89 protein-coding genes, 1 rRNA gene and 2 pseudogenes (1 of these 92 running past the window's edge) are annotated in these 115,343 nt (G+C 73.0%); 64 read left to right on the plus strand and 28 right to left on the minus strand.

The features are described 5' to 3' along the window. From rrf to NHH00_RS00075, 15 genes are all read left to right on the plus strand, one after another. Positions 1 to 99 (plus strand): 5S ribosomal RNA (gene rrf / locus NHH00_RS00005); the annotation flags it as partial. Between the two features lie 800 nt (positions 100 to 899). After that, entirely contained in the window at positions 900 to 1,625 is a 726-nt protein-coding gene (locus NHH00_RS00010; protein WP_253048960.1) for a hypothetical protein, read from the plus strand. Then, positions 1,622 to 2,644 (plus strand): HAD-IIA family hydrolase, encoded by a 1,023-nt coding sequence (locus NHH00_RS00015; RefSeq protein ID WP_253048963.1) that lies wholly within the window; start codon positions 1,622 to 1,624, stop codon positions 2,642 to 2,644. The genes NHH00_RS00010 and NHH00_RS00015 overlap by 4 nt, the downstream gene beginning before the upstream one ends. A 143-nt stretch (positions 2,645 to 2,787) precedes the next feature. After that, the gene (locus NHH00_RS00020; protein ID WP_253048966.1) at positions 2,788 to 3,015 is read left to right on the plus strand and encodes a hypothetical protein; all 228 of its coding nucleotides are present in this window, start codon (positions 2,788 to 2,790) and stop codon (positions 3,013 to 3,015) included. A 2-nt stretch (positions 3,016 to 3,017) separates the two neighbouring features. Then, positions 3,018 to 3,995, plus strand: a complete 978-nt coding sequence (locus NHH00_RS00025; protein WP_253048969.1) for a TlyA family RNA methyltransferase — start codon at positions 3,018 to 3,020, stop codon at positions 3,993 to 3,995. Next, entirely contained in the window at positions 3,992 to 4,975 is a 984-nt protein-coding gene (locus NHH00_RS00030) for an NAD kinase (RefSeq protein ID WP_253048973.1), read from the plus strand. The genes NHH00_RS00025 and NHH00_RS00030 overlap by 4 nt, the downstream gene beginning before the upstream one ends. 2 nt (positions 4,976 to 4,977) lie before the next feature. Beyond that, positions 4,978 to 6,726: a DNA repair protein RecN gene (gene recN, locus NHH00_RS00035; protein ID WP_253048976.1), complete on the plus strand. Its 1,749-nt coding sequence runs from the start codon at positions 4,978 to 4,980 to the stop codon at positions 6,724 to 6,726. Between the two features lie 6 nt (positions 6,727 to 6,732). Next, the gene (steA, locus tag NHH00_RS00040; protein WP_253048979.1) at positions 6,733 to 7,920 is read left to right on the plus strand and encodes a putative cytokinetic ring protein SteA; all 1,188 of its coding nucleotides are present in this window, start codon (positions 6,733 to 6,735) and stop codon (positions 7,918 to 7,920) included. Between the two features lie 120 nt (positions 7,921 to 8,040). Next, positions 8,041 to 9,150 carry a copper transporter gene (locus tag NHH00_RS00045; protein WP_253048982.1) on the plus strand — a complete coding sequence of 370 codons (1,110 nt, stop codon included), beginning with the start codon at positions 8,041 to 8,043 and terminating at the stop codon, positions 9,148 to 9,150. Position 9,151: 1 nt separating this feature from the next. Further along, positions 9,152 to 9,991, plus strand: a complete 840-nt coding sequence (locus NHH00_RS00050; protein ID WP_253048985.1) for a hypothetical protein — start codon at positions 9,152 to 9,154, stop codon at positions 9,989 to 9,991. Then, positions 9,988 to 11,637 carry a murein biosynthesis integral membrane protein MurJ gene (gene murJ / locus NHH00_RS00055; protein ID WP_253048988.1) on the plus strand — a complete coding sequence of 550 codons (1,650 nt, stop codon included), beginning with the start codon at positions 9,988 to 9,990 and terminating at the stop codon, positions 11,635 to 11,637. Before NHH00_RS00050 ends, murJ begins: the two co-directional genes overlap by 4 nt. 70 nt (positions 11,638 to 11,707) lie before the next feature. Continuing rightward, a complete protein-coding gene (locus tag NHH00_RS00060; RefSeq protein ID WP_374613676.1) occupies positions 11,708 to 13,393 on the plus strand; it encodes a CTP synthase in 1,686 nt (561 codons plus the stop codon). Further along, entirely contained in the window at positions 13,394 to 14,062 is a 669-nt protein-coding gene (locus NHH00_RS00065; protein ID WP_374613678.1) for an NUDIX domain-containing protein, read from the plus strand. A gap of 57 nt (positions 14,063 to 14,119) precedes the next feature. Next, on the plus strand, positions 14,120 to 14,998 hold the full coding sequence (locus NHH00_RS00070; RefSeq protein WP_253048991.1) for a formylglycine-generating enzyme family protein: 879 nt from the start codon (positions 14,120 to 14,122) through the stop codon (positions 14,996 to 14,998). An 11-nt stretch (positions 14,999 to 15,009) separates the two neighbouring features. Then, complete coding sequence (locus tag NHH00_RS00075) at positions 15,010 to 18,408, plus strand: AfsR/SARP family transcriptional regulator (RefSeq protein ID WP_253048993.1); 3,399 nt, start codon at positions 15,010 to 15,012, stop codon at positions 18,406 to 18,408. A gap of 103 nt (positions 18,409 to 18,511) precedes the next feature. On the opposite strand, the gene NHH00_RS00080 is transcribed toward NHH00_RS00075, so the two are convergent. Together NHH00_RS00080 and NHH00_RS00085 are read right to left on the minus strand one after the other, a co-directional pair. Continuing rightward, positions 18,512 to 19,372, minus strand: a complete 861-nt coding sequence (locus NHH00_RS00080) for an ABC transporter permease (RefSeq protein WP_253048996.1) — start codon at positions 19,370 to 19,372, stop codon at positions 18,512 to 18,514. Further along, positions 19,369 to 20,412, minus strand: a complete 1,044-nt coding sequence (locus tag NHH00_RS00085) for an ATP-binding cassette domain-containing protein (RefSeq protein WP_253048999.1) — start codon at positions 20,410 to 20,412, stop codon at positions 19,369 to 19,371. The genes NHH00_RS00080 and NHH00_RS00085 overlap by 4 nt, the downstream gene beginning before the upstream one ends. Before the next feature lie 689 nt (positions 20,413 to 21,101). Here NHH00_RS00085 and NHH00_RS00090 point away from each other — a divergent pair. Beyond that, positions 21,102 to 22,076 carry a patatin-like phospholipase family protein gene (locus tag NHH00_RS00090; protein ID WP_253049002.1) on the plus strand — a complete coding sequence of 325 codons (975 nt, stop codon included), beginning with the start codon at positions 21,102 to 21,104 and terminating at the stop codon, positions 22,074 to 22,076. A gap of 64 nt (positions 22,077 to 22,140) precedes the next feature. On the opposite strand, the gene NHH00_RS00095 is transcribed toward NHH00_RS00090, so the two are convergent. The 3 genes from NHH00_RS00095 to NHH00_RS00105 all read right to left on the minus strand — a co-directional run bounded on the left by NHH00_RS00095 (position 22,141) and on the right by NHH00_RS00105 (position 24,940). Then, entirely contained in the window at positions 22,141 to 23,106 is a 966-nt protein-coding gene (locus tag NHH00_RS00095) for a COX15/CtaA family protein (protein WP_308202236.1), read from the minus strand. Between the two features lie 65 nt (positions 23,107 to 23,171). Next, positions 23,172 to 23,978: an ABC transporter permease gene (locus tag NHH00_RS00100; RefSeq protein WP_253049005.1), complete on the minus strand. Its 807-nt coding sequence runs from the start codon at positions 23,976 to 23,978 to the stop codon at positions 23,172 to 23,174. Continuing rightward, positions 23,975 to 24,940 carry an ABC transporter ATP-binding protein gene (locus NHH00_RS00105; RefSeq protein ID WP_253049007.1) on the minus strand — a complete coding sequence of 322 codons (966 nt, stop codon included), beginning with the start codon at positions 24,938 to 24,940 and terminating at the stop codon, positions 23,975 to 23,977. Before NHH00_RS00105 ends, NHH00_RS00100 begins: the two co-directional genes overlap by 4 nt. A gap of 232 nt (positions 24,941 to 25,172) precedes the next feature. Between NHH00_RS00105 and NHH00_RS00110 the strand changes: the two genes are divergently transcribed. From NHH00_RS00110 to NHH00_RS00155, 10 genes are all read left to right on the plus strand, one after another. Continuing rightward, positions 25,173 to 25,919 carry a helix-turn-helix transcriptional regulator gene (locus NHH00_RS00110; RefSeq protein WP_253049010.1) on the plus strand — a complete coding sequence of 249 codons (747 nt, stop codon included), beginning with the start codon at positions 25,173 to 25,175 and terminating at the stop codon, positions 25,917 to 25,919. 103 nt (positions 25,920 to 26,022) lie between these two features. Continuing rightward, positions 26,023 to 27,483, plus strand: coding sequence for a Fe-S cluster assembly protein SufB (gene sufB, locus NHH00_RS00115; protein WP_047234318.1), 1,461 nt, complete (start codon positions 26,023 to 26,025; stop codon positions 27,481 to 27,483). Between the two features lies 1 nt (position 27,484). Next, complete coding sequence (sufD, locus tag NHH00_RS00120; RefSeq protein ID WP_253049013.1) at positions 27,485 to 28,738, plus strand: Fe-S cluster assembly protein SufD; 1,254 nt, start codon at positions 27,485 to 27,487, stop codon at positions 28,736 to 28,738. Then, a complete protein-coding gene (locus NHH00_RS00125; RefSeq protein WP_047234320.1) occupies positions 28,735 to 29,079 on the plus strand; it encodes a non-heme iron oxygenase ferredoxin subunit in 345 nt (114 codons plus the stop codon). The genes sufD and NHH00_RS00125 overlap by 4 nt, the downstream gene beginning before the upstream one ends. Positions 29,080 to 29,146: 67 nt before the next feature. Next, entirely contained in the window at positions 29,147 to 29,929 is a 783-nt protein-coding gene (gene sufC / locus NHH00_RS00130) for a Fe-S cluster assembly ATPase SufC (RefSeq protein ID WP_253049016.1), read from the plus strand. Between the two features lie 29 nt (positions 29,930 to 29,958). Beyond that, the gene (locus NHH00_RS00135) at positions 29,959 to 31,287 is read left to right on the plus strand and encodes a cysteine desulfurase (protein WP_253049019.1); all 1,329 of its coding nucleotides are present in this window, start codon (positions 29,959 to 29,961) and stop codon (positions 31,285 to 31,287) included. 11 nt (positions 31,288 to 31,298) lie between these two features. Further along, a complete protein-coding gene (sufU, locus tag NHH00_RS00140; RefSeq protein ID WP_253049021.1) occupies positions 31,299 to 31,835 on the plus strand; it encodes a Fe-S cluster assembly sulfur transfer protein SufU in 537 nt (178 codons plus the stop codon). Next, entirely contained in the window at positions 31,832 to 32,185 is a 354-nt protein-coding gene (locus tag NHH00_RS00145) for a metal-sulfur cluster assembly factor (protein ID WP_253049023.1), read from the plus strand. The genes sufU and NHH00_RS00145 overlap by 4 nt, the downstream gene beginning before the upstream one ends. Before the next feature lie 106 nt (positions 32,186 to 32,291). Beyond that, complete coding sequence (drmD, locus tag NHH00_RS00150) at positions 32,292 to 35,459, plus strand: DISARM system SNF2-like helicase DrmD (RefSeq protein WP_253049026.1); 3,168 nt, start codon at positions 32,292 to 32,294, stop codon at positions 35,457 to 35,459. Then, entirely contained in the window at positions 35,456 to 39,520 is a 4,065-nt protein-coding gene (locus NHH00_RS00155; RefSeq protein WP_253049032.1) for an Eco57I restriction-modification methylase domain-containing protein, read from the plus strand. The genes drmD and NHH00_RS00155 overlap by 4 nt, the downstream gene beginning before the upstream one ends. Before the next feature lie 51 nt (positions 39,521 to 39,571). Here NHH00_RS00155 and NHH00_RS00160 read toward each other — a convergent pair whose 3' ends face one another. Next, complete coding sequence (locus NHH00_RS00160; RefSeq protein ID WP_253049033.1) at positions 39,572 to 40,705, minus strand: type IIL restriction-modification enzyme MmeI; 1,134 nt, start codon at positions 40,703 to 40,705, stop codon at positions 39,572 to 39,574. Between the two features lie 112 nt (positions 40,706 to 40,817). Here NHH00_RS00160 and NHH00_RS00165 point away from each other — a divergent pair, with 112 nt between their 5' ends. The 11 genes from NHH00_RS00165 to NHH00_RS00215 all read left to right on the plus strand — a co-directional run bounded on the left by NHH00_RS00165 (position 40,818) and on the right by NHH00_RS00215 (position 60,073). Further along, complete coding sequence (locus NHH00_RS00165) at positions 40,818 to 42,101, plus strand: recombinase family protein (protein ID WP_253049036.1); 1,284 nt, start codon at positions 40,818 to 40,820, stop codon at positions 42,099 to 42,101. A gap of 130 nt (positions 42,102 to 42,231) precedes the next feature. Beyond that, entirely contained in the window at positions 42,232 to 45,996 is a 3,765-nt protein-coding gene (gene drmA / locus NHH00_RS00170; protein ID WP_253049041.1) for a DISARM system helicase DrmA, read from the plus strand. Beyond that, positions 45,989 to 48,007, plus strand: coding sequence for a DUF1998 domain-containing protein (gene drmB, locus NHH00_RS00175; RefSeq protein WP_253049044.1), 2,019 nt, complete (start codon positions 45,989 to 45,991; stop codon positions 48,005 to 48,007). The genes drmA and drmB overlap by 8 nt, the downstream gene beginning before the upstream one ends. Positions 48,008 to 48,047: 40 nt before the next feature. Beyond that, entirely contained in the window at positions 48,048 to 48,740 is a 693-nt protein-coding gene (drmC, locus tag NHH00_RS00180; RefSeq protein ID WP_253049047.1) for a DISARM system phospholipase D-like protein DrmC, read from the plus strand. A 929-nt stretch (positions 48,741 to 49,669) separates the two neighbouring features. Then, positions 49,670 to 51,031, plus strand: a complete 1,362-nt coding sequence (locus NHH00_RS00185; protein WP_253049050.1) for a hypothetical protein — start codon at positions 49,670 to 49,672, stop codon at positions 51,029 to 51,031. A gap of 1,453 nt (positions 51,032 to 52,484) precedes the next feature. Beyond that, positions 52,485 to 53,927, plus strand: a complete 1,443-nt coding sequence (locus NHH00_RS20885) for a helix-turn-helix domain-containing protein (RefSeq protein ID WP_253049053.1) — start codon at positions 52,485 to 52,487, stop codon at positions 53,925 to 53,927. A gap of 266 nt (positions 53,928 to 54,193) precedes the next feature. After that, positions 54,194 to 56,842, plus strand: a complete 2,649-nt coding sequence (gene nirB, locus NHH00_RS00195; RefSeq protein WP_374613692.1) for a nitrite reductase large subunit NirB — start codon at positions 54,194 to 54,196, stop codon at positions 56,840 to 56,842. Beyond that, positions 56,839 to 57,225 (plus strand): nitrite reductase (NAD(P)H) small subunit, encoded by a 387-nt coding sequence (locus tag NHH00_RS00200; RefSeq protein ID WP_253049056.1) that lies wholly within the window; start codon positions 56,839 to 56,841, stop codon positions 57,223 to 57,225. Before nirB ends, NHH00_RS00200 begins: the two co-directional genes overlap by 4 nt. Positions 57,226 to 57,382: 157 nt before the next feature. After that, a complete protein-coding gene (locus tag NHH00_RS00205; RefSeq protein WP_253049059.1) occupies positions 57,383 to 58,615 on the plus strand; it encodes a glycosyltransferase in 1,233 nt (410 codons plus the stop codon). Then, on the plus strand, positions 58,605 to 59,279 hold the full coding sequence (locus NHH00_RS00210; protein WP_253049064.1) for a lysophospholipid acyltransferase family protein: 675 nt from the start codon (positions 58,605 to 58,607) through the stop codon (positions 59,277 to 59,279). The genes NHH00_RS00205 and NHH00_RS00210 overlap by 11 nt, the downstream gene beginning before the upstream one ends. A gap of 71 nt (positions 59,280 to 59,350) precedes the next feature. After that, a complete protein-coding gene (locus NHH00_RS00215) occupies positions 59,351 to 60,073 on the plus strand; it encodes a lysoplasmalogenase (protein ID WP_253049067.1) in 723 nt (240 codons plus the stop codon). Between the two features lie 42 nt (positions 60,074 to 60,115). Here NHH00_RS00215 and NHH00_RS00220 read toward each other — a convergent pair whose 3' ends face one another. The 7 genes and pseudogenes from NHH00_RS00220 to NHH00_RS00245 form a co-directional block, all read right to left on the minus strand. Continuing rightward, positions 60,116 to 60,685, minus strand: a complete 570-nt coding sequence (locus NHH00_RS00220) for a sugar O-acetyltransferase (RefSeq protein ID WP_253049070.1) — start codon at positions 60,683 to 60,685, stop codon at positions 60,116 to 60,118. 9 nt (positions 60,686 to 60,694) lie between these two features. Then, on the minus strand, positions 60,695 to 61,573 hold the full coding sequence (locus NHH00_RS00225) for a helix-turn-helix transcriptional regulator (RefSeq protein WP_253049073.1): 879 nt from the start codon (positions 61,571 to 61,573) through the stop codon (positions 60,695 to 60,697). Positions 61,574 to 61,659: 86 nt separating this feature from the next. Then, positions 61,660 to 62,067, minus strand: coding sequence for a (R)-mandelonitrile lyase (locus NHH00_RS00230; RefSeq protein ID WP_253049075.1), 408 nt, complete (start codon positions 62,065 to 62,067; stop codon positions 61,660 to 61,662). A gap of 25 nt (positions 62,068 to 62,092) precedes the next feature. Next, positions 62,093 to 62,683: pseudogene (locus NHH00_RS21210) on the minus strand (zinc-binding dehydrogenase); the annotation flags it as partial. Between the two features lie 57 nt (positions 62,684 to 62,740). Further along, positions 62,741 to 63,280 (minus strand): annotated as a pseudogene (locus NHH00_RS21215) (alcohol dehydrogenase catalytic domain-containing protein); the annotation flags it as partial. Next, entirely contained in the window at positions 63,273 to 64,595 is a 1,323-nt protein-coding gene (locus tag NHH00_RS20890) for a PP2C family protein-serine/threonine phosphatase (RefSeq protein ID WP_253049081.1), read from the minus strand. The pseudogene NHH00_RS21215 and the gene NHH00_RS20890, both read right to left, overlap by 8 nt. Before the next feature lie 100 nt (positions 64,596 to 64,695). After that, positions 64,696 to 67,146, minus strand: a complete 2,451-nt coding sequence (locus NHH00_RS00245; RefSeq protein ID WP_253049084.1) for a DNA gyrase/topoisomerase IV subunit A — start codon at positions 67,144 to 67,146, stop codon at positions 64,696 to 64,698. A gap of 215 nt (positions 67,147 to 67,361) precedes the next feature. Between NHH00_RS00245 and NHH00_RS00250 the strand changes: the two genes are divergently transcribed. The 4 genes from NHH00_RS00250 (at position 67,362) to NHH00_RS00265 (ending at position 72,768) form a co-directional block, all read left to right on the plus strand. Next, a complete protein-coding gene (locus NHH00_RS00250; RefSeq protein WP_253049087.1) occupies positions 67,362 to 70,172 on the plus strand; it encodes a bifunctional acetate--CoA ligase family protein/GNAT family N-acetyltransferase in 2,811 nt (936 codons plus the stop codon). Between the two features lie 71 nt (positions 70,173 to 70,243). Further along, a complete protein-coding gene (locus NHH00_RS00255) occupies positions 70,244 to 70,837 on the plus strand; it encodes a DUF5998 family protein (protein ID WP_253049090.1) in 594 nt (197 codons plus the stop codon). Further along, the gene (locus tag NHH00_RS00260) at positions 70,834 to 72,030 is read left to right on the plus strand and encodes an alkaline phosphatase family protein (RefSeq protein WP_253049093.1); all 1,197 of its coding nucleotides are present in this window, start codon (positions 70,834 to 70,836) and stop codon (positions 72,028 to 72,030) included. The genes NHH00_RS00255 and NHH00_RS00260 overlap by 4 nt, the downstream gene beginning before the upstream one ends. A gap of 96 nt (positions 72,031 to 72,126) precedes the next feature. Continuing rightward, entirely contained in the window at positions 72,127 to 72,768 is a 642-nt protein-coding gene (locus NHH00_RS00265) for a thymidine kinase (protein ID WP_253049096.1), read from the plus strand. Between the two features lie 41 nt (positions 72,769 to 72,809). Here NHH00_RS00265 and sepH read toward each other — a convergent pair whose 3' ends face one another. Beyond that, positions 72,810 to 73,940: a septation protein SepH gene (sepH, locus tag NHH00_RS00270; protein WP_253049101.1), complete on the minus strand. Its 1,131-nt coding sequence runs from the start codon at positions 73,938 to 73,940 to the stop codon at positions 72,810 to 72,812. Positions 73,941 to 74,196: 256 nt separating this feature from the next. On the opposite strand from sepH, the gene NHH00_RS00275 reads away from it, so the two are divergent. The 3 genes from NHH00_RS00275 (at position 74,197) to NHH00_RS00285 (ending at position 76,327) form a co-directional block, all read left to right on the plus strand. Then, positions 74,197 to 74,850 (plus strand): trimeric intracellular cation channel family protein, encoded by a 654-nt coding sequence (locus NHH00_RS00275; protein WP_253049103.1) that lies wholly within the window; start codon positions 74,197 to 74,199, stop codon positions 74,848 to 74,850. 3 nt (positions 74,851 to 74,853) lie between these two features. Further along, entirely contained in the window at positions 74,854 to 75,705 is an 852-nt protein-coding gene (locus NHH00_RS00280; protein ID WP_253049106.1) for an inositol monophosphatase family protein, read from the plus strand. A gap of 322 nt (positions 75,706 to 76,027) precedes the next feature. Next, positions 76,028 to 76,327: a DUF4193 domain-containing protein gene (locus NHH00_RS00285; protein WP_047234722.1), complete on the plus strand. Its 300-nt coding sequence runs from the start codon at positions 76,028 to 76,030 to the stop codon at positions 76,325 to 76,327. Positions 76,328 to 76,410: 83 nt separating this feature from the next. Here the strand turns inward: NHH00_RS00285 and NHH00_RS00290 are convergent, their stop codons facing one another. Then, on the minus strand, positions 76,411 to 76,926 hold the full coding sequence (locus NHH00_RS00290; RefSeq protein WP_253049110.1) for a DUF3093 domain-containing protein: 516 nt from the start codon (positions 76,924 to 76,926) through the stop codon (positions 76,411 to 76,413). Between the two features lie 76 nt (positions 76,927 to 77,002). Between NHH00_RS00290 and dut the strand changes: the two genes are divergently transcribed. The 4 genes from dut to NHH00_RS00310 all read left to right on the plus strand — a co-directional run bounded on the left by dut (position 77,003) and on the right by NHH00_RS00310 (position 79,811). Further along, complete coding sequence (gene dut, locus NHH00_RS00295) at positions 77,003 to 77,479, plus strand: dUTP diphosphatase (protein ID WP_253049112.1); 477 nt, start codon at positions 77,003 to 77,005, stop codon at positions 77,477 to 77,479. Positions 77,480 to 77,639: 160 nt separating this feature from the next. Further along, positions 77,640 to 78,389, plus strand: a complete 750-nt coding sequence (locus NHH00_RS00300) for a DUF3710 domain-containing protein (RefSeq protein ID WP_253049115.1) — start codon at positions 77,640 to 77,642, stop codon at positions 78,387 to 78,389. 1 nt (position 78,390) lies between these two features. Further along, positions 78,391 to 78,765, plus strand: coding sequence for an OB-fold nucleic acid binding domain-containing protein (locus tag NHH00_RS00305; RefSeq protein ID WP_087471902.1), 375 nt, complete (start codon positions 78,391 to 78,393; stop codon positions 78,763 to 78,765). A 113-nt stretch (positions 78,766 to 78,878) separates the two neighbouring features. Further along, positions 78,879 to 79,811, plus strand: a complete 933-nt coding sequence (locus NHH00_RS00310) for a DUF3159 domain-containing protein (protein WP_253049118.1) — start codon at positions 78,879 to 78,881, stop codon at positions 79,809 to 79,811. Between the two features lie 27 nt (positions 79,812 to 79,838). On the opposite strand, the gene NHH00_RS00315 is transcribed toward NHH00_RS00310, so the two are convergent. Both NHH00_RS00315 and NHH00_RS00320 read right to left on the minus strand, forming a co-directional pair. Then, positions 79,839 to 80,567, minus strand: coding sequence for a potassium channel family protein (locus NHH00_RS00315; protein ID WP_253049121.1), 729 nt, complete (start codon positions 80,565 to 80,567; stop codon positions 79,839 to 79,841). Then, positions 80,567 to 81,220 (minus strand): potassium channel family protein, encoded by a 654-nt coding sequence (locus NHH00_RS00320; RefSeq protein WP_087472929.1) that lies wholly within the window; start codon positions 81,218 to 81,220, stop codon positions 80,567 to 80,569. The genes NHH00_RS00315 and NHH00_RS00320 overlap by 1 nt, the downstream gene beginning before the upstream one ends. 94 nt (positions 81,221 to 81,314) lie before the next feature. Here NHH00_RS00320 and NHH00_RS00325 point away from each other — a divergent pair, with 94 nt between their 5' ends. The 5 genes from NHH00_RS00325 to NHH00_RS00345 all read left to right on the plus strand — a co-directional run bounded on the left by NHH00_RS00325 (position 81,315) and on the right by NHH00_RS00345 (position 88,841). Next, complete coding sequence (locus tag NHH00_RS00325) at positions 81,315 to 83,318, plus strand: APC family permease (protein WP_253049123.1); 2,004 nt, start codon at positions 81,315 to 81,317, stop codon at positions 83,316 to 83,318. A 116-nt stretch (positions 83,319 to 83,434) separates the two neighbouring features. After that, positions 83,435 to 84,823, plus strand: a complete 1,389-nt coding sequence (locus tag NHH00_RS00330; protein ID WP_253049126.1) for a class I SAM-dependent RNA methyltransferase — start codon at positions 83,435 to 83,437, stop codon at positions 84,821 to 84,823. Between the two features lie 99 nt (positions 84,824 to 84,922). Then, a complete protein-coding gene (locus NHH00_RS00335; RefSeq protein ID WP_253049129.1) occupies positions 84,923 to 85,156 on the plus strand; it encodes a hypothetical protein in 234 nt (77 codons plus the stop codon). A gap of 232 nt (positions 85,157 to 85,388) precedes the next feature. After that, positions 85,389 to 88,142: an aconitate hydratase AcnA gene (gene acnA, locus NHH00_RS00340; RefSeq protein ID WP_253049132.1), complete on the plus strand. Its 2,754-nt coding sequence runs from the start codon at positions 85,389 to 85,391 to the stop codon at positions 88,140 to 88,142. 219 nt (positions 88,143 to 88,361) lie between these two features. Then, positions 88,362 to 88,841, plus strand: coding sequence for a DUF1801 domain-containing protein (locus NHH00_RS00345; RefSeq protein ID WP_253049134.1), 480 nt, complete (start codon positions 88,362 to 88,364; stop codon positions 88,839 to 88,841). An 18-nt stretch (positions 88,842 to 88,859) separates the two neighbouring features. Here the strand turns inward: NHH00_RS00345 and NHH00_RS00350 are convergent, their stop codons facing one another. Both NHH00_RS00350 and NHH00_RS00355 read right to left on the minus strand, forming a co-directional pair. After that, entirely contained in the window at positions 88,860 to 89,567 is a 708-nt protein-coding gene (locus NHH00_RS00350; RefSeq protein ID WP_253049137.1) for an NUDIX hydrolase, read from the minus strand. Continuing rightward, positions 89,564 to 91,015: a GuaB1 family IMP dehydrogenase-related protein gene (locus NHH00_RS00355; RefSeq protein ID WP_253049140.1), complete on the minus strand. Its 1,452-nt coding sequence runs from the start codon at positions 91,013 to 91,015 to the stop codon at positions 89,564 to 89,566. Before NHH00_RS00355 ends, NHH00_RS00350 begins: the two co-directional genes overlap by 4 nt. A 203-nt stretch (positions 91,016 to 91,218) precedes the next feature. Between NHH00_RS00355 and dxs the strand changes: the two genes are divergently transcribed. Together dxs and NHH00_RS00365 are read left to right on the plus strand one after the other, a co-directional pair. Next, on the plus strand, positions 91,219 to 93,132 hold the full coding sequence (gene dxs, locus NHH00_RS00360; protein WP_253049143.1) for a 1-deoxy-D-xylulose-5-phosphate synthase: 1,914 nt from the start codon (positions 91,219 to 91,221) through the stop codon (positions 93,130 to 93,132). A gap of 70 nt (positions 93,133 to 93,202) precedes the next feature. Continuing rightward, entirely contained in the window at positions 93,203 to 93,865 is a 663-nt protein-coding gene (locus NHH00_RS00365) for an HAD family hydrolase (protein WP_253049146.1), read from the plus strand. 41 nt (positions 93,866 to 93,906) lie between these two features. Here NHH00_RS00365 and NHH00_RS00370 read toward each other — a convergent pair whose 3' ends face one another. Further along, on the minus strand, positions 93,907 to 95,004 hold the full coding sequence (locus NHH00_RS00370) for a carboxylate-amine ligase (protein WP_253049152.1): 1,098 nt from the start codon (positions 95,002 to 95,004) through the stop codon (positions 93,907 to 93,909). A 380-nt stretch (positions 95,005 to 95,384) separates the two neighbouring features. Here NHH00_RS00370 and pflB point away from each other — a divergent pair, with 380 nt between their 5' ends. From pflB to NHH00_RS00400, 6 genes are all read left to right on the plus strand, one after another. Then, positions 95,385 to 97,697 (plus strand): formate C-acetyltransferase, encoded by a 2,313-nt coding sequence (gene pflB, locus NHH00_RS00375; RefSeq protein WP_253049155.1) that lies wholly within the window; start codon positions 95,385 to 95,387, stop codon positions 97,695 to 97,697. A gap of 20 nt (positions 97,698 to 97,717) precedes the next feature. After that, complete coding sequence (gene pflA, locus NHH00_RS00380) at positions 97,718 to 98,710, plus strand: pyruvate formate-lyase-activating protein (protein WP_253049157.1); 993 nt, start codon at positions 97,718 to 97,720, stop codon at positions 98,708 to 98,710. Positions 98,711 to 98,880: 170 nt separating this feature from the next. Continuing rightward, complete coding sequence (locus tag NHH00_RS00385; protein ID WP_087471916.1) at positions 98,881 to 99,084, plus strand: ribbon-helix-helix protein, CopG family; 204 nt, start codon at positions 98,881 to 98,883, stop codon at positions 99,082 to 99,084. Between the two features lies 1 nt (position 99,085). Next, positions 99,086 to 99,475 (plus strand): type II toxin-antitoxin system death-on-curing family toxin, encoded by a 390-nt coding sequence (locus tag NHH00_RS00390; protein WP_253049160.1) that lies wholly within the window; start codon positions 99,086 to 99,088, stop codon positions 99,473 to 99,475. Continuing rightward, entirely contained in the window at positions 99,472 to 101,694 is a 2,223-nt protein-coding gene (locus tag NHH00_RS20895; protein WP_253049163.1) for a DEAD/DEAH box helicase, read from the plus strand. Before NHH00_RS00390 ends, NHH00_RS20895 begins: the two co-directional genes overlap by 4 nt. A gap of 48 nt (positions 101,695 to 101,742) precedes the next feature. After that, the gene (locus tag NHH00_RS00400; protein ID WP_253049166.1) at positions 101,743 to 102,513 is read left to right on the plus strand and encodes a PIG-L deacetylase family protein; all 771 of its coding nucleotides are present in this window, start codon (positions 101,743 to 101,745) and stop codon (positions 102,511 to 102,513) included. Position 102,514: 1 nt separating this feature from the next. Here the strand turns inward: NHH00_RS00400 and NHH00_RS00405 are convergent, their stop codons facing one another. The 6 genes from NHH00_RS00405 to NHH00_RS00430 form a co-directional block, all read right to left on the minus strand. Next, positions 102,515 to 103,087, minus strand: a complete 573-nt coding sequence (locus NHH00_RS00405; RefSeq protein WP_253049169.1) for a hypothetical protein — start codon at positions 103,085 to 103,087, stop codon at positions 102,515 to 102,517. A 116-nt stretch (positions 103,088 to 103,203) separates the two neighbouring features. Beyond that, positions 103,204 to 105,369, minus strand: coding sequence for a 3-hydroxyacyl-CoA dehydrogenase NAD-binding domain-containing protein (locus tag NHH00_RS00410; RefSeq protein WP_253049172.1), 2,166 nt, complete (start codon positions 105,367 to 105,369; stop codon positions 103,204 to 103,206). Positions 105,370 to 105,371: 2 nt separating this feature from the next. Next, positions 105,372 to 106,667: a thiolase family protein gene (locus tag NHH00_RS00415; RefSeq protein WP_253049175.1), complete on the minus strand. Its 1,296-nt coding sequence runs from the start codon at positions 106,665 to 106,667 to the stop codon at positions 105,372 to 105,374. Positions 106,668 to 106,858: 191 nt separating this feature from the next. Beyond that, positions 106,859 to 107,902 (minus strand): lipid II:glycine glycyltransferase FemX, encoded by a 1,044-nt coding sequence (locus NHH00_RS00420; protein ID WP_253049178.1) that lies wholly within the window; start codon positions 107,900 to 107,902, stop codon positions 106,859 to 106,861. Positions 107,903 to 107,923: 21 nt separating this feature from the next. Next, complete coding sequence (locus tag NHH00_RS00425) at positions 107,924 to 109,210, minus strand: HRDC domain-containing protein (RefSeq protein WP_253049181.1); 1,287 nt, start codon at positions 109,208 to 109,210, stop codon at positions 107,924 to 107,926. Beyond that, positions 109,207 to 109,830: a DUF3000 domain-containing protein gene (locus tag NHH00_RS00430; RefSeq protein ID WP_308202237.1), complete on the minus strand. Its 624-nt coding sequence runs from the start codon at positions 109,828 to 109,830 to the stop codon at positions 109,207 to 109,209. Before NHH00_RS00430 ends, NHH00_RS00425 begins: the two co-directional genes overlap by 4 nt. A 264-nt stretch (positions 109,831 to 110,094) precedes the next feature. Between NHH00_RS00430 and gndA the strand changes: the two genes are divergently transcribed. Further along, positions 110,095 to 111,531 carry an NADP-dependent phosphogluconate dehydrogenase gene (gndA, locus tag NHH00_RS00435; RefSeq protein ID WP_253049184.1) on the plus strand — a complete coding sequence of 479 codons (1,437 nt, stop codon included), beginning with the start codon at positions 110,095 to 110,097 and terminating at the stop codon, positions 111,529 to 111,531. Positions 111,532 to 111,733: 202 nt separating this feature from the next. Beyond that, complete coding sequence (locus NHH00_RS00440; RefSeq protein ID WP_253049186.1) at positions 111,734 to 112,903, plus strand: DegT/DnrJ/EryC1/StrS family aminotransferase; 1,170 nt, start codon at positions 111,734 to 111,736, stop codon at positions 112,901 to 112,903. 94 nt (positions 112,904 to 112,997) lie between these two features. Here NHH00_RS00440 and NHH00_RS00445 read toward each other — a convergent pair whose 3' ends face one another. Further along, positions 112,998 to 114,230 (minus strand): carboxylate--amine ligase, encoded by a 1,233-nt coding sequence (locus NHH00_RS00445; RefSeq protein ID WP_253049188.1) that lies wholly within the window; start codon positions 114,228 to 114,230, stop codon positions 112,998 to 113,000. Between the two features lie 48 nt (positions 114,231 to 114,278). After that, positions 114,279 to 114,965, minus strand: coding sequence for an HAD family hydrolase (locus NHH00_RS00450; RefSeq protein ID WP_253049190.1), 687 nt, complete (start codon positions 114,963 to 114,965; stop codon positions 114,279 to 114,281). Positions 114,966 to 115,048: 83 nt separating this feature from the next. Here NHH00_RS00450 and NHH00_RS00455 point away from each other — a divergent pair, with 83 nt between their 5' ends. After that, positions 115,049 to 115,343 carry the 5' portion of an aspartate/glutamate racemase family protein gene (locus NHH00_RS00455; RefSeq protein ID WP_253049191.1) on the plus strand. Its footprint extends 446 nt past the window's final position, so 295 of the gene's 741 nt are visible here — the first part of the coding sequence; its start codon is at positions 115,049 to 115,051; the stop codon falls past the right edge of the window.

The following is a 115,343-nucleotide window of genomic DNA, read 5'->3' on the forward strand; positions in this document are numbered from 1 at the left end:
GGGGAAACGCCCGGTCCCATACCGAACCCGGAAGCTAAGCCCTTCAGCGCCGATGGTACTGCCCTGGAGACGGGGTGGGAGAGTAGGACGCCGCCGGACAACCCTTCACCGAAGGCCCACCCCACACTGGGGTGGGCCTTCGGCATTTCCAGACCGTCACGCCGGACCGCCCTCGTCGGGGCCGGCCCGTGCGGACGTCGCGCCGCAGTGGTCCCCGCGCCCTCCGTCACGTGTCACGGTGGGGCCGACGTGGGAAGATGGCCTGCGCAAACTCCAGAACGAGAGGTCACCCCGTGAACGACACCTCCCACGATCCCGAGTCGGACCGCCCGTCGTCGGGCGACGACCGTGGTGGTCGCCGCGACCGTGACGGGCGACAGGGTCACTCGCGCGACGCGCGCGGGGCGGGGCCCGGACGGTCCGGTGGCGAGAGCTCCGGCGACCGCGACCGTCGCCGCGGTGGTGGCGACGACGCCCGGCGCGGCGCAGGCGACTCGCGCGGACGTCAGGACGGCGGCTACCGGGGGAAGCCCGACGGCGCGCGCGGCCGTGGGGAGGGGGGCCGCCCCGAGCGCGGGTACGGGGGCGCGGACCGGGACCGTCGCGCCGGCGACCGTCCGGGTCGCCGTGACGACCGGGCACCCGCTCGTGACGGGCGTGCCACGTCCGGGGCGCGCGGCGACGGGTACCAGGGTCCCGCGCGGGCCGGTGAGGGGAACCGCGGGCGGTACGACCGGGACGCGACCGACCATCGTCGGGGCGGCACGGGCCCGCGTGACGACCGCCGGGGCGGCGACCGCCGCGGGCACGCACCCCGCGCAGGGGCGGGCCGGGACCGCGAGGGCTTCAACCGTCGTCCCGAGCCGCGTCATCCCGCGGGGCCGGCGATCCCCGACGAGGTGCAGATCTCTCAGCTCGACCGCGCGGCGCGCGGGCGCCTGCGGACCCTGAGCAAGGAGACGGCCGAGGTGGTCGGACGTCACCTGGTCATGGCCGGACGTCTCATCGACTCCGACCCGGAGCTCGCCTACGAGCACGCGCAGGCCGCCGTGCGTCGAGCCGGCCGTGTCGACGTCGCGCGCGAGGCGGCGGGCCTGACGGCCTACGCGACCGGCCGGTACGCCGAGGCGCTCCGCGAGCTGCGCACGGTGCGACGCCTCAACGGGTCGTCGGAGCACCTGCCGATCATGGCCGACTGCGAGCGCGGGCTCGGGCGGCCGGAGCGCGCGCTCGCCCTGGCGGCATCGGAGGAGGCCGCGACCCTGGACGACGTGGGGCGCACGGAGCTCGCGATCGTCGTGAGCGGCGCGCGCGTCGACCTCGGCGAGCTCGACGCGGCACTCGCGGCGCTCGAGCAGGTGCCCGCCGTCGGGACCCGCGGCGAGCTGGGCGCACGCGTCCTGCAGGCGCGCGCATCGGTGCTCGAGGTCGCGGGGCGGACCGAGGAGGCCGCGGAGATCCTCGCGGGCATCGACGCGAGCCTGCTCGCTGCGGCGCTGGGCGAGGAGGACGACGACGTCGTCGTCTACGACCTGACGGACGAGCTCGAGGAGTCCGAGCAGCTCGCGGACGAGGGTCCGGGGGCGACGGAGGATGCCGCGCCGTCCGACGGGGCGGACCGGTGAGCGCCGGGCTGCTCGGGAGCGACGTCGCGCTGGCCGACCGGTACGACCTCGCGCTCGTCGACCTCGACGGCGTCGCGTACCGCGGGCACGAGCCGATCGAGCACGCGTCCCAGGGCCTGACGACGGCGCGCGCCCGCGGGATGCGTCTCGTGTTCGTCACGAACAACGCGTCGCGCGAGCCCGGCTCGGTGGCCGAGCAGCTGACGGGCCTCGACATCCCCACCTCGGCGGACGAGGTCATGACCGCCGCGCAGGCGGCCGCCGCGCTGCTGCGGACCCGTCTCGAGCCGGGCGCGCGCGTCCTCGTGGTCGGTGGGGCGGGTCTCGTGACGGCGGTCCACGACGCCGGGTTCGTGCTCGTGGAGAGCGCGGACGACGAGCCCGACGCCGTGGCGCAGGGCTTCGCGCCGGAGCTCGGCTGGGCACAGCTCGCCGAGGCGGCGTACGCCGTCCAGCGGGGCGCGTGGCACGTCGCGAGCAACCTCGACCTCTCGTTGCCGACCGCGCGCGGGTTCGCGCCGGGCAACGGGTCGCTCGTCGGTGCGGTCCGCGCCGCGACGGGCGTCGAGCCCGACAGCGCGGGCAAGCCGTCGCCGACCATGTACCGGCTCGCGATCGAGCGTGCGGGCTCCGAGGCGCCGCTCGTCGTCGGGGACCGGCTCGACACGGACCTCGCGGGCGCCCGCGCGGGCGGCTATCCCGGTCTGCACGTCCTGACCGGGGTGAGCACGGCGCGGGACGCGATCCTGGCGGAGCCGCACCTGCGCCCGCACTACGTGGGCGCCGACCTGCGCAGCCTCCTCGAGCCGCACCCGGTGCCCGTGCGCACCGAGGCCGGCTGGTGGTCGTGCGGAGACAGCGCGGCGCGCGTCGACGACGGCGCGCTGCGCCTGGACGTGCGCGGCACCGCGACGGTCGACACCGTCCGGGCGGCCGCCGCCGCGGCGTGGGCCTCCGCCGACGCGGGGCTCCCCGTGGACCCGTCGACGGTCCCCGAGCTGCCCGTCGGGACGCACTGAGCCCGACGGTCGGGCGGCGCGACGCGCCGCCTGGCGCAGGCCGCCGGTCGTGCCCGTCCGTGGGACGCAACCGGTAGCGTGGTCCGGGATGCCCGGCCACGGCCGGGCGACGTTCGCGCAGCCCAGGAGACAGGAGGCAGGACATGACGGACGGTCCGCTGCGTCCGGTTCCCGGACCGCCTCCCGGCGGCCGACCGGTGAGCCCGGCAGCCGGGCGGGACGGCGAGGCGCCGTCGCCGGTCGTCAGCCCGCTCGACGCCGCGCTCGGACGGCTCGACGAGCTGGACGGGCTCGCCACCGCGGACCACGTGGGGGTGCTGGAGGCCGTGCACGACGCGCTGGTCGCCGAGCTCGCCCGCACGGAGGACTGAGCGTGGCCGAGCGCACCGGTGCGCGCCTCGACGGCGAGCTCGTCCGGCGCGGGCTCGCGCGGTCGCGCCGGCAGGCCGCCGAGCTCGTGGCCGCGGGCCGGGTGACGCGCAGCGGGACGGTCGTGACCAAGCCGTCGGCCGCCGTCGGGCCGGACGACCTGCTCGCCGTGACTCCCGACCCGGAGGATCCGGGCTACGCCTCGCGCGCCGCGTTCAAGCTCGCCGGGGTGCTCGACGCGCTGGACGCGCTGGACCCTGCGGGCGCGCCGCTGCGACCGCCCGCCGTCGACGGCGCGCGGTGCCTCGACCTCGGGGCGTCGACCGGGGGCTTCACCGACGTCCTGCTGCGCCGGGGCGCGCGCGAGGTCGTGGCCGTGGACGTCGGGCACGACCAGCTCGTGCCGGCCCTGCGCGCGGACCCGCGGGTGCAGGTGCACGAGGGCCTCAACGTCCGCGACCTGGTTCCCGAGCACGTCGGGGCCGTACCCGACCTCGTCGTCGGCGACCTGTCGTTCATCTCGCTCGCGATGGTGCTGCCCGCCGTCGCGGGGGTGGTGGGCCCGGGCTCCGACCTGCTGCTGCTCGTCAAGCCGCAGTTCGAGGTCGGCCGGGAACGCCTGGGGAGCGGCGGCGTCGTGCGCGACCCCGCGCTCCACGTCGAGGTCGTCGCCGCGGTCGCGCGGCACGCGGCGGTCGTCGGGCTGCGCCCGCTCGCCGTCGTGCCGAGCCCGCTGCCCGGACCGAGCGGCAACCGCGAGTACTTCTGGTGGCTGCGGGCGGGCGATCCCGGCCGTGCCGACGGCACCGGGCTCGAGGACTCCGCGCTGGAGGACGCCGCCGCCGCGGCGGTCGCGTGGCGACCCGCGCCCGACGGAGGCCTGCCGCCCGTCGTCCTCGTCGCCCGGGCGGCCGCGGACGGACCGGCTCCGACGCGCGACGCCACGACGCCCGACCGACCCCTGACAGGAGGAGCACCGTGACGCGACGCGTGCTGATCGTGACCCACGGCGGCCGCCCCGAGGCGGTCGTCGCGCTGCACGAGGCGGTGACCGAGCTCGAGCGCGCCGGGTTCACCGTGACGCTGCACGACGACGACCTCGCGGAGAAGTTCGGCGACCACATGGCGCGCACGCGGGCGCGCGAGGGCGTCGCGGAGTCCGAGGTCGTCATGGTCCTCGGGGGCGACGGCACGATCCTGCGCGCCGCCGAGCTCACGCACGGGACCGGGGTGCCGCTGCTCGGCGTCAACCTCGGGCACGTGGGGTTCCTCGCCGAGAGCGAGCGCGAGGACCTGCGCGCCGCCGTCGGGCGGCTCGCGGCGTACGACTACACGGTCGAGGAGCGCACGATCGTCGAGGTGCGCGCCTTCCTCCCGGGCGAGCCGGAGCCGCTCGTGGGGTGGGCGCTCAACGAGGCGACGGTCGAGAAGGCGCAGCGCGAGCGCATGATCGAGGTCGTCCTCGGCGTCGACGGTCGGCCGCTGTCGTCGTTCGGCTGCGACGGCGTCGTGACGGCGACCGCGACCGGCTCGACGGCGCACGCGTTCTCCGCGGGCGGTCCGGTGATGTGGCCGGACGTCGACGCGGTGCTCGTCGTGCCGCTCGCGGCCCACGCGCTCTTCGCGCGGCCGCTCGTGGTCGGTCCGCGCTCGACGATCACGGTGGACGTGCTGCCGGACTCGGCGTCGTCGGGCGTGCTCACGTGCGACGGCCGTCGGCGCATCGACCTGCCCAACGGCTCGCGGGTCGAGGTGCGGCGCTCGGACACGCCCCTGCGCCTCGCGCGCCTCAGCACGGCCCCCTTCACGGACCGGCTGGTGTCCAAGTTCTCGCTCCCCGTGGTCGGGTGGCGCGAGCGCGCGGCGAGCGTCGCCGCGACGGCAGGGACGACGGCGGAGCGCGCGGCCGCGACCGCGGGCAGGGAACCGGGGGAGCCGGACGTCACGGACGAGGAGGAGTGAGCGTGCTCGAGGAGATCGCGATCGAGAACCTCGGCGTCATCCGGTCGGCCCGCGTCCCGGTCGGGGCGGGCCTGACCGTGATCACGGGCGAGACGGGCGCGGGCAAGACCATGGTGCTCACCGGGCTCGGCCTGCTCATGGGCGGCAAGGCGGACCCGGCGACGGTGCGCCCGGGCGCGGCGAGCGCCGTGGTCGAGGGGCGCGTGCGCCTCACCGACCGTCCGGCGGTCGCGCAGCGGGTCGACGACGCGGGCGGCCAGGTGGACGACGACGGCACGGTCGTCATCCTGCGCACGGTCGCGGCGGAGGGCCGGTCGCGCGCGCACCTCGGCGGGCGCAGCGTCCCGCAGGGCGTGCTCGCGGAGATCGCCGACGACCTCGTGACGGTCCACGGACAGTCCGACCAGCTCCGGCTGCGGACCGCGAGCCGGCAGCGCAGCGCGCTGGACGCGTTCGCCGGTCCACCGCACGCCGAGCTGCTGACCGCGTACCGCGACGCGTGGACCGAGCGGTCCGCGCTGCAGGCGGAGATCGACGACATCGAGGCGCGCGCGGGCGAGCGTGCCCGAGAGGCCGAGCTGCTGCGCCTCGGCCTCGCCGAGGTCGAGCGGGTGGCGCCGCAGCCGGGCGAGGACGTCGAGCTCACGGCGCTGGTCGCGCGGCTCGGCAACGTCGAGGAGCTGCGGGTCGCGGCCCAGCTCGCGCACGACGCCGTGGCCGGCGACGAGGCCGTGGAGCCGCAGGAGAACGCGGTCGTGTCGGTCGACCGAGCGCGGCGCGCGCTCGAGGCGGTGGCGGGCACGGACCCCGTGCTCGCCCGGCTCGCGGAGCGGCTCGCGGAGGTGGGCTACGTGCTCGCCGACGTCGCGACGGAGATCTCCGGCTACGTCGAGGACCTCGCCGCCGATCCCGCGGGTCTCGAGACCGCGCACGCGCGCCTCGCCGAGCTCGGCACGCTGACCCGCAGCTACGGCGAGACGGTCGACGACGTGCTCGCCTGGGCGAGCGACGCCGGGCTGCGGCTCCTGGACCTGGACGACGGCGGCGAGCGGCTCCATGTCGCGACCGCGCGCCGCGACGAGCTCGACGCGGAGCTGGAGCGCCTCGGGACCGCGATCACGGCCTCGCGCGAGCGCGCCGCGGCCGAGCTCGCGACGGCGGTGACCGACGAGCTGCGCGGGCTGGCGATGGGTGGCGCAAGCCTCGTCGTCGACGTCGAGCGCGCCGAGGAGCCCGGACCGTGGGGCGTCGACGTGGTGACGTTCTCGCTCGTCGCGCACGCCGGCGCGCCGGCCCGGCCGCTGGGCAAGGGCGCGTCGGGCGGCGAGCTCTCCCGCGTGATGCTCGCGATCGAGGTGGCGCTCGCGACGGCGGCGGTCGACGGCACCGGACAGGTGCTGCCGACGTTCGTCTTCGACGAGGTCGACGCCGGCGTCGGGGGCAAGGCGGCCGTCGAGGTCGGGCGCCGGCTCGCGTCCCTCGCGACCCGCGCGCAGGTCGTCGTCGTGACGCACCTCGCGCAGGTCGCGGCGTTCGCGGACGTCCAGCTCGTGGTGACGAAGTCCTCGGACTCGTCGTCGGGCACGGACGACGGAGACCCGGCCGCGGCCGTCACGGTCACCGGTGTGCGCGAGGTCACGGGGGACGAGCGCGTCCGCGAGCTCGCGCGGATGCTCTCCGGGCAGGAGGACTCGGACGCGGCCCGCCGCCACGCGGTGGAGCTTCTGGAGTCCTCGGTCGTGGGACGATAGGGCACGATGAGACTCACTCTGCGCAAAGCCTCCCTGCCGGAGGCCGGGTCCGGCACGCTCGGCCCGGCCAAGGTCGACGCGCGCACCAAGGCGCTCACGAAGCGGCTCCAGCCGGGCGACGTCGCGGTGATCGACCACGTGGACATCGACCGCGTCGCCGCCGACGCCCTCGTCGCGGCCAAGCCGTCCGCCGTCCTCAACGCCGCCAAGTCGGTCTCGGGGCGCTACCCGAACCTGGGGCCCGACGTCCTCGTCGAGGCGGGGATCGTGCTCGTCGACGACCTGGGCCCGGCGATCATGGCCGTCCCGGAGGGCCGTGAGCTGCGGCTCGACGGCGGCAAGGTCTACCTTGGCGACGACCTGGTGGCCGAGGGCGTCCTGCAGAGCGAGGAGACGGTCGCGCGCAGCCTCGAGGAGGCGCGCGCCAACCTCTCGGTCGAGATCGAGTCGTTCGCCGAGAACACGATGAACTACCTGCGGCGCGAGCGGGACCTGCTGCTCGACGGCGTCGGCGTCCCGGACATCCGCACCCCGATCGACGGGCGGCAGGTGCTCATCGTGGTGCGTGGCTACCACTACCGCGAGGACCTCGCGACGCTGCGCCCCTACATCACGGAGTACCGGCCCGTCCTCATCGGCGTGGACGGCGGCGCGGACGCGATCCTCGACGCCGGCTGGAAGCCGGACATGATCGTCGGCGACATGGACTCGGTCTCCGACCGCGCGCTGAGCAGCGGCGCCGAGGTCGTGGTCCACGCGTACCGCGACGGCAAGGCACCGGGGCTGGAGCGCGTCCAGGAGCTCGGCGTCGAGCCGGTCGTTTTCCCGGCGACGGGCACGAGCGAGGACATCGCGATGCTCCTCGCCGACGACAAGGGCGCCGAGGTCATCGTCGCCGTCGGGACGCACGCGACGCTGGTCGAGTTCCTCGACAAGGGCCGCGCGGGCATGGCGAGCACGTTCCTCACCCGGCTGCGCGTCGGTGGCAAGCTCGTCGACGCCAAGGGCGTCTCGCGCCTGTACCGGCACCGGATCTCCAACCTCCAGCTCTGGCTCCTGTCGATCGCGGGGCTCCTCGCCGTCGTCGCGGCGCTGTGGTCGACGGCAGCGGGCCAGACGTTCTTCGGGATCGTGGGCGCCCGGTTCGACGACCTCTGGTCGTGGGTCGGGTCGCTCTTCACGGGCGGCGGCTGACCCGACCGGGCCGCCGTCGTCGGCCCGCGCGCGTCGTTCCCGACCGCGCCCGACCCGCGCTCCCGCGCACCCTGACCTTGCCAGCACGCAGCAGCCCGAACCGAAGGACACCACCGCACAGTGATCGACTTCAGGTACCACATCGTCTCGTTGATCTCGGTCTTCCTGGCCCTGGCCGTCGGGATCATCCTCGGCGCCGGCCCGCTCCAGGGAGCCATCGGCGACCAGCTCACCGGGCAGGTGGAGCAGCTGCGCACCGAGCGCAACGAGCTGCGCGACCAGCTCGACGAGGCGAACGTGACGCTCGGCAACGACTCGCGGTACATCGAGGCGGCGGGGCCGCAGCTCGTCGCGGGGTCGCTCCAGGACCGTCGCGTCGCGGTCGTCGACCTGGACGGGGCGGACAAGGAGCGCGACGACGCGATCGCGGAGCAGCTCGAGCTGGCGGGCGCCTCCGTGGTCGGCCACGTCCGGCTGACGGACTCGTGGACGGACCAGGACGAGGAGAGCGCGCGCCAGACCGTGGCCGAGGGCCTCGGGGAGAAGCTGGGGGAGGTCCCGCAGGACGCCACCCCCGAGCAGCGGCTCGCCCGTGCCCTCGCGCTCGCGCTCACCGGGTCGACGCCCGCGAGCTCCGAGGAGCGCAGCCCGGAGGCCACCGAGCTCGAGGCGCTCCTCGAGCGCTTCGCGCTCGTGGACGTGGTGTCCGAGCAGACGCTCCCCGCGGACGTCGTCCTGCTGCTGAGCGGCCCGGCGCCCGAGCAGGCCGCCCCGACGGGGGAGGGCGAGGAGGCCCCCGCGCCGGACACGTACGTCGTCGACATCGAGGTCCAGGTGGCCGTCGCCGCCCAGGAGGTCGCCGAGGCGGCCCTCGTCGCCGGTCCGACGGCGGTGAGCGGCGACGTCGTCTCCAGCATCCGCGCGAACGACGACCTCGCCGCGACGCTGTCCACGGTGAGCGGCATCGAGGCCGAGCCCGGCCGGATCAACGTCCCGCTCGCCCTCGCCGCGCGCGTCGCCGACCAGGTCGGGCAGTTCGGGTTCGAGGAGAGCGCGACGGCGGTCCTCCCGCCCGCCGTCGAGCTCCCGCCGGTGACGCGCACGACGTCGTCCGACGCGGGCGCTCAGGACGCGGCGGCGGGCGACACCTCGGGCGGCACCTCCGGCGGCACGGAGGACGGCGGTTCCGCGGACGTCGAGCAGACCACCGCCGGCGCGGGGGAGGGCTGACGTGGCGCGCGCGCTGCGCACCCTCGCCGCGGCCGGGGTCGCCGCCGTCGTGACCGCGACGGCGCGCCGCGCGGCCGGTTCGCGCCCGCCGGGCGGCACGGAGCGCTGGACGCGGACCAACCACCGCGGCGAGCCGATCAGCCTGCTCGAGGGCCCGGCGGTCGCCGCCGGCCTCGTCGCCGGGACGCTCGCGACGGGCGGCGCCGCCCGCACGCGCGGCGCGGTCGCCCTCGCGACGGCGAGCGCGGGCGCGTTCGGCCTGGTCGACGATCTCGCGGAGGACACGTCCACCCGGACGAAGGGCCTGCGCGGCCACCTCGGCGCGCTCGCCGAGGGCCGCGTGACCACGGGCGCGCTGAAGGTCCTCGGGATCAGCGGCGTCTCGCTCGTCGCAGCGGCGGTCGGGACGCGGCGCACGGGCGGGGCGTTCGGCCACCTCGTGGACGTCGGCGTGAACGGCGCGCTCATCGCCGGGACGGCCAACCTGCTCAACCTCCTGGACCTCCGCCCGGGCCGTGCGCTCAAGGCGGCGGGGGTGGCGTCGGTGCCGTACCTCGGCACCGCGGCGGCTCCGACGACGGGCGCCGTCCTCGGGGCGGCCGTCGCCGCGGCGCCGGGTGACCTGGGCGAGCGCGACATGCTCGGAGACTGCGGCGCGAACGCGCTCGGCGCGGCGCTCGGTTCGCAGGTCGCGTTCGCGGGGCCCCGCTCGGTGCGCTGGCTCGCGCTCGCCGGCGTGGTGGGCCTGACCCTGGCGAGCGAGAAGGTGAGCTTCTCGAAGGTCATCGAGGGCAACGACGTGCTGCGGCGCGTGGACGCGTGGGGCCGGCGCCCGGCGTGAGCGCGCGGGCGGGGCGGCTGCGCGCCGCCACGGGCACCCTGGCGGGCGCCGCCGCGATGATCACGCTCGTGACGATCGCGAGCCGCCTCGTCGGCTTCGCCCGGTCGCTCGTGCAGTCCGCGGCGGTCGGCACCGAGGGCGTCGGGTCGGCGTACACGGCGGCGAACCTCCTGCCGAACGTCCTCTTCGAGGTCGCGGCAGGTGGCGCGCTCGCAGGCGCGGTCGTGCCGCTCCTCGCCGGGCCCATCGCGCGCCGGGCGGGCACCGACGTCTCGCGCATCGCCTCGGCCCTGCTCGGGTGGACGCTCGTCGTGCTCGTCCCGCTCGGGGCGCTCCTCGCGCTCCTCGCGCAGCCGATCGCGTCCCTCCTCATGCTGGCGAAGCACCCCGAGCTCGTCGACGTGACGGCGACCTTCGTGCGCGTGTTCGCGCTCCAGGTCCCGCTGTACGGCCTGGCGGTCGTGCTCGGGAGCATCCTCCAGGCGCACAAGCGCTTCTTCTGGCAGGCGTTCTCGCCGCTGCTGTCGAGCCTCGCCGTCATCGTGGTCTTCCTCGTGTTCGCGCGGCTGGCGGACGGGGACCAGGCGGACGTCGCGGCGCTGTCGGGTGACGCCATCGCCTGGCTGGGCTGGGGAACGACGGCGGGCGTGGCGGTCCTCGCGCTGCCGCTCGTGCTGCCGGTGCACCGGCTGGGCGTCCGGCTGCGGCCCACCCTGCGGTTCCCGGGCGGCGAGGCCGTCCGGGCGCGCAACCTGGCGTTCGCGGGGATCGGGGCGCTCGTCGCGCAGCAGCTCTCCGTGCTGGCCATCATGGGTGCCGCCTACCGGTACGGGCCGGAGCAGACCTTCCCGACGTACTGGTTCGCCCAGCAGGTGTACCTGCTGCCCTACGCGGTGCTGGCGTTCCCGCTCGCGACGAGCGCGTTCCCACGGCTCGCCGAGCACGTCGCCCACGCGCGCCACGACGCCTACCGACGCCTCCTCGCGACGACGACGCGGACGCTGATCGTCGTCGCGGGCCTCGGCGCGGCGGCCCTGATCGCCGCCTCGGCGGCCGTCGAGGCGGTGTTCGCGCACATCGCGACGGGATCGGTCGCCGGACTCGGGGGGGCGGTCGCGGGCATGGCCGTCGGCATCGTCGGCTTCTCGCTCATCCTGCACCTCTCGCGTGCGCTGTACGCCATCGACCGTCAGCGCGTGGCGGTCGTCGTGACCGCCGCGGGGTGGCTCGTGGTCGCGGCGACCGCCTACGTCCTGCCCGCCGTGACCGGCGTCCGCGACCAGGCGGGGGTGCTGCTCCAGCTCGGGCTCGCGACCGCGGTCGGGATGTCGGTCGCGGGCGCCGGGCTGCTCCTCGCGACGCGCCGCCACGCGGGGCCCGAGGCGACGCACGGGGTCCCGCGGACCCTCCTGGTCGTCGCCGCGGGCGTGGCCCTCGGCGCGCTCGGCGGCTCGGCCGTCTCGGGCGCGCTGCTGCCCGACGACGCGGGCTGGCTGCCCGCCGTCGGCGTCGGCGCCCTCGCCGCGCTCGTGGCGGGCGCGGTCGTGGTCGGGGTGTCGCTCGTCGGCGACCGTCCCGCGCTGCTGGGCGTCCTGCGCCGAGGACCGGGCGAGGGCACGCCGACGACGGAGGCGTCCTCGGGGTGACCACGGACGTGGCGCGTCGCACTCGCCGGCCAGCGTGCCGTCGTCGGGGGCGCTGTTAGGATGGAGTTCCGTGGCAGATCACCTGAACCGGCCCTCCTCCCGCCTCAACGCCTCGGGCGCTCGCACCGAGCACCGCACCGCGCACGTCTTCGTCACCGGCGGCGTCGCCTCCTCGCTCGGCAAGGGCCTCACGGCATCCAGCCTCGGTCGTCTGCTCCGCTCGCGCGGCCTGCGCGTCACCATGCAGAAGCTCGATCCGTACCTCAACGTCGATCCCGGGACGATGAACCCGTTCCAGCACGGCGAGGTGTTCGTCACCGAGGACGGCGCCGAGACGGACCTCGACATCGGCCACTACGAGCGCTTCCTCGACGTCGACCTCGAGGCCTCCGCGAACGTCACGACCGGCCAGGTGTACTCCCAGGTCATCGCCCGCGAGCGGCGCGGCGAGTACCTCGGCGACACGGTCCAGGTCATCCCGCACATCACCGACGAGATCAAGGCGCGCATGCGCGCCCAGGCCGGTGAGGACGTCGACGTCATCATCACCGAGATCGGCGGCACCGTCGGCGACATCGAGTCGCAGCCGTTCCTCGAGGCCGCGCGCCAGGTGCGCCACGAGCTCGGCCGGGACGACGTCTTCTTCCTCCACGTGTCGCTCGTGCCGTACATCGGCCCGTCGGGCGAGCTCAAGACGAAGCCGACGCAGCACTCGGTCGCCGCGCTGCGCTCGATCGGCATCCAGCCCGACGCGATCGTGCTGCGCGCGGACCGCGTGGTGCCCGAGTCCGTGAAGCGCAAGATCGCCCTCATGTGCGACGTGGACAACGAGGCGGTCGTCAACGCGATCGACGCGCCGAGCATCTACGACATCCCGCGCGTGCTGCACGCGGAGGGCCTCGACGCCTACGTCGTGCGCCGCCTCGGCCTGCCGTTCCACGACGTCGACTGGGACGGCTGGAGCCAGCTCCTCGAGCGCGTGCACCAGCCCGCCCACCGCGTCGAGGTCGCGCTCGTCGGCAAGTACATCGACCTCCCGGACGCGTACCTCTCGGTCACCGAGGCGCTGCGCGCGGGCGGATTCGCGAACGACGCGAAGGTCACGATCCGCTGGGTCGCGTCCGACGAGTGCCAGACCCCGGCCGGCGCGGACGACGCGCTGCACGGCGTCGACGCCGTCCTCGTGCCGGGCGGCTTCGGCGTGCGGGGCATCGAGGGCAAGCTCGGCGCGCTGCGCTGGGCGCGCGAGAACAAGGTCCCGACGCTCGGCATCTGCCTCGGCCTGCAGTCGATGGTCATCGAGTACGCGCGCAACGTGCTCGGCATCGACGACGCGTCGTCGACCGAGTTCGACTCGGGCACGTCCCACCCCGTCATCGCGACGATGGAGGAGCAGCTCGCGATCGTCGGCGGCGACGGCGACCTGGGCGGCACGATGCGCCTCGGGTCGTACGAGGCCGCGCTCGCGCCGGGATCGGTGGTCGCCAAGACCTACGGGTCGGAGCGCGTCACGGAGCGCCACCGCCACCGCTACGAGGTGAACAACACCTACCGCAAGCAGCTCGAGGAGGCGGGCCTCGTCATCAGCGGGACGTCGCCCGACTCGTCGCTCGTCGAGTTCGTCGAGCTGCCCGCGGACGTGCACCCCTACTACGTGAGCACGCAGGCCCACCCGGAGTTCAAGTCGCGCCCGACGCGCTCCCACCCGCTGTTCGCCGGCCTCGTCGGCGCCGCGCTCGAGAACCAGGCCGACTGAGTGGCCGCCGAGCCGGGCCCGGTGCCGGCCGAGGCGACGGGCGGCGCGCCCGTCGTCGACGCCCTCGCCCCGCGCCCCGTCGTCGAGACGACGGTCGTGCACGCGGGTCGCGTGTTCGACCTGCGGTCCGACGTGGTCGACCTGGGGGACGGGGGCCGCGTCACGCGCGAGTACCTCGACCACCCCGGGGCGGTCGCGATCGTCGCCCTCGACGAGCAGGAGCGCGTCCTGCTGCTGCGGCAGTACCGCCACCCCGTGCGGCGCGAGCTGTGGGAGGTGCCCGCGGGCCTGCTCGACGTCGTGGGGGAGGACGGGCGGCTCGCGGCGGCCCGCGAGCTCGCGGAGGAGTCCGACCTGCAGGCCGCGCGCTGGGACGTCCTCGTCGACTACTTCACGACGCCGGGCGGCTCGAACGAGGCGCTGCGCGTCTTCCTCGCGCGGGACCTGTCGCCCGTCCCCGACGACGAGCGGTTCGAGCGCGAGGCCGAGGAGCTCGACATGGAGCTGCGGTGGGTGCCGCTCGACGAGGCGCTGCGCGGCGTCCTCGCGGGCGAGCTGCACAACCCGTCCGCCGTCGTCGGGATCCTCGCCGCCGCCGCGTCGCGCGCGGGCGGCTGGGCGTCGCTGCGCCCGGCCGACGCGCCGTGGCCGGAGCGCCGCGGGGGCTGACGCGCCCGGCGGCGCCGGCCGCCGGCCCCCGCACCGGTTCCGGTAGCGTCCTGGGGCGTGGGCTCTCCTCTTCCCGACCTCGTCCCGGTCCCGGGCGGCCGGATCGACGTCGTCGACGCGCGCACCCGGGAGTCACGACCCGTCGTCCTGGAACCGTTCCACGTCGCTCGCACCCCCGTGACCGTCGGCCAGCACCGGGCCGTGCTCGCCGCCGACCCGCTCCGGCCTCGACGCGGGCCGTCGGCCGACGGGCGCCCACGCTCCACGGCGGAGGAGCAGGACCGCACGTCCGGGGAGCCGGACGACGTCCCCGTGCACGGGGTGACGTGGTTCGAGGCGGTGCTCTGGTGCAACGCGGCCTCCCGGGTGGCGGGCCTGGACGCCGCGTACCGGGTCGAGGGTCGGGACGTGCGCTGGGACGTGCGGTCGGCGGGCTACCGGCTCCCGACCGAGGCCGAGTGGGAGCACGCGTGCCGCGGCGGGACGTCCGGTCCGCGCTACGGTCCGATCGGTGACGTCGCCTGGACCGCGGACGACGACGCCGACGGTCCTCGGCCCGTCGCCACGCGGCTCCCGAACGCGTTCGGTCTGCACGACGTGCTCGGCAACGTCTGGGAGTGGTGCTGGGACTACGCCGACACGGCGCGCTACGGCGAGTACCGGAGCCTGCGCGGCGGTGGCTGGGCGGACCGGCCGTGGAGCGTGCGCGCGGGGGTGCGCCGCGGCAGCGCGCCCGACGCGCGGATCGAGGACGTCGGGCTGCGGGTCGCACGGGGCGCCGTGGGCGAGCCGGGCGTCCCCGTCGCCCAGGGCTGGTCGGACGCGGCGGACCGCGCCCGGGCGCACGTCCCCGGCCTCCTGCCGCTCGGATGGACGCCGTTGACGTTCCCGCCCGCCGCCGGGGACGCCGCCGCCGTCGTCGGTGCCGAGGACTAGGCTCTGACGACGTGCCCGCACCCGACACCCCGACCCCACCGGGGGACGCGCGCGTCCGCGTCCTCGGACCGGTACGGGTCACGGGAGCGGACGGCGCGCCCGTCGTCCCGCGCGGGTCGCGGGCGGCCGCGCTCGTCGCCGCGCTCGCGCTCGCGGGTGGTCGGGCGCTGGGCGTGACGACGCTCGTCGAGGACCTGTGGGGGCCCGACGCGCCGCAGGACCCGCGGGCCGCGCTCCAGAGCCTCGTCTCCCGGCTCCGGCGGGACGCCGCACCCGGGACCGTCCTCTCGCGCGCGGGCGGCTACGCCCTCGGGGTGCCGAGCGACCTGGACCACGCTCGTCGCGCGCTCGCGGACGCCCGGACCGGGACGCGTCCCGGCACCGCGCGCCGGGCCGCGGGGGACGCGGGGGACGCGGGGGACGCGGGGGACGCGGCGACCGTCGCCGACCTGCGGGCCGCGCTCGCGCTGTGGCACGACGAGGAGCCGGGCGCCGACGTGCCCGGACCCGTCGGGCACGCGCTGCGCGTGGAGGCGGCGCGGCTGCACGACGGGCTGACGGCCGCGCTGCGGTCGGCCGCGGCCGCCGCCGGGGACCAGGAGACCGTCGTCGCGCTCGCGACGGCGGCGCTCGACCGCGACGAGACCGACGAGGACGCCGCGCGCGACCTCATGACGGTCCTCGCGGCGTCGGGCCGGAAGCGCGAGGCGCTCGCCGCGTACGCGCGCGTCCGCCACGCGCTCGTCCGCGAGCTCGGCACGGACCCGGCCCCGGACCTCCAGCGGCTCGCCGCCGCCCTGCTCGACCCTCCGTCCGGTGCGGGCGCCCCGGCGCCGTCGTCTGCCGCGGCACCGTCCGGCGGCCCTGACGCCGCGGCCCCGGTGCCCGGCAGGGCCCCGGGCGCCCGCGTCACGCAGGTGCGTGGCGTGCGCGTGGCGCCCGACGCGCTCGTCGGCCGGGACGAGGACGTCGACCGCGTGCGGGACACGCTCGCCCGGTCGCGGCTCGTCACGGTGCTCGGTCCGGGCGGGCTCGGCAAGACGCGCCTCGCGCAGGAGGTCGCGCGTCGCGCCGCCGCGACCGGGTCCGCCGACCTCGTGGTCGTCGTCGAGCTCGCGGGCGTGCGGTCCGACGAGGACGTCGTCGTGGCTCTCGCGGACGGGCTGGGGATCTCGCCACCCGCGCGCACGGGGCGGCTCGCCGACCGCCTGGCGGCGCCGGAGCTGCGCGAGCAGGTGCTCGAGCGCGTGCGGGGGCGCGACGTCCTGCTCGTCCTGGACAACTGCGAGCACGTGCTCGACGGCGCGGCGCGCTGGACCGCCGACCTGCTCGGCGCCGCACCGCACCTGGCCGTCCTCACGACGAGCCGGTCGCCCCTGCGGCTCCCGGCCGAGCACGTGTACCCCCTCGACGCCCTGGGAGCGGACGGTGGGGCCGGGCCTGCCGTGCGTCTCTTCGTCGAGCGTGCGCGCGCCGTCCGGCCCGGCGCGAGCCTGCCCCCTGACGTCGTCGCCCGGTTGTGCGACCGGCTCGACGGTCTCCCGCTCGCGATCGAGCTCGCCGCGGCCCGCGTGCGCACCATGAGCGTCGAGGACGTCGAGCGGCACCTCGACGAGCGTTTCGCGCTGCTGCGTTCCGGCGACCGGCTCGCCCCCGACCGGCACCGCACGCTCGAGGCCGTGATCGAGTGGAGCTGGAACCTGCTCGCGGAGACCGAGCAGGACCTGCTGTGCCGTGCGGCCGTGTTCCCCGACGGGTTCTCGGCCGAGGCGGCGCAGGCCGTGGCCGGTGGCCCGTCCTCGGGAGCGGTGCTCGGCGCGCCGGCGTGGGGGATCCTGGACGCGCTCGACGGGCTCGTCGCCCAGTCCCTCCTGCGGGTCACCGAGGACGACGGGGTAGTGCGCTACCGGATGCTCGAGACCGTGCGGGAGTTCGGCGCCCTGCGGCTCCAGGACGCGGGCACCACGGCCACGGCGCGCGAGGCCGTGCAGCGCTGGGCCGCCGCGCTCGCGGACCGCTGCGCGGACGCGCTCGTCGGGGGCGACCAGGCCGCCGCCGCGACCGACCTGCGGCGCGAGCAGGAGAACCTCCTCTTCGCGCTCCGCGAGGCCGTCCAGGACGGGCGACCCGACGTCGTCGTGCGGGTGTTCGCGGCGCTCATGGGGTCCTGGCTCCTCCTCGGCATCGAGGACCAGGCCGCCGGGCTCGTGGAGGTCGTGCTCGACTCCGTCGTGGGCTGGGCCGTCCCGCCCGAGGACGTCCAGCCCGCGGCGCTCGCGCTCGCCGCGGTCGCCGGCGCCGGGGCGTTCGCGCGCCCCGAGCTCACCGCCCGGGCGCTGGGGAGGCTGCGCCGCCTCCTGCGCTGGCCCGACGTCGGGCGACGCACCCGGGCGTTCGCGCGGCTCCTGACGGTGCGCAGCACCGAGGAGATGGAGGCGACGCTCGCGAGCCTGCGGGCGGACGACGACGCGTTCGTCGCGATGCTGGCCGAGTTCACGACGGCCCAGATGGCGGAGAACGAGGGGCGCCTCGCCGAGGCGCGCTCGTGGGGCGCGCTCGCGCACGAGCGCGCGGTCGCCCGGGGCGACGTCGCGGCGCGCGCGACGACGGCGATGTTCCTCGCCTCGTGCGCGAGCGAGGCGGGCGACGCGGAGGACGTCGGACGCTGGGCCGAGGCGGCGCGCGACCACCTGCGCGCGCTGGGCGCGACGGCGACGTTGCAGCAGCTCGACTGGGTGGAGATGTCGGCCGCGGTGACGCTCGGCGAGACGGAGCGCGCCGAGCGGATGCTCGCGGCGCTCGACGGCACGGTGGGCGGCACGGACGTCCCGCCCGACACGCGGTCCGTCGTCGCCATGGGCCGGGCGGAGGTCGCGGCGATGCACGGTGACGACGACGCGGCCCTCGCGCTCTACGGCGAGGCCGCCGCCTCGTTCGACGACGAGGCGCGCTGGTCGCCCTGGTACGTCCTGCTCGTCTCGTCGTGGCTCGTGCGCCTCGCGGCGGCCAGGTCCGCGCTGGTCCCGACCGTCGCCCACGAGCTCCGGTCGCTCGTGCTCGGGATGCACCGGGCGCGGCCGCACTTCGTGGACTACCCGGTCGTCGGGACGTCGTTCCTCGCGCTCGGCGTCGCCTCCGTACCCGATGCGGAGGGCACGCCGGACGCGGGCGCGGCACGCGGGGCCCTCCTCGTCGCGCTCGCCGAACGGATGGGCTCGCGCCAGGACCAACCGTCGCTGCGGCACGAGAACGCCTGGGCGCGGGTGACCGACGTCGCCGGTGCCGCGGTCGCGGAGCGCGCACGGGCCGAGGTCCGCGACCTGGAGCGGGGTGACCTCTCACGCCGGGGGTTCGCGCTCCTCGACGAGGCCGAGGGCGACGCCGGCCAGGACGGCTCGCACGACGCCTGACGGACGGCGACGGGGCCGGCACCGATTGGTGCCGACCCCGTGCTGAGGACGCGGCCTCCGCCGTGCGACCCTGAGGCGCCGAGAGCCACGGCGGGTCGTCCGGTCAGGCCTTGCGCATGTACGCACGCACGGTGAACGGCGCGAAGACCGCGACGATGACCGCCGCACCGACGAGCGAGATCGCAGCGTCGGAGCCGAGCGTCCCGGTGTTCGCCAGCTCCCGGACCGCGGTGACGAGGTGCGACACCGGGTTGACGTTGACGAAGCCCTGGAGCCAGCCCGGCATCGTCTCCGGCTGGACGAACGCGTTCGAGAGGAACGTCAGCGGGAAGAGCACGATCATCGAGATGCCCTGCACGCTCGACGCCGTCCGCGCGACGACGCCGAAGAACGCGAAGATCCAGCTCACGGCCCACGAGCACACGATGACCAGCAGCCCCGCGAGCACGACCGCACCGAGCCCGCCGCCCGGCCGGTAGCCCATGAGGTAGCCCATCGCGAACGTGAGGGTGGTCGCGATGAGGTAGCGGACCGTGTCCGCGAGGAGCGCACCCGACAGGGGCGCGATGCGCGCGATGGGCAGCGACCGGAAGCGGTCGAACACGCCCTTGTCCATGTCCTCGCGCAGCTGCGTGCCCGTGACGACCGACGTGGTGATGACCGTCTGCACGAGGATGCCCGGGATGATGATCGGCAGGTAGCTCGTGACGTCGCCCGCGATCGCCCCGCCGAAGATGTACGTGAACATCAGCGTGAAGAGGATCGGCTGCAGCGTCACGTCGAAGAGCTGCTCGGGCGTGCGCTTGATCTTCAGCAGACCGCGGTACGCCATGGTCAGCGTGTGGTCGGCGGTGGCGCGCAGCGACGTGCGGTCGGACAGCGCGCGGTCGGCACCGGCCTGGATGCGGGGCCGGGGCGCGACCGCCGCGCCGGTCGGGCCGGGGGTCGTGGTCGTGGTGGTCATCGCAGCGCCGCCTCTCGCGTCGCGGCCGCGCGGTCCTCGCGCGCGCCCGGGGTGTCGTCCGTGGATCCGGGCGCGCCGTCGCCGGCGGCCGCATCGGGTTGCTCGGCGCCGTGCCCCGTGAGGGTGAGGAACACCTCGTCGAGGCTCGGCTTGTCCATGCTCAGCGAGCCGACCTCGATGCGGGCCTCGCGCAGGCGCACGAGGAGGTCCGTCACGACGTCCGGCCCGGAGACGGGCACGGTGAGCCGCCGCGCCTCGGGGGAGACCGTCGCGGCGAGGCCCAGCGCGCGCTCGACGATCTCGAGCGCGGGCGCCACGTCGGCGGCGTGGACCAGGGCGAGCTGCAGCGACTGGTCGCCGACGGCGTCCTTGAGGTCGTCCGCGGTGCCCTCCGCCACCACGCGACCGCGGTCGATCACCGCGATCCGGTCCGCGAGCTGGTCCGCCTCGTCCAGGTACTGCGTCGTGAGCAGCACGGTCGACCCGCTCGCGACGAGATCGCGGATCGTCGACCACATCTGGGCCCGCGTGCGCGGGTCCAGACCCGTCGTCGGCTCGTCGAGGAAGATGAGCGGCGGCTGCGCGATGAGGCTCGCCGCGAGGTCCAGACGGCGGCGCATGCCGCCCGAGAAGCTCTTCAGCGGGCGGGACGCCGCCTCCGTGAGGCCGAACGCCTCCAGCAGCTCGACCGCCTTGCGCCGGGCCTGCGTGCGCGACAGCCCGAGGAGCCGCGCGAAGATCACGAGGTTCTCCGTCGCGCTGAGCGTCTCGTCGACCGAGGCGTACTGGCCCGTCACGCCGATGAGCTGGCGCACCTTGTGCGGGTGCGCGACGACGTCGTGCCCGAACACCCGGGCGGTGCCCGCGTCAGGGCGCAGGAGCGTCGCGAGCATGCTGATGGTCGTGGTCTTCCCGGCACCGTTGGGCCCGAGGACCCCGTAGACGGTGCCGGTGCGCACGGTGAGGTCCACGCCGTCGACGGCGCGGTTCTCGCCGAAGACCTTCACGAGGCCGTGGGCCTCGATCGCGGGGGTGGTCATGTGTCCTCCTGGTCGGTGGGTTCACCACCCACGCTCGACGAGCGCGCTCGCACCGCGCTGTCAGCGGAGCACCACCCGCTGTCACACCCCTGTCACGCGAGGTAGACCCGTGATCCGCCGAGGTAGAGCCGTGGTCTGCCGAGGTAGAGCCGTGGTCGTGCCCGACGGCGGTGTGGTCGCCTTGGGTGGGCGGGGTGGGTGGTGGTGCCGCGTCTACCATCCGCCGCTCGTTCCTCGCGGCTCCCGCCAGGCCCGACCACGACGCGGCACCACCACCCACCCCGCCCGGCATCACCTCACCCTGGTCGGTCCTCGCCCGGGTGACTGCCCGCGGCATCAGCCCGCCAGTGCCGTGCTGGCCCGCGGGTGGGCCTGACCTTCGGGGCGACCGACCCGTCGTCGGGCACGGTCTGGGCTCTTCCTCGGCGGACCACGGCTCTACTTCGGCGGGTGCGGTTCGTGCCACGCGGGGCTGAGAGCCGACTCGCCAGCGTCGTCCCGACGGCCGTGAAGGCCGTGGGTCGGGGCGGGCCGGCGTGCTAGCGTCGGGGCCGATCGTGAACCGAGCCGAGGAGGTGAGTCCCGTGAACGCTGTGTCCGTACCGGGCGCTCCCTCGCTGCCCACGATCGCGCGACGGCCGTAGTCGTCGTCGGGAGCGCTCGCCGCATCATCGCGAGAGGCGACTCCCATGAACACCACCACACCTTCTTCTGCACCGGGTACCTCTGCCGTAGGCCTCCCGGTACCTGACCTCCAGCCGTCCGATCCGGTCCCGACGACGGGTGAGCGCGCCCTCGTGCTCGGGGGCGGCGGGTCCACCGGCAACGCGTGGCTGATCGGCGTCGTCGCCGGTCTGGCCGACGCCGGGCTGGACGTGTCCACGACGGCCGACCTGACCGTCGGGACGTCGGCCGGTTCGACGACGGCGGCGCAGCTCGCCGGCGCGACGCCCGCGGAGCTGTACGCCGCCGCGCTGGTCGCTCCGACGCGCCCGCAGGCAGGGCCGGTCGGCCCGGACGCGGGCGGGGACCGCACGCGGCAGGCGGCGGACCAGATGGCGCGGACGGCCGCGATCATCGCCGGTGCCCAGGACGCGGCCGACATGCGCCGCAGGCTCGGGGCGGCAGCGCTCGCGCTGCCCGGGGCGTCGGACGAGGCGGTCCAGTCGCGGTGGCGGGCGACCGTCGGTGCGCGCCTGCCCGACCCGTCCTGGCCCGGCCGGTCGCTGCTGCTCACGGCGGTCGACGCGCGGACCGGCGAGCCCGCCGTCTTCGACCGGCACAGCGGCGTCGACCTCGTCGACGCCGTCGCGGCGAACTGCGCGAGCGGGTTCGCCTACCGGATCGGGGAGCGGCAGTACATCGACGGCGGCTACCGCCGCAACGAGAACGCGGACCTGGCGGTCGGGCACCGGCGGGTGCTCGTGCTGTCGCCGTTCGGGGGCAGGACGCGTGCGCCGCTGGACTGGGGCCTGCAGCTCGCCGTGCAGGTCGACGAGCTGCGCGCACGGGGGAGCGAGGTCGAGGTGATCGTCCCGGGCCCCGCGGCCGACCACCTGTTCGGCCCGCAGGCCATGGACCTGTCGCTCCGGCCGGCCGCGGCCGAGGCCGGGTACGAGCGGGGCACCGCGCTCGCGGAGCACGTCGCCGCGCTCTGGCGCTGACCGGCACCTGACGTGCGCTGACGCAGCGGTGGCCCGGATCGCTCAGGCCCGGGCCACCGTCCGCTCAGGCGCGGGTGCGGGTCGTGAGGACGACGCGCGTGGAGCCGGCGACGAGGAGCGCCGAGCCGAGCATGTGCAGCCCGACGAGGAGCGCGGGCAGGCCGGTGAAGTACTGGACGTACCCGATCAGTCCCTGGCCCAGCGTGATCGCGAGCAGGATCCAGGCCGCACGGCGCACCTGCTCGGGGCCGCGACGGACGCTCACGAGGTAGGCGACGAGGACGGCGACGAACACCCACACGGCCCACGCGTGGATCTTGCTCATGAGCGCCGGGTCGACGGCGAGGCGGTACCCGACCTCCTCGTCGCCGCTGTGCGGGCCCGCCCCCGTGACGACGACGCCGAGGACGACGATCAGCGCCGTCAGCCCGTACAGGGTCCAGGCGAGCGTGCGCGAGCGCGAGGCGACCGTCGGGACGAGTGGCCCGTCGCCCTCCCCGGACCGGTGGAGGAGGAGCAGCGAGACGGAGACGAGCGCGGCCGAGACGACGAAGTGCAGCGACACCCAGCCCGGGTGCAGGTGGAGCAGGACGATCACGCCGCCGATGACGGCCTGCGCGGCGACGCCGAGGAGGGGGACGGCGCCGAGGAGCCGGTAGGACAGGACGCGGGACCGGTCGGTCCACACGAGGACCAGCGCGGCGATCGCGATGACGCTCAGCACCCCGGTGAGCGTGCGGTTCCCGTACTCCACGAACTGGTGGTACGTCGTCTCGGGGTGGAACTTCGCGGCGAACTGGCCCGGCTCGCACTGCGGCCAGGTCGAGCACCCGAGCCCCGAACCCGTGAGCCGCACGGCGCCGCCCGTGAGGATGATGCCGATCTGCGCCACGAGGTTCGCGACGAGCACCGGCCGGGTCCAGCGGCGCAGCGGCGCGAGCCGGTCCGGTCGTGCGGCGCCGCCACCGGCGGCGGCGCCTGCGGGGCTGTCGGCGGGAGCGGGGTCGAGCGCGGGGGGCGGGGTGCTCACGGTCCCACGGTATCGGGACGACCGTGCAGCCCCGGAACCCAGCGCGTGTGAGATGCGCCCGGACCTCAGGTCCAGCGGAAGAGCTTGCCCGCGCCCCAGCCGAGCGCGGCGGTCCAGCCGAGCAGCACGACGACGGAGAAGGGCGGCACGGAGCCGTCGAGCAGGGCGCCGCGCATCGCCTCGCCCAGCGCCCCGGACGGCAGCAGGAGCGCGACGTGCTCGAGCGGGCCGGGGAGCTGGTCGGCCGGGACGAGGACGCCACCGCCGACGGTGAGCAGCACGAGCACGAGGTTCGCGACGGCGAGCACGCCCTCGGCGCGCAGCGTCCCGGCGAGCAGCATCGCGAGCGACGTGAACGCCGCCGTCCCGAGCAGCACGGCGAGCATGGCCGCGGGGATCCCGGCGGGGTCGGGCTGCCAGCCGAGCGCGAGCGCGACGGCCGTGATGACCACGACCTGCACGACCTCGACGGCGAGGACGCCGAGCACCTTCCCGGCGAGCAGGCCGCCGCGGCCCAGGGGCGTGGTGGACATGAGGCGCAGTACGCCGTTGCGGCGGTCGAACGCGGTCGCGATGGCCTGCGACGTGAACGCCGTCGACATCACGGCGAGCGCGAGGACGCCGGGCGTCACGAAGTCGACGCGCGTCGCGCCGCCCGTGTCGAGGTCGACGAACGACGTGAGCACCAGCCCGAGCAGGAGCATGACGGGCAGGATGATCGTCACGAGGAGCTGCTCGCCGTTGCGCAGGATCATGCGCGTCTCGAACGCCGTCTGGGCGACGACGCGGCGCCACGCGGGAGCGGCGAGCTCCGTGCTCGGGGTCTGGCTCGGGTCCTGGGTCTCCGACGTGGTCTTCGGGGTCGCGCTCATCGCAGGTGCCGTCCCGTGAGGTCGAGGAACACGTCCTCGAGCGTGCGGCGGCCCACGGTGACGCGCGAGGCGAGGACGCCGCGCGCGGCGAGCCACGTCGTCAGCGCCACGAGCGTCGCGGGGTCGGCGGGCCCGGTGAGGGTGTACGAGCCGGGCTGCGGCTCGGCGACGCTCCACGCGGCGGGTGCGCCCGCGCCGTCGGGCAGACCCGCCCCGGCGAGGGCCTCGCTCAGGCCGGCGAGGCCGAGCCCGGGGGTGGCCTCGAAGCGCACGGTGCGGTCCGCCTCGCCGTCGGCCCCGGTCTCGAGCAGGTCGCGCGTCGCGCCCGCGGCGATGACCTTGCCGTGGTCGACGACGTACACGCGGTCGGCCAGGTCCTCCGCCTCGTCCATGAGGTGCGTCGTGAGGACGATGCCGACGCCCTCCGCGCGCAGCTCGCGCACGAGCTCCCACACGGCGTGCCGGCTCTGCGGGTCCATGCCCGCGCTCGGCTCGTCGAGGAAGACGACCTCCGGGCGCCCGACGATCGCCGCGGCGAGCGCGAGGCGCTGCCGCTGCCCGCCGGACAGCCGTCGCACGGTCGTGCGCGCGAAGCTCTCCAGCCCCAGGCGCTCGGTGAGCTCGCCCACGTCGCGCGGCCGCGCGTACATGGAGGCGACGTGCCGCAGCATCTCCAGGGCGCGCACACCCGTCGGGAGCCCGCCGTCCTGGAGCATGACGCCGACGCGCGGGCGCAGGTCGCGTGCGTCGGTCAGGGGGTCGAGGCCGAGGACCTCGACGCGCCCGGCGTCGGGGGAGCGCAGGCCCTCGCAGCACTCGACGGTCGTGGTCTTGCCGGCGCCGTTGGGGCCGAGCACCGCGGTGATCGCGCCGCGCTCGGCGGTGAGGGACACGCCGTCGACGACGGCACGACCGTCGTAGCGCTTGACGAGGTCGTGCACGAGCACGGCGGGGGCGGGCACCCGGCCGATTGTAGGGGGCGGGTCTGCCGCTCAGGACCCGGGCCCGGCCCGGACCGCACGGGTGTCGCGTACGCCACATCTCGACGCCTCCGGGGCGGTCTGAGGGTCGCCTTGCTTGCGTTCGGGCAATTAGGGAACAACCATGTTGTCTATATCGGTTCCAGATCTGTCACCCCGTTACAGGCCGCGCCACGCGCACGCGCGCCCACGGGACGCACCACGGGAGGTGAGCATGGCCGCAGGACCCGTCCGACCGGACGCGCTGCGCGCTGCCACCCCCGCGGTCGGGCAGGCGCCCAGCACCGTCCCGGCCACCGACGCCGACCGCCGCACGCGCGAGCGCGTGCTCGAGCTCGTCGCGAGCGCCGGTCCCGTGAGCGCTGCCGACCTCGCCGCGACGCTCGGGCTGACGCCCGCCGCCGTCCGGCGCCACCTCGCCCTCCTCGAGGAGGACGACCTCGTCGCCGTGCACGACGCCGGGCACCCCACCGGGATGCGCGGCCGTCCCGCGCGACGGTACGTGACGACGTCGGCCGGACAGGGCGAGCTCAGCGGCACCTACGCCGACCTCGCGACCCAGGCGCTGCGGTACCTGCGCGACGTCGCCGGGCCGGACGCCGTCGAGCGGTTCGCTCACGACCGGCTCGCCGAGCTCGCCGACCGCTACGAGGGTCGGCTCGACGCGGACGACGTCGAGGGCCGGGCCGCCCAGCTCGCGGCGGCGCTCGCGGACGACGGCTACGCGGCGAGCGTGCGCCCCGTCCCCGGCACGTCCGCGGTGCAGCTCTGCCAGGGGCACTGCCCGGTGCAGCACGTCGCGGAGGAGTTCCCGCAGCTCTGCGAGGCGGAGGCGCAGGTCTTCGCCAGGCTCCTTGGCTCGCACGTGCAGCGGCTCTCGACGCTCGCGACGGGCGCGCACGCGTGCACGACGAACGTCCCCGTCCGGGCGCGCGGCCGCCCGACGTCGGGCGAGACCTGACCCGAGGGGCGCGCCGCCGCCCCGAGGCCACGAACGACATCCCCCGCAAGAACCCTTGTACCGACTGCCCCCGCCCGCAACGACGGACAGTGGAAGGACGACCATGAGCGCTCCCACCCAGGACGCCACCGGCACGGCCCAGCCGACCGGTGAGAAGCAGACCGACGACGAGATCATCGCCTCGATCGGTGCCTACGGCTACGGCTGGCACGACAGCGACGCCGCCGGCGAGGCCGCGCAGCGCGGCCTGTCCGAGGACGTCGTGCGCAACATCTCGGCGCTGAAGAACGAGCCCGAGTGGATGCTCAAGACGCGGCTCAAGGCCCTGCGCCTCTTCGACAAGAAGCCCATGCCGAGCTGGGGCTCCGACCTCACGGGCATCGACTTCGACAACATCAAGTACTTCGTGCGCTCCACGGAGAAGCAGGCCGCCTCGTGGGACGACCTGCCGGAGGACATCAAGGAGACGTACGACAAGCTCGGCATCCCCGAGGCGGAGAAGCAGCGCCTCGTCGCGGGCGTCGCCGCGCAGTACGAGTCCGAGGTGGTCTACCACCAGATCAACGAGGAGCTGGAGCGCCAGGGCGTCATCTTCCTCGACACGGACACCGCGCTGCGCGAGCACCCGGAGCTCTTCCAGGAGTACTTCGGCACCGTCATCCCGTCGGGCGACAACAAGTTCGCGGCGCTCAACTCGGCCGTGTGGTCGGGCGGGTCGTTCGTCTACGTGCCGCCGGGCGTGCACGTCGAGATCCCGCTGCAGGCCTACTTCCGCATCAACACGGAGAACATGGGCCAGTTCGAGCGGACGCTGATCATCGCGGACGAGGGCTCGTACGTGCACTACGTCGAGGGTTGCACCGCGCCGATCTACTCGTCCGACTCGCTGCACTCGGCGGTCGTCGAGATCATCGTCAAGAAGAACGCCCGCGTCCGGTACACGACCATCCAGAACTGGTCGAACAACGTCTACAACCTCGTGACCAAGCGGGCGACCGCGGCCGAGGGCGCGACGATGGAGTGGGTCGACGGCAACATCGGCTCCAAGGTCACCATGAAGTACCCGGCGATCTACCTGCTCGGCGAGCACGCGCGCGGCGAGACGCTCTCGATCGCGTTCGCGGGCGAGGGCCAGCACCAGGACGCCGGGGCCAAGATGGTCCACGCGGCGCCGCACACGTCGTCGTCCATCGTGTCGAAGTCGGTGGCGCGCGGCGGTGGCCGCACGTCCTACCGCGGCCTCGTCCAGGTCCTCGAGGGCGCCTCGCACTCGGCCTCGACCGTGCTGTGCGACGCGCTGCTCGTCGACCAGATCTCCCGGTCCGACACCTACCCGTACGTCGACGTCCGCGAGGACGACGTGTCCATGGGGCACGAGGCGACGGTCTCGCGGGTGAGCGAGGACCAGCTGTTCTACCTCATGTCCCGAGGCATGGAGGAGACCGAGGCGATGGCCATGATCGTGCGCGGGTTCGTCGAGCCCATCGCGCGCGAGCTGCCCATGGAGTACGCGCTCGAGCTCAACCGCCTCATCGAGCTGCAGATGGAAGGGTCCGTCGGCTGATATGACCACCACCACCATTCCCGAAGAGGCCGGCCTGACCACCGACCACTCGCGCGCGCAGGCCGACGGGGCGCACTCCCACGGCGTCGTGCCGCAGGGCTCGCGCGCCGAGCGGCTGACGTCGTTCGACCTCGCCGACATCCCCGTGCCCTCCGGGCGCGAGGAGGAGTGGCGCTTCTCGCCCGTCGCGCGCCTCGCGCCGCTGTTCGACGACAAGCTCGTCGGGCAGAGCGGCGGCGGTGACGTGCGCGTCACGGTCGTCGAGGCCCCCGAGGTCGAGGTCGCGATCGTCGGTCGCGACGACGAGCGGCTCGGCACCGCCGGCAAGCCCGGCGACCGCACCGCCGTGACGTCGTGGAACGCGTTCGAGCAGTCGACGGTCGTCACCGTGCCGAAGGAGGCCGTCGCCTCCGACGTCACGTCCGTGCGCGTCGAGGGCCACGGCTCCACGCCGACCGCGAGCCACGTGCTCGTGCGCGCCGAGCGCCACTCGGAGGCCGTCGTCGTGCTCGACCACGTCGGGACCGCGACGCTCAACGAGACGGTCGAGATCGTGGTCGAGGACGGTGCGCACCTCACCGTCGTCTCGGTCCAGGACTGGGCCGACGGCGCCGTGCACGCGTCGTCGCACCGTGCCCGCATCGGGCGCGACGCGCGGCTCAAGCACGTGGTCGTGACGCTCGGCGGCGACGTCGTGCGCATCACCCCGGACGCGACGTTCACGGCCGAGGGCGGCGACGTCGAGATGGTCGGCCTCTACTTCGCGGACGCGGACCAGCACCAGGAGCACCGCCTGTTCGTCGACCACGCCGTGCCGCGCTGCAAGTCGCGCGTGACGTACAAGGGCGCGCTGCAGGGCGAGGGCGCGCACGCGGTGTGGGTCGGGGACGTGCTGATCCAGGCCGAGGCCGAGGGCACCGACACGTACGAGCTCAACCGCAACCTCGTCCTCACGGACGGCGCGCGCGCGGACTCGGTGCCGAACCTCGAGATCGAGACGGGCGAGATCGAGGGCGCGGGTCACGCGTCCGCGACCGGCCGGTTCGACGACGAGCAGCTCTTCTACCTGCAGGCCCGCGGCATCCCGGAGGTCGAGGCGCGCCGCCTCGTCGTCCGCGGCTTCTTCGCGGAGCTCATCCAGGAGATCGGCGTCGCGTCGGTCGAGGAGCGCCTGCTCGAGGCGATCGAGCGCGAGCTGAGCAAGTCCATGTCGATCATCGACGGGAGCGCCGAGCTCGCCGAGGCGACGGCGTGACCGCACAGCCCGCCTGCACGACGTCCGACCTCGGCCCGGAGGAGGCGCTCCGCGTCGAGCTCCCGGCCGAGGACGGGCGCGTCGTCGAGGTCGCGGTCATCCGTGACGGCGACGGCGACTGGCACGCGATCTCGGACATCTGCTCCCACGGGGCGGTGTCCCTGTCGGACGGCGAGGTCGAGGGCTGCTTCGTCGAGTGCTGGCTGCACGGCTCGCAGTTCGACGTGCGGACCGGCATGCCGACCGCGCTGCCCGCGATGCGGCCCGTGCCCGTGTACCCGGTGACGGTCGACGGCGAGCAGGTGCTCGTCGACGTCGACCGCGTCGTCGCTCCCACCTGACCCAGATCCTGAACTGGCGCGCCGAGCGCGCCCCACGGCTCACCAGAACCTCTTGGAGAAGAACCACATGTCCACTCTCGAGATCCGCGACCTGCACGTCAGCGTCGACACCAAGGAAGGGCCGAAGCCGATCCTGCGCGGCGTCGACCTGACGATCGCCAGCGGCGAGGTCCACGCCATCATGGGCCCGAACGGCTCGGGCAAGTCCACGCTCGCCTACTCGATCGCCGGCCACCCCAAGTACCAGGTCACCGGCGGCACCGTGACGCTCGACGGCGAGGACGTCCTCGCGATGAGCGTCGACGAGCGCGCCCGCGCGGGCCTCTTCCTCGCCATGCAGTACCCGGTCGAGGTCCCCGGCGTCTCCGTGTCGAACTTCCTGCGCACTGCGAAGACGGCCATCGACGGCGAGGCCCCCGCGCTGCGCCACTGGGTCAAGGACGTCAAGGGTGCCATGGAGCGCCTGCGCATGGACGACTCCTTCGCCGAGCGCTCGGTCAACGAGGGCTTCTCGGGTGGCGAGAAGAAGCGCCACGAGATCCTCCAGATGGAGCTCCTCAAGCCGAAGTTCGCCGTCCTCGACGAGACCGACTCGGGCCTCGACGTCGACGCGCTGCGCATCGTCTCCGAGGGCGTCAACCGCGTCCACGGCGCGACCGACGCAGGCATCCTGCTCATCACGCACTACACGCGCATCCTGCGCTACATCAAGCCGGACTTCGTCCACGTCTTCGTCGACGGCAAGGTCGCCGAGGAGGGTGGCCCGGAGCTGGCCGACCGCCTGGAGGAGGAGGGCTACGACCGCTACCTCTCCGGCGCCGTCGAGTCCGCCTCGGCCGCCTCGGCCTGAGCGGTCGCACCACGTTCGAGGAGACGACCATGACGACCACCGCGCACCCCGCAGGGCACGCAGGACAGCACGCCGGTCCGCCGGCGCGCCTGACCGACGTCGAGCTCGCCGCCGTGCGGGCCGACTTCCCGCTGCTCGAGCGCACCGTGCGCGGTGGTCGTCCGCTCGTCTACCTCGACTCCGCGGCGACGTCGCAGAAGCCGCAGGTCGTCCTCGACACCGAGGTCGACTTCTACGAGGAGCGCAACGCGGCCGTGCACCGCGGCGCGCACCAGCTCGCCGAGGAGGCGACCGAGGCGTTCGAGGACGCCCGCGCGGACGTCGCGGCGTTCGTCGGGGCGCGCCCGGGCGAGATCGTCTGGACGTCTGGCGCGACGGCCGCGATCAACCTCGTCGCGTACGGGATCTCGAACGCGACGCTCGGCCGCGGGGGAGAGGCGGCCCGCCGCTTCGCGCTCGCGCCCGGCGACGAGATCGTCGTCACCGAGGCCGAGCACCACGCGAACATCGTCCCGTGGCAGGAGCTCGCGGCCCGCACGGGCGCCGTCCTGCGCTGGTTCGAGGTGGACGACGACGGGCGCGTGCGCGTCGAGGACGCCGCGACGGTCATCACGGAGCGCACGCGGATCGTCGCGTTCGCGCACGTGTCGAACGTGACGGGCGCGGTCACGCCCGTCGAGCCGATCGTGGCCCGGGCGCGCGAGGTCGGCGCGCTCACCGTGCTCGACGCGTGCCAGTCCGTGCCGCACCTGCCGGTCGACCTGCCCGCGCTCGGCATCGACTTCGCCGCGTTCTCGGCGCACAAGATGCTCGGGCCCACGGGGGCGGGCGTGCTGTACGGGCGGCGCGAGCTGCTCGAGGCGCTGCCGCCCGTCACGACCGGAGGGTCGATGATCGAGGTCGTCACGATGACCGAGTCGTCGTACATGGCGCCCCCGCAGCGGTTCGAGGCGGGCACGCAGCCCGTCGCGCAGGTCGTGGGGTTCGGCGCCGCGGCGAAGTACCTGCACGAGCTCGGCATGGACGGCGTCGCGGCGCACGAGCACGAGCTCGCCGCGGAGCTGCTGCGCATCGGGGAGATCCCCGGGGTGCGCATCATCGGCCCGCGCGAGCCCGAGGACCGGCTCGCCGTCGTGTCGTTCGTCGTGGACGGCGTGCACGCGCACGACGTCGGCCAGGTGCTCGACGACGCGGGCATCGCCGTGCGCGTCGGTCACCACTGCGCCCAGCCCCTGCACCGCCGGTTCGGAGTCGCCGCGACCGCGCGCGCGTCCGCGTCGGTGTACACCACGCGCGAGGACGTCGACGCGTTCCGGGAAGCATTGGCCGGGGTCCGGGCGTTCTTCTCGGTGGACTGAGAGAGGACCCGATGAGCTCGATCGAGCAGATGTACCAGCAGGTCATCCTCGACCACGCCAAGACCCCGCACGGCCGGGGCCTGGTCGAGGTGGCGGACGGCGCGGCGAGCGGCCAGTCGCACCAGGTGAACCCCACGTGCGGCGACGAGGTGACGCTGCGCGTCGAGCTCGCCGGCGACACGATCGACCGCGTGAGCTGGGAGGGGCAGGGTTGCAGCATCTCGCAGGCGTCCCTGTCCGTGCTCACCGACCTCGTGTCCGGCCGGCCCGTGACCGAGGCCGAGCACCTCGGCGAGGTCTTCCGCGAGCTCATGGGCTCGCGCGGCAAGGGCCTCGACGAGGCCGCGGAGGACGAGCTCGGCGACGCCACCGTGTTCACGGGCGTGTCGCGCTACCCTGCGCGTATCAAGTGCGCCCTGCTCGGCTGGGCCGCGCTGCGCGACTCGCTCGTCACCTCGGGCGCCCTGAGCGCCGTGGGCGACGCATCAACGGCAGCAGCTTCCGACGCGGCGCTCGCCGCGCGGGGAACGACGGAGGAGAACCGATGACCACCGAGACCGGCGCGCCCGCCGAGGGCGTCACGCCCAGCCCGCCGAACGTCGCCGACGTCGAGGAGGCCATGCGCGACGTCATCGACCCCGAGCTCGGCATCAACGTCGTCGACCTCGGCCTCGTCTACGGCATCCAGATCGACCAGAACAACCACGCCGTCATCGACATGACGCTCACGTCGGCGGCGTGCCCGCTGACCGACGTCATCGAGGACCAGTCCGCGCAGGCGCTCGAGGGCCTCGTCGACGGCTTCCGCGTCAACTGGGTCTGGATGCCGCCGTGGGGTCCGGAGAAGATCACGGCCGACGGCAAGGAGCAGCTCCGCGCGCTGGGGTTCAACGTCTGAGCGTAGGCCTGGCGCTTCGCTAGAATCTGGGTCTTGACGTGCGCTTATGGGCACGTGGACCAGCCGCACATGTGCGCGTGCCTACGACCCAGATGGAGTCTGACCGATGACGGCGCTGACGAACGTTGCTCCGCACCTGCCGAAGCCTGGCGACATCGTCGAGGTGCGAGGCGCCCACTGGGCGGTGGCGGAGGTATTCGAGCAGGGCCTTCCGCGTAGCAGCGCGGACGATGGCGCGCCCGAGCTCAACCATGTCGTGTCCCTCCAGTCTCTGGCTGAGGACCGGATGGGCGAGGAGCTCAACGTCATCTGGGAGCTGGAGGTTGGCCACTCCGTCGCCCCGGACCAGGGCCTGCCCGAGACGATCACTTCCGAGGGGTTCGACGACCCAAACCGGCTTGCGGCGTTCGTCGATGCTGTGCGCTGGGGTGCGGTGACGTCTGCGAACGAGGGCGCCTTCCAGGCTCCTTTCCGTTCCGGCGCAAACGTCGAGGCCTATCAGCTTGAACCGTTGCGTCGTGCCCTGCAGGCGCCGCGTACGAACCTGCTGCTGGCCGACGACGTCGGCCTGGGCAAGACGATCGAGGCCGGCCTGGTGGTCCAGGAGCTCCTGCTGCGACACCGAGCCCGGTCGGTGGTGATCGTGTGCCCGCCGAGCCTGGCGCTGAAGTGGCAGGACGAGATGCGTGAGAAGTTCGGCCTGGACTTCGTGATCGTGAACTCGGACCTGATGGCCGAGGTACGCCGAAGCCACGGGCTGAATGCGAACCCGTTCCGCCTTTTTCCGCGGGTGATCGTGTCGATGGCGTGGCTGCCGGGCCTGCGCGCCCAGCGCCTGCTGCGTGACGTGTACTCCGAGGTCGGCAAGGCGAACTCGGCCCGCACCTACGCCTTCGACGTCCTCATCGTCGACGAGGCCCACCACGTCGCCCCGTCCAGCCCGACGGCGGTCGGGGGAGCGCGCGGGTACGCGGTCGACTCCCAGCGCACGATCGCGGTGCGTGACATGGCCAGGGTCTGCGAGCACCGTCTGTTCCTGTCGGCGACCCCGCACAATGGGCACTCGGAGTCCTTCACCGCGCTGCTGGAGATGATCGACAACCGCCGCTTCTCCCGCGGTGCGACGGTTGACTCGACCGCGCTGAAGGAAGTCACCGTCCGGCGGCTCAAGCGTGACATCAAGGAGAAGGGCTTCAAGGCCCGCGAGCTGAAGACCATCACCTTCGCCCCGAGCGTGGACGAGCAGGCGGCGTTCGAGAAGCTCGACTCGATCCTGGAAGCCAGCGCCCGGGCCAACGGTCAGAAGCGAAGCGGCGACATCGTCTCGATGCTCTTGAAGAAGCGGTTCCTGTCCTCCCCGTACGCGTTCGGCTCGACCCTCGCCGGGTACCGGGACGCGACGACCGGGACTGCGCAGGAGTGGTACGACGAGGACGAGTACTACGCCGAGGTCCTCGGCTCGGACCAGTCCGACGAGGAGGAGGGCGCAAGCGAGCATCCCGAGTTCCATGCTCTGCGACAGTCCAAGGCGACAGACCCACTGGTGACCGCCACGAATGACGAGATCGAGCAGTTGGCCAGCTGGGGCCTGGGTTACCAGTCCAAGCCCGACTCGCGGCTCAAGGCGCTGGTCGAGTGGCTCAACGCGATCTGCAAGCCCGACGGCAAGAACTGGACGAACGAGCGTGTCGTGATCTTTACCGAGTACGCCGACACACTGCACTGGATCGTCGAGGTGCTGCGCAGCCGCGGCTACGACCCGACCCGCCTGGCCACGATCGAGGGTTCCTCTCCCTCCGAGGAGCGCGAGCTGACCCGTGCCCGGTTCAACGCCGACCCGTCCCGCGAGCCGATCCGTGTCCTTGTGGCCACTGACGCCGCGGGTGAGGGCATCGACTTGCAGGCCCACTGTCACCGGTTGGTCAACTTCGACGTGCCGTTCAACCCGTCGCGCCTGGAGCAGCGCATCGGCCGCATCGACCGCTACGGGCAGACGCAGACGCCGGCGATCTTCCAGTTCCTGCCCGACAAGACTTCGGGTACCTACGGGGCTGACATGGAGTTCATGCGCCGGATCGCCGAGAAGGTCGCCACGGTCGCTGACGACCTCGGGTCGGTGAACCCGGTAATCGACGCCGACATTCAGAACCACTTCGGGCGGGTCAAAGTCGCCACGCGCGCCCAGATCCTGAAGGACGAGGGCAACGCGATCATCAACAAGGCCCTCGCCGGCGACCAGGACCTCAACCGTGCACTGACCCAGCTCGCCAACACCTACGACGATCAGAAGGTGCGCATGCACCTGACCCCGGCCAACGCTCGCCGCGTCGTGGACACCGCGTTGACGTTGACCAACCAGCCGACCCTGATCGAGGAAGGCACGCAAGACGACGATGTCGAGGTGTTCCGCGTCCCGAGCCTCGCCCGGTCGTGGGATCCGGCCATCAAGGGTCTGGATACCCGCCTGAGGCCGGGCATCCACCGGCCTATCACGTTCGACGACGCGATCCCTGCCGGCGGGTTTGAGGACGTCGTGCACATCCACCTGGGCCACACGCTGATGCAGAAGGCATCGCGCATCCTGCGTTCGACCCTGTTCAGCGCCGAGTCGTCGGTCAACCGCGTCACCGCCGTCGTGGTCGATGGTCTGGAGGAGTCCTGCGTCGCGGCGATCTCTCGCCTCGTCCTGGTCGGTCGCGGCGGCCTGCGCCTCCACGAGGAAGTCTTCGTGACCGGCGTGCGGGTCAAGGGCCAGCGTCTGGCCGAGGCCAAGGCCGAGGCACTGCTGGAGCAGGCCCTGGACGATTCTGACCTCACGCTCGCCGATAAGCGCATCCGCGCCCGGCTGGCCGACGAGTGGAACGCCGACAACGGTCGCCTGCGATCAAGACTGGAGACCGAGATGCGCAATCGTGCCGCACGCCACCAGGAGTCGGTGACCGCTGACCTGGAGAAGCGTCGCGACGCCGACATCGACCGCGCCCGGGCGATCTTCGGCAACTTCCGCGGCAACCTCCAACAGTCACTAGCGGATCGGCGCGCCAAGCAAGAAGAGATCGAAGGCATGCTGTTCGACCTCGACGCCAACCAGGCGGCCCAGTACCGCCTGGACATCAGGTCGATGGAGAACCGGCTGGAGAACCTCGCGGCAGAAGAAGCACGAGAGGTCCAGGCGATCAAGGACCGCTACACCGACATCCGCCCGTTCGTGTCCGCCGCCGCAGTCGTGTTCGCCCTGACGCCGGCCGACGCCCAGGCAGGAGTGCTCGCATGATCTCCCGAAAACCGCGCCGCACCCGCGAGCACCGCGACTGGCTCGAGCTCATCGACCGGGAAGGCCCGTTCGTCGCGATCCCGGCGCTCAAGCGCGTCTACCTCCAGGGCATCCCGCAGCTGGGCGACAACGAGAAGGCAGCGCTACGCGACGCCAAGCCTGACTTCGACCGCGCCTGGGACGTCTGGAACAGGTCAACAGGCAGGCCCCAAGTCGATACCAGCGCCGTCGAGCAGTACCGCGGCGCACGAGACAAGTGGATCGACGCCGTGCTGCGCGACGCGGCCCGATGGAATGAGTTTCTCGGCTGGGACGACGGCACGTTCGCCAGCGGCAGGCCCAAAGCAACTTCCCCGAGCCGGGCCGTCACCGTTGAGGCCACCGGCGCATTCGCGCGCAACGGCGAGATCGCCGCGCTGGTCCTCGTGGTCGACCCCGTCGCATCGCTGCGCGACCCACTGACCGACGCGGTATGGACCGCCAGCCCGATCGACCGCATGGACGCGATCCTGCGCGCTTCTGGACGCAATATCGGCGTGGTCACCGACGGCCGCTGGTGGGCCATCGTCTCGGCGCAGGACGGCATCATGACCGCCTCCGGCGTTGTGGACTCCCAGACCTGGATCGAGGAAGCCGACGTCCGCGACGGGTTCCTCGAACTCCTCTCGCCGATGCGCCTCGCCGGCGGCAAGGAGACCGACCGCCTGCACGCGATGTTCCGCGAGTCAGTCACCGCAGCCGAGGACATCACCGTTGCGTTGGGCACCCAGGTCCGACGCGCAGTCGAGCTTCTTGTCACAGCGTTCTCCGAAAGAGCAGCCGAGGTCCGCGAGACTGGCAGCCCCGACCCGCTCCCTACCGACCGCGGCCTCGTCTATGAAGGTGCCGTCACGGCGATGATGCGCGTGGTGTTCCTACTGTTCGCCGAGGAACGCTCAATGATGCCGCAGTCAGCTCTGTTCACCGAGGGCTACGGCGTCTCCGGGCTGCTCGACACCCTCGACAAGCGCAAGCGAGACGAAGGCGCCGAAGCCCTCGACGGCACCCACTACACCTGGCACCGACTGCTGGCCACGTCTCAGGCTCTCTACCAGGGCGTGACCAGTGAAGACATGCGCCTGCCCGCCTACGGCGGATCCCTGTTCGACCCGGCCAGGTTTCCGTTCTTGACCGCGACCGACGATGGCGGCGCGCTCGCCGTCACCGTCTCCGACCGCGTCATGCTCGAAGTCTTGCGTGCCGTCCAGGAAGCCGTCATCGGCGGCGAACACCGGCGCGTGTCGTTCCGCGATGTCGACGTCGAGCAGATCGGCTACATCTACGAAGGCCTGCTCGGGTACACCGCTGCCGATGTCGACGAAATCGTCATCGGCCTGGTCGGCAAGGACGGCGAAGAACCCGAGATTCCGATGACCACGCTCGAAGACCTCGCCGACAAGGCCGCGGATTCCAAGAAGCTTGCCGACGCTGTTATCAAGTGGGTCAAGGACAACCAGCCCGCCGCTACCACTAAGACTGCCGCTGCGCTCAAGAAGCTCCTCGACAGCGAGGTTGAGGACGGCGAACGCGCCATGCTGTCCGTGACGCGCAACCCTCAGCTCATCGACCGGCTGCGCCCGTTCGTCGGGATCATCCGTCGTGACCTGCGCGAGCGGCCTGTCGTCATCCGCCCCGGCGGCCTCGCTGTCGTTGAAACCCCGTCACGAGCCAACTCCGGCGCGCACTACACTCCGAAGTCGCTCGCCCAAGAGGTCGTCCGGTACGCGCTCGAACCGCTCGTCTACCAACCCGGACCTCATCAGACCTCCGACGAGAGCCAATGGAAGCTCCTCGACTCCAACGAGATCCTCGACCTGAAGATCGCCGACATCGCCTGCGGGTCTGGCGCATTCCTCGTCGCCGCGGCCGAGTACCTCGCAGCCCACGTGCTGGAAGCCTGGCAAGCGGAAGGGGTGCGCGGGACCCCGCACGAGCTGGAGGTCAAGGCCAAGCGACAGGTCGTCGCCCAGTGCCTCTACGGGGCCGACATCAACGGCATGGCCGTCGAGATGTGCAAGCTCTCCCTCTGGCTCGTCTCTCTCGACCCCAACCTGCCGTTCTCGTTCGTTGACGACAAGGTCCTCCACGGCAACTCCCTGCTCGGCGTCACCGATATTAAGCAGCTCGAAACACTCCATATCGACCCCACCCAGGTCAAGAAGTCTGTCGTCGGGAACTACTCCGAGGGCACCCTCTTCGGTCAGGGGTCCGAAGCCCAGGGCATCGACATGCTCGACGTCCGCACCGTTATCCAGCGGGCTGTCAAGCTCCGCCAACGGCTCGCGAGCGAGGTCGACGACAACGACCCCGCGCGCTCGACCAACACCAAACGCCGTTTGTGGAACGAGTACCAGGAACTCGTCGCCCAGATCCTCGATGTCGCCGACGGCGTCATCGCCGCCGGTCTCCAGGAAGGCGGTAAGCCAGGCAAGAAGCTGAACGAGCGATACGAAGACCTGCGCATCGCTGTCGACACGGCGTTCGCTGCGAGCGGGCGAAGTGACCGGACAACCCTCGACAGCATCATCGAACGCGGGCTCACCCCGACCGTCGAGACCGATTACGAACGCTGGAGACCGCTCCACTGGGCGCTCGCCGTTCCCGATGTCCTGGAGCGCGGCGGCTTCGACGCCGTGATCGGGAACCCGCCGTTCCTCGGCGGCCAGAAACTCACCGGAGCCATGGGCACGGAGGTGCGTGACTGGTTCGTCAACGTGCTCGCGCAGGGAAGAAGAGGTAGCGCGGACCTTGTCGCCTACTTCTTCCTGCGTGCGACCTCGCTTCTGCAGACGAAGGGCTCCCTCGGCCTCATCGCAACGAACACCATCGGCCAGGGTGACACTCGCGAGGTCGGCCTGGACGCCATGGTTGCCGACGGTTTCACCATCACTCGGGCGATCCAGTCGAACTCGTGGAAGACCCCAGGGGCCAACCTCGAAGTTGCCGTGGTGTGGGGGACTCGAGTCCGGGTCCCTGACACCGTGCCTCGCATATCAGACGGCGTTCAAGTGCGACGAGTGAGCACTCTGCTCGAGCCCGCAGGCCGCATCGAAGTAAACCCTGAACGTCTCGAGGAGAACGCACGCATTGCGTTCCAGGGATGCATCGTCCTTGGCAAGGGATTTGTCCTCGAACCCGAGGAGGCGCAAGAGTGGATTGCCGCGGATCCACGCAACGCCGAGGTCCTCTTCCCATACCTGAACGGCGAAGACCTCAACTCTCGCTTTGACAGTTCTGCGTCACGCTGGGTAATCGATTTCAACGACTGGGCCGAAGCCAGGGCTGCCCAGTATCGCCTTCCTTTCGAGCGCGTATGCCAGCTCGTCAAGCCTGAACGCCAGCGCCGGAAGCCTGACGGGGCGTTTGCACTCCGCCGACCACTTCCCGACCGCTGGTGGCAGTACGCCGAGAAGCGCCCAGCGATGCGAATCGCGATTGGTGGCCTGTCCGAGGTGTTAGTCCTCGCACAGGTCAGCAACACTGCACAGCCAATATTCGTACCCAATCGCACGGTGCCAAGTCATAAGTTGGTTGTCTTTGCGTCGGAAAGCCGGTCGTTGCTCACGGCCTTAGCCTCGTCCGTTCACTATGTGTGGGCCCGCAAGTACTCAGGTGCGATGAAGAATGACTTGAGTTACTCCCCGTCGGACGTCTTCCTCACCTTCCCAAGGCCAGACCCCACCCTTCGCATGGAGACGATCGGCACCATACTCGAGGTGGAGCGGCGCGAAATCATGCTGCGACGACGCGTGGGCCTGACCAGACTGTACAATCTTGTCAATGATTCGGCCATCGTTGGAGACGGAGACGTGGATCGTCTTCGCGAGATTCACGTCGAGGTCGATGAAGCCGTAACCGAAGCCTACCGGTGGGATGATCTTGATCTAGGTCACGGGTTCCATACGTACCGCCAGACAGAGCGATGGACGGTTTCCCCTGCAGCAAGAGTCGAGATCGTCGACCGTCTACTTGAGGAGAACTCAGCCAGGGCAGCCGTTTCCGCGCGACGCGCCGACGAGTAGCGCCGTCGAACGTTTACACAGCCGTCGAGGCCGTGCGTTGCGGCCTCAGCCCTATGCCGTGCGCGCGACCATGGACCGGTGCTGGTTCTCCTCGAGGAGGCGGTCAAGGAGCTCGATCCGCGCTTCAGGGCTGACGGTCCATCGCTCCATCTTGCGATGGCTGTGGAAGCCGTGGCCCAAGTCAACATCATCCCAGCCAAATGCGCCGACGACGACCCTGTCCAGTTCGATGTGAGTTTGTCGCAGAAGTGCAATATCCTCATCCATCGATGGCGCCAAGGTCGCGTCATTAACCATGTTGTACACGCGGGTGAGGCCGAGCTTGCGTCGCAGCATTATCTCTCGCCGAACCTCGTCGAGCTGGCGCCCCAATTTTACCAGTTCATCAGTAGCTCGCGGCCTGGGGAAAGTGTCGAAGACGTCAGAGGGGGTATATCGCGGGTCGTTACGCATCCCCGACCCGTATGTGATCGCCCAAATTTGGTGCAAGCTCGATGACAAGACTGCTTGGTCGCCGAAATCTTCGGTCGCGAAGACAACGCAGGCTTCACTCGGAATCTGGCCCGTGTTCACGCGAAGGGGCATGACTGTTTTGCTGACACGAGCGATGACTAGCACCTCCGACAGTCCAGCGATTGCGCTGCGCATTGCCGGTCGGGTTCGGAGGAACTGCCACCAAGGCGACTCCCGCACTGCCTTGGGCTTGCTGTTCCGCTCAGACCGAACCCTTTCCTGAACTCGTTGAAAGGGTATCGCATAGCTAGCGGACTCTTGTTCCGTTCTTGTGTTGAAATCCACCACCCATCGCGCAGCGGACGCGTCAGGCCGAGAGTTGAGGTCTTCGCCGTTCAGGTATGGGAAGAGGACCTCGGCGTTGCGTGGATCCGCGGCAATCCACTCTTGCGCCTCCTCGGGCTTGACGACGAAGCCCATGCCTAGCACGTAGCACCCGATGAACGCGATTCCCGAGTTCTCAATCAAGCGCGCAGGGTGTCCCTCAACCCGCCCGGCGGGTTCGAGCAGGGTGCTGATTTGCCGCACCGGAACGTCGTCGGCCGTCCGCGGGACGTCGCGCGCGATTGAGCCGCGTGCGCCCCAGACGGCGGCGTACTCGAGATTCGCGCTGGCAGCGGGCCAGGGCCGGGACTGGATGGCCCTCGTGATGGTGAACCCCTCTTCGGTCATTGCGTCGAGTCCGACCTCGCGGGTGTCGCCTTGCGCGACAGTGTTGGTCGCGATGAGGCCGAGGGTGCCCTTCGTCTGCAGAAGCGAGGTAGCACACGTTGACTATGACTGCATGAACACCACCACCGAAGGCCGTCGCTGCGTGCTGTACGCCCGGCTCAGTGTCACCAAGGAAGAGTCCGTGTCGATCCAGCGGCAGCTCGACGCGGGGCGCAGGTATGCCGAGGCGCGAGGCTGGGAGATCGTCGGCACGTTTGTCGACGACGGTGTCTCTGCCACTGCCAACCGTCCGGAGGACCGCAAGGGCTGGGCGGCCTTGCTCACGGCTGACTACTTCGACGCGGTCGTAATCTGGAAGGTCGACCGGCTCGCACGGCGCGTCTTGGACTTCCTGCACGCCGACGAGATGCTCCAGCGGCGCGGGGCTGGACTTGTCGCGGTTGAGGATCCCATTGACATGACGAGCCCCCAAGGGCGGGCGTTTGCCGTGATGCTCGCCGTCTTCGGCGAGATGGAGGCCGAGTCCATCCGCTCACGGGTTCGTGCCGCGCGGGCACAGATCCTCAAGGCCGGGCGCTGGCCGGGCGGCGGAGTTCCGTACGGGTACGCTTCGGCACCCAACCCCGACGGCCCGGGCCGGGTGCTTGTCAAGGACGCCGAAAGGATCGTGTGGCTGACCGAGGCCGTGGCCCGCGCCATGCGCGGTGACGCCGTCAACGCCATTGCACGATGGTTGACTGACGACGGCGCACCCATGCCAGTTCGATCGACGACCAGTGGGGCAGGTGGGCGCCGCCCATGGAACCGGCAGACAGTCGACGGTCTGCTTCGCAATCCCGTTCTTGCCGGAATGACACCTCACAACCCCGGGAGGGGAAGGAGCGGCAACCGTGTCGACCCGCTGGCCGTCGTCCGAGACGACCGCGGCGACCCCGTCGTCAACGAGACGCTCGCGATCATCACCATCGAAGAGTTCGCGGGACTCCAGCGGATTCTCAACACCCGCGACGTGCCTCAGGCCCGCAAGCGGGGACAGCGGGAGTCGACGAGCCCACTGCTGTCCCGGGTCGTCGTCTGCGACGACTGCGATGTCTTCCTGTGCCGGGGCACCAACCAGAAGAAGCCTGTGCTGTGCTGCCCGAGGTGTCGCCAGACACTGAGCCGCTCGGCGTTCGACCCGTACCTGGTTCGCCGTCTGCTAGTCGAACGTGGAAGCCAGCCGCTGGGAGGCTCAACGGTCCGCGCCCAGTGGCACGCGGTGGGCGAGGACGATGAGGCCCGACGCGAGATCCTCTTGACCCAGATCGAGAGCCTGCGCGTGCGTCGTGGCGTCGTAGGGCGCTACTTCGACAAGGATCGCGTGCTCCTGCGTTGGAGGCCGCGGTCACCGAACTGACCTGGACACGACCGCGGGAGCCGGGCCGGCGCCAGTCCGGCACGGTAGCGTGGCGTTTGCCCAGGTGGAGCGCTCGTACGTGGCGGGTTGGTCGTCGTGGCCCACTTGACCGAAGGGAAACGTGAAGTTAGTGACGCAATCACCCGCGGACAACTCACCAGTCCGTCGCGAGTACGACCTGGCGTTTGCGCCTGACGGCACGTCATGGACGGACCGCGAGAACCTCACTGACATCCTGGAGCGCGAACTCCTCGGCCCGGCCCACGGTGACGACGAGTTCCTGGATGCCCAGCCGGATGCCCTGTATCTGGTGGGGCGGATCGCACCAGCCAAGCTCACGGGCAAGGGCGGGGTCACGCTCGCGGAGGACGCGGACACCCAGGTCGACGACGACGTCGTACCCGCCGAGGCAGCCGACCTTGGGCGGGGCGTGCCCGTGGGGGGCCGGGAGGAGGAGACGGCGGGCTCGGATGACGAGGGTGCTGAGGACGTGCCACTGCGGCGGGGCCTGATGATCCCAGCGTCGATGGGACTGCGGTTCCAGGTCGCCCAGGGTTTGGCGAACGTCGTGGTGCGCGCGTCGTGGGGGACCTATCGGTCGGAGCAGGTCGACGAGGTCACCGCATCTGGTCGTCCGAAGCGCAAGTACCGGCGGACCCCGCACGAGCACCGGGTGACGGTGCCGGTCGGGTCACTGAGGCCTGGTGTGACGGCGGACTTTCCGGTGGAGGGCGACATCCTCATCCGGATCGACGTGATCGACTACGACGACAAGCGGATCGTCGAGGCGGCGTTGTGCAACGACCAGGAGACGCCGCGCAAGATCCCGATGGACGCGTGGCTGTATCAGACTCGGCTGTACGTCGAGGCCGACGTGAACGCGCCCGACAAGGACGTGTTCTTGCCGGTGACGGACCTGATGCTGGAGGACCGGCTCGACACCGACTCTGAGCTCGCGCGGCTGGACCTGCAGTACCGCGACCGCCTGGAGTTCGCGATCGGTCGCACCTGCTCGGTCGACTGGACGGTTGCCAAGGGGGAGCGGCGCGCGACCCAGGTGCGAACGACGTGGCTGCCGACCTCGGAGACGCCGCAGACCCAGGCGCGGGAGATCGAGGGTGCGCTGCTGGACATGACTGTGCTTGCTGCCGCCCCTGCTGAGGAGTTCGAAGCAGGGCTGCGGCCGATCGTCGCCGGCTACACCGAGTGGCTCGCTGAGCAGACGACGAAGGCCGCCGGATTGCCCGCGCACTTGCAGGATGTGGCGACCGAGGCAGTCAAGGACGCCGGCGTGGTGGCGAAACAGCTCGCGGCAGGGCTCGACTTCCTCGTGAGCGACGAGGAGGCGCAGCGGTGCTTCCGGTTCATGAACCGGGTCATGGCCGACCAACGCGTCCACTCCCAGGTCACCGAGCTGCGGTCCTCCAACCCCAAGCTGTCCTTGGCGCAGGCTCGCGATGACGTACTCGCGCGTGGACCGCGCGCGCACTCGTGGCGTACGTTCCAGCTCGCATTCGTGCTCATGCAGATCGAGGCTTTGTCGCGGCCCGAGATCCCGCGCCGCTCGTCCGGCGCGGCGAAGGCTGAGCTGCTGTTCTTCCCGACCGGTGGCGGCAAGACGGAGGCGTATCTCGGCCTCGCGGCGTACACATTCGCCACTCGCCGCCGTCAAGGCGTGATCGATGGGGCGGATGGGCGGATCGACGGCAGCGCCGGAGTTGCCGTGCTCATGCGGTACACTCTGCGTCTGCTCACGGCCCAGCAGTTCCAGCGCGCGACCGCCCTGGTGTGCGCCGCAGAGTTGGCTCGGCGGGAGGACGAGGCGACGTGGGGGAGCGAGCCGTTCCGCATCGGCCTGTGGGTCGGCACCGCGGTCTCGCCGAAGTGCTACGACGAGGCGGCTCGGCAGCTTGCCGAGGCGAACGATGGCCGCAAGTACGGCCTGACGGTCCTGCAGCTCCAGCGCTGCCCGTGGTGCGGGACTCCCATCGAGCCGAAGAACGTCAAGGGTGACGACAACGCCCGCCGCGTCCGTGTGTTCTGCGGCGATGCCTTCGGCGACTGCCCGTTCTCCGAAGGCGCAGCCGGTGACGACGAAGGGCTGCCGGTGCTGACCGTGGACGAGGAGATCTATCGCCTCGTGCCGTCGTTCGTCATTGCAACCGTGGACAAGTTCGCCCGCCTCGCTCGCGAGGGAGAAGCGGCGGCGCTGTTCGGGTACGTGCGGCGCTGGTGCGAGCGGCACGGGTACGTCCACGACGACTACCGCGAGTGCCTCAAGGGCGTCGGGGGTAAGCACCCAGCCAAGGCGGGAGCCACAGGCGCGTCGGTGCGGCCTGCGGGCCGTCTGCGGCCACCGGACCTCATCATCCAAGACGAGCTGCACCTGATCACCGGCGCGCTCGGGACCGCCGTCGGCGCGTTCGAGCTCGCGATCGACGTCCTGAACACCTGGAACGACGAGGACAGCAACGCGATCCGTCCGCTCGTCGTCGCGTCGACTGCGACCGTGCGCAACGCGTCCGAGCAGATCAGGGCTCTGTACGGGCGGCAGGTGACGATCTTCCCTCCCCAGGTGCTCGACGTGTCCGACACGTTCTTCTCCAAGGAACTTGAAGTCACTCGGGACAAGCCGGGCCGCCGCTACATCGGAGTCTCCACGACCGGCGTTCGTCTGACGTCGGCGGAGATCGTCGTCGCCTCGACCCTGCTCTCTGCTGGGCAGGTTCTGCTCGACCAGACCGTCGCGCCACCACCGGGCAAGCCGGTCAGCGCCGACCCGTATCTGACCATGGTCGGGTACTTCAACGCGACCCGTGAGCTGGCCGGTATGGCCCGCTACATCGCCGACGACGTCCAGACCGCTGTCAAGAAGCGCCGCCCGGGCAAGTTCTTCCCCCCGCGCTACGGCACGATCCCAGCCGGGATCAACATGGCCGAGCTGACCTCCCGCGTCGCTTCGAGCGACATCGCCGGCACCCTCGACCAGATGGGTGCGGCATTCGACCTCGCGTGGGACTCGACCGAAGGGCGCAGGGAGTGGAGCGCTGCAGCCCGAGCGGCGCGCGAGGTGAACGAGCGGTTCGCGTACCGCGAGACGAACCCGTTCGACGTCGTGCTGGCGACCTCGATGCTCCAGGTCGGGGTTGACGTGACACGGCTCGGCCTGATGCTCATGGTCGGCCAGCCGAAGAACACCGCCGAGTACATCCAAGCGTCCTCGCGCGTCGGTCGGGATGCCTCACGCCCGGGTCTCGTGGTCACGCTCGGGAACTGGGCGCGGCCGCGCGACCTCGCCCACTTCGAGCAGTTCCGGCACTACCACGAGACGTTCTACTCCCGGGTCGAGCCGCTCTCGGTCACTCCGTACTCGTACACCTCGATCGAGCGGTCCCTCGACGGCGTCCTGGTGTCGGCGGCCCGGGTTATGGACGCCGTCCGCGAGAACGGGCTCTCACCGGAGCAGAGTGCCTGGCACGTCGACGACGCCAAGGACCGGTTGGAGGGCTTGATCGCCCAGATCGTCGAGCGTGCGAAGGTCGCCGGTGGTGAGCCCGCCGCGCTAGCGGTCAAGGAGCGGCTGAACAACCGGTTGGACAACTGGTCCAAGCGGCGCGCGTTCGTGCAGCAGAAGCAGCACACGCTCGTGTACGAGAAGATTCGGAACGGCAAGGAGGGTGAGCTCTCTCCGCTACTGCTCTCCCCGGAGAGTTCGCGCGCCGACGCTGGCGTCCAGGACCACCCTCCGTTCGTCGTCGCGAACTCGATGCGCGAGGTCCAGCCCGAGATCAACTTGCTGGTCTCGCCCAAGAAACTCATGTCCTGGGAAGTGATGAACGCGACGCGGGACTGGGCTCCGATGCCGCAGACGGACGCGGAGGAGACCGATGACTGATGTCGTCGAAGGCGAACTCCTCGACCCGCTGGGCGATCTCGAGTCCTCTGAGTCGATGACCGCGTCGAAGAATCGCGCCAAGGTCGGCTCGGCCCGCCCGTCCAACTTGCTGTACACCTACGGGCCGGGCTCGACGATGGACCTCCCATCGTTCACTGTCATGCCCGCTGGCCTCAACGATTGGGAGAGCATCTGGAAGCGCAGGCAAGGTGAACCGCCGCGCGTCCACGCCCCCCGCCTGCTGGACGCAGTCAAGATCCACCTCGGTCCGCAGGTGACCGAGTTGCGACCCTTCCCTTGGGCGCCCAAAGCGACAGCGCAGAGCAAGGAAGGCGACGATCTTGGTGTCCCTGCACGTGTGTTTCCCCAGTGGATGCGGTGCACTGGCTGCGACATGCTCGGTCCGCTGACCAAGTTCTCGTACCGCAACACCAACCCCTACCGCCCGGACGAGGCCAGGTTCGAGCACGAGAAGTGCCCTGGTCGTCGGGGAAAGCCATCGAAAAGGCCAGTTCCGACTGTCCCCGCTCGCTATCTGCTCGCTTGCCCCGACGGACACCTCGACGAGTTCCCCTATGACTGGTGGGTCCACCAGGGCGGTAAGTGCCCCGCAGCTGACGTCCCTCCGCTGAAGATGGAGGACCGCACCGTCGGCAAGGGGGCCTCCGCGACGATCTCATGCACCGCCTGCGGGAGCAGACGCGCCATGAATGAGGCGCAGGGCGAGGTCGGGGCCGCCAAGTTGCCGCGCTGCCGGGGCCGACACCCGCATCTGGCCCTGTTCGAGAAGAGCGGCTGCGTCAACCAGACCAAGCTGATGCTGCTCGGCGCGTCGAACCTATGGTTTCCCGCGACGCTGTCGATCGTCGTCATGCCCGAGTCAGCTGTGGAGACTACTGCCTCGATCGCAGCAGATCTGCTCGCCACCGCGGGACCCAAGCGCGTCGAAAAGTGGCAGGACGATCTGGCCAAGTGGCTTGAGTTCCTCGAGGACGAGGAGTCGCAGTTGGCGAACTTGCCGGACGACCAGCTTGCGGCGGCGGTGTCTGAGTTGCTCGCGCCACCGCCGTCGCAGGAGCAGATCGAGGAACAGCGCAAGAACTTCGATCCTGTCAGCCTGCTCGTCCCAGAATGGAACTACCTTCTACGCGACCCGCTGGGCAAGCAGCACAGGGCCGACGACAAGAGCGGGCTGGTGCTGTCGCCGCCCGAAGGGGGAGTGCACCACAACCTCGAGGCGAACCACGTGGCTCGTGTGCTCGCCATTGACAAGCTGCGCAAGGTCAACGCCGTTCTTGGATTCACGAGGATCGATGAGATGGAGCGAGCCAACGACGTCGGCAAGCGGCTCGTGCGCCTGACTCGTGACGGTCGGCCGCAGTGGACCGTCGCTACTGAAGATCGAGGCGAGGGCATCTACTTGCAGCTCGACGAATCGGCGGTTGCTGAATGGGAGGCCAAGGTCGAGGCGACCAACCTGTGGGAAGCCCACCGCACCGCCCATGAGCGAAACTTCAACGCCCGCTTCTCCGAGACCGCCAAGGACGTCGACCCCGATACCCGGTTCCGGCCCGCGCGGTACTGGCTGTTGCACACGCTGTCGCACGTGCTGATCCGGGAGATGGCGATGTACTCCGGGTACTCGGCGGCGTCGTTGTCTGAACGGATCTACGCGTGGAAGCCCGAGGACGGGCGCCCCGCAGCGGCTGGGCTGCTCATCGTCACGACCGCCTCGGACTCCGACGGGACGCTCGGCGGCCTGGTCCAGCTCAGCGAGTCGGCCAACCTCGAACGGGTCACGTCACGGGCGCTGCGTCGGGCGCTCAGGTGTTCCTCGGACCCGGTGTGCGCGCACCGGACACCCAAGGAGCCCGAGGACTTCCTCCACGGCGCGGCCTGCCACACATGCGCGATGGCATCGGAGACGTCGTGCGAGCGGGCAAACCGTTTCCTCGACCGGCGCTTCCTCGTTGACCTCCCGGGAGCGCAGGGCCTTGGCTTCTTCCACTGACTCCGCAGCGAAGCGCGTCGCTGCATGCCGCGACCTTGGCGTGCTGCTGACGGGGACCGAGGCGGGGCTCGTCGCCTCGGCCCTCGAAGAGGGGCTGAGCCTGACGACCGCAGTCGGTGCGATCGACCCGGCAAAGAAAGCTCGCGTCAACGAGATCGCCGCCGCTGCCGGGCTGAGGTTCGAGGGCGACCTCGTCGCGGCAGTGCTCCGTGGAATCGAAGGAGCGCACTCGACTGCCCGCTCCGTCGACACCATCTGGACCATGCCTGGACACGTCGCACAGGGAGGCGGACTCACGACGTCACTCGTCTCGCTCATCAAGGGCGCCCGACAGTCCGTCGTGTGCTCGACATTCAACGTCCAGAAGACATCGGGCCTGTGGAAGGCCTTGCACGAGACGGCGAGGCACCCAGGCGTGTCGCTGCGTGCCTACATCGACGCCGAGGCGAACGCCGGCGGCTCTGGGCCGAGCGCGACCGAGACCGCCCAGTGGCTCGCCCCTGGCGTCGTTCTCCAGACGCGGTTGTTCGAAGGAAAGCCTGTCCGCAACCACGCGAAGTTCCTCTCCGTCGACCACCGCTTCGTCGTCGTCACAAGTGCGAACTTCTCCTGGAGCGCCGAGTTTGGCAACGTCGAACTGGGCGTCCGCATCGACGACGCAGGTCTGGCAGAGCGCATCGAAGACGAGATGCGAGTTGCCGAGAGGTACCTCTATGTGGTTGTGGACCCTTAGAAGTCGTGCGGGTGTGGCGCGGATTGCATAGATCTACGTCGTCGCGAACAAACGTCCCGGCGCCGCCATATCGGTGGAGGTGCTCAGGTCCGGACGTAGATGAAATCGGCCACCCAGACCCAAGACGGCGCTGGCGCGAGGAAGTCGCGGTTGAGTAGGTCCCCCGCCCGCATCCCGTCCTTGGCCCGGATCGTCGTGCAGTGCGCCTGGCCGCGTCGCAGCCCATTCCAGCCCTGCTCGCGCGGTCTGCTGCAGGAACCGCATCGACCGGTCCACCGTGCAGTACGCCACGACCAGACTCTGGCAGCGCAGGATCGCGGTCGTCTTGCGCCGCCCGTAGAGCGATTCCGATGTCGCCCGCCCTGGGCGTCCATGCGCAGCGAGCGGATCGCGTCGACGACGGCCGCGCCGGACACCTTCCTGGCTACAGGTGTGGCGCCACCGTCCAGGACCGGTAGGTTCGCGCGGCGACCTGCACTCCCTTCCTACACAGGACGGTGCAGACCAACTCGACCGCGAAGCCCTGGCGTCTCATCCGATCGATGAACCCCATGATCAGCAGACACGGGAGTCGAGGCCGCACGCAGAATCGCGTTCGCCTCCGCCAGGTGTTTGTTCTCCGCCCGCAGCCGGAGGATCTTCTCCGACTCCGCCGATGTGACACCCGGTCGGGCACCGTCGTCAATGCCGGCATGCGTCACCCAGCGGGGCAACGACTCCCGCGAGATCCCGAGCTGGGCGCCGACCGCGACGACGACACCGTCACAGACCCGCTGTCCGCCACGTGCTCACGCACCATCCGCACCGCCCGAGCCTCGACCTCGGGGTAGAACTTCTTCGGCATCTCGCCCGCCTCCATCACGATGAGCCGGCAGAGAACCCGTGACGGTTCACGTCGCAGTTGAGAACTCTGCGGGTAGGGTCCACCCATGATCACAACTTCCCACGGGTTCACCTTGTCCCAAGAGACTTCCGGGGGCCAGATCGCCGGTGCGCTGGCCAAGTTCCTCCATATCGAGTATTTAGGGCTGTCGTCCGACGGTGGCAAGTACGAGTTTAGGGTTGGCGCTGGGGACGTAGTGGCTGCCAGCGCCCGGCGCTTTGATGAAGCCATTTCAACGCTCAAGGGGTCGCAGTTCGAGTCGAGCGTGCTCTTTACTGAATTCTCGTACGAGGTCGTGCTCGACGAGCGTGGTCCTACCACCGGCCCTTCTCGATTGCGGCGCGGTGGCAAATGGGTTGGTCATTCTGACGACGGTCATCTGAAGTATGAAGTGGATAAGCCCACGGATGCGATGGCAATTGCTCTCTGCCTCGCGACGAAGGAAGATGAAGACCGTCGACAGAATCGGTTGCCGGTCCACCATCTCTTTCGAAGGATGCGGTGGGGGCGCGGCGTCGCCGAGATGAGGATGCTGCGAGATCTCGACGAGGCAGCCGACGACGATGACGCATATGACCTTCTCAGTGTCCTCTCTTCTGCCGTCAGGACTTCCTCCTTGCGCTTGGTCTCAGAGCGTGAACGCGCTCGGCATCATTTCGAAACCATGGCAAGTGCGGTCTCGTTCGAGTTCGCATTTCAGACTGGCATCGCTGTTGCCCTGGCTGGCTCGGCAAGCTCGTCATACAGAACCCGTAGCGCTCGACCGAGGCGGTCCAGCGACCAGGACCTTGGTTTTCCCCAGCGTCGCTACGTGGAGTCAATCGTGGGACATTATATCGAAGGTCTCGCTGAAGCGAGCGAGCTCGCGCGGTTCTTGTCCTTCTACCACGTTGCCGAGCACTTCTTCGACCAAGTCCTTGAGGCAGACATCGTCCGACGATTGCAGGGCAAGATGACAGAGCCTGGGTTTTCGGTCCGACGTCCCGAGGATGTCGCGACACTGATACCCATTGTCAAGAAGAACTTTCGCGCGCGAGATGACCAAGTCCTGCTCGCCGACGAACGTGCGGCCTTGGCGCTAACCCTACGAAAGTACGTTGTCCGGTCAGAGCTCGAAACGGCCTTGAGTCGCCATCTTGGTGAGGCGCTCAACTTGTACTTCGCTGAAGCGCCAGAGTTCGTGAAGGCTGGCGGCGTGGTGCGGCGGGACGTTGATGACCAGAAGTTCTTCGGCGCACTGGCGCAGAGGCTCTACGCTGTCCGAAATGCGCTCGTGCACCGGAAGTCTGCTGCTCGAGGGCGTTATGAACCCGCGAAGCATCGAGACCAGTTGGCTCGTGAGACTGCAGTGATGCAAGTATTGGCTGAACAGATCATTCTTGGGACCTCCACCATTGCCAGCGAGTGACTAACGCTCCGTCCCGCGCGAGGAGTCCTCCGCTTGTCGGGCAGTTGCGGCGATTTCCAAGGGAATCGGAGGGGCGGTCTCACGAGAATTTGATAAGGTGGTCGACGACAGACGCTGACCTGCAGGTTCGCCCGAGCCGACTTTGCAGTAGGTCCCAGGACCACGGTGCAAAGTCGCCAAACACATATACCGGACGAATGGGAACATGCTTGATCATGTGTCGCGGCCATCCTCGACATGTCTGCTCACAACCTGGTCGACTTGTCACGTTGCATCATGGTGCACCGTCGACACCGCGACATTCCGTGGTGGTGTGCCGCGACCGCCCGTGCGCGGGCACTGCTGGTGTTTGGCTGGTTCAGGGGCACCGCCCGCGTCAGCCTCCTGGCCCGGGGATCTCCGCTACAACAACCTACCGGTGCCTGCGCGAAGCCATCGACGTCGTCGCCGACCGGACACCCGAGGTGCATCACGTTCTGGCGATCGCGCGCCGAGGACCTGGTCGTACGTCAGGCTGGATAGCGGCCTGGTCGCGACGACGGAGCTGCACGGAACCTCGTCCGGGCGGGTTCCTGGTACTCCTGTAATCACGGCCGCCCCGATTGGAACATCCAGGTCCCGTTCGGTCCGACGGCTACCCCTTCTGGGTTTCGCCCGTATCTCCAGGCTCGACGCACGACATCACCACCGCCCGCACCTTCGCCCTGCCAGTGCTCCCAGAGCCGCCGCTTGGGTCCCAGTTTCTGGCCAACGCCGGCGTCCAGGTACAGGAGCCGGGAACTGGCGTTTGCTGAGACTGCCCGCGAACCCGCACGTCGACGAGGTTGCCCGCAACAATCTCCTGACCGGGCCATGGTCCGTGGCCGAACGAGGCAACGCCCTACTCAAGTAGACCGGGCCCATCCTGCAAATCGTCACCGTCGACCCTACCGACTCGCCGAGATCACCGCCGCCGATCTCCTCCCGCTCCGCCACGAGGAACCCGACGATCACGCTGGTGCGAACTCCTCTGACGCGCCTGCCTCCATCAGCGCAAGGGCGTAGCGGTGCGCGCGGCGTCGCTCTGCCTCGTCGTCGACGACCGGTGAGCTGATGAGCCCGTGTAGCCGCGAAGGCGGCGGGAGCTCCTGTCCGCCACGAGACAACGACAAGCCCCCTCATCGTCTCGGCCCGCTCGCCTCGGCGATGGTGTACGCCGTGGCTCCGGTTCCCCGGGGGATCCCCAGCGCGCAACGCGCGGGGGACGAAACCGCAGGTGAATCACGGTATACGCAGTTGAGCGCCGTGCAGTACGGAGCGTTTCGACGCACGCCAGGTCGTCACCCGGCACCGCCGTCTCACCGTCGCCAGCTGCGTCGCTGCTCACGATCCGATTGCGATCCTTCCGGTGCGTTGACGAGGAAGGTCCTGAGTGTTGGGATATGTGCGCCCACACCACTTTTCGGAGGATGACGTGACACAGCAGGACCAGACCGGCGCGGGCGGTTCCCCGCGGCAGGTGCGTTACCGCGGCCGGCACCTCCCGATGGTCGCGGTGGTCATCGCCGCGACGATCGCCACCGCGCTGGCGTACAGCGGCATGGTCCTGTTCGGTCTCGAGGTGGCGCACATGTCGCCGCTCGAGGCGTACGGGCTCGCGGGCTTCCTCGAGATCAGCCTCGTCGCGGTGGCGCTCATGGCGCGCAACGCGGCGCTGGAGGGCCGCCCGTACGGCGTGCTCCTCGCGCTGACGTGGGTGCTCTCGGGCACGTCGGGTCTGTTCGCCGCGCTGCACGAGGTGGCGGTCCCGACAGCGAGCACCCCGTACATGGTGGTGTTCCGGTTCGTGCCGCCGCTGGTGGCGGCGCTCATGTGGCACCTCGCCCTCGTGGGGGAGCGGCACATGGTGACGGGTCACACGCTCGAGGAGCGGCGTCGTGAGCTGCGCGTCCACGGGTACGTCTCCGCGCTGGAGCAGTGGCGCGACGCGCGCGCCGACAGCGCTGGCTCGCCCGCGGACCTGCGCAAGGTCCGGGCCGCGCACGAGCGGCAGCGCGCCGCGCGCGACGCGGCGCTCAAGCTGCTCACGGTCGAGGACTTCGAGCGCCGCATGCAGGTCTGGGTCGACCGCCTGGAGGCCGCGGAGCGCCACGGCAACCGTCTCGACCTGATCGGGGCGAGCTCCGTGAAGCGCGGCACCGCGCGCGGGTCGGCCGAGGCGCCTGCGGCGTCGGAGGTTCCCGCGGTGGTGGTCGCCCGGACGGTGGCACCCGCAGAGGGGCTCGTCGAGGCGCACCGCCAGGAGACCCTTGCGCTGGAGCCCGCGCGCGACGCCGATCTCCTCGCGGCGGAGGAGGCATCGCCGGCCGCCGAGCCGGTCCCGGACGAGGCCTTCGCCGCGTCGGACCAGGAGAGCCCGGAGGCCTTCGCGCCGGTCGAGGCACCCGCCGTCGCGCAGGACGACGAGCTGGTGGACGAGGCGGACGACGAGAAGCCCTACGTGCCGCAGACGGCGTTCGAGGCGCTCCCCGATCTCGAGGCGCGGGTCAAGGAGCTGTTCGGGCGCGCCCAGCCGCTCCCCTGGGACCAGCCCGTCCCGGAGGAGGACACCTCGGCGCCGGTCGTGGAGCCCCCGGCCGTGACGGGTCACACCCGGCGCGTCGAGGTCTTCGACCTCGTCGGCGGATCGACCGGCGCGTCGGCCCCGGCGACGGAGGCCGACGACGCCCCCGTCGGCGAGGAGGACCCGACCGCGGAGCGCGACCGCCGCATCGTCGAGCTCGCCCGCCAGGGCATGAAGCAGGGCGAGATCGCCCAGAAGGTCTCGGCGTCGCGGTCGACCGTGAGCCGTGTCGTGCGCCGCTTCGAGGACCAGCGGCCCGTGGCCGACGACGACCGCGAGCTCGCGAACGCTTGACGCACGTCGTCGCGCCCGGCCGTCCGGCCACCTGGCCGACGCCGGACACGCCCACCGACCGACGCCGCGCCCCCGTCCCGGGGGGCGCGGCGTCGTGCCGTCCCGACCGCACCGGGCAGCGCGTGATGGCCTTCGATGGGGGTAGTGAGGACCTTGGTCCCAGACGGCTGATGTGGTCGGACCACCTCCCCTAGGGTCGGGAGCAGGGTTCCGGTCGCACACCGACCGGGACCTCGACGCAGCCCCGCCTCTCGAAAGTGCTCCCCGTGGCCCCCCTCTCTCACTCCCCGTCGGACGCGGACGCGCCCGACGCAGGCGGTCCCCTGGACGGTTACCGGATCGTCGTGGTCGGCGCCGGCATGACGGCCCACCGCCTGGTCGCGGGCCTGCGCTCGCGCGACCCCGAGGGCGGCTGGTCGCTCACGGTGATCGGCGACGAGCCGCACGAGCCGTACGACCGCGTGCACCTGTCGGAGTGGTTCGACACGCGCGACGCCCAGGCGCTCACGCTCGACGGCGCCGTGTGGGACGACCCGCGCGTCACGCTCGTCACGGGTGACGCGGTCGCATCGCTCGACCGCACGGCGGGCGTCGTGACGACGCGTTCGGGCCGCCAGGTCCACTACGACCGCGCCGTGCTCGCGACGGGATCGTGGGCGTGGACGCCGCGCGCGGAGGGCACGGACCTGCCGGGCCTGTTCACCTACCGCACGCTGGACGACGTCGAGCGGCTGGCCGAGTGGGTGCGCCTGCGCGAGCGGACGCTGGGCCGGGCGGTGCGCGGCGTCGTCGTCGGCGGTGGCGTGCTGGGTCTCGAGGCCGCGGCGGCGCTCCAGCGCCTGGGTGCCGAGGCCACGGTCGTCGAGTTCGCCGACCGCCTCATGAGCGTCCAGCTCGACCAGGGCGGCGGTGAGATGCTGCGCCTGCTGATCGAGGACCTCGGCGTCTCGGTGCGCACGGGCGCGGGCGCCCACCGGTTCCTGCCCGCGGGCGACGGGTCCGTGGGGTCCGTCGAGCTGACCGACGGGTCCGCCCTGCCGACCGACGTCGTCGTCTTCTCCGTGGGCATCCGCCCGCGTGACCGCGTGGCACGTGAGGCCGGCCTGGCCATCGGCGAGCGCGGCGGAGTCGTCGTCGGCGAGGCGTGCCAGACCTCCGACCCGGGCGTGTGGGCGATCGGCGAGTGCGCGTCGGTCGACGGCGTGTGCGCGGGCCTGGTCGCGCCGGGGAACGACATGGCGGACGTCGTCGTCGACCGCTTCCTGGGCGGCGAGCGCGTGCACCGCCGCGCCGACGACGGCACCAAGCTCAAGGGCGTGGGCGTCGAAGCGGCGTCGTTCGGCGACGTGAACGCGGTGAGCGCGGGCGCGCTGGAGGTGTCGTTCGTCGACCCGATCCACCGCCGCTACCGCAAGCTGGTGCTCTCGGACGACGCGACGACGCTGCTCGGCGGCGTGTTCGTCGGCGACATCGAGCTCTACCCCGCGCTGCGGCCCCTGCTCGGCCGCCCGCTCGGCGCCGACCCCGCAGCCGTCATCGCGCCCGACGGCGAGGGCCTGGCCGACACCGAGCTGCCCGACGTGGCCGTCGTCTGCTCGTGCAACAACGTCGACGCCGGGACGGTCCGCTCGGCCGTGACCGAGCACGGGTGCCGGACGATCGGTCAGGTCAAGGAGTGCACGACGGCCGGCACGGTGTGCGGGTCGTGCGTGCCCGCGCTCACCAAGCTGCTGAACGCCGAGCTCTCCCGGACGGGCGTCACGGTCTCGGACGCGCTGTGCGAGCACTTCGCGATGTCCCGCGCCACGCTGTACCGGCTCGTCCGCGAGGAGGGCCTGCGTACGTTCACCGAGGTCGTCGCGGCGCACGGGACGGGACGCGGGTGCGCCGTCTGCCGCCCGACGGTCGCGTCGATCCTCTCGACGCTGCGTCGCGGGCACGTCCTGGAGGGCGAGCAGGCCGCGCTGCAGGACACCAACGACCACGTCATGGCGAACCTGCAGAAGAACGGCACGTACTCGGTGATCCCGCGGATGCCCGGGGGAGAGGTGCGCGCCGACCAGCTCCTGGAGTTCGCGAAGGTCGCCGACGACTTCGGGCTCTACGTGCGCGTCACCGGCGGCCAGCGGCTCGCGATGTTCGGCGCGCGGCTCGACCAGCTCCCGGAGATCTGGCGGCGCCTGACGGCCGTCGGCTTCGAGTCCGGGCACGCGTACGGCAAGTCCCTGCGCACGGTGAAGACGTGCGTCGGGCGCACGTGGTGCCGGTTCGGCGTGCAGGACTCGTCGGCGATGGCGGTCCGGCTCGAGCTGCGCTACCGCGGGCTCCGCTCGCCGCACAAGATCAAGCTCGGCGTCTCCGGGTGCGCGCGCGAGTGCGCCGAGGCGCGGGGCAAGGACGTCGGCATCATCGCGACCCACAAGGGCTGGAACCTCTACGTCGGCGGCAACGGCGGGGCCCAGCCGGCGCACGCCCAGCTCCTCGCCGAGGACCTCGACGACGAGACGCTGGTCCGCTACGTCGACCGGTTCCTCATGCTCTACGTCCAGGAGGCCGACCGCCTCCAGCGCACGGCGCCGTGGGTCGCGGAGCGCGCGGGCGGGCTGGAGGAGCTGCGGCGCGTCGTCGTCGAGGACTCGCTCGGGATCGCGGACCAGCTCGAGGCCGCGATGGCCGAGCACGTGCGCGACTACGAGGACGAGTGGGGCGCGACGCTCGCCGACCCGGCCAAGCTGCGCAAGTTCACGCCGTTCGTCAACGCGCCCGAGGCGATCGACGGCGACCTCGCGTTCGTCCCCGAGCGCGGCCAGGTCCGACCCGCAGCCGAGGGCGACGCCGACGCCTACCCCGACCCGCGCGCCGCGCGCGACGTCGCGCTCGCCGCGGCCCGTGCCGAGCTGGAGGAGGCCCGATGAGCACGTTCGTCGACATCTGCGCGCTGGACGACCTCGACCCCGAGCGGGGGGTCGGCGCGCTCCTGGGCGACACCCAGGTCGCCGTCTTCCGGCTCGCCGACGGCACCGTGCGCGCCGTCCAGCAGCGCGACCCGTACTCGGGCGCCAACGTCATGTCGCGCGGCCTCGTCGGCACGCACCGCGTCACCGGCGACGACGGCGAGGAGCGCGACGTCGACACCGTCACCACCCCCATGCTCAAGCAGGTGTGGGACGTCGACACCGGCGAGGTGCTCGACGCCGGGGGCAAGGACCGCAGGCCGCTGACGGTGTTCGCGGCGCACGTGCGCGACGGTCGCGTCCTGGTCGCCGACGCGCCCGGGGCGTCCGCGCCGTCGCCCTGACCGGCGGGCACGCGCGCGGAAGGTCGCCCCGCGAGCACGGCACGGCGGCACGACACGCGCCCGGCGGTCCGGCCCTGGCCACGGGTGATCCCCTAGCCTGACGGCATCCCCGTCAGCAGGCGCGGACCACGCGCCGCGCGTCGCAAGGGAGCCGCGGGTGCGCGTCCTGCTCGTCATCGACCAGTTCGAGGATCCCACCAACGGGACCACGATCTCGGCCCGCCGCTTCGCGGTCGCCCTCCGCGAGCGCGGCCACGAGGTGCGCGTCGCGTGCTGCCGCGGCGCGGTCCGCCCGGGGGATGCCGCCCACGAGACCTCGGCGGACGACGTCGTGCACTACCGGCTCGAAGCGCTCGGCGTCCCGGGCTTCAACCGGGTGATCGCTGGCCAGGGGTGGGTGCTCGCCCAGCCCGACGACGACGTGCTGCGCGACGCCCTGGGGTGGGCCGACGTCGCGCACGTCATGTCGCCGTTCTGGCTCGGCTCCCGGGCCAAGCGGCTCGCGGACGCGCTCGGCGTCCCGTCCACCGCCGCGTTCCACGTGCAGCCGGAGAACGTCACCTACAGCCTCGGCCTGGGGCGGGTCGCCCCGCTGAACGACCTCGTGTACGCGGTGTTCCGCCCGTTCTACGACCGGTTCGGGCACGTCCACTGCCCCAGCCGGTTCATCGCCGGGGAGCTGCGCGACCACCGGTACCGGGCGACCCTGCACGTGGTGTCCAACGGCGTCGACCCCGGGTTCGTCCCGCGCACGGTGCCGAAGAGCGCCGACCTGACGGGCCGGTTCGTCATCACCATGACCGGGCGGCTCTCGCGCGAGAAGCGGCAGGACGTGCTCCTCGACGCCGTCGGCCGGTCCCGGCACGCCGACTGCATCCAGCTCGTGCTCGCCGGGCGCGGTCCGCTCGCGGAGAGGTACGCCCAGCAGGGCGCGAGCCTGCCGCACCCGCCGCGGATCGGCTTCCTCGCCCAGGACGAGCTCCGGGACGTGCTCGCCATGAGCGACCTGTACGTGCACGCCGCCGACGCGGAGATCGAGGCCCTCGGCTGCCTCGAAGCGGTCGCCACCGGCCTCGTCCCGGTGATCTCCGACTCCCGCGCGTCGGCGACCGGGCAGTTCGCGCTCGACGAGCGCAGCCTCTTCCGCGCCGGGGACGCCGCAGACCTCGCGCGCGCGATCGACTACTGGATCGAGCACGACGAGGAGAGGACCCGCATGGGTGCGGCGTACGCGGCGGTCGGCCGGGAGCACGCGCTCGACGTGTGCGTCCCGCAGATCGAGGAGATGCTGCGCCAGGCCGTTCTCGAGGGAGGCGGCGCGGTCGGCCCCGCGCCGGTCGACCGGGACGACGCCGAGGACCGGGCGCCGGGGCGCTCGCATGAGCGCTGACCGCGGTCACGGGTCGGCGGCGCCGCGGCTCTGGAGCCGCTTCGACGCGGTCTTCTTCGACGTCGCGATGGCCGTCGTGCGGTGGTACGGGTACGTCGTCCACGGGCTCCGGGTCACGGGGCGCGAGCACCTCGCCGGCGAGCGCGGCGGGGTCGTCACGGTCGCCAACCACGTGCACTACCTGGACGGCCCGTGGGTCGCCGGACAGCACCGCGGCCGGCGCACCGCCGTCGTCTCGCAGCCCTCGAACTTCCACCTTCCCGTGGCGGGCGTCCTGGTCAGCCACCTGCTCGCCGTCCCGCTGCCCCGCGGGCCGGGAGAGCTCTCCGCGTTCGAGGCGCGACTGCGGCGGACCGTCGACGCCGGCCAGGGCGTCCACTTCTTCCCCGAGGGCGCGCTGGTCATGTACGACACGACGCTGCGGCCGTTCCGGCGCGGCGCGTTCGTGTACGCCTGCCGGCTGGGCGTGCCCGTCGTGCCGATGGTCTTCACCTACGGCCGCCGGCCGTGGTGGCGTCCCCGGCCGCCGATCCGCCTGACGATCCTCCCGGCCGAGCATCCCCGCGGCGCCGCTCCCGCCGACATCGCCGAGCTCCTCGCCCGCTGCCGGGCGGCAATGGAGTCGGTCGTCGCAGGGGCTCCCGACGACGTCGCCCGGCGGTGAGGACTCCCGGGCCTACAATCGCTCGTCCCGGCAACGGTGCCGGCAGCACCACCGAAGGAGTCCCGACACCCATGCTCGCCGCGTGGGGCGCGCTCGCCCTGCTCACCCTCGTCCACCTCGCCGCGCAGCTCGCGGGCGCCTCGACGCTCGCCGACGCGTCGCAGTGGTTCCTCATGCCCCTCCTCGCGGCCTGCCTGTGGCTCGCCACGCGACGACGCGACGGCGGACGACGCGACGGCGACGGCCCGGGCCGGCGCTCGCGGCTGGTCCGGCTCACGCTCGTCGCGCTGGGCTTCTCGTGGCTCGGCGACACGGCCCCCGACCTCGCCGACGGCGACACGGCGTTCCTCGTCATGGTCGGGTTCTTCCTGTGCGCCCAGGTGACGTACGCACTCGCGTTCTGGCCCTTCCGCGCGGGGTCGGTGCTGCGTCGCCCGCTCGCGCTCGCGCCGTACCTGCTCGCCTTCGTCGCACTCGTCGTCGCGTGCGCGCCCGGTGCCGGGTCGCTGCTCGTCCCGGTCGTCGTGTACGGCGCGTGCCTCGTGCTGATGGCCGTGACGGCGACGGGCGTCGACCGCCTCGCGGCCGTCGGCGGGGCGGTGTTCCTCGTGTCCGACGCGCTCATCGCCCTCAACGCGTTCGCGCCGTGGTACGCCCTTCCTGCGCACGGCTTCTGGGTGATGCTCACCTACGTCGTCGGGCAGGTGCTCCTCGTCCTCGGCGTGCTGCGCCGGGAGCGCGCCACGCCGGCCCCCGTCGAGGAGAAGGGCGGCGCCGCGTGGGCATCGACGTGACGCTCGCCGGTGCCCGCTGATCCGGTTGCCGCTGATCCGACCTCAGGCGTCGAGCGAGCGGACGACGCGCGCGGGCGTGCCGACGACGACGGTGCGTGCGGGGACGTCCCGGGTGACGACGGAGCCGGCCCCGACGACGGCGTCGTCCCCGATCGTCACCCCGGGAAGGACGGTCACGTTGGCGCCGAGCCACACGTTGCGGCCGAGGATTACGGGCGCGGGGTGCATGTCGGCGCGCCGGGCCGGGTCGAGGTCGTGGTTGAGCGTCGTGAGGACGGCGTTGTGCCCGATGAGGCAGCCGTCCCCGACGGTGATGCCGCCCTGGTCCTGGAATCGGCAGCCGGAGTTGAGGAAGACGTCCCGGCCGAGGGTGATGTTCTTGCCGAAGTCGGCCGTGAACGGCGGGAAGAGGGTCACGGACTCGTGCACGGGCCTGCCCGTCAGCTCCGCGAGGAGCTCGCGGACGCGCTCGGGCGAGCGGTACGCGCCGTTGAGCTCGCCGGCGATGCGCAGCGCCTCCTGGCTGGTGCGGTGCATGACGGCGTGCAGCGGCGAGCCGCCGGGGATCGTCCGCCCGGCGTCGAGCTCGGCCAGCAGGTCGTCCAGGTCCATGGGTTCCTCTCAGTCGGTGCGCGACGGTGTGGTTGCCGGGGCCTCTGTGGCCGCCCACGACGCGAGCAGGCGCAGCGACTCCTCGGTCGTGGAACCGGGCGTCGCGGTGTACACGGTCATGCCGAGCCCGGGGTCGCCGTGGAGCTCGAGCGTCTGGTAGTGCAGCTCGAGGTCCCCGACGACGGGGTGGCGGAACGTCTTCTGCCCGGCGTAGTGGCGGCGCACGTCGTGGGACGCCCACAGCTCGCGGAACCGCTCGCTCCGCGTCGAGAGCTCGCCCACGAGCGCCTGGAGGCGCCGGTCGTGCGGGCTGCGGCCGGCCTCGCGGCGCAGGATCGTGACGTTCGTCCACGCCGCGCGGTCCCAGTCGGGGTAGAAGTCGTGCGACGCGGGGTCGAGGAAGATGTGCCGCGAGAAGTTCGCCGGGCCCGCGGAGCCCGCGGTCATCGGCGCGTACATCGCGTACCCGAGCGCGTTGGCCGCGACGAGGTCCATGCGGTTGTTCTGGATGAACGCGGGCGCCGTCGTGATCGCGTCGAGCAGGTACTGCAGCTCGGGGCGCACCGGGGTGTCGCCGTGGCCGCGCCGCGGGCGGGCGCCGACGGGGTTGGCGGTGCGCGCGAGGTCGAGCAGGTGCTCGCGCTCGGCCGCGTCGAGGAGCAGGGCACGCGCCACCGACTCGAGCACGACGTCGGACACGCCCCGCAGGTTTCCGCGCTCGAGCCGCGTGTAGTAGTCCACGCTCACGCCGGCGAGCCGGGCGACCTCGTCGCGGCGTAGTCCCGCGACGCGGCGACGGCCGCCGAACGTCTCGATGCCGGCCTGCTCGGGGGTCACCCGGGCCCGGCGGCTCATGAGGAACTCGCGCACCTCGGAACGGTTGTCCATGGCCTCCACGTCTTTCACGGTACGTCGGGACGACGGCGGGCCGCGCGGGCGGGAGTGCCGTGGCCTCCCACCCGCGCGGGGGCACGTCAGCCCGGGTACTCCTCTGGGGCGAGGAGGTCGCCCCACGTCGTCTCGGGCTCGTCGACGCCGGGCGCGGGCGCCTCCCACAGCGCGAGATGGCACAGGAAGCTGTCACCGCTCGCGCCGTGCCAGTGCCACTCGCCCGGGGGCGTGTAGACGGTGTCGCCCGGCCGGAGCTCGACGACCTCGTCGCCCCGCGACTGCACGTAGCCGAACCCCTCGGTGACGTGCAGCGTCTGCCCGACGGCGTGCCGGTGCCACGCGGTGTGCGCGCCGGGGGCGAAGCGGACGAGGTTCAGGCGCGCCCGCGACGGCTCCGTGCCCGCGTAGTAGGAGTTGAACCAGACGTCACCGGTGAACCACGAGGCGGGTCCCTTCACGGTCGGCGTCGTCGGCTGCCTCTCGGTGCTCATGTCTCTCCTCCTGTCAGGACGTCGTTCAGAACGCGACGAGCGTCTTGAGGGACTCGCGGCGGTCCATCGCGGCGTAACCCTCGGCGATGTCGTCGATCGCGACGGTCTTGTCGAACACCCGGCCGGGGTCGATCTCCCCGCGGAGCACCTGCGGGATCGCGTCCTCGAGGTACGCGCGGACGGGTGCGGGCCCGCCGGTGAGCGTGATGTTGCGGCCGAAGAGCGAGCCGAACCCGACCGGTGCGTCCTCGTACTGCGGGACGCCGACGCGGCTGATCACGCCCCCCGCGCGCACGACGCCGTAGGACTGCTCGTAGGCGGGCATGTGCCCGACGGCCTCCAGCACGACGTGGCTGCCCAGGCCGCCGGTGAGGTCACGGACCCGCTGGATCCCCTCGGCGCCCCGCTCGGCGACGACGTCGGTCGCGCCCCACTCGCGCCCCAGGTCGGTCCGCGACGTGTGGCGGCCCATGAGGATGATGCGCTCGGCGCCCATCTGCCGTGCGGCGAGCACGGCGGACAGCCCGACGGCGCCGTCGCCGATGACGGTGACGGTCGTCCGCGCGGAGACGCGTGCCCTGTGCGCCGCGTGGTAGCCGGTGAGGTACACGTCCGAGAGGGTGAGCAGCGAGGGGAGGAGCGGGCTCGTCTCGTCGACGTCCGGCACGGCGACGAGGCTGCCGTCCGCGAGCGGGATGCGCGCGAGCTCGGCCTGCTGGCCACCCACGTCGCCGGGGTTGCCGTAGAACCCGCCGTGCGGGCACGCGGTCTGGAAGCCGTCGCGGCACACGGGGCACGTGTTGTCCGACCACGCGAACGGCGCGATCACGAGGTCGCCCGCGCGGACGGTCGTGACGGCAGAACCGGTCTCCTCCACGATGCCGAGGAGCTCGTGCCCGATCGGGACGCCTTGGTCGGTGTGCGGCATGGAACGGTAGGGGTGCAGGTCGGACCCGCACACGCACGCGCGCACCGCGCGCACGATCGCGTCGGTCGGCTCGACGATCGTCGGGTCGGGGCGGGTCTCGACGCGGACGTCGCGCGCGCCGTAGATGACGGTGGCCTTCAAGGAGCTCTCCGTTGCCGGTGGGGAACTGGGTGCGATCACCATTCGACACCGGGTGCGCGTACTCCTGGGAGTCCCGCTCCTACAGGGTTCTGGCAGTACCTCCCACGACCGGATCGGTGCAGCGACCGGGGGACGGTCAGACATCGGGCCCGGTGGAAGGCTCCCCGTCGTCGACGTGCACCATGACGAGGGCGACGTCGTCCTGGGCGCCGTGGGGGACGAGCTCCGCGAGGAGCGCGTCCAGCAGTTCCTCGGGGGCCACGTCGCCGAGCCCCTCGACCCGGCCCGGGAGCTCGTCGAGCACCTCGCGCAACGACCGGTCCCGGCGCTCGACGAGCCCGTCGGTGTAGAGCAGGAGCGTGTCGCCCGGGTCGAGCGACGCCTCGTGCTCGGTGCGCGGGCCGCCCAGCCCGACGCCGAGCATGGGCGACGGGCGCGCCGTGAGCAGGTGCGCGGTCCCGTCCGCGCGGCGCACGACCGGCGGGAGGTGCCCGGCGCTCGCCCAGCGGACCGCGCGCCGTCCGGCAGGTCCGGGGGCGCCGATGCGCGCGACGGCGACCGTCGCCAGCGCCTGGAGGCCGAGCCCCTCGGCGGTCTGCTCGGCGGCGTCGAGCGCGGTGGCAGGGCCGGCGTCGGTCGCGAAGGCGACGGAGCGGAGGACGCCGCGCAGGTGGCCCATGTGGGCCGCGGCGGCGACGTCGTGCCCGGTCACGTCGCCGACGACGACGGTCGTCTCGCCGTCGGGGTGCACGAACGCGTCGTACCAGTCGCCGCCGACGTGCACCTCGGGGACCGCCGGCCGGTAACGCACGTCGATCGCCAGCCCCGGAATGTCGGGGGGCGGGGTGAGGATCGAGTCCTGGATCGCGAGCGACGCGCTCCGCTCGCGCGTGATCACCTCGGCGTAGCGGTCGACCGACGAGCCGAGGAGCAGCGCGCGGTCGACGAGCGACATCGCGTCCGGGCAGTCGCTCACCTCGCCCCGGCCGGTGTCGGGCGCCGCGGGGCCGCGCGCGAGCACGACGCTCGTCACGTCCTCGGCGCGGTGCACGACGGCCGACACCCGACCGCCCGCGTCCAGGACGGGGAGGTTGGTCGTGATCCACCACCGCTCGGCCCACCTGCCGTCGGGGCGGCGCAGGTCGTACCGGTGCGGCCCGATCATCTCGAGGCGGCCCGTGCGTGCGACCCTCTCGAGCGACCGGACGACCCGTTCGACGGAGCTGCCGTCGGGGCCGTGAGCGGGGAACACGTCGAGGTAGTGGCGGCCGACGACGGCGCTCGCGGGCACGTCGATCGTGCGCAGCAGCGACTCGTTGGCGTCGAGCACCGTGAGGTCCGGGGAGAGCACGGCCTTGGGCGCCGTGAGGACCGCGAAGACGGCGTGGTAGTCGACGGGGCCGGCGGCCCCGTCCGCGTCGCGAGGCGTCCGGACGGCGCCCCCCTGGTTCCCTGCCACACCACGAGCCTGCGCCTCTCGCGGGCACTCGCAAGGGCGAGCGACCTCGACGCCTGCTCGGGGCGCCCGGGCGTTCCCCCAGGGGGCCGTCGTCCGCGAGCTACCCGACGGCCGTGACCGGCGAGGCGAGCGGCGTGCCGGACCCGTCGCGGCGCTGGTCGACCTCCGGCAGGTCGACGGCCTGGCCGCCGGAGCCTGTGGCGCGGGCGGGACCCTGGCCGACCCACGCGAGGATCAGCGCGTCCTCGCCCTTGAGGAACCGCTGCGCCCGGACGCCGCCGGTGCCGCGGCCCTTGCCGGGGTAGAGCTCGTACGGCGTGACCTTGCCGGCCCCGGTCTGGGTGCCCGCGAGGGCGCCCGACGACCCGGCGACGGTGACGACGACCCCGAGGTCGCGCACGTCGGCCGGCACGACGCCGAAGAACGCGACCCGGTGGCCGTCCGCGAGCCGGATGCCGGCCATGCCGCCGGCCGCACGCCCCTGGGGCCGCACCGCGGACGCGTCGAAGTGCAGCAGCGACGCGTCGGTGCTGACGAACACGACCTCGTCCGCGTCGGTCGCGGGCGCCGCGCCGACGACGGTGTCGCCGTCCTTGAGGCCGATGACCTCCCAGTCGTCGCGGTTGCTCGGCACGTCGCCGGGGGCGACGCGCTTGACGACGCCCTGTGCGGTGCCGAGGGCGAGCGGGGGAGCGTCGGGGTCGAGCGACGCGATCGTCACGGCCTCCTCGCCGGGCGCGAGCGCGACGACCTCGCTGAGCGGCACGCCGCCGGACAGGCTCGGCGCGCTGTCGGTGGGCGGCAGCGCGGGCAGGTCGAGCACGGAGACGCGGACCATCCGCCCGCGGCTCGTGACGAGCCCGACCTCACCGCGCGCCGTCGTGCGGACGGCGGCGCGCAGCACGTCGTGGGCGGCGCGCGGGCCGGAGCGCGCCGGCTCCGTCTCGTCGCTCGTGCGGGCCAGCAGACCGGTGGCGGAGAACAGCGCCCAGCAGGGCGTGTCCGCGACCTCGAGCGGGACGGCCGCGGTCGTGGTCGGCGCGGCGCCGGCCGACTCCAGGAGGATGGTGCGGCGCGGGGTGCCGTACGTCTTGGCGACGTCCGCCATCTCTGCCGACACGACGGCGCGCAGCTTCGCGTCGCTCCCGAGGATCTCCTGGAGCTCCTCGATCTCGCGGCGCAGCGTCTCCTGCTCCTTCTCGAGCTCGATGCGCGAGAACTTGGTGAGGCGGCGGAGCTGGAGCTCGAGGATGTACTCGGCCTGCGGCTCGGAGAGGTCGAACACGGTCTGCAGGCGCCCGCGGGCCGTCGCGGCGTCGTCGGACGAGCGGATCACCTGGATGACCTCGTCGATGTCGACGATGGCGATGAGCAGGCCGTCCACGAGGTGGAGCCGCTCGGACCGCTTGCGCAGCCGGTACCTCGATCGGCGCTCGATGACCGTGATGCGGTGCTTCACCCAGACGTCGAGCATCTCGCGCAGGCCGAGCGTGCGCGGCTGCCCGTCGACGAGCGCGACGTTGTTCATGCCGAACGAGTCCTCGAGCGGCGTGAACTTGTAGAGCTGCTCCAGCACGGCCTCGGGGTTGAAGCCCGTCTTCACCTCGACGACGATCCGCAGCCCGTGCTCGCGGTCCGTGAGGTCGGTCGCGGCGGTGATGCCCTGGATCTTCTTCGTCTTGACGCCCTCGGCGATCTTCTCGATCACCTTCTCCGGGCCGACGAGGTACGGCAGCTCGGTGATGACGATGCCCTTGCGGCGCGGGGTGAGGTTCTCCACGCGGGCGGTGGCGCGCGTGCGGAAGGTGCCGCGGCCCGTGCGGTAGGCGTCGCGGACGCCGTCGAGACCGACGATCTTGCCGCCCGTCGGCAGGTCGGGGCCGGGGACGAACCGCATGAGCGCGTCGAGGTCGGCGTCCGGGTGCGCGACGAGGTGGCGTGCCGCGGCGACGACCTCGACGAGGTTGTGCGGCGCCATGTTGGTGGCCATGCCGACCGCGATGCCCGACGCCCCGTTGACGAGCAGGTTGGGGATCGCCGCCGGGAGCACCTCGGGCTGCTGGAGCTTGTTGTCGTAGTTCGGCACGAAGTCGACGACGTCCTCGTCGAGCCCCGCCGTCATCGCGAGCGACGGGGGAGCGAGGCGCGCCTCGGTGTACCGGGAGGCGGCGGGGCCGTCGTCGAGCGTGCCGAAGTTGCCGTGCCCGTCGACGAGCGGGAGGCGCAGCGAGAAGTCCTGCGCGAGGCGCACGAGCGCGTCGTAGATCGCGGCGTCCCCGTGCGGGTGCAGCTTGCCCATGACCTCGCCGACGACGCGCGCCGACTTCACGTGCGCGCGGTCGGGGCGCAGGCCCATGTCGGCCATCATGTAGAGGATGCGGCGCTGGACGGGCTTGAGGCCGTCGCGCGCGTCGGGCAGGGCGCGGGAGTAGATGACGGAGTAGGCGTACTCGAGGAACGACGTCTCCATCTCCGCCTGGACGTCGACGTCGACGATCTTCTCGTTCACCTCGGCCGGGTCGAGCGAGGGGGTCGAGGATTTGCGCGCCATGTGCCTGCGGGCTCCTGCCGTTCGGTGCGCCGCGAGGGCGCGGGATCTGTGCCGGCGTGCGCCGGTGGTGACGTGCTGCGGTCGCGCGCCGCACGCGAGGGTACGCCAACCGTCCGACACGCCGCGTCGCGTCGCCTGTCGAGGGACCATTGTCCTCCCTGGTCGGGCCGGGGTGGCGCAGGCGCACCGCGCCGCCCACCGCATAGCCTGGGGGCGTGAGCGACGGCGGCGCAGCCGGGCGGGGCCCGGACCGGTACCCGGTGGAGTGGGAGGCGGACGTCGTCCTGCGCGACGGGACGACGACGCACGTGCGCCCCATCCGCCCCGAGGACGCCGACGCGCTCCAGCGATTCCACGTGGGCCAGTCCGAGCGCTCGACGTACCTGCGCTTCTTCGCCCCCATGGAACGGCTCTCGGAGCGCGACCTGGAGCGGTTCACGCGGGTCGACCACGTCGACCGCGTCGCGCTCGTCGCGGTCCGTCCGCGCGACGAGGCGGCCGGACCCGCGGAACCGGCCGGCGAGGAGAGGGCCGGCGACGTCGGCGAGGACATCATCGGCGTCGCGCGCTTCGACCGCACGGGCGCGAGCGAGGCCGAGGTCGCCTTCAACATCGCCGACTCGGCGCAGGGCCGAGGGCTGGGGTCCGTGCTGCTCGAGCACGTCGCCGCGGCGGCGCGCGAGCGCGGCGTGCGGCGCTTCACCGCCGAGGTGCTGCCGCAGAACGGCAAGATGCTCGCCGTCTTCCGCGAGGCCGGGTACGACGTGCGCCAGCAGATGGACGACGGGTTCGTCCAGGTGAGCGTCGACCTCGACCCCACGGAACGGTCGCGGGCCGTCATGGCGGACCGCGAGCACCGCGCGGAGGCGCGCAGCATGCAGGGGCTGCTCGGTGCGACGAGCGTCGTGCTCGTGGGTCCGGGCGCGCCGGTCGACGACGGCCAGGACCCCGACGGCGCGCCCCTCGACCGCGTCCTCGCGCACCGCGCCCTGGCCGCGCTCGTGCGCAGCCCCGACGTGACCGTCCACGTGGTGGGTGCCGGCGTGGGCGGGCCCGACGGCGGGGCGGCGCCCCGCACGCACGCGACCCTCGCCGACGTCCCGGGCCCCGTGGACCTCGCGGTCGTGGCGCTGCCGCCCTCGGACGCGATCGAGGCGGTCCGCCAGCTCGCGCGCCACGAGGTGCGCGGCGTCGTCGTGCTGTCCGCCGGGTTCGCCGAGACCGGGCCGGACGGGCTCGCGCTCCAGCGCGAGCTCCTGCGCGTCGCGCACACGGCGGGGCTCCGCGTCGTCGGGCCCGCGAGCTACGGCCTGCTGCGCACGGGCGAGACCCGCGAGCGGCCCGCGCTCGCGGCGACGCTCGCCGAGGACCTGCCGCTGCCCGGCGTCGTGGGCCTGTTCAGCCAGTCGGCGCCCATGGGCGTCACGCTGCTCGCGACCACGGCGCGACGCGGGCTGGGCGTGTCGTCGTTCCTGTCCGCGGGGCACCGGGCCGACGTGTCGGGCAACGACCTCATGCAGTACTGGCAGGACGACGCCGCGACGCAGGTGGTCTGCCTGTACCTCGAGTCGATCGGCAACCCGCGCAAGTTCTCGCGCATCGCGCGCCGCCTCGCGTCGGTCAAGCCCGTCGTGGTCGTCACGGCCGGACGCTCCGGCCAGGTCGTGCCGCCGGGCCATGCCGTGCGCTCGACGCGGGCGCCCCGCCGCACGCTCGAGGAGATGCTGCGCCAGTCGGGCGTGATCCGGGCCGAGAACACGCACCACATGATCGACATCGCCCAGCTCCTCGCGCACCAGCCGCTCCCGGGAGGGCGCCGCGTCGGCATCCTCGCCAGCTCGGCGTCGCTCGCCGCGCTCGTCGCGGAGGCGTCGTCGTCGGCGGGTCTCGTCGTCGCACGGTCGGACTTCCTGCCCGAGGACGCGTCGTCGGACGAGCTCGCCGCCACGGTCGACGCGCTCTACGCGCCCGACGCGTGCGACGTCGTCGTGGTGGTCCAGGTCCCCGTGGTGCACCCGCGCCGCGAGGACCTCTCCCGGGCCGTCGCGCGCGCGGCGGCGCGCACGGGCCGCACGACGGTCGCGAGCATGCTCGGGCTCCACGGCCTCACCGACGAGCTCGCGGCCCCGGCGCCCGACGCGTCGGGCGGTGCGTCCGACGTCCTGCTGCGGGTCCCGGCCTACTCCACGCCCGAGGACGCGGTCGCCGCGCTCGGGGCCGTCGTGCGCTACGCCCGCTGGCGCGAGGCGGACCACGGGACGCCGGTGCGCCCCGCGGGCGTCGACGCGAGCCGCGCCCGCGCCCTCGTCGAGAGCGCCCTGGCGGGCCGGGACGCCATCGACCTCGACCCCGCGACGACCGCCGAGCTGCTCGGGTGCTACGGCGTCCGCGTGTGGCCCGCCCGCCGCGTCCGGACCGCCGACGAGGCCGTCGCGGCCGCGCGCGAGATCGGCTGGCCCGTCGCGCTCAAGAGCACGGCGGCCGGGCTGCGCCACCGCGCGGACCTCGGCGGCGTGCGCCTCGACATCGCGGACGAGGCGGAGCTGCGGTCCGACGTCGCGCAGATGCGCGAGGCGCTCGCGGCCGTGCTGCCCGGAGCCGCCGACCAGCCGTTCGAGGTGCAGGCGATGGCCGACGCGGGCGTCGCGTGCGTGGTGCGCTCGACGGAGGACCAGCTCTTCGGGCCGGTCGTGTCGTTCGGCCTCGCGGGTGACGCGGTCGACCTTCTGGGCGACGTCGCGTACGGGGTGCCGCCGCTGACCGACGTGGACGTCGCGGCCATGGTGCGCTCGGTGCGGGCGGCGCCGCGGCTCTTCGGGTACATGGGCACGCACGTCGTGGCCACGGCCGCGCTCGAGGACGTCCTGGCGCGGGTGTCCGTGCTCGCAGACGACCTGCCGGAGGTGCGCAGCCTCGAGCTCTACCCCGTCGTCGTGTCCGAGCACGAGGCCGCGGTGCTCAGCGCGCGCGTCACGCTCGCGGACGCCCAGCGCGCCGACGCGCTGCGCCGCGCGCTGCCGGGCTGACGTCCGGTCGTCCGTCCACAGGCGGTACGAGCGGGTGGCCGCGGCCGCTCGCCGGATGGGAGAATGCGCGGGTGCCCTCAGCAACCTCGAACCCCTGGACCGACCTGACGACCCAGCTCCACCGCGCCGGCTACTACCCGGAGCTCGTCGCGGACGTCCTCGACCTCGCGGTCGCGGGGGAGGAGATCGTCTCGCACCTCGTGCTCCCGGAGACGACGTTCGACGCGTCCGAGGTGCGCCGGCACCTCACCGTGCTCGTCCTGACCCCCACGCGGCTCGTCACGGCGCACGTCGACGACCACCCGGCCGACAGCGAGAACCCGTCCGCGTCCGCCGCCGCCACGACCGAGTCGGTGCCGCTGGCCGAGGTGCGGTCCGTGTCGCTCACGCACGTCGTGGCCGAGCCGCACGAGCACCGCGCGGGCGCCGCCCCGCTCGAGGTGACGCTCGCCCTCGGCTGGGGCGCGGTCTCGCGCGTCGACCTCGAGCCCGCAGGGTGCGCGGACCCGAGCTGCGACGCCGACCACGGGCTCACGGGGCAGATCACGCCGGACGACGTCGTCGTCCGCGTGAGCGCCGAGGCGGAGGGTCGTGACGCCGTGCGCGCCGCGGTCGACTTCGCGCGCGCCCTCTCGCGCGCCACCGCGAGGCACAGCGCCCGGTGAGCGAGGCACGCACGGACGAGGCCCCTGCCACCCCCGCGCTCCCCGCGGGCCTGCTCGCGCCCGACCTCGGGCTCGGCGGCCTCGCCGCCGTGCTCCCCGGGGCGGCGGGCGCGCTCGGCGTCCGGTTCGCGACCGCCACGGGACTCGGGAGCGAGGAAGCGCGCTCGGCGCTCGACCTGCCGCGCGCCGAGCGGGTGTGCGTCGTCCTCGTCGACGGGCTGGGGCACGTCAACCTCGCGGAGCGCGCCGGGCACGCGCCGTTCCTCCGCTCGCTCCTGCCCGACGCGCGGGCGCTCACCTCGACCTTCCCCAGCACGACGGCCGCCGCGATCGGCGCGTTCGGCACCGGCACGGCACCCGGCCGCACCGGCATGCTCGGGTACACGCAGCGCAACCCGGCGACGGGCGGGCTCGCCAACATGGTGTCGTGGGACGGCGCCCCGCCGCCCGCGGAGCTCCAGCGCGAGACGCCCGTGCTCGAGCGGCTCGCCGCGGCGGACCTCGCCGTGACCTCGACCGGCCCCGCGCGGTTCGCCGGGTCCGGCATGACGGTCGCCGCCCTGCGGGGAGGGGCGTACGCGGCCGCCGAGGGACTCGGGGCGCGCGTCGACGCCGCGGTGCGGGCCCTGTCCCGGCCGGGCCTCGTCTATCTGTACTGGGGCGAGGTGGACAAGGCGGGGCACCACCACGGCAGCACGTCCTGGCAGTGGGGCGACGAGCTCGAGGCGCTCGACCGCGAGCTCGCCCGCCTCGCCCGGTCGGTCCCGCGCGGCACCCTCGTGCTCGTCACCGCGGACCACGGGATGGTCGACGTCGACCCGGCCCTGCGTCGCGACGTCGCCACGGACCCGGTGCTCGCGCGGGGCGTCGCGCTCGTCGGCGGCGAGCCGCGCGCGGTGCACGTCTACACGGAGCCGGGGGAGACGACCGCCGTCGCGGCGCGCTGGCGCGACGTCCTGGGCGACGACGCGCTCGTCCTCGAGCGCGAGGAGGTGCTCGCCCTGGGTCTCCTCGGGCCCGACCCGCGGCCGGAGGCGGTCGCGGCGGCGGGCGACGTGATCGTCGCGCTGCGCGGCCGCGCCACGGTGGTCGACTCGCGCACCCAGACGCCTGCGTCGCTCGCGCTCGTCGGCGTGCACGGCTCGCTCACCGAGCGCGAGATGCGCGTCCCGCTGCTCGTCGCGGGGACCTGACCCCGGCGACGCCCCGCGCCACGCCACGACGCGGCCGCCCGCGACCGCACCGACCGACCCGCACCGACCCGCACCGACCTCGCGAAGGAACGCCCGATGGCCGAGCTCGTCTTCTTCTCCGGGACCATGGACTGCGGCAAGTCCACCCTCGCCCTGCAGCTCGACCACAACCACGCCGCGCGCGGCCGCCGGGGGCTCATCTTCTCCCGCAACGACCGGGCCGGCTCCGACCGGCTCTCGTCGCGGCTCGGGCTCGAGGTCGTCGCGCGCGAGGTGCGCGACGACACGGACTTCTGGTCGCTCGTCACGGCCGAGCTGGACCCGGTGGACTACCTGGTCTGCGACGAGGCGCAGTTCTACTCTCCGGCGCAGGTGGAGCAGCTCGCGCGGCTCGTCGACGAGACGGAGATCGACGTCTTCGCGTTCGGCATCACGGCCGACTTCCGTACGCGGCTCTTCCCCGGCTCGGCCCGGCTCATCGAGCTCGCCGACCGGGTCGAGGTGCTGCAGGTCGAGTCGCTGTGCTGGTGCGGCCGACGCGCGACGCACAACGCCCGCACGGTCGACGGGAGCATGGTCATCGAGGGCGACCAGGTCGTCGTCGGGGACGTCGGGGCGGGCTCGGGGGAGATCGGCTACGAGGTGCTGTGCCGTCGGCACCACATGCGCCGCATGACCACGGCCGTCGCGCGCCGCCAGGCCGCGGCCGACGGGCTGCCGTTCGACCTGCCGCACTGAGCAGGCGCCCGGCGACGGTGCCCTCGGCCGGCGCGCTGCGCCTACTCGGGGCGCGCCCCGAACACGATCTCGTCCCAGCTCGGGACCGTCGCGCGCGAGCGGTTCTTGCCCTTGCGGGGCTCGCGCGCGGTCTGGGGCCGCGCCGCGCGCTGCGGCTCGTCCGCGTCCACCGAGACCGTGCCGCCCGAGCGCTCCTCGCGCGGAGGAGGGCCGCCCGCGCCGTCCTGCGGGCCCGAGGAGGGGTCGTCCGGGGCGTCGTCGGGCACCGGGTCCGGGAGGCGCACCGCGTCGAGCGGACGGACGGTCGGGAGGTGGACCACGGTCGCCCCCGCGGGTGCGGCCGTGTCGTCCGGAGCGTCCTGCGACGCGTCCTCGTCGTGCCGGGCCCCCACCTGCGGCCCGAACCCCTCGAACGGCTCCTGACCCTCGACCTCGACGGGGCCGGCCGGGGCCTTGCGGGGGCGCACGCCCCGGCGCTGGCTCAGGTCGTCGAGGAGCTCGGCCGTCCCGTCGTCGGGCGGGGTCGGGGGAGCGGCACGGAGCCCCCGGCCGCGCCCCGTCGCGTCGACGTCGAACACCGCGACGGCGCCGGGCGTCGGGTCGCGCGGGGCGTCGGTGCCCGAGAGCCAGCGGGCCTCGTCGTCGAGCGCCTGGAGCGCGCGCGTCGCCGCGTCGTACTCCCAGCGGGCCGTCCGGCTGCCCGTCCCGACCTCGAACGCCGCGGTCACGACCCACGACGCCCCGGGCTGGCGAGCGGCGCTCCACTCCACGGCGTCGGGCTCGACGTCGCGCGCGGCGAGTCGCTGCGCGACGAGCTCCCCGACCGTCGGCGAGTCCTCCTCGTGCCCCTGGCGGGACGCGCGGACCCGGTCGACGACGTACTCCTGCTCGGCGACGACCGGGCCCGCGAAGCGGCGCACGTGCTCCACCCCGAGGCCCGCGGCCTCGGCGACCGCCTCCACGGACTCCCCGGCGCGCAACCGGGCCTGGATCTCGCGCGGGGCGAGGTTGCGCTCGCCCTCCGCGCGCAGGTGCTCCAGGTGCGGGCGGTCGCGGCGCACGGCCGCGCGCAGCGCCTCGGTGATCGGCAGCGTGAACTCCGCGCCGCCCCGCGCGCGCAGGACGAGGTGCTCCCCGTCCTCGTGCAGTCTCACCAGCTCCAGCTCGTCCATGGACCCTCCCGTGTCGCCGCGCCCGGTGGCGCTCGCGGTGCCGCTCCCGGAGCCGCCCGGTCGCCCGATGCCGCCCCGGTCGCCGGTGCCGTGCCGCGACCCCGTCTCCCGGGCCGGCGGACCGCGACGACCGCGTCACCGCTCCCTCGAGGGTGCCATCGTCCCACCCGCGAGCCGCGCAGCACGCGCGGTGTGCCGCGGACTCGGCGCGCGCTCGTCCGCGCCCCGGGTGCGGGCGGCTGGGATGATGCCGGGTGTGATCCTCGACCTCGTGCCCGGCGACGCCCTCGAGCTCGGCGGCGTCTTCTTCGCGGCGCTCTCGGGCGGGCTCGCCGCCGTGCGCAAGCGGTTCGACCTCGTGGGCGTCCTGGTCCTCGCCTGGGTCGCCGGCCTCGGCGGCGGTCTGCTGCGCGACGTCCTGATCGGCGCGATCCCCCCGGTCGGGATCTCGGACTGGCGGCTCGTCGCCGTCGCGGTGCTCGCGGGCGTCGTGACGTTCTTCTGGCACCCACGTCTGGAACGGCTGCGGCGGAGCATCATCGTGCTCGACGCGGGCGCGCTCGCGCTCTTCGTGCTCTCCGGCACGATGAAGGGCCTCGAGTACGGGGTGGGCCCGCTCGCGGCGGTCTTCGCGGGCGTCATCACCGGCGTCGGCGGCGGGATCCTGCGCGACCTGCTGACCAACGAGGCGCCGCTCCTGTTCCAGGACAAGCAGCTCTACGCGATCCCGGCGCTCGCGGGCGCCGCGCTGACCGCCGCGCTCGCGGAGGCCGGCGCGCTCGGCCTGCTCTCCCAGGCGGCGGTCCTCGCGCTCGTGTTCGGCTTCCGCCTCGTCTCCCTCCGTCTGGGCTGGTCCGCCCCGGGCCCCTGGGAGGGTCGCACCGCACGCCGCGGGTCGGGCAGGATGTGACCCGTGCGCCTCTTCATCGACGACCCCCGACAGCCCGACGACGTGACCGTGGCCGACCTGCGCGACCTCGCCGAGCGCCTCGCGCGCGAGGCCGGGGACCTCGTCCGCTCCGGCCGCCCCGACCGCGTCGAGGTGGCCGCCACGAAGTCGACGGCCACGGACGTCGTGACGCGCATGGACGCCGACTCCGAGGCGCTCCTGCGACGCGGCATCGCGGCGGCCCGCCCGGACGACGCGATCCTCGGCGAGGAGGAGGGCGCGTCGGCGGGCACGTCCGGCATCACCTGGGTCATCGACCCCGTCGACGGCACGGTCAACTACCTCTACGGGATCGCGTCGTACGCGGTGTCCGTCGCCGCCGTGGTGGGCCCGCCGGACCCGCTCGAGTGGACCGTCCTCGCCGGTGCGGTGCACTCCGTCGTCGACGGCCGCACCTGGACCGCGGGCCTCGGGGCCGGGGCGACGGTGGACGGGCGCCCGGTCCGCGTGAACGCCGAGACCGACCTGGGGCAGTGCCTGGTCGGCACGGGCTTCGGGTACGACGCGGGGCGGCGCCGCGCGCAGGCGCGCGTGCTGGTCGACGTGCTGCCCCGGGTGCGGGACATCCGTCGCCTCGGCTCCGCGGCGATCGACCTGTGCCTCGTCGCCTCGGGCGAGCTCGACCTCTACTACGAGCGCGGCCTCAACCCGTGGGACATGGCTGCGGGCGCCCTCGTCGCGCACGAGGCGGGCGCGCGCGTGACGGGTCTGCGAGGCCGTGCCGCGGACCGCGAGATGACCGTCGCGGGGCCGCCCGAGGCGGTCGCCCGGCTCGTCCGGATCCTCGAGGACGTGGACGCCGACTCGGACTCCTGAGCGCGACCGGGCGGACTGGAAGCGTTCCCGCCCGGCCGGCCCGGACGACCCCGTGTTCGCCCGTGACGAACGACACCGGGCGGGCGGGGTGCCACAGGGTGCATCCCTCCCGGAAATGGTGCAGAATCCGGTGGCCCGCCGGGAACAATTCCGGTGCGCCGTGCATTGACCAGCGTGCAACGCCTCGACGACCTCGGGGCACGACACGTCACGGGGTGCCCCCGCGCCCCGCACCTGTGCCGCCCGGCACGACCGGCCATCGCCGGTGGTCCCGGGCGAGCACTGTCGCGATCGACGAATACTCCGGAGAGTGACCCCACAGATGGCAACAGACTACGACGCCCCCCGCAAGAGTGAAGAGGAGCTCAGCGAGGACTCGCTCCAGGAGCTCCAGGCTCGTCGCTCCGACAAGAGCTCGGGCGTCGTTGACGAGGACGAGACCGAGGCGGCGGAAGGTTTCGAGCTGCCCGGTGCCGACCTGTCCGGCGAGGAGCTCTCCGTCCGGGTCCTGCCTCGTCAGGCCGACGAGTTCACGTGCTCGAGCTGCTTCCTCGTGCACCACCGCAGCCAGCTCGCGTACGAGAAGAACGGGCAGCAGATCTGCTCGGAGTGCGCCGCCTGACCTGCACGACGCCCGAAGGCCGCCGCCCCCTCCCCCGGGGCGGCGGCCTTCGCCGTTCCTGGCGGCGCCTCGCGCCGCACCCGTCAGGACGCGCGTGCGGCCCGGACCGCGTCCGCGAGGCGCTGCGGGTGGCGTGTGGAGACGAGCCAGTACGGCGTCGGGTCCTGCGGGTCGTCGAGCACCACGTGCACGCCGGTGCGGGCCCACGCGCGCAGGCACACGTAGGCGCGGGCGTCGAGCCGGGGCCCGAGCTGGACGCGCATCGCCTCCGCGTCCAGGGTCGTGACCTGACCGAGCAGCGACGCCGGGACGTGCGCACGCCCGGCGCGGAGCTCGCCGTCCGCCACCGCGACGACCGGGGAGGTCCACCAGAGCGCGACGACGCCCGCCACCGCGGCGAGCGCGCCGACGCCGAGCGCGATCGCGTGGCTCGCGGGCCACAGCGCGATCCCGAGCACCAGGGCGAACCCGAGGGCCGCGGCCCAGCCGCCGACGCCCGGGACGAGCCGCTCGCGGTACGACGTCAGGCCCTCGGCGCGGGGTGCCCCGGCGGTTCCCGGGGTCGAGGAGGGCGTGCTGCGGTCGGCGGGGTCCGTCATGGGTCCATCATCCCAGCAGTCGGGGCCTCGCCCGACGTGCTCGCCCGGCCCGCCCCGGACCATTAGGCTCTGCCGGGTGCCGAACCACCACCAGCCCGAGACCGGGGACGTCGACGTCCTCATCACGCTCCTCGACGACGTCCCGGTGCCGTCCTACGCCCACCCGGGCGACGCCGGCGCCGACCTCGTGACGACCGTCGACGTCGAGCTGGCACCGGGGGAGCGCGTCGTCGTCCCGACGGGCGTCTCGATCGCGCTGCCCGACGGCTACGCGGCGTTCGTGCACCCGCGCTCCGGTCTCGCCGCGAAGCACGGCCTGACGGTCGTCAACGCGCCGGGCACCGTCGACGCCGGCTACCGCGGCGAGATCAAGGTGACGCTGCTCAACACCGACGCGCGGGAGGCCGTCGCCCTGCGCCGCGGCGACCGCGTCGCGCAGCTCGTGGTGCAGAAGGTCGAGCGCGCGCGGTTCGTGCAGGCCGAGCGGCTGCCCGGTTCGCACCGCGGCGAGGGCGGCTTCGGGTCGAGCGGCGGGTGGGGCGCGGCGACCTGACAGGTCGCGGACGGGCGCCGGCGCGGGAGCCGCACGCCCGTCGTCGCACAGCGAACGTCGCACCACGACCGTCGCTGCGCGGGCTAGTGTGGAAGCAGCGCGGGGCGAGCGCCCCGCGAGGAGTCCCGGCCGAGGGCCGGGCAGGTGAAGGAGTTCCTCCGTGGGTCTGTTCCGTCGCTCCAGGTCGTCCGAGCCGACCGAGTCGCCCGAGCCGTCGGCGCCGTCGGGCGCGACGTCCGAGCAGGTCGACGACGGCGCTCCCGTCGCCGACCCGACCGACGCGAAGCCGGCCCGCGGCCCGTACGACTCCTCCCAGGTGCCCGAGCGCGGGCCCCGCCTCGACCTGGGCGCCGTGTGGCTGCCCGGCGTGCCCGGCATGGAGCTGCGCATGGAGGTCGACAAGAAGACCCAGCGCATCACCGGCGTCGCGTGCGCCGTGGCGGGCTCCGGGCTGCAGGTGCAGGCCTTCGCGGCGCCGCGCACGGAGGGCATCTGGGACGAGATCCGCGGCGAGATCGCCGCGTCGGTGACCAAGCAGGGCGGCACGGTCGACGACCTTCCCGGCCCGTTCGGCCGCGAGCTGCTCGCCCGCATCCCCGCGCAGACGCCGGACGGGCGCCCGGGCGTGCGCCCCGCGCGGTTCGTGGGCTTCGACGGCCCCCGCTGGTTCCTCCGCGGCGTCCTCACGGGCAAGGCGGCGGTCGACCCTGCCGAGGCCCGGCTGCTCGAGTCCGTGTTCGCCAACATCGTCGTCGTGCGCGACCAGAGCCCGCGCCCGCCGCGCGACCTCCTCGCCCTGCACCTGCCGGGCAAGGGGCCGGCCGCGGCGGCACCGGCACCCGCCGGCGCGCCGGAGGCGCCCTCGTTCGACCCGCTGACGCGTGGGCCGGAGATCACGGAGATCCGCTGACATGGCCCCCACCCTGCGGGACGCCTGGCGCACCGCTCTCGCCTCCCAGGAGGAGCTCGCCGCCGACGAGGAGCGCTCCGAGGCCGCACGGCAGAAGGGCTGCCGCGCCGTGTCCGAGCTCCCCAACCGCCGCCGGGCCAAGATCTCGGGCGTCCTGCGGTCGGTCGTGCTGCGGCCGCGCGAGGGCGTTCCGACGGTCGAGGTGGAGCTGTTCGACGGCTCCGGCGTCGTGGACCTCGTGTGGCTGGGCCGTCGTCGCATCGCGGGGATCGAGCCCGGTCGTCGCGCCCTCGTCGAGGGCCTGGTGTGCGACGTCGACGGTCGCCGCACCATCTTCAACCCGCGCTACGAGCTCCTCGCCAAGCCGGGGGAGTGACCTCGCGCCCGCCCGCGCGGCGGTGCCGTACGATCCTGCGGACGTGCGGTGGCCGATCGGCCGCACGCCCGGACCGTGACCGACCGATCCCGAGCCACCGAGGACGCCACGAGATGACGAGCAGCAGCGACGCGAGCGGCGGTCCCGCGGACGGCCGTCCCGGCCCCGGGCACGCGCCGGAGGGGATCGCTCACGACGCCGAGGTCGCGGAGACGGTCGTCGACGACGTCGCCGCGCCCGAGGACGGTCGCGCCCGCGGCGTCCGCGCGCTCGCCGGGCAGGACTTCTCCGTGGCCGACGCCATCGGGGGCGTGCGCGGGCTCGTCGAGTCGGTCGCCCCGGGCCTCGTCTTCGTCGTCGTCTACGTCGCCACGACGAACCTGCGGTGGGCGCTCGTGACCTCGGTCGCGGCGGCGCTGATCGCCGTCGCGGCGCGACTGGTCCATCGCACTCCCGTCACGCAGGCGTTCGGCGGTCTCCTGGGCGTCGGCATCGGCGTGGTCTGGGCGTGGCGCTCGGGCGAGGCGCAGGACTACTTCGCGTGGGGCCTGTGGACGAACGCCGCCTACCTCGTCGCGCTCCTCGTCTCCGTCCTGGCCCGCTGGCCGCTCGTCGGGCTCGTGGTCGAGGGCTTCCGCAGCGGCTTCGGCGCGGGCGGCGCGTCCGGGTCGGCCGGGACGACGGCGGAGGGGACGTCCGACGCGGCCGCCGCCCCGGACGCCTCGGCCGAGCAGCCCGTGGGGGCCGCGACGTCGGCCGCAGCACCTGCTGACGCGGACGGCGCCGAGCCCGGCGCGTTCGCCCGCTGGGCCCGCGCCTGGCGGTCCGACCGGGCCCTGATGCGCCGGTACACCGCCGCGACGTGGCTCTGGATCGGCCTGTTCGCCGCCCGGCTCGCGGTCCAGGTCCCGCTCTACCTCGACGGCGACGTCGGCTGGCTCGGCACCGCGCGCCTCGTCATGGGCATCCCGCTGTGGGCCCTCGTCCTGTGGCTCACGTGGATCCTGGTGCGCCGGCCGCACGGCGCGGCGGCCCCGTCGGCGTAGAGCCGACGACCGCGGCCGCGCGCCCCGTCAGAGAAGGGTGTCGTCGGCCTCGGGCGCCTCGACGGGCGCGTCCGGAGCGGTCGGCTCCACCTCGGTCCGGCCGGCGAGGAGCCGACCGAGGGCACCCTCGTCCGCCTCGTCGCCCGTGACGAGCAGCAGCTCGTCCCCGGCCTCGAGCGTGTCGTCCTGGCTGGGCGCGATCGGCCGCGTGCCGCGGACGATCGCCGCGAGCACCGTGTCCGCGGGCCAGCTCACCTCGCCGACCCGGTGACCGACGAGCGGCGAGGTCGGCGGCAGCGTGACCTCGAGGATGTCCGCGCCGGACTGGTGGAACGTGAAGATGCGGACGAGGTCGCCGACGGCGACGGCCTCCTCGACCATCGCGGTCATGATGCGGGGCGTCGAGACGGCGACGTCCACGCCCCACGACTCGTCGAACATCCACTCGTTCTTCGGGTTGTTCACGCGGGCGACCGTGCGGGGCACCCCGAACTCGGTCTTGGCGAGGAGCGACACGACGAGGTTCACCTTGTCGTCGCCCGTGGCCGCCACGATGACGTCGCACTCCTCGACCTTGGCCTCGGCGAGCGTCGAGAGCTCGCACGCGTCGGCGAGCAGCCAGTCGGCCTCCGCGACCTGGGCGACCCGCATGGCCGCCGGCTGCTTGTCGATCAGCATGACCTCGTGCTCGTGGCTGAGGAGCTCGCGGGCGATCGAGCGGCCGACCGAGCCCGCCCCGGCGATGACGACGCGCATCACTCGGCCTCGACCTTCGGAGCGTGGGTGAGCTTGCGTTCGACGACGGCGGCCTGCTCGTCGTCCATGAGCACGTGCAGCACGTCGTTCTCCTGCAGGACGGTGCGGTCGGTGACGAGGACCCCGTCGCCGAAGCGGCTGACGAACGCCACGCGAGCGCCGGTGGCGTCCTCGATGGCGCGGACGGTGCGCCCGACCCAGTCGGGGTGGAAGTCGACCTGCGCGAGCCGCACGCGCCCGGACGGGTCGCGGTACTCGTCGGTCGCGCCGAACGGGAGCATGCGGCGCAGCACCTGGTCCGCGGTCCAGCGCACGGTCGCGACCGTGGGGATGCCGAGGCGCTGGTAGATCTCCGCGCGCTGGGGGTCGTAGATGCGGGCCACGACCTTCTCGACGCCGAACGTCTCCCGCACGACGCGCGCGGAGAGGATGTTCGAGTTGTCGCCGTCGGAGACCGCGGCGAACGCGTAGGCCTCCTCGATCCCGGCCTGCACGAGCGTGTCGCGGTCGAACCCGACCCCGGTCACCTTCTTGCCGGTGAACTCGGCCGGGAGGCGCCGGAACGCGTCGGGGTTCTGGTCGACGACGGCGACGGAGTGGCCGCTCGACTCGAGAGACTGGGCGAGCGTCGCGCCCACGCGCCCGCAGCCCATGATGACGAAGTGCACGCACCGAACGCTACCGCTCGCGGGGCGGTCGGGCGCGCACCAGCGCGACCGGGCGCCGTCGGGCATAGCATGTGGCCTCGTGTCGGAGATCGCTGATGCCGCGAAGCGGCTGCTGCTCGGGCGGCCGGTCCGCAGCGAGCACCTGGGGCACACGCTGCTGCCCAAGCGTGTGGCCCTGCCCGTGTTCGCGTCCGACGCCCTGTCGTCGGTCGCGTACGCCCCGGACGAGATCCTCCTGACGCTCGCCCTCGCGGGCCTCAGCGCGACGATGATCTCGCCGTGGGTGGGCCTCGCGGTCGTGGTCGTGCTGCTGACCGTCGTGGCGTCGTACCGCCAGAACGTGCGCGCCTACCCCTCGGGCGGCGGCGACTACGAGGTCGCCACGGTCAACCTCGGCCCGACGGCGGGAGTCGGCGTCGCGTCGGCGCTCATGGTCGACTACGTCCTCACCGTCGCCGTCTCGATCTCGTCGGGGGCGCAGTACGCGGCCAGCGCCATCCCGGCGCTGCGCGACCACGAGGCGGCCTTCGCGATCGGGCTCGTCGTCGTCCTCACGCTCGTCAACCTGCGCGGGGTCAAGGAGTCCGGGACGTTCTTCGCGATCCCGGTCTACCTCTTCATGCTGGCCATCGGCACGACGGCGATCGTCGGGTTCTTCCAGTACGTCACCGGCAACCTCGGCCCGGCGGAGAGCGCGGAGTTCGAGCTCACGGCGGAGAGCGGGTTCGACCAGGGTCTGATCGGCATCGCGGGCGCGTTCCTCGTGGCCCGGGCGTTCGCCTCCGGCTGCGCCGCCCTGACCGGCGTCGAGGCCATCAGCAACGGCGTCCCGGCGTTCCGCAAGCCCAAGTCGCGCAACGCCGCCACGACGCTGGCCCTGCTGGGTGGCATCTCCGCCGTGATGATGATGTCGATCCTCTTCCTCGCGCGCGCGACCGGCGTGCACTACGCCGAGGACCCGCACACGCAGCTCTCGCTGAACGGGGAGCCGCTGCCCGTGGACTACGTGCAGCACCCGGTGATCGGGCAGCTCGCCGAGACCGTGTTCAGCGGGGCGCCCGTGCTCTTCTACGTCGTGTCCGCGGTGACGGGGCTCATCCTCGTGCTCGCGGCGAACACGGCGTTCAACGGCTTCCCCGTCCTCGGCTCGATCCTCGCGAAGGACGGCTACCTGCCGCGCCAGCTCCACACGCGCGGCGACCGGCTCGCGTTCTCCAACGGCATCATCACGCTGGCCGTCGCGGCGATCGTGCTCATCTGGGCGTTCGACGCGCAGGTCACGCGCCTCATCCAGCTCTACATCGTCGGCGTGTTCGTGTCGTTCACCCTGTCCCAGCTCGGCATGGTGCGGCACTGGACGCGCGCGCTGCGCACCGAGCACCAGCCCCGCGAGCGGGCACGCATGCGGCGCTCGCGCGTGGTCAACACGGTGGGTCTGGCGATGACCGGGACGGTCCTCGTCATCGTCCTCATCACGAAGTTCACCCACGGCGCCTGGATCGCGATCCTCGCGATGGCGCTCGTGTTCGTGCTCATGAAGTCGATCCGCAAGCACTACGACAGGGTGCGCGACGAGCTCGCGCTCGGCGACGAGGCCGCCGCGGCCCGCGCCCTGCCCAGCCGCGTGCACGCGATCGTCCTCGTGTCCAAGATCCACCGCCCCACGATGCGGGCGCTCGCGTACGCACGGGCGTCGCGCCCGTCCGTGCTAGAGGCCGTCACCGTCGGGGTGGACTCGGAGGACGTCGAGGACCTCATGCGGCAGTGGGAGGCGCTCGACCTCCCGGTCCCGCTGCGCGTCCTGGACTCGCCGTTCCGCGAGATCACGCGCCCGGTGCTGTCGTACGTGCGCTCGGTCCGCAGAGAGTCGCCGCGCGACCTCGTGGTCGTCTACATCCCCGAGTACGTCGTGGGCCACTGGTGGGAGCAGCTCCTGCACAACCAGAGCGCGCTGCGCCTCAAGGGCCGCCTGCTCTTCACGCCGGGCGTCGTCGTGGCGTCCGTGCCGTGGCAGCTCGCCTCGACCGAGGGGCAGACCGGGCTCGAGGGCGAGGGGTTCCGCCAGCGCTTCACCGGGTACTGATCCCCGCGCGGCCACGGTCGTGACCCGGGCCCGTTCCCGAGGGGGGAGCGGGCCCTCGGCGCGCGCGGAACGGCGTCCCGGCGGGTGCGTCGGGCCGGGTCCGGGATACTGGGGGCATGCCGTCCTCCTCGCGTGGTCCTGCCGTGCCCTCCGACCGACCGTCCGACCCCTTCGCCGACCGCCGTGCCGCGCGGGGTGGCCGACGCACGACCCGTCGCGCGGCGGGGCGGGCGACGCGACAGTCGGCACGGGTCGACCCTCGACCTGAGGTCGAGGTCGAGCTCGAGGTCGGCCCCGTCGCGCACGGCGGACACTGCGTCGCGCGGTACGAGGGTCGCGTCGTCTTCGTCCGTCACACCCTGCCCGGGGAGCGCGTGCGCGCCCGCGTCACGGAGGGCGGGGACGCCGCGAAGTTCTGGCGCGCCGACGCCGTCGAGATCCTCGAGGCGTCGCCCGACCGCGTCCCGTCGGTGTGGCCGGAGGCCGGCCCCGGGGGCGTCGGGGGCGGCGAGCTGGCGCACGTCGCGCTCGACGCGCAGCGCCGCTGGAAGCGGGACGTGCTGGCGGAGCAGCTCCGTCGGCTCGGGAAGGTCGACCTCGACGAGGTTGACCCTCAGGTAGAGGTCGAGGGTCTGCCCGGCGACGCCGCGCGCGGCGGCCTCGGCTACCGGACGCGCGTGGATCTCGTGGCCGACGGCACGGGCCGCGCGGGCATGCACCGCTTCCGGTCGCACGACGTCGTCGCGCTGGACGGCATGCCGCTCGCCACCGAGGACGTCGCGGAGCTCGCGGCGCGCGAGAAGGTCTTCACGCGCACCTGGCGTCCGGGCACGCGGATCGAGCTCGTCGCCCCGGCCGGCTCGGCGCCGGTCCTCCTCGTGGACGGCGAGCCGTGGCGGTCGGGCTCGCCCGACCAGCGCCCGAACGCGCGCCGCAGCGTGACCGAGCGTGTCGTGCTCGGCGACCGGCAGCACGAGTACCGGGTCGCGGCGGGCGGGTTCTGGCAGGTGCACCGCGAGGCACCGGCCACGCTGGCGCGCGCGGTGCTCGACGGTGCGGGGGACGTCGAGGGCGCGCGCGTGCTGGACCTCTACGCGGGTGCCGGGCTGTTCACCGCGCCCCTGGCGGCGGCCGTCGGGGCGACCGGCTCGGTGGTCGCCGTGGAGGGCGACGAGCGGGCCGTGCGCGACGCGCGCCGCAACGCGCACGGGCTCGACCGGGTGGAGCTGCACCACGGCCCCGTCGAGCAGGTGCTCGCGGCCGACGAGACCGGCGCCGACGTCGTCGTCCTCGACCCGCCGCGCGTCGGCGCCGGCCGCGCCGTGGTCGAGGCGATCGCCTCCCGTCAGCCGTCCCGGGTCGTGTACGTCGCGTGCGACCCGGCCGCGCTCGCGCGCGACGTCGCCTACCTCGCCGGCCACGGCTACGGGCTCGCGTCCCTGCGGGCGTTCGATCTCTTCCCGCACACGCACCACCTCGAGGCCGTCGCGGTCCTGACGCGCTGACGCCACCGGCGCGCTCGGGCCTGCGCGAACGGGTGCGCCGAGGCGCGCGCCGGGAGGACGATGGGGGAGACGGGTCGGACGAGCGGGACGGTGAGTGACGTGACGAGCACCAGCACGACGAGCGGGGCGACGCCGGTGGCGGGTCGCGCGCCGGATCAGGCGGCCCCCGTGCCCGACGACGTGCGCGACGTCGTCGGCGTCGGCGTCCTGATGCCGAACGGGCGGCTCGCCGGCCGGAGCTTCGCGTCGCGCGCCGAGGCGGAGGCGTGGGCGCGCCCCGACGAGGGAGAGCAGGTCGTCGAGCTCAACCTGCTGTGCGACTGCGACCTCTGAGCGCGAGCCGTGAGGGCGCGGGGAGAGGGCGCGCCGGCATATATCTTGACGTCAAGATATATGGGGTATGCTGGTCGCGGTGCAGGTCGCAGCGGGTCGTGGACGAGCCGCCGACCACCGCCAGGGCGGTCCTCCGGGCCCGGCCTGAGCGGCGCGCCGGCCCGGCGTAGGCTGGGCGAAGCCCCCTGAACCATGGCATCCGTGCCACCGTCTCGCCACGAAGGAGCTACGAGTGAGCAGCGTCGACACGTTCGGGTCGAAGGGAACGCTGGAGGTCGGTGAGAACTCGTACGAGATCTTCCGCCTGTCCGCCGTCGAGGGTGTCGAGCGCCTCCCGTACAGCCTGAAGATCCTTGCCGAGAACCTCCTGCGCACGGAGGACGGCGCCAACATCACGGCCGACCACGTGCGCGCGCTCGCGTCGTGGGACCCGGACGCGCAGCCCGACACCGAGATCCAGTTCACGCCCGCGCGCGTGATCATGCAGGACTTCACCGGCGTGCCCTGCGTCGTCGACCTCGCCACCATGCGCGAGGCCGTCGCGGAGCTCGGCGGCGATCCGTCGCGCATCAACCCGCTGGCACCGGCCGAGATGGTCATCGACCACTCGGTGCAGATCGACGTCGCGGGCCGCTCGGACGCGTTCGAGCGCAACGTCGAGTTCGAGTACCAGCGCAACCACGAGCGCTACCAGTTCCTGCGCTGGGGCCAGACGGCGTTCGACGACTTCAAGGTCGTCCCCCCGGGCACCGGCATCGTGCACCAGGTGAACATCGAGTACCTCGCGCGCACGGTCATGACCCGTGAGGTGGGCGGCGTGCTGCGCGCCTACCCGGACACGTGCGTCGGCACCGACTCGCACACGACGATGGTCAACGGCCTCGGCGTGCTCGGCTGGGGCGTCGGCGGCATCGAGGCCGAGGCGGCCATGCTCGGCCAGCCCGTCTCGATGCTCATCCCGCGCGTCGTGGGCTTCAAGCTCAACGGCTCCATCCCGGCGGGCGTGACCGCGACCGACGTCGTGCTCACCATCACCCAGATGCTGCGCCAGCACGGCGTCGTCGGGAAGTTCGTCGAGTTCTACGGCGCCGGCGTGGCCCAGGTGCCGCTCGCGAACCGCGCCACGATCGGCAACATGAGCCCCGAGTTCGGCTCGACGGCGGCGATCTTCCCGATCGACGGCGTGACGATCGACTACCTGCGCCTCACGGGCCGCAGCGACGAGCAGCTCGCGCTCGTCGAGGCGTACGCCAAGGAGCAGGGCCTGTGGCTGGACCCCGCCTCCGACAGCTACGTCGAGCCGGTGTTCTCCGAGTACCTCGAGCTCGACCTCTCGACGGTCGTGCCGTCGATCGCCGGGCCGAAGCGCCCGCAGGACCGCATCGAGCTGTCGAACGCGAAGTCGGCGTTCGAGCGCGACCTGCCCACCTACGCGCCCGAGGTCCGCGACCTCGTCGACGAGGCGGAGAAGGAGTCGTTCCCGGCGTCCGACTCGCCCGCCATCACGCCCAACGGCCGCAAGACCGTGAGCGTCACGGACACGGACGGCAAGACGTTCGACCTGTTCCACGGCGCCGTCGCGATCGCGTCGATCACGAGCTGCACCAACACCTCGAACCCGTCGGTCATGCTCGCCGCCGCGCTCCTCGCGAAGAAGGCGGTCGAGAAGGGCCTCGAGGCCAAGCCGTGGGTCAAGACGTCCATGGCCCCGGGCTCGCAGGTCGTGACGAACTACTACGAGAAGGCCGGCCTGTGGCCGTACCTCGAGAAGCTCGGTTTCCACCTCGTCGGCTACGGGTGCGCGACGTGCATCGGCAACTCGGGCCCGCTCGACGAGAAGATCTCGGAGGCGGTCAACGAGCACGACCTCGCCGTGGTGTCGGTCCTCTCCGGCAACCGCAACTTCGAGGGCCGCATCAACCCCGACGTGAAGATGAACTACCTCGCGTCGCCGCCGCTGGTCATCGCGTACGCGCTCGCGGGCACCATGGAGTTCGACTTCGACCACGACCCGCTGGGCCGGGACGAGGCGGGCCACCCCATCTTCCTGCGCGACATCTGGCCGACGCCGGACGAGGTCCAGGCGACGATCGACGCGTCGATCGACCGCGACATGTTCACCAAGGACTACGCGGACGTCTTCACCGGCGACGACCGGTGGCGCGCGCTCGAGACGCCCGAGGGCGACACGTTCGCGTGGGACGCCGAGTCGACCTACGTGCGCAAGCCCCCGTACTTCGAGGGCATGGGCATGGAGCCGTCGCCGGTCACGGACATCTCCGGCGCGCGAGTCCTCGCGAAGCTCGGTGACTCGGTCACGACCGACCACATCAGCCCCGCGGGCGCCATCAAGGTGGACTCGCCGGCCGGGAAGTACCTCGCCGAGCACGGCGTCGCGCGTCGCGACTTCAACTCCTACGGCTCGCGCCGCGGGAACCACGAGGTCATGATCCGCGGCACGTTCGCGAACATCCGCCTGCGCAACCAGCTCCTCGACGACGTCGAGGGCGGGTACACCTTCAACTTCGTCAAGGGCGCGCAGGACACGATCTACGACGCCGCGCAGGACTACGCCGCGCAGGGCACCCCGCTCGTCATCCTGGGCGGCAAGGAGTACGGCTCCGGCTCGTCGCGCGACTGGGCGGCCAAGGGCACGGCGCTCCTGGGTGTCAAGGCCGTCATCACCGAGAGCTTCGAGCGCATCCACCGCTCGAACCTCATCGGCATGGGCGTCCTGCCGCTGCAATTCCCGGCGGGCGAGAACGCCGGGTCGCTCGGCCTCGACGGCACGGAGACGTTCGACATCGCCGGCATCACGGCGCTGAACGACGGCTCCACGCCCTCGACCGTGAAGGTCACCGCGACCAAGGCCGACGGCACGACGGTCGAGTTCGACGCGGTCGTGCGCATCGACACCCCCGGCGAGGCGGACTACTACCGCAACGGCGGTATCCTGCAGTACGTGCTCCGGTCGCTCGTCGCCTGACCCCGGTCCGGCCCGACGGCGCACGCGCACCCCGGCGGGGCGCTCACCTCTCGAGGTGGGCGCCCCGTCGTCGTCTCCGGACGGCGCACCGATCTCGCCTTGAGATCGACATGCTCGGTCGAGGTCGGCACGTCCGGCCGACATCGGCGGCCACGATCGCCGAACCGTCACCGGAGTGCCGATCTCGCGCGTCGCCGCCTTGCCGCGAGAGACTGGGGCATGGTGAGCGAGAACACGACCCGGCCGAGCGGCGCGGACGTCGAGGCGTTCCTCGCGGCGGTGGAGCACCCCGTCCGGCGTCGCGACGCGTACCGGCTCGTCGAGCTGATGGGACGGGTCACGGGGGAGCCCGCGCGGATGTGGGGCTCGTCGATCGTCGGGTTCGGCACCTACCACTACCGCTACGCGAGCGGTCGCGAGGGCGACATGGCAGCGGCGGGCTTCTCGCCGCGCAAGGCCGCGACGACCGTGTACCTCATGGACGGCGTCGACGCCCACGCCGCGCTCCTGGAGCGGCTCGGCCCGCACACCGTCGGCAAGGGCTGCGTCTACGTCAAGGACCTCGACGCCGTCGACCTCGGCGTGCTCGAGGAGGTCGTGCGCCGCTCCTCGGCGACGCTCACGGGCGACCCCGCGTTCGGCAGGCGGCTCTCCGGTCCGACGGCGCAGGGTCTGACGGCGCAGGGGCCCTCCTCCTGACGCGACCGCGCTGCCGGGTCAGAGCGGGGCGTCGAGCGTGCGGGTCCGGTCCCAGGGCTCCGTCCAGCCGAGCCGGTCGAACAGCGCGTCGAGGATCCCGCCCGTGAACCCCCAGACGAGGTGCTCGCGCCCGTCGGCCTCGACGAGGAAGCCGGGGCTCTTGTGCACCCGGCGGTCGCGCCGCACCGTCACCGTGCGGCGCCGCTCGGGGTCGAGCAGGTCGGCGACGGGGACGCGGAACACGTGCGCGGACTCGGCGGCGTCCACCGCGCGGACGGGCGTGGGGCGCGACCACCACGCCAGGACCGGGGTGACGAGGTGGTTGCTCACCGGCACGGGCAGCTCGCCGAGCGTCCCGAGCACGTCGACGCCGTCGGGCTCGAGCCCCGTCTCCTCCTGGGCCTCGCGCAGCGCGGCGCCGACCGGGCCCGCGTCCTCGGGCTCGAGGCGGCCGCCGGGGAAGGCGACCTGGCCGGGGTGGTGGCCGAGCGTCGCGGCGCGCGCGAGCAGGAGCACGTCGAGGTCGCGGGGCACCGAGGCCGCGGCGTGCTCCGCGGGGACGCGGTCGAGCGCGCCGAACAGCAGGAGGACGGCGGCCCCACGGGCGTCGGCGCGCAGGGCGCCGACGGCGTGCCGCCACGGCTCGGGCCAGGCGCCCCCGTCGCGCGCGAGCGCGGCGAGCTGCTCGCGCGCGGCGGGGCGCGAGCCCGCCGGGTCGGTGGTCACCAGCTCACCGGGAGCGGGCGGCCCTCCTCGTAGCCCGCGGCGGATTGGATCCCGACGACGGCGCGGTCGGCGAACTCCGCGAGGCTCGACGCGCCCGCGTAGGTCGCGGAGCTGCGCAGCCCCGACGTGATCTGGTCGAGGAGGTCCTCGACGCCCGGGCGCTGCGGGTCGAGGAACATGCGTCCCGAGCTGATGCCCTCCTCGTAGAGCGCCTTGCGCGCACGCTCGAACGGCGACCCGCCCGCGGTGCGCGCCGCGACCGCCCGTGCCGACGCCATGCCGAAGCTCTCCTTGTAGAGCCGACCTGTCCCGTCGTCGTGCAGGTCGCCGGGGGACTCGTACGTCCCCGCGAACCACGAGCCGATCATCACCTGCGAGGCGCCCGCGGCGAGCGCGAGGGCGACGTCGCGCGGGTGGCGCACGCCGCCGTCGGCCCAGACGTGCTTGCCGAGCTCGCGCGCCGCGGCGGCGCACTCCAGGACGGCGGAGAACTGCGGGCGCCCCACGGCGGTCATCATGCGCGTCGTGCACATCGCGCCCGGGCCGACGCCCACCTTGACGATGTCGGCACCCGCGGCGACGAGGTCGCGCACGCCGTCCGCGGTCACGACGTTGCCCGCGACCACGGGGACGTCCGGGCCGACGGAGCGCACGGCGTCGAGCGCCTGGAGCATCTTGGCCTGGTGGCCGTGCGCCGTGTCGACGACGAGCACGTCGACGCCGGCCGCCAGGAGCTCCTTGGCCTTGGCGGCGACGTCGCCGTTGATCCCGACGGCGGCTCCGACCCGCAGGCGGCCCGCTGCGTCGAGCGCGGGTGCGTAGACGGACGAGCGCAGCGCGCCCTTGCGCGTGAGGACGCCGACGAGCGCCCCGTCGCGCGTCACGGGCGCGACCTTGAGGCGCGCGCTGTGGAGCTGCTCGTAGGCCGCCTCGAGCCCGGCGCGACCGCCGTCGAGGACGGACGCGTCGAGGACGAGGGGGTCGGTGGTCATGACCTGGTGGACCTGGGTGAAGCGGTCGACGTCGGCGCAGTCGGCCTCCGTCACCACGCCCACGGGCCGGCCGTCGTCCACGACGACCGCCGCGCCGTGCGAGCGCTTGCCGATGAGGGTGAGCGCCGTGTGCACGGTGTCGTGCGGGCCCACGACCACGGGCGTCTCGATGACGGGGTCCTTGGACTTCACGTCGGCGACCACGTCGGCGACGACGTCGGTCGGCACGTCCTGCGGGATGATCGCGACGCCTCCGCGGCGCGAGACCGTCTCCGCCATGCGGCGGCCCGCGACGGCGGTCATGTTCGCGACGACGACGGGGATCGTGGTCCCCGTCCCGTCGGCGGAGGAGAGGTCGACGTCGAAGCGCGAGGCGACCTCGGAACGCGACGGGACGAGGAAGACGTCGCCGTACGTGAGGTCGGTCGCGGGGGACTGGCCGGGCAGGAAGCGCATGCCCCCATCCTACGAGGTCGGAGCTCGTCGTTGTCCGCAGTGCGGAAGTGAGATTCCACGAACGGGTGGTCCGTGCGCCGGGCGCCGGAGTGTGCGTCAATGGCGTGAAGGTCCCGTCGCCCCGCGCACCGCTGCGCAGGTCACCTGCCCGGACGGCCTAGAGTTGTCGGGCTGGTCGCACGGGAACGGAACGGAGCATCTGCATGAGCCTGCTTGGCACGATCACCTCGCCCGAGGACGTGCAACGGCTGACCCTCGAGCAGACGCGGGAGCTCGCCGGCGAGATCCGTGCGTTCCTCGTCGACTCGGTCTCGCGCACCGGCGGGCACCTCGGTCCGAACCTCGGGGTCGTCGAGCTCACGATCGCGATGCACCGCGTGTTCTCGTCGCCGACCGACACGTTCGTGTTCGACACGGGCCACCAGTCCTACGTGCACAAGCTCCTCACCGGGCGCCAGGACTTCTCCGCGCTGCGCAAGCAGGGCGGCCTGTCCGGCTACCCGTCGCGCGCCGAGTCCGACCACGACGTCGTCGAGAACTCGCACGCGTCGACCGCGCTCTCGTGGGGCGACGGCATCGCGAAGGCGAACGTCGTGCGCGGTCTTACCGACCGGCACGTCGTCGCGGTCATCGGCGACGGCGCCCTCACGGGCGGCATGGCCTGGGAGGCGCTGAACAACATCGCCGAGAGCCAGGACCGGCGCCTCGTCGTCGTGGTGAACGACAACGGTCGCTCCTACTCGCCGACCATCGGCGGGCTCGCGCACCACCTGTCGACGCTGCGCACCACGCACGGCTACGAGAGCTTCCTCCAGTGGGGCAAGCGCACCCTCAACCGGTCCGGCGCGCCGGGGCGGTTCGCGTACGAGTGGCTGCACGGCCTGAAGAAGGGCCTCAAGGACGTCGTCGCCCCGCAGGGCATGTTCGAGGACCTCGGCATCAAGTACGTCGGGCCCGTCGACGGGCACGACGTCGAGGCGATGGAGCACGCGCTGCGGCGGGCCAAGGCGTACGGGGCGCCCGTCATCGTGCACGCGATCACCGAGAAGGGCCGCGGCTACACGCCCGCCGAGCAGGACGTCGCCGACCGCTTCCACGCCGTCGGGAAGATCCACCCCGAGACCGGGCTCCCGGTCGCGCCATCGCGCTTCGGCTGGACGAGCGTCTTCGCGGACGAGATCGTCCAGATCGGCCGCCGCCGCTCCGACGTCGTCGCGATCACGGCGGCGATGCTCGAGCCGGTGGGCCTCAAGCCGTTCGCTCAGGCCTTCCCCGAGCGCACGTTCGACGTCGGGATCGCCGAGCAGCACGCCGCCACGTCCGCCGCGGGCATGGCGTTCGCGGGCCTGCACCCCGTCGTCGCCGTCTACGCGACGTTCCTCAACCGCGCGTTCGACCAGGTCCTCATGGACGTGGCGCTGCACAAGGCCGGCGTGACGTTCGTGCTCGACCGCGCCGGGATCACGGGCGACGACGGCGCGAGCCACAACGGCATGTGGGACATGGCGATGCTGCGCATCGTGCCGGGCCTGCGGCTCGCCGCGCCGCGCGACGAGGAGACGCTGCGGACGGCGCTGCGCGAGGCCGTGGACGTGGACGACGCCCCGACGGTCGTGCGCTACCCGAAGGGGGCGCTCGGGGACGCGCTGCCCGCCGTCGACACGGTGGACGGCGTGGACCTGCTCGCCGTGCCGGACGACGCGCCGAAGATCGCTCCGCAGGGTGCGGCCCCCCGCGCCCGGGTCCTGATCGTCGGCCCCGGGTCCATGGCGCGTGTCGCGCTCGACGCGGCGCAGACGCTCACGGCCCACGGCGTTGACGTCACCGTCGCGTCCCCCACGTGGGTCCTGCCGATGCCGAGCGCGCTCGTCAAGCTCGCCGGCGAGCACGACCTCGTCGTGAGCGTCGAGGACGGCGTCGCCGACGGCGGCGTGGGCGCGCTCCTCGCGCAGCGCTCGCTCGAGGGCGGCGTCCGCACGCCCGTGCACGCGCTCGGCCTGCCCGCGCAGTTCCTCGACCACGCGACCCGGGACCAGGTGGCCTCGGCGTACCGGCTCACGCCGGCCGACGTCGCGCGCGACGTGCTGGACGCGCTCGCGGCACTCACCCGCGGCTGAGTCGTCGGAGCGAGGGCGATCGTCGCGGACGTCTCGGCGGTGCGGGGGTCGTCCGGGCTAGGGTCCAGGCGTGATCTGGCTCCTCGACCTCGACAACACGCTCGTCGGCCGCGACGACGCGTTCGCCGCCTGGGCGGCCGACGCCGTCGCCCACGCCGGTCGCGACGCGTCCGACCTCGCGGCGATCGTCGCGGCCGACCAGGGCGGGTTCGCCGTCAAGACCGACGTGGCGCGCGTCATCGTCGACCGCCTCGGCTGGGACGAGGACCTGCCCGCCGCGGTCGACCGCTTCCGCGCCGGCATCCTCGACCACGTGCGCGCGTACGACGGCGTGCTCGACCTGCTCGACGCCCTGCGCGTCGACGGCGACCTGGTGGTCGTGGTGACGAACGGGACGTCCCCCCAGCAGCGCGGCAAGCTCGCCCGCTGCGGGGTCGGGGCGCACGTCGACGCCGTCGTCGTGTCCGGCGAGGAGGGCGTCGACAAGCCCGACCCGCGGCTCCTCGAGATCGCGCTGGACCGCGTCGGTGCGGCCGATGCGGACCGCGCACAGGTCTGGATGGTCGGGGACGCGGCGCACGCCGACGTCGCCGCCGGCCGGGCCGCCGGCACGCGCACCGGCTGGGTCTCCCACGGGCGCCCATGGACGGACGGGCCGCTGCCGGACGTCCTGGGGGCGACGGTGCACGACGTCGTCGCCCGCGCCCGCGCGGCGGCCCTCACCGCGCCGTAGCGAGCGCCGGGGCACCCGGCCACGGGCGCCCCGGCGGGGCGTCAGGAGTGCGTGACCTCGACCGCCTGCTCGACGACCGCACGCAGGTCCCCGCCGGACGCCGCGTGCCACGCGCGCTGGCGCTGGGCGCCGTTCCCGCCGGACCAGAGGCGTCCGAGGAGCTCCGTCACGGCGTCGAGGTCGCCCGCGTCGACGAGGGCGTCCCGCACGTGCGCGACGAGCTGTCCGACGACGTCGTGCGCCGGGGCGGGACGCCAGGTGAGCGGCGAGACGAGGTCCTCCTCGAGGCCCGAGCGCCCGGCGCGCCACGACGCGGTCCGCAGGATCTCGGGGCGGAGCTCCGGGGGCGCGACGCCGTCCGCGGCCTCGCGCGCCGCGGTCTCGACGAGGCCGCGGCTGAGGGCCGCGAGGAGCGTCGCCGTGTCGGGGTCGAGGCACACGTCGGCGACGCGGATCTCGACGGTCGGGTAGCGCGACGAGAGCCGCGCGTCGAAGTAGACCATGTTCTCGTCGAGGATCGTCCCGGTCGCGACGAGGCCGTCGACCGCCGCGCGGTACGCCTCGGGCGTCCCGAACGCGCGGGTCGGGCCCGACGTCGGCCAGCGGGACCAGACCTGGGACCGGAAGCTCGCGTACCCGCTGTCCTGGCCCTGCCAGAACGGGGAGTTGGTGCTCAGCGCGAGGAGCGTGGAGAGCCACGGCCCGATGCGGTCGAGGACGGTGACCCCCTCGGCGTCGTCCGCGACGGCGACGTGCACGTGGCACCCGCTCGTGAGCTGCTCGCGCGCCGTGAGGCCGAACGCGGCGCGGGCCTCGAGATAGCGCAGGCGGGAGACGGTGGTGCCCTCGAAGGGCAGGGGCGAGGTGGAGAGCGCGGCGACCCGGGCGCCGACGCGGTCCGCGGCCTCCTGGGCGCGCTGCCGTCCCGCGCGGATCTCCGTCGCGAGGTCGTCGAGCTCGCGACGCGGGTGGGTCGCGGTCTCGAGCTGCTCCTCCATGAACTCCGACTCGAGCGAGCCGGTCCCGCCGCCCTTCTCGTCGGTGCCCGACGCCTCCAGGGCCTCCGCGGCCCGGGCGACCGGATGGCCGTCGTCGCCGACGAGCAGGAACTCTTCCTCGACCCCTACGGTGCGCTTCACCCGGGCAGTCTCACACGGAAGCCGCGAGCACGTCGGGCGGGCGTGTGACGTGCGTCCGTGTCGTGCGTCACGGGCGCGTGCCGCCGCGGTCGTGCCCGGGTCCCGAGGGCTTGTGAACGTCATCACAAGGGGTGGTCCCGACAGGGTGCGAGGGGCGAGGGAACCGCGAGATCCCGCGGTTCCTGCGGGGTCCCGCCCGGCTCGGGACCTAGGTCCCCGGACGGCCCGAAACCCCTCCGCGCGACGCCGCGCGAACCTAGCCTGGAGGTGGCGAAGGAGCCCGTCGGAACCTCGACCGAGGGCCTCCACCCGAGGCCCCCGCGAGGCCGGCGGGTCCGGCCGGCGCGCGGACCCGCGCGTCAGGCACGAGGGAGGTCCAGATGACCAGCGTTTCCGAGGCACCCGGCACGACGAGCGGCGGCCGTGCGGTGGAGGGCGGCGTCGACGCGCAGCACGACACCGCGCACGTCCCCGCGTGGGAGGGCTTCACCGACGGCCCGTGGCGCGACACGGTCGACGTGCGCGACTTCATCCAGCGCAACTACCGCCCGTACACGGGCGACGCGTCGTTCCTCGCCGGGCCCACGGAGCGCACGACGGGGATCTGGGACACGCTGTCCGCGATGTTCCCCGAGGAGCGCGAGATGGGGATCTACGACGTCGACCCCCACACGCCCGCGGGGATCACGGCGCACGCCCCGGGCTACATCGACAAGGCGCACGAGGTGATCGTCGGCCTGCAGACCGACGCCCCGCTCAAGCGCGCGATCATGCCGAACGGCGGCTGGCGCATGGTCGAGGGCGCGCTGCAGACCTACGGCTACGAGGTCGACGAGACCCTGAAGAAGGTCTTCACAGAGTACCGCAAGACCCACAACCAGGGCGTGTTCGACGTCTACCCGCCGAACGTGCGCGCGGCCCGCAGCTCGCACATCATCACGGGCCTGCCCGACGCCTACGGCCGCGGCCGGATCATCGGCGACTACCGCCGCGTCGCGCTCTACGGCGTCGACGCCCTGACCGCCGCGAAGAAGCTCGACAAGCTCGGTCTCGACACGCAGCCGTTCAGCGAGCAGGTCGTGCGCGAGCGCGAGGAGCACGCGGAGCAGATCCGTGCGCTGGGCGAGCTCAAGGAGATGGCGGCCGAGTACGGCTACGACATCTCCGGCCCCGCGACGTCGGCGCGCGAGGCCGTCCAGTGGCTCTACTTCGCCTACCTCGCCGCGGTGAAGGAGCAGAACGGCGCCGCGATGTCGCTCGGCCGCACGTCGACCTTCCTCGACGTGTTCATCGACCGCGACCTCGAGGCCGGACGCATCACGGAGTCCGAGGCGCAGGAGATCATCGACGACTTCGTCATCAAGCTGCGCATCGTGCGGTTCCTGCGCACGCCCGAGTACGACTCCCTGTTCTCCGGCGACCCGACGTGGGTCACCGAGACGATCGGCGGCATGGGCGAGGACGGGCGCCCGCTCGTCACGAAGAACTCGTTCCGGTTCCTCCAGACGCTCTACAACCTCGGCCCGGCCCCCGAGCCGAACATGACGGTGTTCTGGAGCCCGGCGCTGCCGCAGGGCTTCAAGGACTACTGCGCGCAGGTCTCGATCGACACCTCGGCCGTGCAGTACGAGTCGGACGAGCTCATCCGCCAGCACTGGGGCGACGACGCGGCGATCGCGTGCTGCGTGTCCCCGATGCGCGTCGGCAAGCAGATGCAGTTCTTCGGCGCTCGCGTGAACCTCGCCAAGACGCTGCTCTACGCGATCAACGGCGGGCGCGACGAGATCTCCGGCAAGCAGGTCTCGCCGGTGGCGGCTCCCGTCGAGGGCGACGTGCTCGACTTCGACGACGTCATGGCGAGGTTCGACGCGACGATGGACTGGCTCGCCGAGACGTACGTCGAGGCGCTCAACTGCATCCACTGGTCGCACGACAAGTACGCGTACGAGCGCATCGAGATGGCGCTGCACGACAAGGACGTGCTGCGGACCATGGCGTGCGGCATCGCGGGCCTGTCCGTCGCGGCGGACTCGCTGTCGGCGATCAAGCACGCGAAGGTCTCCGTCGTCCGCGACGAGCGCGGCCTCGTCGTCGACTACGTGACCGAGGGCGAGTACCCCACGTACGGCAACGACGACGACCGGGCCGACGCGATCGCCGTCGACCTCGTCGAGCGGTTCATGGCGAAGGTGCGCACGCACCCGACGTACCGCGACGCCGTGCCGACGCAGTCGGTCCTGACGATCACGTCGAACGTCGTGTACGGGAAGGCGACGGGCAACACGCCCGACGGCCGCCGCGCCGGCGAGCCGTTCGCCCCGGGCGCCAACCCGATGAACGGGCGCGACACGCACGGCATGCTCGCCTCGGCGCTGTCGGTGGCCAAGCTGCCGTACGACGAGGCGCAGGACGGCATCTCGCTGACCAACACGGTCGTGCCGAGCGGCCTCGGGCGCACCCAGGAGGAGCAGGTGACCAACCTCGCCGGCCTCCTGGACGCCTACATCGGGTCCGAGGGGTACCACATGAACGTCAACGTGCTGAACCGCGAGACGCTCCTGGACGCCATGGACCACCCGGAGAACTACCCGCAGCTGACGATCCGCGTGTCCGGGTACGCGGTGAACTTCGTCCGCCTCACGCGCGAGCAGCAGCTCGACGTGCTCTCGCGCACCTTCCACGGCGCGCTCTGACGAGCGCTGAGGAGCCAGCCATGACCGTCACCCTTCCCGGCCCCGCCGTCCGCCCGTCGCGCGGGTGCGCCGTCGTCGGGGGCACCCTGCCCGACGACGCCACGCGCCTCGACGTCCCGGGCGCCCCGACCTCGGCGGCCGAGCCCGCGGCGTCGGGCACGCCCGTGGGCCACGCCCGCCGGGCGGGCGCGGGCCTGGACGGGCTGACGGTCGCGGACGTGGACCGGGCCGACAAGCTCGCGGCGATGCGCGCGGGCGAGCTCGGCTCGGTCCACTCTTGGGAGCTCGTCACCGCCGTGGACGGCCCGGGGACCCGGCTCACGGTGTTCCTCAACGGCTGCCCGCTGCGGTGCCTGTACTGCCACAACCCCGACACGTTCGCGATGAAGGACGGCAGGCCCGTCACGGCGGACGAGCTGCTCGGGCGCGTCCGGCGCTACCTGCCCGTCTTCCGGGCCACCCACGGCGGGCTCACGCTCTCCGGCGGCGAGGTGCTCATGCAGCCTGCGTTCGCCGCCCGCGTGCTGCGCGGGGCCAAGGCGATGGACGTGCACACCGCGCTCGACACGTCGGGCTTCCTCGGCGCGAACGCCACCGACGCGATGCTCGACGACACGGACCTCGTGCTGCTCGACGTGAAGTCGGGCGACCCCGACACGTACACGAAGGTCACGAGCCGCGACCTCGAGCCGACGCTGCGGTTCGGGCGGCGGATCGCCGAGCGCGGTCTCACCGGCCACGCGCCCGAGGTGTGGGTGCGCTTCGTCCTCGTCCCGGGCCTCACCGACGACGTGGACAACGTGGAGAAGGTCGCGGAGTACGCGGCCTCGCTCAACGCGATCCGCCCCGGCACGGTGACACGCGTCGAGGTGCTGCCCTTCCATCAGATGGGTCGCGACAAGTGGGACGCCCTCGGGCGCACCTACGAGCTCGACGACACGCCCGCGCCGTCCCCGGAGCTCACGGAGCGCGTGCGCGACCAGTTCCGCGCCCACGGCCTGACGACGTACTGACGGGCGACCGCGCGCCGAGACGTGAGAAGTGGCCCCGGACCGACGTGTTCCTGGGGCCACTTCTCACGTCTCGACGGGACTGCCCCCGAGGCGGATCTCGGTGCCCGCGACGGCGGGACCTAGGCTCCCGGGAGCGATACTGTGGTGATACCACGACGGGAGGTGCGGGGATGAGCGGCAAGCAGATGGTCGTGCGTTTCACCGAGGACGAGAAGCGGGTTCTCGAGGCGGCCGCGGAGCGCGAGGGACGGTCCCAGAACGAGATCGTTCGCGACGCCGTGCGGCGGTACGGCGCGGAGCGCGACGCCCTCCGTGATCGACTGATCGCGGACGCGATCCGCGAGTACGGACCCGTGCTCGACAAGCTCGCCTGAGGTGGTCGCGTCGCGAGAGGTCGAGTACCTCGAGGTCGGGGACCTGCTCGCGGCGGCGCGCGCGCTGCTCCGGGCGGAGCCGGTCGTCCGTGACTGGGGTGCGCTCGACTCGGCCGAGCATCGTCCTCGCGCCTCGATGTTTGGTGAGGAGGCGTACCCGTCGCTCGACCTGAAGGCGGCCGCGCTGATGCTCTCCGTCGTCCAGAACCACGCGCTCGTCGACGGCAACAAGCGGCTCGGCCTGGTCGCCGTCGTCGTGTTCTACGGCATGAACGGCGTCGCGCTGCGTGCTCCCCACGACGACGTGTACGAGCTGACGATGTCGATCGCCGACGGTTCGACGCACGAGGTGACGTACGTCGCGGAGTGCCTCGCTCGCTGGCACGCGTGACCGCGCCGCGCGCGACGCTGCCCGACGTCGCCACCGCTCGGGCGGTCGTCGCGGACGCGGACGCCCTCGCCGCGCAGCTCGCGACCCTCTCTGCCGCGCCCGGGACGGCACGCGACCAGGTGCGCGCCGCGTTCGGCGACAGCCGCGAGGAGAAGGTCCTGGCGCGCCTCGACACCGTCGACGTCGCGTCGCTGCGCGACGTCACGCGCGAGCGCCTACGGCTCGGGGCCCTCGCGGACGCGAGCGTGCGGACGGTCGGGGCGGTCGCGCGGCTCGGGCGCGACGGTCTGGAGCGGGTCCCGGACATCGGCCCGCAGACGGCGACGCATCTGCTCGCGGCCGCCGAGCAGGTGGCGCGCGCCGTGCGCGAGAGCCTGCGCTTCCGGATCGACCTCACGCCGACCGACCCGGTCGCGACCGCGCTCGTCCAGGCGCTGCACACGCTCGACCAGGCCGACGCCGCCGTCGCGCGGTACGGCGACCAGGTGCGCGCCGCGCTCGCCGAGCACGAGCGCGTGCGCGACGACGCGCGGGTCGCCGCGAGCGGAGCGCGTCGCCTCCTCGCCTGGGGCGAGCGCCGGCGTCGGGCGTTCGCGGCGGTGACGACGCTCGCCGGGGTCGCGGAGCGGGCGCGGGAGACGGGGCTGGACGAGGAGGCCCGGCGCGTCACCGCGCTGCTCGCGGAGCCCGCGCGCCCCTACGACGCCTGGGCGGACTTCCGGCGCCGGTCCGCGGCGTACTACGCGCTGCTCGACGGCGTGGCCCCCACCGGGCGCGACGTCGTCGCTGCCGCCGGCCACCTGCCCGCGGAGCTCGTCGACCGCGTGCAGACGCAGGCGCTCGACGAGACCCTGCTGCGGGTGTCGTTGCGCGGGTACCAGGCGTTCGGGGCGCGCTTCGCGCTCGCCCAGCGGCGCGTCGTCCTCGGCGACGAGATGGGGCTCGGCAAGACCGTGCAGGCGATCGCCGTCGTCGCGCACCTCCTCGCGCGCGGCGCGACGCACGCGCTCGTCGTGTGCCCCGCGAGCGTCCTGGAGAACTGGGTGCGCGAGCTGCGGACGCACGCGGACGTCGCCGTGCACGTCGTCCACGGCGAGGACCGGGACGACGCGGCGGAGGCGTGGCGTGCGTCCGGCGGCGTCGCCGTCGTGACGTTCGCGGGCCTGCGCCGCGCGGGGACCGAGATCCTCGTGCCAGCGGGGTCCAGCGCCCCCGCCGTGCTCGTCGTGGACGAGGCCCACTACGTGAAGAACCCGCTCGCGAAGCGGTCCGCGGCCGTCGCGGCCCTCGCGCGGGGGACCGAGCACGTGCTCCTGCTCACGGGCACGCCCATGGAGAACCGGGTCGAGGAGTTCCGCACCCTGCTGGGCTACCTCCAGCCCGCGCTCGCCGCACGCCTCGACGCGGCCCACGGCGCGGCGGGCCCCGACGCGTTCCGGCACGCCGTCGCGCCCGCCTACCTGCGGCGCAACGCCGAGGACGTGCTCGAGGAGCTGCCGGAGCTCGTGCAGGTCGACGAGTGGGAACGGCTCGGGGCGGTCGACGGCGCGGCGTACCGCGAGGCGGTCGCGGCGGGGTCGTTCATGGCGATGCGACGAGCGGCGTTCGCGGTCGACCACCCGGAGGACTCGGCGAAGCTCCGCCGACTCGTGGAGCTCGCGCGCGAGGCGGCCGAGAACGGACGCAAGGTCGTGGTGTTCTCGTACTTCCGCGACGTGGTGGACACGGTCGTGCGCGCGCTCGGCGACCTCGCGCTCGCTCCGCTGACCGGCTCCGTGCCCGCCCGGACGCGCCAGACGATCGTCGACGACTTCACGGTGGCCGAGGTCCCGCGCGTGCTCGTGAGCCAGATCGACGTCGGGGGAGTGGGCCTCAACCTCCAGGCGGCCTCCGTGGTCATCCTGTGCGAGCCCCAGACCAAGCCCACGACCGAGGCGCAGGCCGTCGCGCGCGCCCACCGCATGGGGCAGGTCGAGACCGTCCAGGTGCACCGCCTGCTCACGGTCGACAGCGTCGACGAGCACCTCGTGCGCCTGCTCGGGACGAAGGCGCGGCTGTTCGACGCGTACGCGCGGCGCAGCGCGCTCGCCGAGGAGGTCGCGGGCGCGGTCGACGTGTCCGAGGCGTCGCTCGCGCGCGCCGTGGTCGACGCCGAGCGGGCGCGGCTCTTCGTCGACCCCGCCGTCACGTCGGTCGAGGACGCGGTCACCGAGGACTGAGCGACGGTCCGGACGCGCCGGTGCGCCTGACGGCCTAGCGTCTGTCGTATGACCGACGACACCGGCACGTCCGCGATCCCCGCCCCGCCCCTGACCCCGCTGCCCGAGGACTGGTCCACGGCGCTCGCCGTGGTCGCCCATCCCGACGACATGGAGTTCGGCGCCGCCGCCGCCGTCGCGCGGTGGACGGGGCAGGGCAAGCGGGTCGTGTACTGCATGGTCACGAGCGGCGAAGCCGGCATCGACGGCATGGACCCGGACGAGGCGCGGCGCGTGCGCGAGGCGGAGGAGGTCGAGTCCGGTCGGGTCGTCGGCGTCGAGGAGGTCGAGTTCCTCGGGCTGCCCGACGGCGTGCTCGAGTACGGCCTGCCGCTGCGGCGGGCGATCGCGGGCGCGATCCGGCGCCACCGGCCCGACGTCGTGATCACCGGGAACTACCGCGAGACGTTCCCCGGCGGGATGCTCAACCAGGCGGACCACATCGCGACGGGACGGGCCGTCGTCGACGCCGTGCGCGACGCGGGGAACAGGTGGGTGTTCCGCGAGCAGGTCGAGACCGACGGGGTCGATCCCTGGGGCGGCGTGCGCCAGGTCTGGGTCGCGGGCTCGCCCGACGCCGCGCACGGCGTCGACGTCAGCGCGACCTTCGACGCGGGGGTCGCGTCGCTGCGCGCGCACGCCGCCTACCTCGACGGGCTGGGGTGGGAGGACTTCGACCCCGCGGCGTTCCTCGCGTCCATGAGCGCGCCCACGGGGCAGCGCATGGGGGTCGCGCACGCGGTCGCGTTCGAGGTGCTGCGCATGGGCTGGGAGGACTGACTCACGCCCGGTCGGGCTGCTCCTCGATCGTGACGACCTTGAGCTCGGGCGCGAACCCGTAGAGCCTGCCGTCCTGCGCGCCGACCCACCACTTCCCGCACATCGCGGTCGCGCCCTGCTCGGTGCCCGCCTCCCACCAGGAGGCCTCGAGCGTCGCAGCGGTGCGGTAGTCGTCCGCGGTCAGGTCGCCGCGCTCGGGCCGCGGCTCCAGGGGGTGCTCCGACGAGACTGCGGTGCAGCTCGCGGGCAGCGCCCCCAGGTCGGCGGTCATCGAGAGGATCCGCTCGTCGCCCGTCGTGCGGACCACCTCGCGCACGTCCGTGGCCGAGTCGGGCACCCAGTCGGGCAGGACGCCGTCGGCCTTGCCGGCCTCTCCCGTCGCGAACTCGTAGGTCTTGGTGTGGCCCGCACGGTTCTCCGCGACGGCCTCGCCGATGCTGCCGCACGCGGAGAGCAGGAGGGCAGCGCCGGCGGCGAGCGTGAGGGCGCCGAGCATCCGGCGCTCGGTCGTGCCGCGGGGCGTGGTGGTCAGAGGGAGGTCGGTGGCGGGCTGGGCGGGGGTGCGGTTCGTCATGGCCACGACGCTACGGAGCGCGTGGCGTCGGCGGATCGGGCCGCGAGCGGAACCTCCGCGCGGTCGTCGTACGACCACGGGAGGGCGCTCGCGGCCCGGCGTCCGACCCCGGTCGGTCAGGCGCGCGACGCCGCCGGGACGTTCGCGACGCCGTCGGGCAGGAAGCGGCGGCCCAGGACCTTCTCGCTGTAGCCCGTGCGGTCGAGGTACGGCGTGATGCCGCCCAGGTGGAAGCCCCACCCCGCGCCGAGGATCATGCACAGGTCGACTTGCGACGGGCTCGCGACCACGCCCTCGTCGAGCATGAGCCCGATCTCCCGCGTGAGCGCCGTGAGCACGGAGTCGAGGACGCCGGCCTCGTCCAGCGCCCCGTCGCCGCCTGCCTCGCCGGTGCCGAAGACCCGCTGGATCGCCGGGTCGACGGGCTTGGGCAGGCCCTTCGGCGCGTCGAGGACGACGGGGATCTGCTCGTCCACGATGCGCTGCAGGCCGGGCGACTCGGGGAACCGGTCGCCCAGGTCCTCGCGCAGCGACGTGAGGACGTGCAGGCCGACGGCCGGACCGACGAGGTCGAACAGCGCGAACGGCGGCATCGGCAGGCCGAGCGGCGCGACGGCGCGGTCCGCGACCTCGACCGACGTGCCGTTCTCGACCGCCTCGACGATCTTGCCCATGAGCAGGATGAGCAGTCGGTTGACGACGAACCCGGGCCGGTCGGCGACGAGCACGGCCGTCTTGCGGAGCTTCTTCGTCATGGCGAACGCCGTCGCGAGGGCCGCGTCGTCGGTCTTCGCCGCCTGGATGATCTCGACGAGAGGCATCTGGGCGACGGGGTTGAAGAAGTGCATCCCGACGACGCGCTCGGGGTGCTGCAGGTCGGCCGCCATCTCGGTGATCGACAGCGCGGAGGTGTTGGTCAGCAGCACGGCCTCGGGCGACAGGACGCCCTCGAGCTCCGCGAAGACCTTCTTCTTGAGCCCGAGGATCTCCGTGACCGCCTCGATGACGACGTCGCAGCCCGCGAAGTCGCCGAGCTCGGTCGTGCCGTGCACGGAGCCGACGATGCGCGCGCCGGTGTCCGCGGACATGCGGCCCGTGCGCACGAGCTTCTCCACGGTGGAGCGGACGTAGCCGAGGCCCTTGTCGACGCGCTCCTGGTCGAGGTCGCGCATGACGACCGGCACCTGGAGGCGCTGGGCGAACAGCAGCGCGATCTGAGCGGCCATGAGCCCCGCGCCGACGATCCCCACGCGGGTGACCGGGCGGGCGAGCTGCGCGTCGGGCGCGCCCTGGGGCCGCTTGCCCTTCGAGACGAGCTGGAACGCGTAGACGCTCGCCCGCATCTCGTCGCTCATGATGAGGTCGGCGAGGGCCTCGTCCTCGGCGGCGAACGCCTCCTCGCGCGACGCGGTGCGCGCGGCGGCGACGAGGTCGAGCGCGCGGTACGGGGCAGGCCGCGAGCCCGCGACCACGGTGTCCAGGCGCTGACGCGTCCCGGCGACGACGGCGTCCCACACGGGCTGCGGGTCGAGCTCGCGCCGCTCGACCACGATCTCGCCGCGCAGCACGGCCTCGGCCCAGCGCAGCGAGGACTCGAGGAAGTCGGGCGCCTCGAAGAGCGCGTCGACGAGCCCGATCTCGTACGCCTCCTTCGCCTTGAACGGCTTGTTCGCGGCCGGGCGGGCGAGGATGACGTCCATCGCCTTCTCGACGCCGAGCAGGCGCGGCACGAGGTAGGCGCCGCCCCAGCCGGGGACCAGGCCCAGGCCGACCTCGGGGAGCGCGAGCGCGCCGGCGTCGGACGCGACGGTCCGGTACGTGCAGTTGAGCGCGACCTCGAGCCCGCCGCCGAGCGCGACGCCGTTGACGAACGCGAACGTCGGCACGCCCATGTCCTGGAGCAGCGTGTACGCGGCGTGCCCGGCGCGCCCGAGGGCGAGCGCGTCGTCGCGTACCTGGACGGCCGCGGCCTGCGTGAGGTCCGCGCCCGCGGCGAGGAAGTACGGCTTGCCGGTGATCGCGACGGCGACGATCTCGCCGTCCGCGGCCCGGCGCCGCAGCGTCTCGAGGGCCGCGTGCAGCTCGGCGAGGCCCTCGGGGCCGAGCGTCGTCGGCTTGGTGTGGTCGAGCCCGTTGTCGAGCGTGACGAGGGCGAGCGTGCCCGTCCCGCCGGGGAGCGCGACGTCGCGCACGAGCGAGTGCGTGACGCGCTCGCCGCGCGCGGCGTCCTTCGGGGCGTCCGGGGAGGCGGCCGGGGTCTGGGTGTCGGTCGGTGCGCTCATCGTCAGTTCTCCGCGGTCTCGAAGGTGTGGCCGGAGTAGTCGGCGTGGTGCGGGTTCTCCCAGATCACGGTGCCGCCCATGCCGAGGCCGACGCACATGGTCGTCAGGCCGTAGCGCACCTCGGGGTGCTGCTCGAACTGGCGCGCGAGCTGCGTCATGAGGCGCACGCCCGATGACGCGAGCGGGTGGCCCATGGCGATGGCGCCGCCGTACCGGTTGACGCGCTCGTCGTCGTCCGCGATGCCGAAGTGGTCGAGGAACGCGAGCACCTGGACCGCGAACGCCTCGTTGATCTCGAACAGGCCGATGTCGTCGATCGTCAGGCCCGCGGACCCGAGCGCGCGCTCGGTCGCGGGGACCGGCCCGATGCCCATGACCTCGGGGTCGACGCCCGCGTACGCGTACGCGACGAGGCGCATGCGCGCCGGGAGCCCGAGCTCGTCGGCGACGTCGCCCGCGGCGAGCAGGCACGCCGTCGCGCCGTCGGTCAGCGGCGAGGCGTTGCCCGCGGTGACCTTCCCGCCGGGGCGGAACGGGGTCTTGAGGTCGCGGATGGAGTCGACCGTGGTGCCGGGCCGGGGCAGCTCGTCGGCCGTGGCCAGGCCCCAGCCGAGCTCGGTCGACCGGGTCGCGATCGGCACGAGGTCGGGGGAGATGTCGCCGTTCGCGAGGGCCTTGGCGTACTTGGCCTGGCTCGCGACGGCGTACGCGTCGGCACGCTCCTTGGTGAGGTGCGGGTACCGGTCGTGCAGGTTCTCGGCCGTCGCGCCCATGACGAGCGCGGAGGAGTCGACGAGGCGCTCGGCGACGAACCGCGGGTTCGGGTCCGACCCCTCGCCCATGGGGTGGTGGCCCATGTGCTCGACGCCGCCCGCGACGACGACGTCCTGCGCGCCCACGGCGACGTTCGCCGCCGTGGTCGTGACCGCGGTCATCGCGCCCGCGCACATGCGGTCGATCGCGAAGCCGGGCACCGACTTGGGCAGCCCCGCGAGCACGGCGACGCTGCGGCCGAGGGTGAGGCCCTGGTCACCCGTCTGCGTGGTCGCGGCGAGCGCGAGCTCGTCGATGCGCTCGGCGGGCAGCTCGGGGCGGCGGCGCAGGAGCTCGCGGACCGTCTTCACGGCGAGGTCGTCCGCGCGGGTCTCGGCGTAGATCCCGTCGGGGCGCGCCTTGCCGAACGGGCTGCGCACGCCCTCGACGAAGACGACGTCGCGCACGGGGCGGTGACGCGAGCGCTGGCTGGCCGCCTGGGTGGGTGCCGAGGTGGGAGAGGGGGCCTCGTTGGCCACGGTCATGGCATCTCCATCCGATGCAGATGGTCGGGACGGCGGTGTCCGGGAGCGGCACCGCTCGGGGGTCGTACGTGCGATACACGCTACCGCGGGTATCGGGAAAGCACGAGACTGATGCTACGACATGAAGAGACCCGGTATCGCATCGCGCGATACCGGGTCTCTCCGGGGTTCGGGGCGGTCGGGAGCCCGCGTCACCGGCTCCCGCGGAGCTTGCGCACGACCTTCTTCGCGGTGGGCAGGCCCTTGTTCCAGGCGGAGTACCACATCGAGAACGGCACGTCGACGCTGTGCACCAGCTCGTCGTCGTGCTGCGCGAAGCTGCGCTTGAACTCGCTGATCCCGTCGTTGAGCAGTCCGTTCATGTCGTACCGGACCAGACCGGCCTGCTGCGCGAGCGTGATCGCGTGCCACTTCACCGGCGCGTTCGCGCGGAGCTTGCGGCCCGCGTCGTTGATGCCGCCGTAGAGCTCGAACGACGTCGTCGCCGACGACACGCACCACACGAACGACACCGGCGCCCCCTCGGAGAACGCCGCGACGAGCACCGAGTGCTCGCCGAGCTCGCGGTGGATCGCGAGGTAGTACTCGTCGTCGTGCAGCGCGAAGCCCGCGCGCTCGGCCGTCTCGTGGTAGACGTCGAGGACCTGGCGGACCTCGGCCTCGTCCGTCACGCGCCGCACCTCGAGCCCGGTGCGCGCCGCCTTGCGGATGTCGTACCGCGTCGACTTGCCCATGGCCTTCGTCAGCTCGTCCTCGGACTTCGTGAGGTCGAGGATCAGGGTCACCGGGTAGAGGATCGGGTTCGCCGCGGGGCGGGCGTCGGGCAGCGCGAGGTGCGTCCCGACCGGCCAGTCGGGCTCGATCGTGATGCCCACGCCGCCCACGCTCGACTTGCACCACGCGACGACCGCACGGGTCACCGCGTCGCGCGTCGCGTCGTCGCCCACGCCCGGGCCGACGCCCCAGCCGTCTCCCGCCGGCGCGATCACGGGCCCGCGGGGCACGTGGCACAGCGCCTTGAACTGCGCGGGCAGCGAGCGCACGAGCACCTGCGCCAGACCGCGGACGCGGCCGTCGGCGTCCACCGCCTCCACACGGTGCGGGGTCCACGCCCCGGTGGCCTTGACCTCGCCCCAGCCCCAGAGCTGGAGGGGGTGGCCGCCGAGCTCGTTCACCCGGGCGTCCCAGGAGGCGCGGTCGGAGACTGTCCGGATCGTCAGGTTCGCGTCGTGCACGCGGACGACCCTACCCGCTCGCTACGCCCCGGCGATGCTCGCGAACGCCTCCGCGAAGGGCTGGGCGACCAGCGCCACCTGCCAGTCGCGAGCACCCCGCCCGTGGAGGAACGCGGAGATCGCCGCCGCGTCCAACGGGTCCGGCGGCGTCCAGCACAGACGGCGCAGCGCGTCCGGCTGGAGCACGTTCTCCACCGGGACCGCGTAGCGCTCGGAGAGGCCCTGGACGACCGCGCGCGCCGCGTCGAGACGGGCGGCCGCGCCGGGGTCGCGATCGGCCCACGCGCGCGGCGGCGGCGGGGCGTCCGTGCGTGGACCGCGGGTGGTCGGCAGCGCGCTCGCGGGCAGCGCGAGCGCGGAGTCGATGGCGCGCTGCCAGTACGCCGCCCGGCGGCGCGTGCCCTTGCCCGCGAAGGGCGGCAGGTCGACGAGCTGCCCGGCCGTCCGGGGCAGGGCCTCCGCCGCGGCGACGATCGCACGGTCGGGCAGCACCCGGCCCGGCGCGATGTCCCGCGCGCGGGCGGTCGCGTCGCGGGCCTCCCACAGGCTCCGCACGACGGCCAGGCGCCGCGGGTCCCGGAGCGTGTGCGTGCCGGACGTGCGCCGCCACGGTTCGGGGCGCGGCGCGGGCGGGCCTGCGGTCCGCACCGCCTCGAACTCCTCCGCCGCCCAGCCGGCCTTCCCCGCCTCCTCGAGCCGCTCGCCGAGCACGCGGCGCAGCGGGACGAGCACCTCGACGTCGAGCGCGGCGTACCGCAGCCAGTCGTCCGGGAGCGGTCGGGTCGACCAGTCGACGGCGGAGTGCTCCTTCGCGAGGCCCAGGCCGAGCACGTCGGCGACGACGGCCGCGAGGCCGACGCGCTCCATGCCGAGCAGGCGCGCCGCGAGCTCGGTGTCGAACACGCTCGCCGGGACCACGCCGTGCTCGGCGAGGCCCGGCAGGTCCTGCGACGCGGCGTGCAGGACCCACTCCGCGTCCCCGACCGCCTCGCGCAGCGGTGACAGGTCGGGCACCGCGACGGGGTCGACGAGCGCGGTCCCCGCGCCCTCGCGGCGGACCTGGACGAGGTAGGTGCGCTGCCCGTAGCGGTAGCCCGACGCGCGCTCCGCGTCGGCGGCGACCGGGCCGGTCGCGGCGGCGAACGCCTCGACGACGCGCGCGAACGCGGCGGGGGTGTCGACGACGGGCCCGAGCCCGTCGGACGGCTCCGTCAGCGGGGTGACGACGGGCCCGGGCCCGTCGCCGGCCACTCCGGTCGCAGGGGTCGGGTCGAGCGGCGGGGGTGCGGGTGCTGCGGTCGAGCTCATGGGTTCACGGTATTGCGTCGGGTGGCCGGTCGAGCACCGAGGGGCGTCACGCCGTCGGGCAGGGGCGGCAGCCCGGCGGCCGTGCACAGCAGCTGCGCCCAGGCGGCGAGGTGGTCGCCGAGGTCCGCCGCGCCCGCGGGTCCCGCGGCCACGGGGGTCCACGACGCGCGCATCTCGAGCTCCACGTCGTTGTGCTTGCCGGCGAGGGCGCCGAAGCTCTGGGACAGGACGCGCGTCACCGTGCCGCCCTCCGCGCGCACGGCCGCGCCCGTGTCGTGGAGCGCGTCCTCGAGCCAGGTCCACGCGACCTCGGCGAGCATCTCCTCGGACGCCATCTCCGGCTCCAGCGTCGCGCGCACCATCGTCACCACGCGGAAGCTGCCCTGCCACGCCTCCTGGCCCTCGGGGTCGTGGAGCACGATGAACCGCCCCGACGCGAGGTCGGGGTCCTCGGACCGTGCCGCCTCGACCTCGCCCGTGAGCGCGACCGACCACGGCGCGATCCGGCGGGGGGCGGGGACCTCGCGCAACGTCACCTCGGGTCGGAGCCGCCGCGCGCCGAGGGCGTCGAGGACGGCACGGAACGCCGGGGGAGCGTCGGTCCCGTGAGCGGTGATCACTCTCGGCACACTACGAGCCGACCGGACGAACCGGACGCGCGCCGCGCGGCTGTCATCGAATCGTGATCCCGACTTCGTCAAGAACGCTGCGGGTGACCGGATCGTGGCCCCTCGGGAGCGGTGCGGCGCACGAGGACTAGGCTGGCGCCGTATCCATCACCGGTGCACCCGGCCGCGCGCCCGCGCCCGGCCCGGAACGGCTCCGCGCCCTCCCGCGCGCGGCCGTCGTGCGCCGGGACCGACCCTCGAGGAGCAGGGAAGCAGATGTCAGCACGCGCACAGATCGGTGTGACCGGACTCGCCGTCATGGGTCGCAACCTGGCCCGCAACTTCGCCCGGCACGGCTACACGGTCGCGGTGCACAACCGCTCGTACGCCAAGACCGAGTCCCTGATCGCCGAGGCGGGCAGCGAGGGCGACTTCGTCCCGTCCGAGTCGATGGCCGACTTCGTGGCGTCGCTCGAGCGCCCGCGCAAGGTCGTCATCATGGTCAAGGCGGGCGCGGCCACCGACGCCGTCATCGACGAGCTCGTGCCGCTGCTGGAGGAGGGCGACATCGTCGTCGACGCCGGCAACGCGCACTTCCCCGACACGATCCGCCGGGAGAAGGCGCTCGCGGCCCAGGGCCTGCACTTCGTCGGCACCGGCGTCTCGGGCGGCGAGGAGGGCGCGCTCAACGGTCCGTCGATCATGCCGGGCGGCACGCGCGAGTCCTACCAGAGCCTCGGCCCGATCCTCGAGGACATCTCGGCGAAGGTCGACGGCACGCCGTGCTGCACCTACGTCGGGCCCGACGGCGCCGGCCACTTCGTCAAGATGGTGCACAACGGCATCGAGTACGCCGACATGCAGCTCATCGCCGAGGCGTACGACCTGCTCAAGCAGGGGCTCGGCGCGTCCGCGCAGGAGATCGGCGAGATCTTCGCGCAGTGGAACACGGGCGACCTCGAGTCGTTCCTCATCGAGATCACCGCGGACGTGCTCCAGCACGTGGACGCGGAGACCGGCAAGGCGTTCGTCGACGTCGTGCTCGACCAGGCGGAGCAGAAGGGCACCGGCCGCTGGACGGTGCAGAACGGCCTCGACCTGGGCGTGCCGATCACCGGCATCGCCGAGGCGACGTTCGCCCGCGCGCTGTCCGGCTCGGTCCCGCAGCGCGAGGCGGGTCGCGCCGCGCTGCCCGCCGACGCCGCGGCGTGGGACGTGCAGGACCGCGACGCGTTCGTCGAGGACGTGCGCCTTGCGCTCTACGCGTCGAAGGTCGTCGCGTACTCGCAGGGCTTCGACCAGATCGCGGCGGCGTCCGCCGAGTACGGCTGGGACATCGACCGCGGCGCGATGGCCCGCATCTGGCGCGGCGGCTGCATCATCCGTGCGCGCTTCCTCAACCGCATCACCGAGGCGTACGAGCGCGACGCGCAGCTCCCGCTGCTCCTCGCGGACGAGTACTTCACCGCCGCGGTGGGCAACGGCCTCGCGGCCTGGCGCCGCGTGGTCTCGCAGGCCGCCCTCAACGGCGTCCCGACGCCGGCGTTCTCGTCGTCGCTCGCCTACTACGACGGCGTCCGGGCCGAGCGCCTGCCCGCCGCGCTCATCCAGGCGCAGCGCGACTTCTTCGGCGCGCACACCTACCGCCGCGTCGACAAGCCGGGCACGTTCCACACCGAGTGGTCGGGCGACCGGACCGAGTCCGACGCCTGACGGCTCACCACCGCACGCACCGACGGCGGTCGTCGCGCTCCGGCGCGGCGGCCGCCGTCGCGTGTCCGCCCCACCCAGGTCGGGGCCCGACGCCGCACGCGCGGACCGGGCCCGTCGGGTGACGTGGCAGGCTAGGCCCGGCGGGCCGCTGCGTCGGCTCGACCTGTCTGACCCCCTCTGACGCCGGACGACACGGAGAACGATGAGCCGCCACCCGCAGGACGCGACCGCGACGAGGATGCTCGCCGACCGGACGGGCACCGACCCGGCCGACTGGTTCCTCGTCTTCAAGGCCCGCTACGGGATGGAGGTCGTGTTCCGGGCGCTCGCCGAGGCGCGCGGCGCGGGCGACGTGGTCACCCAGGTGTTCACGTGCTCGACGGCCGTCGACCCCGTCCTCGTCGCGGGCCTGCGGCCCGTCTACGCCGAGGTGTCCCCGGCGACCGTCGCGATCGACCCCGACCGGCTCGCGGTCGGGCCGGCCACGCGCGCCGTCGTGCTGCAGAACACGTTCGGCATCGTCGACGACGCGGCCGCGCTCCGGCTGCGCGCCGCGGCGCGCTCGGTCGGGGCGCTCCTCGTGGAGGACAGCGCGCACTGCGTCACGCGCCTCGCGCGCGACGCCGACGGGTCGCCGGTCGCGGACGTCTCGTTCCACTCGTTCGGCGTAGAGAAGATGCTGCCGACGCGGTTCGGCGGCGCCGTGTGGGTGAGCCCGGCGCTCGACCCGACGCTGCGCGCCGCGATCGTCTCCGCGCTCGACGCGCTGCCGGTGGTGGGGGCACGGCTCGACCTCGCCGCGCGCAGCTTCCGGACGCAGGTGCGGGTGCTCAACCGGCTCCCGGGCGGCGCCGCGGGAAAGGTGCGCAGCGCGCTCACCGCCGTCGGCGCGTACGAGCCGGCGATCGCCCCCGTGGAGAACCGGGGCGGCCTCGCGCACCCGCCGCAGCGCCCGTCGTCGTGGGTCACGGGCCGGATGGTCGACGCGCTGCGGTCGAGCGGCGACGTCGAGGCGCGTCGCGCGGACACCGTGGCGGAGTACGTGCGCGGGCTGTCCGACGTCGTCGAGGTGCCGGCGGGGGTCGGCGAGCGCGCGCCGCTCGTCCGGTTCCCGTTCTTCGCGCCCGACGCGGCGACCGCCGACCGGCTCGTGCGGGAGCTCACCGTCGCCGGGTTCTACGTCGGCAAGTGGTACCGCCCCGCGCTGTTCCCCGGCCCGGACGACCCGGCGGTCTACGGGTACACGCCGGGCGACCCCGCGCTCGCGACGACGGAGGACCTCGTGGCCCGCGTCGTCAACCTGCCGACGACGGTCGGGGTCGCGACGGCGCGCCGCATCGTCGAGGCCGTGCGGTCGGCACTGGGCGCCTGAGCCTCTCGACCAGGCGATCCCCGCGGGGCCGACCAGGCGATCCCTGCGCGTCAGCGATGCTGGACGCGCCGAGACCGCCTGGTCGGCGGGACGGTCATGCCGACGGGCGTGAACGCGCGAACTTCACGTAGTCGAGCGTGTGGCGCAGGTCGACGCGCCACACGTCGAGGCGGCGGCGCAGGCTGCGGTCGGGCGCGTAGCGCAGCGTGTGCCAGACGCCGTGCTTGCGGGCCTTCTTCACGCGGTGGCGCAGCGACACCGGCACGAGCGCCCGGACGACCGGGTAGGGCACGTTCACCCACAGCCGCGCCTCCGACGTGACCTGCTCGGGCAGCTCGCGCCCGTGGACCAGGTCCTCGACGTAGCAGCGCGCGAGGTTGCCGCCCGCGGCCATCGTGTAGAAGCTCGCGGCGCCCTGGCGCAGGTTCACCTCGAGGATCTTGCTCGTGCCCGTGCGGCGGTCGTACATGACGTCGAGGTTCGCCGCGCCCACGTAGCCGAGGCTGTCGAGCAGGTGCCGGACCGACTCGGTGAGCCTGTCGTCCTTCATCGTGACGACGGCGTTGTAGTTCCCGACGAGCTTCGGGTCGTACTCGCCGAGCACGATCTGCGCCGCGGAGAGGAACCGCAGACGGCCGTGCCGGTCGGAGTACGTGTTGACCACGCGCATGACCGACTCGTCGCCCGCGAGGTACTCCTGGACGATGAGGTCGTCCGCGTACCCCGCGGCGTAGATGCGGCGCGCGACGTCGCGCAGCTCGGCCGCGTCCTGGACGAGGTAGACCTTCTTCTTGCCCTCGAACCGCAGGCGCGGGTACGTGTCCGTGTCCGACGGCTTGAGGATGAGCGGGTACGGGAACGGCAGGTCCTCGCCGAAGCCCGGCGCGTCGACGTCCGCCGCCGTCGCGATCACCGTCTCCGGGTGCGGCACGCCCAGCTCCGCGCAGGTGCGGTAGAAGTCCGTCTTGTTCATGAGGCGCGCGGCCAGGTCCTGGCCGACGAGCGGGATGACGTACAGGTCCTGGAGCTCGGCGCGGTGCGCGATCACGACGTTCGTGTAGAACTCGATGTTCGCGATGAGCAGGCGCTTGCGGCCCGGGAACTCCTCGGCGAGCTCGCGCAGGACCGCGACGATGCGCTCCGGGTCGTCGAAGTCGCGGTAGGTGCGCACGTCGACGATGCGGGAGTCCGCCGTCTCGCGCAGCGGGAAGCGGCCCAGGGCCAGCGTGCGGACGCCGTACGCCTCGTGCAACGACCTCGCGATGTTGTAGGTGTTGAGGTTGGTCCCCAGGACGATGGGGAGGAACTCGGCGTTGCCGTACGTCATCGCGGAGGGTCGTCCGTTTCTCTGTGTGGTCGGCGGGCGTCCGCCATCCTACGGGCCGGGTACGGCCGCGCCCGGGCCGAGGCCCTCGCCCGCGACACCCACGCCCGTGGGGTCCTGACCGGCGCGGACGACGACGCCGTGCCCGGCCAGCACGCGCACGAGCTCGTCGTGGCCCCGCGAGACGTCCCAGTGCACGCCCACCATGCCGGCGGCGCGCGCGCCCTCGACGTTGCGCGCGGTGTCGTCGACGAACAGCACCTCGTCCGGGTCCGCGCCGATGCGGCGGGCGGCCTCGACGAAGAACCGCGGGTCGGGCTTGGCGAGCCCGAGCTCGCACGAGTACCAGCTCGTGTCGAACTCCGCGTCGTAACCGAGGGTCCGGCGCATGAACGGCACGCGACGGCTCTCCTGGTTGGTGCCGAGGTGCACGCCGTAGCCGCTCGCGCGCAGCGCCCGCACGAGGTCGAACGACGCGTCCACGACCTCGAGCGCGTCGAACCAGATCGCGCGGTACACGTCCTCCGCCGGCTCCGTCACGCCGTAGCGCTCGAGCCCGGCAGCCAGCACAGGGAGGTAGTCGCCCTCGCCGACGAGCATGGGCAGCTCCTCGCTCCAGGTCTCGAGCAGGAACTCCCGGGTCCGGTCCCCGAGGTAGCGCTCGACCGCCGCGTACCAGCCGTCGGGGATGTGCTGGAGCACGCCGTCGGCGTCGAACAGGACGTGGCGTACGGTCATGGCCGCCACCCTAGCGGCGGGGTCGTCAGGCCGGGACCTGTGGCCGTGGCGGCCGGTGGGGCGGGTCGCCGTAGGATCCACGGGTGACGTCGCGACCGGACCAGGACCACGCCCAGCCCCTCGTCGGAGTGCTCGGAGGGGTCGGGCCCCTCGCCACGGCCTACTTCCTCCAGCTCCTCGTCGAGCTCACGGAGGCGGAGCGCGACCAGGACCACGTGGACGCCGTCGTGCTCAACCACGCGACGATCCCCGACCGCACGGAGTTCATCCTCGGGCGCTCGGACGCGGACCCGGGCCCGGTGCTCGCGCGCGACGCGGGACGGCTCGAGCGCTTCGGGGCGGACTTCCTCGTCATGCCCTGTAACACGGCGCACTACT

The organism is Cellulosimicrobium cellulans (assembly GCF_024124905.1).
Lineage (GTDB): Bacteria > Actinomycetota > Actinomycetes > Actinomycetales > Cellulomonadaceae > Cellulosimicrobium > Cellulosimicrobium cellulans_G.

Coding starts and splice junctions, on each gene's coding strand:
- NHH00_RS00020 (WP_253048966.1), top strand. CDS start 2,788: ATGACGGACGGTCCGCTGCGTCCGGTTCCCGGACCGCCTCCCGGCGGC.
- steA (WP_253048979.1), top strand. CDS start 6,733: ATGAGACTCACTCTGCGCAAAGCCTCCCTGCCGGAGGCCGGGTCCGGC.
- NHH00_RS00080 (WP_253048996.1), bottom strand. CDS start 19,372: ATGACCACCACGACCACGACCCCCGGCCCGACCGGCGCGGCGGTCGCG.
- NHH00_RS00085 (WP_253048999.1), bottom strand. CDS start 20,412: ATGACCACCCCCGCGATCGAGGCCCACGGCCTCGTGAAGGTCTTCGGC.
- NHH00_RS00090 (WP_253049002.1), top strand. CDS start 21,102: ATGAACACCACCACACCTTCTTCTGCACCGGGTACCTCTGCCGTAGGC.
- NHH00_RS00100 (WP_253049005.1), bottom strand. CDS start 23,978: ATGAGCGCGACCCCGAAGACCACGTCGGAGACCCAGGACCCGAGCCAG.
- NHH00_RS00110 (WP_253049010.1), top strand. CDS start 25,173: ATGGCCGCAGGACCCGTCCGACCGGACGCGCTGCGCGCTGCCACCCCC.
- sufB (WP_047234318.1), top strand. CDS start 26,023: ATGAGCGCTCCCACCCAGGACGCCACCGGCACGGCCCAGCCGACCGGT.
- sufD (WP_253049013.1), top strand. CDS start 27,485: ATGACCACCACCACCATTCCCGAAGAGGCCGGCCTGACCACCGACCAC.
- sufC (WP_253049016.1), top strand. CDS start 29,147: ATGTCCACTCTCGAGATCCGCGACCTGCACGTCAGCGTCGACACCAAG.
- NHH00_RS00135 (WP_253049019.1), top strand. CDS start 29,959: ATGACGACCACCGCGCACCCCGCAGGGCACGCAGGACAGCACGCCGGT.
- sufU (WP_253049021.1), top strand. CDS start 31,299: ATGAGCTCGATCGAGCAGATGTACCAGCAGGTCATCCTCGACCACGCC.
- NHH00_RS00145 (WP_253049023.1), top strand. CDS start 31,832: ATGACCACCGAGACCGGCGCGCCCGCCGAGGGCGTCACGCCCAGCCCG.
- drmD (WP_253049026.1), top strand. CDS start 32,292: ATGACGGCGCTGACGAACGTTGCTCCGCACCTGCCGAAGCCTGGCGAC.
- NHH00_RS00155 (WP_253049032.1), top strand. CDS start 35,456: ATGATCTCCCGAAAACCGCGCCGCACCCGCGAGCACCGCGACTGGCTC.
- NHH00_RS00160 (WP_253049033.1), bottom strand. CDS start 40,705: ATGACCGAAGAGGGGTTCACCATCACGAGGGCCATCCAGTCCCGGCCC.
- NHH00_RS00165 (WP_253049036.1), top strand. CDS start 40,818: ATGAACACCACCACCGAAGGCCGTCGCTGCGTGCTGTACGCCCGGCTC.
- drmB (WP_253049044.1), top strand. CDS start 45,989: ATGACTGATGTCGTCGAAGGCGAACTCCTCGACCCGCTGGGCGATCTC.
- NHH00_RS00185 (WP_253049050.1), top strand. CDS start 49,670: ATGATCACAACTTCCCACGGGTTCACCTTGTCCCAAGAGACTTCCGGG.
- NHH00_RS00200 (WP_253049056.1), top strand. CDS start 56,839: ATGAGCACGTTCGTCGACATCTGCGCGCTGGACGACCTCGACCCCGAG.
- NHH00_RS00210 (WP_253049064.1), top strand. CDS start 58,605: ATGAGCGCTGACCGCGGTCACGGGTCGGCGGCGCCGCGGCTCTGGAGC.
- NHH00_RS00215 (WP_253049067.1), top strand. CDS start 59,351: ATGCTCGCCGCGTGGGGCGCGCTCGCCCTGCTCACCCTCGTCCACCTC.
- NHH00_RS00220 (WP_253049070.1), bottom strand. CDS start 60,685: ATGGACCTGGACGACCTGCTGGCCGAGCTCGACGCCGGGCGGACGATC.
- NHH00_RS00225 (WP_253049073.1), bottom strand. CDS start 61,573: ATGGACAACCGTTCCGAGGTGCGCGAGTTCCTCATGAGCCGCCGGGCC.
- NHH00_RS00230 (WP_253049075.1), bottom strand. CDS start 62,067: ATGAGCACCGAGAGGCAGCCGACGACGCCGACCGTGAAGGGACCCGCC.
- NHH00_RS00245 (WP_253049084.1), bottom strand. CDS start 67,146: ATGGCGCGCAAATCCTCGACCCCCTCGCTCGACCCGGCCGAGGTGAAC.
- NHH00_RS00265 (WP_253049096.1), top strand. CDS start 72,127: ATGGCCGAGCTCGTCTTCTTCTCCGGGACCATGGACTGCGGCAAGTCC.
- sepH (WP_253049101.1), bottom strand. CDS start 73,940: ATGGACGAGCTGGAGCTGGTGAGACTGCACGAGGACGGGGAGCACCTC.
- NHH00_RS00285 (WP_047234722.1), top strand. CDS start 76,028: ATGGCAACAGACTACGACGCCCCCCGCAAGAGTGAAGAGGAGCTCAGC.
- NHH00_RS00290 (WP_253049110.1), bottom strand. CDS start 76,926: ATGACGGACCCCGCCGACCGCAGCACGCCCTCCTCGACCCCGGGAACC.
- NHH00_RS00305 (WP_087471902.1), top strand. CDS start 78,391: ATGGCCCCCACCCTGCGGGACGCCTGGCGCACCGCTCTCGCCTCCCAG.
- NHH00_RS00310 (WP_253049118.1), top strand. CDS start 78,879: ATGACGAGCAGCAGCGACGCGAGCGGCGGTCCCGCGGACGGCCGTCCC.
- NHH00_RS00315 (WP_253049121.1), bottom strand. CDS start 80,567: ATGCGCGTCGTCATCGCCGGGGCGGGCTCGGTCGGCCGCTCGATCGCC.
- NHH00_RS00320 (WP_087472929.1), bottom strand. CDS start 81,220: ATGGGCTGCGGGCGCGTGGGCGCGACGCTCGCCCAGTCTCTCGAGTCG.
- NHH00_RS00330 (WP_253049126.1), top strand. CDS start 83,435: ATGCCGTCCTCCTCGCGTGGTCCTGCCGTGCCCTCCGACCGACCGTCC.
- NHH00_RS00345 (WP_253049134.1), top strand. CDS start 88,362: ATGGTGAGCGAGAACACGACCCGGCCGAGCGGCGCGGACGTCGAGGCG.
- NHH00_RS00355 (WP_253049140.1), bottom strand. CDS start 91,015: ATGCGCTTCCTGCCCGGCCAGTCCCCCGCGACCGACCTCACGTACGGC.
- dxs (WP_253049143.1), top strand. CDS start 91,219: ATGAGCCTGCTTGGCACGATCACCTCGCCCGAGGACGTGCAACGGCTG.
- pflB (WP_253049155.1), top strand. CDS start 95,385: ATGACCAGCGTTTCCGAGGCACCCGGCACGACGAGCGGCGGCCGTGCG.
- pflA (WP_253049157.1), top strand. CDS start 97,718: ATGACCGTCACCCTTCCCGGCCCCGCCGTCCGCCCGTCGCGCGGGTGC.
- NHH00_RS00385 (WP_087471916.1), top strand. CDS start 98,881: ATGAGCGGCAAGCAGATGGTCGTGCGTTTCACCGAGGACGAGAAGCGG.
- NHH00_RS00400 (WP_253049166.1), top strand. CDS start 101,743: ATGACCGACGACACCGGCACGTCCGCGATCCCCGCCCCGCCCCTGACC.
- NHH00_RS00405 (WP_253049169.1), bottom strand. CDS start 103,087: ATGACGAACCGCACCCCCGCCCAGCCCGCCACCGACCTCCCTCTGACC.
- NHH00_RS00410 (WP_253049172.1), bottom strand. CDS start 105,369: ATGAGCGCACCGACCGACACCCAGACCCCGGCCGCCTCCCCGGACGCC.
- NHH00_RS00415 (WP_253049175.1), bottom strand. CDS start 106,667: ATGACCGTGGCCAACGAGGCCCCCTCTCCCACCTCGGCACCCACCCAG.
- NHH00_RS00425 (WP_253049181.1), bottom strand. CDS start 109,210: ATGAGCTCGACCGCAGCACCCGCACCCCCGCCGCTCGACCCGACCCCT.
- gndA (WP_253049184.1), top strand. CDS start 110,095: ATGTCAGCACGCGCACAGATCGGTGTGACCGGACTCGCCGTCATGGGT.
- NHH00_RS00440 (WP_253049186.1), top strand. CDS start 111,734: ATGAGCCGCCACCCGCAGGACGCGACCGCGACGAGGATGCTCGCCGAC.
- NHH00_RS00445 (WP_253049188.1), bottom strand. CDS start 114,230: ATGACGTACGGCAACGCCGAGTTCCTCCCCATCGTCCTGGGGACCAAC.
- NHH00_RS00450 (WP_253049190.1), bottom strand. CDS start 114,965: ATGACCGTACGCCACGTCCTGTTCGACGCCGACGGCGTGCTCCAGCAC.